Genomic DNA, 113,932 nt, shown 5'->3' on the forward strand with positions numbered 1-113,932 from the left:
GAGTGCGGGCTCGCGCACCTCCTCGATCCCCGCCGAGTCCCACATGATGGGCGCCGGGATGACGAACTCCACCTCGCCATAGCGGTTGAGGAACACAATGTCCCCGAACTCATCTGTCTCCATGGTCAACGCGTTCGCCGTCACAAACCACGTCCACGAGTCTTCACCGGCAGCCGGCGGCTGGCTCAGTTCGAGGATCTCCTTGATCGAGTTGCCCGAGACCGTGTACGACAGGTCGACGTTCTCGAACACGTCCGGGTAACGGACCTCATCACGCGGCCCCTGGAACCACGGGAACCACGGGGACTCGATCTGGGCGTTCCGAGCCCCCACAAGAGTGAAGCCGACCTCGTAACCCACCATGCTGAAGCGCACGACATCCTCATCGGATGCTGAACCGGCGAAGCTCGGCGACATCGGGTGGGGATCCACTACCCAGCGACCATCCGCGTACGACGCCGACGTCGCAATGTCGACGAACTCACCCGCGTCGTTGCGAATGTGGACCTGCTCCTGGCTGATCACCTCGGCCAGCACTCCGTCGCCGCGGTCGTACGTCGTGGAGAACTCGCCCTTCTCCACCACCGGCAGACCCTCCAACTCCTCCGCGTCGAGCTCGGGAGCAGCCTTGTCACCACCGCCGACGAACTTAACCGGCTCCGACGGTGCCACTGGCGCGGCAGCATCGAACTCACCCTCGGGGAACTCGGTCGCAGGCACCTCGAAATCGGGCGTCTCCAGCTCCGGCGCTGGCCGTTCAGGGTCCAGGAGCAGACTCGGGGCCGGCGACGATTCCTCGGCTGCAGCCATCGCCTCCGTCCCCGGCAAGACCGACAGACCGACAACGAGAGAGATTCCCGTCGCCACACCAATGAAGCGCATCCACGACAGCCGACCAACCACGGCGGAGCTCCTGAACTGAAGAAGGGGTGAAGTGAGCTACCCGCAGAGGTGAGGGTGGATCAGGCTTGACTCTAGGGTTCCTGAGCGAACATCGCCTGTCAGCATTTAGGAGGACCGGCTGTAGCCCACCACGTTGCGTCCCGCGCCCTACCCCCGCACGCGTGCTCCGCGCCAATATCGCGTGTGGCCTCCCGGGCTCGCGCACGCTCCAGTGTCAGACTGAGGGCGATGAGCTACGTCACGAGGGCGAGTCCGCGATGATCGAGCGCGAGCGCAAGCTGCTGCTGCAGCGCGCGGCGCGCGCCTTTGGGCTGTGCGGCGTGCTGCTCGCAGGGCTGTGCCTTTCGCTGCCGGGCGTCGTCGACGCCGACGTGCTGCCGAGCGTGCTCATCCTGCTCATCGCCCAGGCCGCCGCGCTCGTCATGGTGGGGCGCAGCTCGCACCTCGGCTGGGTCGTGCTCACGATCGTGCTCGGCTTCGGCGCGCTCGCGCTTGCGCAGCTGCCCTGGGGGCAGGGCTCCTCCCTCGCGCTGCCGCTCTCGCTCGCGCCGCTCGGCGCCGCGGGGCTCGCGGGCCTCGGCATGGTGCTGAGCGAGGGCACGGTGCGCTGGCTCGTGTGGGCGGTCGGAACCCTCGGCAGCAGCCTGCTCGTCGCGACCGCGGGCCCGACGGGCGGGCTCATCTCGACGCCCGCGATCGCGACGCTCGCCTCGTGGGTCATCATGCTCATCATCGGCACGTGGGTCACCGTGGGCGTCGAGCGCGCCCTGCGCCGCATCGACGGCATCGGCCGCGCGCACACCGTCGAGCGCCAGGCGAGCGAGACTGAGGCCCAACGGCGCCAGAGCGCGCGACTACTGCACGACACCGTGCTCGCCACCCTCACCCTGCTCGCCCACTCGGGCGTCGGCGTCAGCGAGGAGGCCCTGCGCGAGCAGGCGGCCGAGGACGCACGGCTGCTGCGCCAGCTGCGGCTCGGCTCGACCCCGATGCCCCGGTTCTCCGGCTCCTACAGCCTCGAGCCCGTCGCCGAGACGCCGCTGGGCACGACCCTCGAGTCGGTCAAGAACCGCTTCGGCCGTATGGGTCTCGACGTGCGCTGGCACGGCACCGGCCAGGTGCTGCTGCCGAGCGACGTGCTCGACGCCTTCCTGCTCGCCCTCACCGAGTCGCTCGAGAACGTGCGACGCCACGCGGGTGTCGACCACGCCGACGTCACGATCACGCAGACCGCCGACTCGCTGCGCGCCGTCATCACCGACGCGGGAGTCGGCTTCTCGCCGGAGGAGATCGCCGCCTCGAGCCTGGGCTTCACCGAGTCGATCGTGGCCCGGCTACGCGACGTCGGCGGCTCGGCCCGCGTGTTCTCCACCCCAGGGGCCGGCACGACCGTGATTCTGGAGGTGCCCCGATGAACGCGCACCAGCTGCCCGAGGAGTCCACGCTCGGCGGCTCGGTGCGCCCCGCCGGTGCCCGCTCCTCGAACCGCCGCGGCTCCCCCACTTCGACTCACGCCTCGGCCCTCGGCTCGGGTTTCCTCGGCATCGGCGTCGCGATCATCGCGGCCCTGCAGTCGATGCTCGGCATCGCGCTGTTCATGTCGCGCGCCGGCGACTACCCGACGCTGCTGCCGATCGTGGGTGCCTGGCTGCTGCTCATGGTCACGTTCCTCGGCCTCACGATCACGATCTCGGCGACCGGCGAGCGCCTGCCCGACTGGCTCTACTTCTTCTTCCTCGCCGCGCTCGGCGCCGTCGTGTGGCTCGACTTCGTCGCGATCGCGCCACTGCAGAACGTCGGCACCTACGCGACTGCCTCGATCTCGGCGGGCTTCGTGCTGCTCATCATCGTCACGCTGCGAGCGCAGTGGGAGGTGCTGCTGGCCACGGGCGCTCTCGCGGCGGCCTTCATCGTCGCGATCCTGCTCACGACTCCGCTCACCCCCACGACGCTCCCCGCCCAGATGGTCGTCGTCGCGCTCGCGGTCGGCCCCGGACTCACGGGCGTGCTGCTCGTGAGCGGCTTCGAGAGGATGCTCAAGCGCGAGCTCGACCGTGTGCTCGTCCAGTCCACCGTGACCGCACCGCGTCTCGCCGTGGGCATGCTCGCCTCCGAGGAGCTCGCGCGACTCGACCAGGATGCCGAAGAGCTGCTCGAGTCGGTCGCCACGGGCGAGGCCGCCCTGCCCCTGCCGCCCGCTCTGGCCTCGCGCGCCTCGGGGCTCGCGACCGAGCTGCGGCTGCACCTCATCGAGGGTCGACGCGAGACGTGGTTGTTCCACGCCGTCACCGAGTCGGAGCATCTGGGCCGCCGCGTCACGGTGAGCGACCCCGCCGCGCTCGCCGGTCTGCTCGACAGCACGCAACGCGATGCGCTGCTCGCCGCGATCTGGCTGCTCGCCTCCGACCCCGCCTCGGGCGCACCGCCTCGCCTCATCGACGTCGCTCTGGGCCCCCTCGCCTCACCCGACCCGGATCGCACCTCCGAGCTGCAGGAGACGATCATCCCGATCGCGCTCTCCGTAGCGGGCGTCAAACGAAATCGCGTCGACCCCGGTGTGTGGGAGGCCCTCGACCGGGTCGGGCGATACAGTGACAGCACGGCGAACGGCAGGTTCCGCATCGAGCTCGACTGCTCGGTCGAGAACCCGGTCGACGTAGCGCGACCCAGCTGAGCTATGCAGGAGGAACCGATGGCAGCGACGGACACCCCCATTCGACTGGCTCTGGTCGACGACCACCGTATGCTGCTCGGGGCACTCACCGAGTGGATTCGCCAGGCAGCGGACGACATCGACATGGTCGCCGCGGTCGCCACCTGGCCCGACCTGCTCTCGCACCCAGCCTTCCCCGTCGATGTCGTGCTGCTCGACCTCGACCTCAAAGACAACATCCCCGTCTCGCTCAAGATTCAGACCCTCAAGTCGACCGGCGTGCGCGTCGTGCTCATGAGCACCTACAGCGAGCCCAACGTCGTGCGCGAGGCCCTCAACGCCGGCGCGCTCGGCTACCTCGTCAAGAGCGAGGACGCGGGCATGATCGTTGAGGCGATCCGCGCCGCCCATGCGGGCGAGTCGTTCATCTCCGCCGAGCTCGACCTCGCGCTCAACGCCGCCGATGTCGGCGGGTCACCCCGCCTGAGCGCGCAGGAGCGCCGCGTCATGGCCCTCTACGGCGCCGGAGAGCCGGTCAAGTCGGTCGCGTACCAGCTCGGCATCTCGGAGGAGACGGCGAAGAGCTACCTCAAGCGCATCCGCGAGAAGTACCGCATCGCGGGCATCGACGTCGGCACCAAGGTGGGCTTGCGCAAGCAGGCGATCAACGACGGCATCCTCGTCGACGCCCCGGGCGGAGGCGGCGGGCTCTAGCCGTCGCTCTCGCTCTAGCCCGCAGCATTGCGCGAGCGGGGTCGCGCGTCGTGGCCGGCGAGACGTGGTCGGTCTCTCTATCCGCACACGTGACGTGTCCCGCGGTCGAGAGCCGCGATGTCCGCCAGACCGACACAGTGCAACGACACGCCGAAGTGCGAACGGGAAACGCCGCACCTCTCAGCGCGCTGTCGGTCTCGCAGACACCCCCACCCCGTGACCAGCACCACAACGCCGAGGCTGCGGCCCCACTCCGGGGCTAGAGGGTCACGCGCGCGACTCGCCCTGCGCGTCGAGCGCGGCCTCGAGCCGCTGCACCTTGCCGTCGAGCTCGCCGGTGTGCCCCGGCCGGTAGTCGGCCTTGAGTACCAGCGAGACCCGCGTGCCGTGCTCCGCCACGGCGAGGGTCGCGCGCTTAACGACCTCCATGACCTCGTCCCACTCCCCCTCGATCTCGGTGAACATCGAGGAGGTGCGGTTGGGCAGACCGGAGTCGCGCACGATGCGCACGGCCGCCGCGACGGCGTCGTGCACCGAATCCGACGACGTACCGCCCGAGGGGGCGACCGAGAACGCGACGATCATGAGGATGCTCCTTCCGTGAGCTTGTGGGAATCGTACGCGCCCGACCGGCGCGGGTCGCGCAGCAGGCCCGCCAGACGCGAGACGGCCCACGCCCACAAGGCCAGGTAGAGCAGGTTGCGCACGGTGAGCACGAGCACGAGCACCGGGTCGAGCGCGAGCAGCCGCTCGTAGAGCACGGGGTACACGACCTGGGTCGAGGCCGCGATCGCCAGTGCGAGGACAGCGGGCACGACGAACGACTCGCCCCCTCGCCGCTGCAGCAGGAGACCCAGGATGACCGGCACGACGACCCACGAGGCGAGCTGCGGCGACCCCACCTTGTTGACGAGCACGAGCGACATGACGAGGGCGAGTGCGAGCACGGGCAGCAGCCTCGCCTCGGAGACCCCGCGTCGCACCGCGAGCACCCCGAGCACGGCGACCGCGATCACGACCAGGGCCAGGACGGGCGTCGTGAGCGCCGCGGTGAGATCGGTGCCAGCGCCGAGGACCTGGAAGGTCAGCAGCGCCGGATCGTACGCGACCTGCGCACCGCCCTGCCCCGCGACAGCGGCCCACAGCCACGGCGTCGCGACGGGCGATTCGACCTGCAGCCCGCGCGCACTCTGCTCGGTGACCGCGCTGAACAGCGCGGCTCCCGCGCCCAGCACGAGCCCCACGCCCACGACGGCGAGACTCACGACGACCGCTCCCACGAGCACCGAGACCCGTCTCCGCACGGCGATAAGCGCTGCAACGAGCAGTGCCGCGGGCCACACCTTCACCCAGGCGCCGACCGCGAGCAGGGCACCCGCCCAGCGGGGGTGGTCGGGCAGCAGCACCACGGCCACGATCCCGAGCGCGACCGTCACGGCGTCGATGCGGCCGAGCGCGATGGGCCCGAGCAGCAGGAGGAAGATCATCCAGCCCGCGGCGATCGCGGCACGCGACGCGGGCACGATCGCCCGAGCGCCCAGAAGGGCGAGGAATGCCGCGGCGTGGAGAGCCGTCACCATGCCGAGCCACACCGTGCCGTACCACTCGGGCCCCGCCGCGTAGGCGGCAAGCATCGGCACGAGTGCGAGCAGCGGGTAGACCCACGAGGTGTCGATGCCCACCCACTGGCCGTCGAGAAGGCCCCGCTCGACCCAGAACGGGTAGACGTACAGGACGTCGCCGAACGGCTGGCCGGGCCCGATCAGATTCAGGATGCCCAGCCAGGCATGTACGAGGGCGAACAGCACCCACAGCACGAGAGCGCGCCGCCCGAGCGCGAGGAATCGTGCGGTGGGCGGCATGCTCGCCAGCGTAGTGCCGGTCTCGGAGCGACGGCGCTCGTGCGCTCAGACCGGCAGGACGCAGGTGCTCGGGTCCGCAGCCCCCAGGCGCTATGCGCGCAGCACGAGCAGTTCGGCGATCACCAGGCCCAGACGGCCGCACAGGTCGAGCACCGTGAAGGGGCCACCTCCGGAGGCGGCTCGCGCGGCGCGACCGTGCAGCACCGCGGCGGTTGCCGCGAGCGGGCCGAGCAGGCTCGGGTCGTCGAGCACGGCGCGGGAGTGAGTCGCGAGGAGCGCCCCGAGGATGCCCGCAAGAGCGTCGCCGGCCCCCGCGGTCGCCAGCCATGCGGGCGCCTGCTCCACGTGCATTGGCGCACCGGTCGGCCCCACGACCGTCGTGCGGTAGCCCTTGAGCAGCACCGTCGCGCCGTAACGCTGCGCGGCCGTGCGCGCACTGGCGAGCGGATCAGCCTCGACGCTCGCCCGGTCGACCCCGAGCAGCCGCGCGAGCTCGCCCGCGTGGGGCGTGAGCACCATGGGGCCGGCGCGGCCCTCCGCCTGTGCGAGCGCTCCCGCGTCGAGCACGAGCGGCAGTCCGCTGCTCAGCGCCCGCTCGACGTGCTCGGTCACCTCGGGGTCTGCCCCGCCGTCCTCGTCGGGCCTCGGCATGCCCGACCCGAGCAGCCACGCCTGCACGCGACCGGGCGCGGTGACGACCTCGGGCCGACGGTGCAGCACGAACTCGGCGGCCCGGGTCGGGCCCAGGTAGCGCAGCATGCCGACGCCCGTGCGCAGCGCCGCCTCGACGGTGAGCGCGGCGGCACCGGGATACACGGCGCTGCCGCTGACGACCCCGAGAACGCCGCGGGAGTACTTGTCGTCGGTCGGCCCCGGCTCGGCGAGGTGATCGGCGGCCTCGCGCAACCCGAACTCGACGCTGTCCACGCTCGCCGCGCCCTGCTCAGCTGTGCTCATCGAGCCCTCCGTGGTCATCGCGCCACCCTATCGAGCACGCGCGGGGCGCTGCGCGGGAATGCACCCCCTCTCCGTGCGCTTGGATGAGAGTGTGACCTCCGCTCTCTTCAACCCCATGACCCTCCGCTCGCTCACGATGCGCAACCGACTCTGGGTGGCCCCGCTCTGCCAGTACTCCGTCACCGAGGCCGATGGCGTGCCGACCGACTGGCACCTCGCCCACCTGGGTTCCTTCGCACGCGGCGGCGCGGGCCTCGTCATGGCGGAGGCCACCGCTGTGACGCCCGAGGGCCGCATCAGCCCGCACGACACGGGCATCTGGGCCGACGACCAGCGCGAGGCCTGGCGCCGCATCGTGCAGTTCGTGCACTCGCAGGGCGCCGCCGCGGGCCTGCAGCTCGCGCACGCGGGGCGCAAGGCCTCCGTGTACCCCGAGTGGGGCGAGACCACGGAGGGGCACTCCGGCAGCGGCACCATGCCGGTCGAGCAGGGCGGCTGGCAGACCGTCTCGGCCTCGCCGATCGCCTTCGAGGGCTATGAACCGCCGGTCTCGTTGGACGCGCAAGGCATCGAGGATGTTCGGCTCGCCTTCATCGCGGCCGCCCGCCGCGCCGTCGACGCTGGCTTCGACCTCGTCGAGGTGCACGCCGCCCACGGGTACCTCCTGCACCAGTTCCTCTCCCCCCTCTCCAACGAGCGCGCCGACGAGTGGGGCGGCAGCCTCGAGAACCGTGCGCGGCTGCTGCTCGACATCGTGCGCGGCGTGCGCGCCGAGGTCGGCCCCGACCTGCCCGTCCTCGTGCGCTTCTCGGGCACCGACTGGACGGAGGGCGGCTGGGACGAGCAGCAGACCGCAACGGTCGCCGCGTGGGCGCTCGAGGCGGGCGCGGACCTGTTCGACATCTCGAGCGGCGGCCTCGTGCGGGCCCGCATTCCCGTCGGCCCCGGCTACCAGGTTCCCCTCGCCGAGCACGTGCGCACCGCGGGCGGAGTGCTCGTGAACGCCGTGGGGCTCATCACCGACGCCGAGCAGGCCGAGCACATCGTGGCGAGCGGCCAGGCTGACGCGGTCATGATGGGGCGCGAGTGGATGCGCGACCCGCACGCGGGCATGCGCTTCGCGCAGCAGCTCGGCGTCGAGGACGCCCTGGCGCCCTGGCCGCCGCAGTACGAGCGCGCGCGGCCCTACCCGGCCGACTAGCGGCCGTACCTAGCGAGGACGCGTAGCGAGCAGTGCCTCAGCGACGCCTCGTGGCGTCCTGCACCTCGCCGACGAGCTCCTCGATGATGTCCTCGAGGAAGAGGACGCCGCTGGTGCGGCCCTCGGCGTCGACGGCGCGCGCGAGGTGGGCACCCGAGCGCCGCATGATCGCGAGGGCATCTTCGAGGTCGGCCGTCGCGAGGATCGAGACCAGACGACGGATGCGCTTGGGCGGCACCGGGTCGTCCTGCTCGTCCTCGGGCAGATCGATGACGTCCTTGAGGTGCAGGTAGCCGGTCGGCTCGCCGCGCTCGTCGACGAGCGGGTACCGGCTGAAGCCGCGCTGCGCGACCGCGCGTTCCAGGTCAATCGCCGAGGCGTCCTCCGGCAGGGCCACGAGCGTGTCGAGCGGCAGCGCGACGTCGTCGACGATCTTCGTCGTGAACTCGAACGCCGCCGAGAGGGCGCCCGAGGTATCCATGAGCAGCCCTTCCCGCGTGGACTGCTGCACGATCGTCTCGACCTCCTCGAGCGTGAACGCGCTCGTGGCCTCGTCCTTCGGCTCGACCCCGAACAACCGCAGCACGCCGTTGGCGATGCCGTTGAGGCTCCAGATGATGGGGGCGAAGATGCGCGCGACGGTCACGAGGGGCGGCGCGAGGATGAGCACCGCGCGCGTCGGCAGCGAGAAGGAGAGGTTCTTGGGCACCATCTCGCCGAGCACGACGTGCAGGTAGGAGACGAAGAGCAGCGCGATCGTGAAGGCGATGCCCGCGATCCACTCGGGGCCCAGCCCCGTGAGCTCGAGCGGAACCTCCAGGAGGTGCTTGATGGCCGGCTCCGAGACGTTGAGGATGAGGAGCGAGCACACCGTGATGCCCAGCTGGCTCGTCGCGAGCATGAGCGTCGCGTGCTCCATGGCCCACAGGGCCGTCTTCGCAGCCCGGGAGCCCTTCTCGGCGCGCGGCTCGATCTGGGAGCGCTTCGCCGAGATGACGGCGAACTCGGCGCCGACGAAGAAGGCGTTGCCCGCGAGCAGGATCACGAGCCACGCGATGCCCCACCAGTCAGATTCGCTCATCGCAGCTCACCCGCCTCGACGGTCTCGACCTCGTCGCGGGCTCGCGGCGTGAAGCGCACGCGGTCGATGCGCCGCCCGTCGAGCCGCTCGATGCGGAAGGTCCCCTCAGGGATCTCGATCGTGTCGGCCACCCGGGGCAGGCGCCCCAGTTCGGCCATGAGGTAGCCGCCCACGGTCTCCCACGGCCCGTCGTCGGGCACCGTGACGCCGGCGCGGTCGCGCAGCTCGTCAGGCCGGAGGATGCCGGGGAAGGTCAGCCAGTCGCGCGAGCGCACGACATCGACGATCGCGCGATCGTGCTCGTCGCTCACCTCGCCCACGAGCTCCTCGACGAGGTCTTCGAGCGTCGCGACGCCCGCCGTGCCGCCGTACTCGTCGACGACGATCGCCATCTGGTAGCCCTGGGCGCGCAGCTCACCGAGCAGGGTGTCGAGCTTCATGGTCTCGGGCACGCGCAGAGCATCCGACTGCAGGGCGCTCGCGGGAACATCCGCGCGCCGCTCCCGCGGCACGGCGACCGCCTGCTTGACGTGCACGATGCCCACGATGTCGTCGATCGAGTCGTCGACGACGGGGAACCGGGAGTGCCCCGTGCGGCGCGCGAGGTCGATGACGTCCTGCGCAGAGTCTCCGCGCTCGACCGCCGCGACGCGGGGGCGGGGCGTCATGACGTCTTGCGCGGAGTGCTGCGAGAACGCGAGAGTGCGCGAGAGCAGCGTGGCCGTGTCGGCCTCCAGACTGCCCTGGCTCGCCGAGCGGCGCACGAGCGAGGCGAGCTCCTCGGCCGTGCGCGCACCGCTCAGCTCCTCCTTCGGGTCGACGCCCATCGCCCGCAGGAGCGTGTTCGCCGAGTTGTTGAGGAAGACGATCGCGGGGCGGAAGACGGTGGTGAACGCCCACTGGAACGGGATGACAAGCTTCGCAGTCTGCCGGGGCAGCGAGAGCGCGAAGTTCTTCGGCACAAGCTCACCGACGATCATCGACAGGAGCGTCGCGGCGACGATCGCGGTGACGGAGCCGACGGGTCGCACGGCGGCCTCGGGCAGGCCCAGCGCCGTCAGCGGCCCGGCGAGCAAGCTCGAGATCGCGGGCTCCATCGTGTACCCCGTGAGGAGCGTCGTGAGCGTGATGCCCAGCTGCGCGCTCGAGAGGTGCGTCGAGGTGATCTTGAGCGCCGAGATCGTCGGCCCGAGCCGCTTCTCACCCCGCGCTTGACGTGCCTCGAGCTCGGAGCGGTCGAGGTTGACGAGCGCGAACTCGCTCGCCACGAAAAGTCCGGTGCCGATCGTCAGCAGCACACCGAATCCGAGGAGAAGCCATTCGCCCCCTGGAAGGGCGCCGCCGGCGAGGGCGGCGCCGAAGACCTCAGCGCCCACGGGCGGGACCCATCGCGCATCGGGCAGAAATCAGAGAGTGCGGACTATGAGGAGGCTCCGCAGGGGCTGACGGGGGTTCCATTATCGCGCCAGTATAGGGCCCCGCACGGGCTCCCCTCCTGCGAGTTCGCCTCCGTGCGAGTTCGCCTACCAGGAGACCGACAGCGCCTTGCCCTCGTCGTACCCCGCAGCCGACTGCGTGCCCACCACGGCGCGGTCTCGGAACTGCTCGAGGGTCGAAGCGCCCGCATACGTCATCGAGCTGCGCAGGCCCGACGTGATCATGTCGAGCAGGTCGTCGAGTGAGGGGCGCTCGGGGTCGAGGTAGATGCGCGAGCTGGAGATGCCCTCCGCGAAGAGAGTCTTGCGGGCGCGCTCGAAGGCGTCCAAGCGCCGGAACCGCTGCTCGACCGCTTTCGTCGAAGCCATACCCCAGCTGCTCTTGAACGCGCGCCCCGTGTCGTCGAGCTCGATGTCGCCGGGCGACTCGAGAGTGCCCGCGAACCACGAGCCGATCATGACGGCCGAGGCTCCCGCCGCGAGCGCCAGCGCCACGTCGCGCGGGTACCGCACTCCCCCGTCGGCCCACACCCGTGCGCCGTGCTCACGAGCCGCCTCCGCCGTCTCGAGCACCGCCGAGAACTGCGGGCGCCCGACCGCGGTCATCATGCGCGTCGTGCACATCGCCCCCGGCCCCACGCCGACCTTCAGGACGTCTGCCCCCGCCTGTGCGAGCTCGACGGCCGCCTCCGCGGTGACGACATTGCCCGCGACGATCGGTACGCCGAGGTTGCGCGCGCTTACCTCGCGAATGGCCTGCACCATCTGCTCCTGGTGGCCGTGCGCCGTGTCGAGCACGAGCACGTCGACACCCGCCTCGACGAGGGCCGCGGCCCGCTCGGCGGGCTCACGCGTGATGCCGACCGCTGCGGCGACGCGCAGCCGGCCGTGAGCATCCAGAGCAGGAGGGTAGATCGTCGACCGCACGGCGCTGCGGGCGCTCAGCGTCGCGATGATCTCGCCGTGGTGCCGCACCGCGACCGCCTCGACGCCCGCGGCCTCGATGAGGGCGAACGCCGCACGGGAGTCGGTGACATCCTCATCGTCGATGGCGGGAATTGCATCGGCCACGACGTCGGTGATCGGCGCGTCGGGCAGCCAGTGGCGCAGCGCCGACACCGGGAGGCACCGAGACGGACGCCCCTCGGCGTCGAGAATCGTCACGACCGCCCCCGGGGAGTCGTAGGCGCGCGCGAGGGCCTGCCCGACCGTCGCGTCAGCGGGGATGCGCACGAGCGGGTCGTACAGGGTGGGGGCACCCTTGACGTGCTGGATCGCCGCATCGAGATCCTGCAGGGCGAGGTCCTGCGGCAGAACGCCCAGACCACCGCGGCGCGCCATCGCGGCCGCGAGCCGCGGCCCCGTGACCGAGGTCATGTTGGCGGCGACGAGCGGCATGCGCAGGCCGCACGCATCCGCGACCGTGAGATCGACGGAGAGCCTGCTGCCGACGCTCGAGCGCTGCGGCACGAGGAATACGTCAGAGTAGGTCAGGTCGTGGGAGGGACGCTCGCTAAGGAATCGCACATATTAACGCTACCGGCACGGCCTGCACGGCTCGGACGCAGCCTGCGAGCGGTTAAGCTAGTGACCACTGCGGTTCAGCGGGTGAACCGCAGCGCGACAACAACTAGCGAAGCGAAAGTGGGCGGTCGGCCGTGTCAAGCCAAGTGACCGGATCGAGCTCCGACGGCACAGCCTCGGGCGAGTTCGGTGCCAACGAATGGCTCGTGGACGAGCTGTACGAGCAGTACAAGGACGACAAGAACGCCGTAGACCCCTCCTGGTGGCCCATTCTGGAGCGCTACCACCAGTCGGCGACCACCGACTCGCAGCCGGCGCCGACCACGACAGTGACGATTCCCGACGTGCCGGTGCCCGCCTCGACGCCCACCGCGGCGCCCGCCTCCGTGCCCGCGGCCTCCGTGCCCGCGGCCTCCGTGCCCATCACGGGCAGCCAGCCCATCGCGCGCACCACCTCGATCGCTCCGCAGCCGCAGCCGATCCCCGCCCAGGCGCCCTCGACGGCGTCGGTCCCCGTCGCGGCGGAGGACCAGGAGGCGCCCACGGAGGACATCGTGACGCCGCTCAAGGGCATGGCGAAGGCCCTCGCGACGAACATGGACGCGAGCCTCACCGTCCCGACCGCGACGAGTGTGCGCACCATTCCCGCGAAGCTCCTCATCGACAACCGCATCGTCATCAACAACCACCTCATGCGCGCGCGCGGCGGCAAAGTGTCGTTCACCCACCTCATCGCGTGGGCCATGATCCAGGCGCTCAAGGAGTTCCCGAGCCAGAACGTCTACTACGACGAGGTCGACGGCAAGCCCGTCGTCGTGACGCCCGGGCACCTCAACCTCGGCATCGCGATCGACCTCCCCAAGCCGGACGGCACGCGCGCCCTCATGGTGCCCGGCATCAAGAAGTGCGAGTCGCTCTCCTTCCACGAATTCCTCACCGCCTATGAGGACGTCGTCAAGCGGGCCCGCGACAACAAGCTCGCCGCCGAGGACTTCCAGGGCAACACGATCTCCCTCACCAACCCGGGCGGCATCGGCACCGTGCACTCCGTGCCGCGGCTCATGCGCGGCCAGGGCGCGATCATCGGCGCCGGTGCGCTCGAGTACCCGGCCGAGTTCCAGGGCATGTCGGCCGCGACGCTCGCCGAGCTCGGCGTGGGCAAGACCATCACGCTCACGAGCACGTACGACCACCGCGTCATCCAGGGCGCGGGCAGCGGCGAGTTCCTCAAGAAGGTGCACGAGTTGCTCATCGGCGACCGCCACTTCTACGAGGGCATCTTCGCCGACCTGAGAATCCCCTACGACCCGATCCACTGGGCCCAGGACATCCATGTCGACCTCGCCGACGACGTCAACAAGACGGCGCGCGTGCAGGAGCTCATCAACTCGTACCGCGTGCGCGGCCACATGATGGCCGACGTCGACCCGCTCGAGTACCGCCAGCGCTCGCACCCCGACCTCGACATCGCGAGCCACGGGCTCACCTTCTGGGATCTCGACCGCGAGTTCGTCGCGGGCGGATTCGGCGGCCGGCGCAATGCGCTGCTTCGCGAGATTCTCGGCGTTCTGCGCGACACCTACTGCCGCACCGTGGGCGTCGAGTACATGCACATTCAGGAGCCGCAGCAGCGCCGCTGGTTCCAGTCCCACCTCGAGAAGCCCTACGAGAAGCCGACGCACGACGAGCAGATGCGCATCCTCGGCAAGCTCAACCAGGCCGAGGCTTTCGAGACCTTCCTGCAGACGAAGTTCGTCGGCCAGAAGCGGTTCAGCCTCGAGGGCGGCGAGAGCGTCATCCCGCTCCTCGACGAGATCCTCCAAGGGGCCGCCGAGCAGGGCCTCGACGAGGTCGCGATCGGCATGGCCCACCGCGGCCGCCTCAACGTGCTCGCGAACATCGCCGGCAAGACCTACGGTCAGATCTTCCGCGAGTTCGAGGGCACGCAGGACCCGAAGTCGGTGCAGGGCTCCGGCGACGTCAAGTACCACCTCGGCACCGAGGGCGTCTTCACCTCGGCGAGCGGCCAGCAGATCGAGGTCTCTCTCGCCGCGAACCCCTCCCACCTCGAGGCCGTCGACGGCGTGCTCGAGGGCATCGTGCGGGCGAAGCAGGACCGCAAGGGCGATGGCGCCTTCAGCACCCTCCCCGTGCTCATCCACGGCGACGCGGCCATGGCCGGCCAGGGCGTCGTGCTCGAGACCCTGCAGCTCAGCCAGCTGCGTGGCTACCGCACGGGCGGCACGATCCACGTCGTCGTCAACAACCAGGTGGGCTTCACGACGCCCCCCGGCGAGGGCCGCTCCTCGATCTACTCGACCGACGTCGCGAAGACCATCCAGGCCCCGATCCTGCACGTCAACGGCGACGACCCCGAGGCCGTCGTGCGCGTCGCGGCGCTCGCCTTCGCGTATCGGCAGGAGTTCAAGCGCGACATCGTCATCGACCTCGTGTGCTACCGCCGTCGCGGCCACAACGAGGGCGACGACCCCTCGATGACGCAGCCGCTCATGTACAACCTCATCGAGGCCAAGCGCAGCGTGCGCACCCTCTACACGGAGGCCCTCGTCGGTCGCGGCGACATCACCGAGGAAGAGTTCGAGAACGCCCACAAAGACTTCCAGGAGCGCCTCGAGGTCGCCTTCGCCGAGACCCACGCCGCGCAGACCGGCACGATTCCCGTGGTGGGCGGCACGGCGGGGCGTGAGGATGCGGGCTCGCCCGCCGGCGAGCCCGAGTCGACCGGGGTCGACGCCGCCGTCATCGCCCACATCGGCGAGGCGCACGACAACCCGCCCGCGGGCTTCACCGTGCACTCCAAGCTGCAGGCCATGCTCAAGAAGCGCGTCGAGATGAGCCGCAACGGCGGCATCGACTGGGGCTTCGGCGAGCTACTCGCCCTCGGGTCGGTGCTCATGGAGGGCACGCCCGTGCGTCTCTCGGGCCAGGACGCCCGGCGCGGCACCTTCGTGCAGCGCCACGCCGTCCTGCACGACCGGGTCAACGGTCAGGAGTGGCTGCCGCTCGCGAACCTCAGCGAGAACCAGGCGAAGTTCTGGATCTACGACTCTCTCCTGAGCGAGTACGCCGCGATGGGCTTCGAGTACGGCTACTCCGTCGAGCGCCCCGATGCGCTCGTGCTGTGGGAGGCGCAGTTCGGCGACTTCGCCAACGGTGCGCAGACCATCATCGACGAGTTCATCTCCTCCGCCGAGCAGAAGTGGGCGCAGCGCTCGAGCGTCGTGCTCCTCCTGCCGCACGGCTACGAGGGCCAGGGGCCCGACCACTCCTCGGCCCGCATCGAGCGGTTCCTGCAGCTCGCCGCCGAGAACAACATGGTGATCGCCCGGCCGTCCACGCCGGCCTCGTACTTCCACCTCTTGCGCCGCCAGGCCTACGCGCGCCCGCGCCGCCCCCTCATCGTCTTCACGCCGAAGGCGATGCTGCGCCTGCGGGGTGCGACGAGCGAGGTCGCCGACTTCACGTCCGGTCGCTTCGAGCCCGTGATCGACGACGCGACGATCAGCGACCCGGGCTCGGTGCGGCGCGTACTGCTGCACGCGGGCAAGATCCACTACGACCTCAAGGGCGAGATCGAGAAGCGCGGCACGAAGGGCGTCGCCCTCGTGCGGCTCGAGCAGTTCTACCCTCTGCCCGAGGACGCCCTGCGCGAGGTCATCGAGCGCTACTCGAACGCCGAGCTCGTGTGGGTGCAGGACGAGCCCGAGAACCAGGGAGCGTGGCCGTTCTTCACGATCGAGCTCGCCAAGCGCGGCATGAAGTCGGTGCGCGTCGTCTCGCGGCACGCCTCCGCGTCACCCGCGACGGGCTCGAGCAAGCGCAGCGCGCAGGAGCACGCCGACATCATGGACGCGGCGCTGGCTGACTGAGCAGTGCTTTAGCTCAAGCGCGCCACGATCATCGCCTTGAGGTCGTCGGGGGCGGTCTCCTGACACGCCTCCTTGACCTTGCTGCTGAGGGTGAGCCCCACGAGGTGCTCGGCCGAGCAGTCGTCGCAGTTCGCGAGGTGCTCGCGAATGTCGGCGCACTCGGCGGCACTCAACTCGTTGTGCAGAAACTCCTCGAGCTCTGCCTTGGCCTTGTCGCAACCGCAGTCCGTCATGTCGTGCCCTTTCTCGCGGTGCTCGCCGGAATGGTCGACGCGGTCATGCCGCGCTCGCGGGCATAGTCGGCGAGCAGCTCCCTCAGCAACCGTCGGCCGCGGTGGAGGCGGCTCATGACGGTTCCGACGGGAGTCTTCATGATGTCGGCGATCTCCTGGTACGCGAACCCCTCCACGTCGGCGAGGTACACCGCGAGGCGGAAGTCTTCGGGGATCGATTGCAGAGCATCCTTGACGGCGCTCGACGGCATGCGGTCGATCGCCTCGGCCTCCGCTGATCGCGTGACCGTCGTGGTCGCCGACTCGGCGCCACCGAGCTGCCAGTCCTCAAGCTCGTCGATCGTGCCCTGATAGGGGTCGCGCTGCTTCTTGCGATAGATGTTGATGTAGGTGTTGGTGAGGATCCGGTAGAGCCACGCCTTGATGTTCGTGCCCTGCTCGAACTGCCCGAAAGCAGCGAACGCCTTCACGAAGGTCTCCTGCACGAGGTCGGCCGCATCCGCCGGATTCCGCGTCATACGCATGGCCGCACCGTAGAGCTGATCCATGAGAGGCAGAGCCTGGTCGTGGAACAGCCGTCGTCTCTCGCTCAACTCGTCGCTCATCAGGGCCCACTCTACTGTCGAGGGCCGTGCGGGTGCCTCGAGAAGGCTCGTCGCCATAGAGTGCTCCCTTCGGTGAGTGATCGTGCGGGCCGATACTGTAGGTAACCGATGCAGGTCTTCACCTATTCCAGCCCGCGATTCTCTCCCTACGGCGACGAGGATCGATCCGAGGCCTCCGACGCTCCCCCCGCGGGCGGAGCCTGGCGCGCACCGCGCGCGAGCCACCCCCTGCAGGCGCGACTGAGCCTGCCCGGCTCGAAGAGCCTCACGAATCGCGAGCTCGTGCTCGCCGCCCTCGCCGACGGCACCTCGGTGCTGCGGCGGCCGCTCATCTCGCGCGACTCCGAGCTCATGATCGAGGCACTGCGCTCTCTCGGCGTCGAGATCGAGCGCATCGACGGGGACGGCGGGTTCGGCCCCGACCTGCGCATCACCCCGCCCGACGAGCTGTCGGGCAGCACGACGATCGACTGCGGGCTCGCGGGCACGGTCATGCGCTTCCTCCCCCCTCTCGCCGCGCTGGCGCTCGGCCCCGTGGCCTTCGACGGCGACGAGGCTGCGCGGCGTCGACCCATGCGCGCGACGATCGAGGCCCTGCGGGCTCTCGGAGTCGACGTCAACGACGACGGTCGCGGAGCCCTTCCGTTCAGCCTGTGGGGGTCGGGATCCGTGCAGGGCGGCGAGCTCTCCATCGACGCCTCCGCGTCGAGCCAGTTCGTGTCGGGGCTCCTGCTCGCGGCACCCCGGTTCGAGCGCGGCCTCGTTCTGCGGCACACCGGTGAGCGCCTGCCTTCCCTCCCGCACATCGCCATGACGATCGAGACCCTGCGGCGGCGGGGCGTGCAGGTCGACAACCCTGAGCCGGGGCTGTGGGCCGTGCATCCCGGCCCCATCGCGGCGACCGAGACCGACATCGAACCCGACCTCTCCAACGCCGCGCCCTTCCTCGTCGCCGCCATCGTCGCGGGCGGCACCGTCGCGATCGAGGACTGGCCCGAGTCGACGACCCAGGTGGGCGCCGACCTCGAGCACCTCCTACCCCGATTCGGCGCGCGCGTGCACCGCGAGGGCGGCACTCTCGTGGTCGACGGAGGCGACGGTGTGTGCGGCGGAGCCTCGTTCCCCGGCGTCGACCTCGATCTCTCCACGGGGGGCGAGCTCGCACCCGCGCTCATCGCGCTCGCCGCGCTCGCCTCGAGCCCGAGCACCTTCCGCGGCATCGAGCACCTGCGAGGCCACGAGACGAATCGGCTCGCCGCCCTCGTCGCCGAGATCTCCGCCGTCGGCGGGGAGGCTGTGGAACTCGAGGACGGCGTGGCGGTGACCCCGGCGACCCTGCACGGTGGCCCCTGGCGCGCGTACGAGGATCACCGCATGGCGACGGCGGGTGCCATCGTCGGGCTCGCGGTCGACGACGTCGAGATCGACGACATCGGGACGACGGCGAAGACGCTGCCGCAGTTTCCCGAACTGTGGCAGCGCATGCTGGCCACCAACGGGGGCGATTCCACGCCGTGAGCTGGCTGCCGCCCGACACTGAGGAGCCGTACGAGGAGTACGACGACGTCGACTACCGCGCTCGGCCGAACCCCAAGGCGAACCGGCCGCGCTCGAAGCAGCGGCCCGCCCACGACGACGCCGTCGTCGCGCGCGTCACGACGGTCGACCGAGGCCGCTACACCGTGCTCGTCGACGAGGGCGAGGACGCCGAGCGCACGGTGACCGCGACCCGAGCCCGTGAGCTGCGCAAGCAGTCGATCGTGACGGGAGACCGCGTCGACCTCGTCGGCGACGTCACAGGAGATGAGGGCTCGCTCGCCCGCATCGTGCGCGTGCACGAGCGCCGCACCCTGCTGCGGCGCAGTGCCGACGACACCGACGCCGTCGAGCGCATCATCGTCGCCAACGCCGACCAGCTGCTCATCGTCGTCGCTGCCGCCGACCCGGCGCCGCGACCTCGGCTCGTCGACCGGTACCTCGTCGCGGCCTTCGACGCGGGCATCACGCCGTTGCTCGTCATCACGAAGGTCGACCTCGCCGACCCGAGCGCCTTCCTCGCGCACTTCACCGGCCTCGACCTGCAGGTCGTCACCAGTACCCCCGAGCATCCGCCCGTCGCTGCTCTGCTCGAGAGACTGCGGGGGCGCACGACCGTGGCGGTCGGGCACTCCGGCGTCGGCAAGTCGACGCTCGTCAACGCCCTCGTGCCCGGCGCCGACCGGGCCGTCGGAGTCGTCAACGCCGTCACCGGTCGGGGGCGGCACACGTCCTCCTCGACCGTGTCGCTGCGCCTGCCCGAGGGCGGCTGGATCATCGACACCCCCGGCGTGCGCTCCTTCGGCCTCGGGCACGTCGACCCGGAGAACATCCTGCGCGCGTTCGGCGACCTCGCCGACGTCGCCGCCGCCTGCCCGCGCGGGTGCACGCACCTTCCGGACGCCCCCGACTGCGAGCTCGTCGAGCGAGCCGCGCGCGGGGAGCTCGGTGAGCTCGGGCCGCAACGGCTCGACTCGCTGCAGCGGCTGCTGACGACCCTGCGCTCGCCGCGCGGACGCGGCACCGCCGATAGCCTGGGCGAGTGACCGACACCACTGCACCGCACGACCCCGCACCGAACGACACCGCCGCCGACGACCTCGCCCTCGCCCTGCGCCTCGCCGACGCCGCCGACGCGATCTCGCTGCCGCGCTTCCGCTCCCTCGACCTCGTCGTCTCGACGAAGCCCGACCGCACGCCCGTCACCGACGCCGACCAGGCGGTCGAGAAGGCCATTCGCGACGGGCTCGCCGCGAGCCGCGCCGACGACGGCATCCTGGGTGAGGAGTACGGCACCCACGAGGGACACGGGGCCGGCGCGCACCGCCAGTGGATCATCGACCCCATCGACGGCACGGCGAACTTTCTGCGCGGTGTGCCCATCTGGGGCACGCTCATCGGGCTCGCGATCGACGGCGTGCCCGCCGTCGGCGTCGTGAGCGCACCCGCGCTCGGGCGGCGCTGGTGGGGCGCGCGCGGGCAGGGCGCCTGGGCGCGCGACGCGGCGGATGCGGAGCCCCGGCGCCTGCAGGTCAGCGGCGTGAGCGAGCTCGCCGATGCGCGCTTGAGCTACAACAGCCTGCGCGGCTGGGATGACGAGGGGCGCCTGGATCAGCTGCTCGACCTCACGAGGACGGTGTGGCGGGCGAGCGCCATCGGCGACATGTGGTCGTACATGCTCGTTGCCGAGGGCGCGATCGACATCGCGGGCGAATTCGACCTGCAGCCCTACGACATGGCGGCCCTACAGCCGATCGTCGAGGAGGCGGGCGGCCGCTTCACCTCCCTCGACGGCGAGACCGGCCCGTGGCACGGTAGTGCGCTCGCGACCAACGGCGTGCTGCACGACGACGTGCTCGCGCGCGTGCGTTCTCGGTAGGATCCAGGCATGTCTGCTCAGCGCACGCGCCCTGCCAGCCGCCGACTCCTCGCCGTCGTCCTCGCCCTCACGGCCGGGCTGGCCCTGAGCGGATGCAGCCTGCTCGACGTCTTCACGGCGGGCAACCAGGCCGTGCGCGACAGTGACGGCCAGGTCATCGAGGGCAATGACGAGACCGACGTCTTCTCGCTGCAGGTCGGCGACTGCCTCAACGACGGCGAGATCGGCGACACCGTCACCGCCGTGCCGACCGTGCCGTGCGCCGACCCGCACGACAGCGAGATCTACGCCTCCTACATCCTGGGCGACACCGACTTCCCCGGCATCGACACGATCGTGCAGGAGGCCGACGCGGCCTGCCTCGCGGGCTACACCGAGTTCATCGGCATCGACTATCTCGAGTCGCGCTACGACTTCAGCTACTACCACCCGACGGAGAGCAGCTGGGCGGGCGGCGACCGCGAGATCCTGTGCCTCGTCTACGACCCCTCGGGCGAGCCCCTCACGGGCACCCTCGAGGGGGCAGGCGAGTAGCGTCCCGGTAGCCACAGAACCCACCGGTAGCCGCGGCCGCTAGACCGTCAGGACGAGCTTGCCGGCCACGGCGCGCTCGGCCATGAGCCGCAGAGCCTCGGGCGCATCCTCGAGGGTGAGCACGCGGTCGACGGGCGCGCGGAGGCGACCGCTCGCAAGGTCGTCGAGCAGCACGGCGATGTCTGGCCCGTTCTCGCGCTGCACGACGCTCGTGAGCCGGTGCCGCACCCAGGGGCTCTGCAGCGAGGCGAACAGCTGACGCTGGAGCCCGTCCAGCATGGGCCCGCCCGCCCCGTCGGCGCCCACGATCACGAGAGTGCCGCGCGGCGACAGCGCGCGACGCAGCACCGAGAGCGGGCGGCCGTCGGCCGTGTCGATGACGACGTCATGCGCGCCCCACTGCGCGGGGTCGGGCGTCACGCGGTAGTCGATCGTGCGCTCGGCGCCGAGCTCGCGAGCGAGGGCAGACTTCGCGGGGCTCACGACCGCCGTCACGTGCGCTCCCCTCATCGTGGCGAGCTGGGTGAGGAACGACCCCACTCCCCCGCCGGCGCCGATCACGAGCACGCGCTGGCCGGCCTCGACGCGCGCGACGTCGCGCACGGTCTGCAGCGCGGTGCTCGCCGAGATCGGCAGCGTCGCGGCATCGATGCTCGAGACAGAATCCGGGATGCGCGCCACGCGGTCGGCGCGCGCGACCACGAGTTCGGCGAACGCCGCGGAGGCCGCGCCGGCCACACGGTCGCCGACCGCGAGCCCCTCGACGCCCTCGCCGAGGTGCTCGACGACTCCCGCGAAAGCGAGGCCGATGACGGGCTGCCGCGGGGTGCGCTGGCCGACGACGGGGCGCAGCACTCGCGGCTCTCCAGTCAGGATGTGCAGCGTTCCCGAGTCCGGGCTCACCGCCTCGACGCGCACGCGCACCTGGCCGCGACCGGGGTCGGGCACGGGCCGCTGCTCGACGCTCAGGCGCTCGGGGCCCCCGTAGCCGCGCTGGACGACCGCCCTCATCGTGCACCCCCCGAGGCGGAAGCCGCCGACTCGGCGGGGTACTGGAAGACCTCGTCGAGCGGCACACCGAAGACGTTCGCGATCTGGAAGGCGAGCTCGAGCGAGGGCGAGTACTTGCCCTGCTCGATCGCGATGATCGTCTGCCGCGTGACGCCCACGGCCTCGGCGAGCTGCGCTTGCGTGAGCTCGCCGTGCGCGAACCGCAAGGCGCGGATGGCGTTGGTCACCTTCGTGGGCTTCACCATGCGGGCACGCCCCCGCGGTAGAGCGCGACCTTCGTGACGCCCTCGAGAATGCCGGCGAGGATGAACCCCAGGAAGATCGCGTGGGCGATCCAGAAGTAGTCGGCCTCGAGCATGGCGAGCACGAGCGCGGCGAGCGCCCCCAGGATGAGGAGGCCGCGGGAGGTGAACTCGGCACGTGCGCTGATCTGCTTGTCACGGATATCGGTCTGCGTGCCGTCGCGATGCGTGGCGATCGAGACGAGGATCGTCACGATGATGACCGCGACGATCCCGGCGCCGATGCTCCACAGCATCGCGTCGACGTAGGGGGTCTGCTCGAGCGGACCGCCCGCGGCGCGCGTGAGCAGCACCGAGAGGTACACGATGAACGTGATGATGCCGACGATGAGGCCGACCCACGCTCCCTTTTCTTCGTACGCCATGAGGCGCTCCTTCACTGAGGGGGAATGTCAGGTTTTCTTGACACTCCGACAGTAAAGGATGTTCGACACCGTGTCAAGGTTTCTTGACACGCGCCGGGCTTTCGTGATGCAGCTCGCCAGCTCGAAGCTCAGTCGATGTCGACGATGCGCTTGCCGAGGGGCAGCAGCGCCACGGGCACCATCTTGATGTTCGCGATCGCGAAGGGAATGCCGATGATCGTGATCGCGAGCGGGATAGCCGTGATGATGTGGCCCAGCGCGACCCACCAGCCGGCGAGCACCACCCAGATGATGTTGCCGATGAGCGCCCAGAAGCCTGAGGTCGGGGTCTCGACGACGCGCTTGCCGAACGGCCACAGCGAGTAGACGCCGATGCGGGCGGCGGCGATACCCCACGGGATCGTGACGATGAGCACGAACATGATGACCGCCGCGAGCATCCAGCCGAGGAACAACCAGAAGCCGGAGAGTACGAGCCAGATGACGTTGAGAAGGGTGCGCATGCGCACAGTCTGACATCGCGCGGCGCGAGCAGAGCATCCTCAGCGCGTGACAGCGGCCGGTGGTGGAGATGGGGGGAATTGAACCCCCGTCCACTGCTGTGATTCGAAGTCTTCTACGGGCGTAGTCTGCGGAAAGCGTTCTACTCGGCTCCGACCTTTGTCGCAGACACCTAGGTCGACGAGCCCAGCCTCAGTGAAAGTCCCACGTGCTCCTGAGACGCAGGCACGCAGCAAGTCTCCTCAATGACGCCAGCGACCGGGGCGGAGACGTACCCGGGCTGACGGACTATCTACTCTGCCTTAGGCGGCGAGAGCGAAGTCGGTGCGCTTGGAATCGGCACCTGTTGGTTACAGAGATCGTTAACGAGATAACTCTGCATCCTCGACCCGCTTCTCTTCGTCTCGCAGGCAATGTCGAAACCGATCATCCCCGTGCGTCACTCCGAGCACCCGAGGGTGCCGAGAGAGGGTCGCTGTCACGCGCTGTGGAGTTGAGAACGTGCGGCCGGTCACCCGGCGCACTCGAACGCCGTTGCCGACGTAGCCCTTCAGTATACGGGATGCTCGGGGCAGGAGCCAGACTGGTGCGTCGACTCTGCCCCGCGCCGGCTAGGTCGTGCGCGCGTCCTGGAGCGTGTGCATGGCACCCACGCTCCGCGCGCGCAGGTCGGCCAGGGCGAATGCGAGCGCGATGGCGATGAAGCCGAGGATGACGAGAGCGGCGTGCAGGTAGGCGTCCTGGTAGACGACGATCTCGGTCTCGGTTCCCGTCTCGGCGTAGACCGTCACGTAGAAGGCCGCGGTCGCCGCCGCGAGGCCGACAGCCGTGCCGACCCTCTGCCCCACCTGCTGAATCGAGCCCGCGACACCGCCCGACGTGACCGGAATGTCGGCGAGGGCCAGTGTCTGGTTCGGTGCGATGACGGCGCCGCCGCCCGTGCCCGCGATGCCCATGGCGATCGCGACCGCCCACGGCACGGCGGCGGCCGGCAGGACGAGAACGGAGACGAGCACGAGGCCGAAGCCGACGAAGACGATGGCGAGGCCCGTGACGACGAGCCCGCGACCGTAACGCTCGACGACGCGGCCAGAGTAGAACGAGCTGAGCGCCATCATGAGCGCGAAGGGGATCGTCACCATGCCCGCGAAGACCGCGGCAAGACCCTGCCCGAGCTGCAGGAAGAGGGTCAGGGTGAGGAACATCGCCGGCATAGCAGCGAAGTACGCGACAGCGAGGAGGGTGCCGTTGCGGTAGCTCGTCACGCGGAAGAGGGCGAAATCGACGATGGCCGAGCGGCCGGATCGCGCGTAGCGCCGCTCCCACCACACGAAGGCGGCACCCGAGAGGGCGAAGACGGCCAGCCATGCCCACCGGGCGGGATCGTCGTCGGGGCCGCCGGTCGTCAGCACGAACGGCAGCATGAGGCTGAGCACGGCGACGCCCAGAAGGGCCGTGCCGACGAGGTCGAGGTCGCGCGAGCCGCTGCTCGCCGGCTGCGTGCGCGGCAGGAGCTTGTAGGCGAAGGGGAAGAGCCCGATGACGAGCGGCACGTTCATCCAGAAGATGAGCCGCCACCCGAGGTCGTCACCGCCGAGGTCGACGAAGAGCCCGCCCAGGGTCGGCCCGAAAGCCGTCGAGAGCCCGATGACGGCCCCGAAGACACCGAAGGCTCGCCCGCGCGCCGGCCCCTGGAAGAGCTGCTGGATGAGGCCGAGCACCTGCGGCATGAGGAGACCGGCGGCGACGCCCTGCAGGATGCGCGAGCCCGCGAGCACCTCCACGGTGGGCGCGACCGCGCACAGGAGGCTCGCGATGAGGAAGACGACGAGGCCGAAGAGGAACATGCGGCGACGCGAATGCTGATCGCCGTAGCGGCCTGCTGGCACGAGGACGACGCCGAACGCGAGGATGTACCCGGCGATGATGATCTGGATCTCGGTCGGGCCCGCGCCGAAGGCATCCTCGATCGCCGGCACCCCCACGTTGACCTTCGAGAGGTCGAGGATCGTGAGAGAGGCGACCGACACCGCGACGGCGAAGGCCCTCCAGCGAGTGCGATCATCCATCTGGGGTTCTGCTGCGCGCGCGTCGTTCGTCACGAGGGTTCAGCCTACGCTCGCCCGACTGGAAGCCGGTGCCAGCGCGGTGCGCTACTCGCCGCGAATGTTGCGCAGTCGCATGGCGCGCTCGGCCTCGCGCTTGTCCTGCTTCTCGCGCAGCGCATGCCGCTTGTCGTACTCGCGCTTGCCCTTGGCCACCGCGAGCTCGACCTTCGCGCGGCCGTCGCTGAAGTAGATGCTCAGCGGCACGAGCGTATAGCCGCCCTCCTGCGTCTTCTGGCTGATCTTGATGATCTGCGCCTTGTGCAGCAGCATCTTGCGCTTGCGGCGGGGCGGGTGGTTGGTCCACGTGCCCTGCGTGTACTCGGGAATGTGCACGGCGTCGAGCCACGCCTCACCGCCGTCGATGAAGCCGTAGCCGTCGACGAGGCTCGCGCGGCCCATGCGCAAGGACTTGACCTCGGTGCCGCTCAGCACGAGACCGGCCTCGTAGGTGTCCTCGATCGTGTAGTCGTGGCGCGCCTTGCGGTTGGTCGCGACAACCTTCCTGCCCTCTTCCTTCGGCACGTCGCTCACCTCCCGTTCACGCCCGATGCGGATGCTCACCGCGCGTATCGCGGCAGCCCTCCAGCATACCCGCGCCGGTGCGGATTCGATCAGACGCGCAAGTATCGCGTGATCGCGACGTTCGCCGAGACCGCGGCAAGCAGCGCTCCGGCCACGAGCAGCACGGGCGCGACGAGCAGCGCCTCATCGAGACCGACGAGCGAGGTGAGCGGCAGCGCCTCCGTCAGGTAGCCCTGCACGAAGAACTCCACGATCGCGATGATCGCGACCCCCGCGAGCGCCGAGCCGATGAGCGCGGCGACGACGCCCTCGAGGATGAACGGCGTCTGGATGAAGCGGTTGGAGGCGCCGACGAGTCGCATGATGCCGAGTTCCCGGCGGCGCGAGAACGCGCTGAGCCGGATCGTCGTGGCGATGAGCAGAACGGCGGCGACGAGCATGAGCGCCGCGATGCCGACCGCCGTGATGCTCGAGGCGTTGAGCATGTCGAAGACGCCGTCGAGGTACGCCCGCTCGTCCTCGATGCTCTCGACGCCCGCGAGGCCGCCCAGGGCATCGACGAGAATCTGGCTCTGGTCGACATCGACGAGGTCGACCCAGAAGGCGGGGGGCAGGAACTCCGGCGAGACGAGCTCGGCGGCGGCGGTGCCCGCGAACTGGTCCTGGAAGTTGGCGTACGCCTCCTCCTGCGTCTCGAAGTAGTAGGTGTCGATGAACGGCGCGAGCGTCGCGGACTCCAGCTGCGCCTCCACCTGGGCGATCTGCTCGGGCGTCGCGGCCTGCTGCTCGCACCCGCCGATCGTCGCGAACTCCGTGCACAGGTATACGGCGACCTGAGCGCGGTCGAACCAGTACGACTTCATCTCGGTGATCTGCATCTGCAGCAGCATCGCCGCGCCGACGAAGGTGAGCGAGATGAACGTCACGAGCACGACGGAGACGACCATGGAGAGGTTGCGGCGCAACCCCTGGCCGACCTCGCTGAGAACGAGACCGAGCCTCATCGCGGCTCACCTGCCGTCGACGAGCCGACGGTCGTGGCGCCCGCGGGGGCGCCCGAGCCGGGCATCCCGAAATTCTGCGACAGGATCGGATTCGCCTGCGTCTGGTAGCCGCCGCCGCGCTCGTCGCGCACGATGCGGCCGCCGATGACCTCGATGACGCGACGCTGCAGGCGGTCGACGATGCCCGCGTCGTGCGTGGCCATGATGACGGTCGTGCCGTTGGCATTGATGCGCTCGAGCAGGGTCATGATGCCCGCGCTCGTCGCCGGGTCGAGGTTGCCGGTCGGCTCGTCGGCGAGCATGATCGCGGGCTTGTTGACGAGGGCGCGCGCAATGGCGACACGCTGTTGCTCTCCACCGGAGAGCTCGTGCGGAAACCGCCCCTCCTTGCCCTCGAGGCCGACGGTGCGCAGGGCGTCGGGCACGGCCTCGTGGATGAAGCCCTTGCTCTTGCCGATGACCTGCAGCGTGAAGGCGACGTTGGCGAAGACGGTCTTGTTGGGCAGTAGCCGGAAGTCTTGGAACACGACGCCGAGATTGCGGCGGAAGTACGGAACCTTGCGGCTCGAGATCGCGCCGAGGTCTTGCCCGAGCACGTGGATGGACCCGCTCGTCGGCTTCTCCTCCTTGAGCACGAGGCGCAGGAAGGTCGACTTGCCCGAGCCGGAGGCGCCCACGAGGAACACGAACTCACCGCTGAGAATCTCGAGGCTGACGCCGTTGAGCGCCGGTCGAGCCGTCCCGCGGTACACCTTGGTGACCTCTTCGAAGCGAATCATCGCGATCAGAGTATGCGGGCGCCCCAGCGACGCCGCGGTGCGACACCCTGCCGCGTTGCTTTTCTCAGCCGGTGCTTACTCCACGGGCGCGCGCTTGCGCCACTTGATGCCGGCCGCGATGAAGCCGTCGAGATCGCCGTCGAAGACCGCCGAGGGGTTGTTGACCTCGTACTCCGTGCGCAGATCTTTGACCATCTGGTACGGCGCGAGCACGTAGGAGCGCATCTGGTCGCCCCAGCTCGCCGTGATCGTGCCGGCCAGCTCCTTCTTCGTGGCCGCCTCCTGCTCCTTCTGCAGGATGAGCAGGCGCGACTGCAGCACGCGCATGGCCGCGGCACGGTTCTGGATCTGGCTCTTCTCGTTCTGCATCGAGACGACGAGACCGGTCGGCAAGTGGGTGATACGCACGGCCGAGTCGGTCGTGTTGACCGACTGCCCTCCCGGGCCGGAGGAGCGGAACACGTCGACCCGGATGTCCGTCTCGGGCACCTCGATCGCCGCACTCTCCTCGAGCAGCGGAATGACCTCGACCGCGGCGAAGCTCGTCTGCCGCTTGCCCGCCGCGCCGAAGGGCGACATGCGCACGAGGCGGTGCGTACCCGCCTCGACACTGAGGGTGCCGAAGGCGTGGGGCGCATCCACCTCGAAGGTTGCGGACTTGATGCCCGCCTCCTCCGCGTAGGAGATATCCATGACGGTCGTCGAGTAGTCGTGCTGCTCGGCCCAGCGCAGGTACATGCGCAGCAGCATGTCGGCGAAGTCTGCGGCGTCGACGCCGCCCGCCCCCGCGCGGATCGTGACGACGGCCGGGCGCGCGTCGTACTCGCCGTCAAGGAGGGTGCGCACCTCCATCTCGCCGAGGGTCTTCTCGATCGCCGTGAGCTCGGCGGCGCACTCGGCCGCGGCGTCCTCGTCGTCGGCCTCCTTCGCCATCTCGATGAGCACGTCGAGGTCGTCGAGGCGCTGCTGCAGGGCCTCGATGCGCTCGAGCTCGGTCTGGCGGTGGCTGAGGTCGCTCGTGACTTTCTGCGCGTGCGACGTGTCGTCCCAGAGGTCGGGGGCAGAGGCCTGCTCGCTCAGCGCGGCGATCTCTGACTGCAGCCGGTCGACGTCGACGACGGCACGGATGTCGGCAAAGGTGCTGCGGGCGGCGCCGATGCGCTCAGAGAAGTCAACGTCGATCATGTCTGCCCCAGCCTATCGCCGAGCTGGTGAGCCCCGTGCGGCGGCCTCTATCGCGACCCGCTATGCGTGGTGGCCGCCGTCGGGGCCGAGCCGCCCTCCGCCGCCGAGCCGGCGGCCGGCGCCGACTCGGCCGTCTCGAGCGGCATCTGCGCGGCCATCGCGACGGCCGGGTGAGCACCCGTCGGCGGCGTGGCCTCATCGGCCTTGACCATCTGACTGCTCGCGGCAGGCACCTCGCTGAACGCCGTCGACGGCAGATCCTTCTCGTCTCCCACGATCGCCTCGACGATGCGCTGCGCGACGGCCGCCGGCTCCAGGCCGGTCGGGAACTTCGGCGTCTCGCCCGCGATCGGGTGGCGCGAGAGCTCGGTCTCCGTGTGGCCGGGGCGCGCATCGATGACGCGGATGCCCGACCGGCGCACCTCGCGGGCGGCGACCTGCACGTACGCGGCGAGGGCAGACTTGACGGCCGAGTAGGCGCCGATGCCGTTGGTGGGGTGCTCGCTCACCACTCCGCTGAGCGTGAGCACGAAGGGCTCGCGGCCCTGCTCGGCACTGTCGCGCAGGGAGGGGAGGGCGGCCCTGAGCATCCTCATAGGGGCGAGGGCGTTGATCTCCCACAGCGCCTCGATCGTGTCGTCGGCCGTATCGGCGAGCGCGCCGAAGGCGACCGCGCCCGCGGCGTTGACGATGCCGTCGAGCTGGCCGTGCGCCGTGACGGCCGTCGCCACGAGGGTGCGTGCGGCGCCCGGGTCGGTGAGGTCGGCGGGCACGAGCTGGCCGGGAATGCCGAGCGCTTCGAGGTCGGTCATCGAGCGCGCACTGAGGGTGAGGTGCGCGCCGGCGTCGGCGAGCTGGCGGGCCAGGTGGCGTCCGAGGCCGCCCGTCGCTCCGACGACGAGGATGGAGGATCCCTGCAGAGTGGTCATAGTCGAAGGGTATGGCGACTCACTGGGAGCACGCAGACAACACTCAGACAGTGCGGTGAGTGCGGGGCAGGCTCAGTGTTCTTGAGATATCAGTGCTGCTGCATCTGCTCGATGTACTCGCGGATCGTCGGGACGCCTTCGAGCTTGGCGCGAAAGAACGTGTTGACGAGGTTGATGACGTGCGCGCGCGCGGCCTCGAGGTCGCTCGAGCGCCGCTCGCCCGCATCCTGGTCTTCGAGCGTTCGGCGCAGGGTCATGAGGGCAGCGACGATCTCCGCCTCTTCCTCGCCTTCGAGCTCGGCGATGACCTGCATGATGAGGGCGTCGGCCTGGTCGCGCACGGCATCGATGGGGATGCTCGTACCCGGCTGGGTGGCGTTGTCGAGCGTCGAGAGGAGCGACCAGACCTGATAGAGGATCGTCGCCGGCTCGTCGAAGAGCTCGCGCACGTAGGCGGCATCCACGTGGCGGCCGGAGAGCCGGAAGATGTTGTACATGCGCTTGGCGGCCTTGCCGTAGTTGACCTGCTTCGTGAGGTACTTGCGCACCTCGCTCTCGAGCCGCTCGACGTACTCGTCGAGCGCGTCGTCGCTCACGAACTTCGCGACCTTCGCGAAGGTCGGCATGGCGTCGGCGTCGAGGTAGACCTCCTGGAAGTAGGCATCGAGGTAGCCGTCGAGGGGCACGATCTCGCCGTCGGGCGCCTCCCACGTGACGTCGATGACATTGCTCGCGTTGGAGAGCGCCTTGCGCTCGGGGTCGGCCACGACCCAATCGAGCTTGCACCAGCCGGGGTCGAGCGCGGCCTCGTGCCAGGTGAGCGTGCGGGTCGTGCCGTCGGCGAGGTCGAGCTGGATGCTCTGCGCCTCCACCTCCACGGGAGTCCACGTGATCGGCGTGCCCTTCTTGCGCGACTGGCCGCCGTGCTCGCAGTTCTCGGGGTAGTTGCCGAGCTTGGCTTCGAGGAACTGGAAGGGGTCGCCGGTCGCCGTGCGGCGAGCAGCGTCGCGCATGAGGTCGGCCATGATGCGGCACGCCTCCTCGCGCGTGTCTGCCTTGATGTTGAGCCGCTGGAAGTAGTCGCAATCGCCGGGGAAGGACTGGATCTTCGACTGCGCGGCCGAGCCGCTCAGGGCAAGGGCGCTCTCGGCGACCGCGGGCGGGCCCGTGACCTCGACGATCGCGCCGATGCGGCGGAACCGTTCGAGGTCGCGCGGCGTGAAGTCGAGCATGCTCACGCGGTGGCCGAAGGTGCCGCTCTCGTGAGAGACGATGTGGTCGTCGCTCGCGGCGTCGGCGGCGATGGCGGCGAGCCACTGCAGCGCGCCCTCTTCGTCGAGCTGAACACCGAGGCGCTGGGCCGACTCGATGATGCTGGCCAGGTCGTCGTCAGGCGCGTTGCCGGGGTACTGACCGGTGTCGGGAGTGGGGGCGTCGGCGGGGGCTGCGGAGCTCATCGGTGAGACCTCTCGGGTAGCGCGCGCGGCGGCCCGCACGCTTCAGGCGCCCGCGGAGCGCTCCTGCTGCTCGGCCCGGATGGCCCGGAACAGGGTCGCCTGATCGCGTGCGTCGTCGAGTGCATTATGCGTCAGGACCATCTTCAGGCGATAGTGCTCGGCCACGCGGTGCAGGCTCGTCTCGCCCCACGGCGCGCCCGTCACGCCTGCGAAGAAGGCCTTGACGTCGAGCGCCGCGTGCCCGAGCGGGTTGCGGCCGAGGTAGCGGTGGAAGTAGTCGGCGACGAACATCCAGTCGAAGGGGGCGTTGAAGCCGACCAGGAGCGGCTGAGTGTGGGGCGGGGTCACGGCGCCGATCCAGTCGGCGAACGCGGTCATCGCCTCGCGGGGCGGGGTTCCGGATGCTCGGAGCCCGTCGAGCGTGAAGCCGCCGATGCTCATCGCCGCGTCGTCCACCTTCTCGCGGTCGGGCTGCAGCTCGACGTAGAACGCCTGCTCGGGGTCGTCGACGAGGCACGCGCCGAGCGAGAGCATCGCGTAGTCGCTCGGGCTCGGCCCCGCGGCCTCGATGTCGACGGAGATGAGGGTGACGGGTCGAGGGTCGGGCATGGTTCCACGCTAGACCGTGCGGCGCCTTCCACAACTTCGGAGTGGAAGGCGCGCGGGGGCAAGGCCGGCCGGCAGCCTCAAGCTTGCGTCGACGAGCGTCCGTCAGCCGAAGACGCTGCGCGCCGTCGCCGTGACCTCGAGACGCAGGCCCTCCGGCACGAAGAGGGTGAGCGCGGGCGGGCGCCAGTAGCTCGAGAGCGTTACGCGCGCGCTCAGCCCGTCGGGGGTCGTCGCTGACTCGAGCTCGAGGCCCTCGAACGAGCTCGTCGGGGCGGCCGAGAGATAGGCGACCACGTCGGCGCGGACGCGAGAGTCGGTGAGGCGGGGTCGCAGCACCTCCCCCTCGCGCACGGTCACGTCGTCGAGGTCGAACGACTCGGCTCCGACGAGCGCTGCGCCGTCGGCGAGCGTGAACAGGCGCGTGCGCTCGAGGTACAGCGCCGTCGCCGCCGTGACGAGCAGCACGACGACGAGCGCGAGGCCCGCGTAGCCGATGACGAGCGGCAACGTCGAGCCGCGATCGTCGTGCAGGTCACGTCGCGAGCGTCGCGAGGTCGCACGCCACCCCACGCCGGTCACCGCGCGCCCCAGAACCGCGAGACCTGCTGCGTCGCGCTCGCGTCGATAGGCACCGAGAGCGGCCCGCCGAACTCGACGACGGGCGGCAGGAGCGGCAGCGGAACGCGAACGCTCACCTCCACGGTCACCCACCCCCGGCGCGTGTGGCACTGCGTGGGCACGGGCGAGCACCGGATGCTCAGGGCCACGTCGCTCGCCTGCACTCCGTGGTCGGCCAGGGCCAGGGCGAGGGCTCGCTCGGCCGCCGCGCTGCCCGCGGGCGTCGACTCGGCCTGCACGAACACGCGCGCCGCCTGCCGCGCGGCTCCCTCCGCGGCGAGCGCCGCCGACTGGATGGCGCCGAGCGCGAGCACCAGGTAGATGAGCGGCACGAGCAGCAGCATTCCGGCGGTGAGGAACTCGAGGGACGCCGATCCGCGGTCGTCGGCGGCGCGCGTGCCTCTCAGGCGCGACTGCGCCGGGCGACGACGCTCAGCGCAGCGGTTCGAGCGCGGCACGCCCGCTCACCTCCAACCCGCGGTCGAGCCCCGCGAGCCCGAGGAGGGGCAGCGGGGAGCGCACCGTCACGACGACGACCGAGTGGCCCTCGTAGCTGCCGAAGCCGGCCGAGATGTCAGCTGCATAGGACTCCCCGACGGCCGTCGCGATGAGGTCGCGACTGCGCTCCACCCCGGCAGCGAGGCTGCTGTCGGCGAGCGCCGCGTGCCGGGCGCCCTCCGCCGCCGCATCGATGAGAGTCGACCGCACGTGGAGGGCGAGAGCGAGCTGCAGCACCGAGACGGTCACGAGGGTGAGCAGGGCGCCGACGAGGACGAACTCGACGGGCGCCGAACCTCGGTCGTGCGGGTATCGGCGAGTGACACGTCGGCAGAGCATCCTCATGCGGCACCCCGGTACTCTGGAGTGTCCTCCCCCGCACGCACTGAACGGAACTGATGATGACTGAGCCCACTTTTACGATCCGCGGAGCCACCGAGGACGACTACGAGGGCGTGCACGCGATCCTCACCAGCCCCCACATCATGCAGGGGACCCTGCGGGTGCCCCTCGCGAGCACGGACTACTCGAAGGCCCGCCTCTCGCCGCGCAACGGCGTGCACCAGATCGTCGCGGTCGACAACGAGACGGAGGAGATCGTCGGATTCGGCGAACTCATCACCACCCCCGACGAGCCGCGCGCCCGTCACGCCGGCGAGATCGACCTCGTCGCGGTGAGCGAGGACTCGCAGAGCCAGGGAGTCGGCTCGGCGCTCATGGACTCCATGATCGATCTTGCCGACAACTGGCTCGACCTCAAGCGCCTCTCCCTCATCGCCTTCGTCGGCAACGACCGCGCGATCGCCCTCTACGAGCGCCTCGGCTTCGAGCGCGAAGGCATCATGCGCCGCGTCGGCTACGGCGACGGCGACTGGATGGACGCCGTCATGATGGCGCGCTTGCGCGACTGACGCGCCCGCGACCCACCACGGGCGCGCGGCGCTCCGCGCCGAAGGGCCGGCGTACACGCTAGAACGCGGTGACCCGGTCGATCGCCTGCTGGAACACTCCCTGCAGCGCCGGCCCCGCAAGGGCCCAGATGAGGATGACGAGCCCCGCTGTCATGAGGGTGATGAGCACCCAGCCGGGCACATCCCCCCGCTCCTCGAAGCGGAATCGCCGAGCAGTGCGGCGCGCGAGCTGGCGCAGTGTCGAAGACGTCATGCCGCGATTGTGCCGCCCACTCGCGCCGCGCCGCAGTCATCATCCACAGGCCCCCACACCTGGCAACTCGGCGCGGCGGGCTTGCGCTTCGCGCGCCGCTGGGTGAGCGTTGGCTCATGAGCAAGAAGAGCCACGAGCAGCACCAGAAGGAGCAGCAGGAGCGCCTCGCCGAGCTCGGGGACAACGACGAGCCCGTCGAGGAGGAGATCGAGGCGACGTTCGACGCGACCGTCGAGGAGGGCGCCCAGAGGCTGCAGCGCACCTTCCCCGACATGCTCATCACGGGCTTCTTCGGAGGCCTCGAGGTGGGGCTCGGCGTCATGGCCTACCTGCTCGTGCTGCACGAGACCGGCAACCACCTGCTCGCCGGCCTCGCCTTCAGCATCGGGTTCATCGCCCTGCTGCTCGCCCACAGCGAGCTGTTCACCGAGAACTTCCTCATGCCCATCGCGGCGGTCATCGCCCGAGAGGCGTCCGTCAAGCGCCTGCTCATGCTGTGGGGCGGCACCCTCCTCGCCAACCTCGCGGGCGGCTGGCTGTTCATGGGGCTCCTCACCCTGGCCTTCCCTGCCTGGCACACCCTCCTCATCGACACGGCGCGCGAGTTCGTCGAGTCGCCACTGAGCCTCGAGACGGCCGCGCTCGCCATTCTCGGCGGCAGCACCATCACGCTCATGACCCGCATGCACCAGGGCACCGACTCCGACGTCGCCAAGATCATCGCCTCGGTCGGCGCGGCCTTCCTCCTCGCGGGCATCCCGCTGTACCACTCGGTGCTCGACTCGCTCCTCATCTTCGGCGCCATCCAGGCGGGAGCCGACTTCGGCTACCTCGACTGGCTCGCCTGGTTCTGGTACACGCTGCTGCTCAACGTGCTCGGCGGGGTTCTCCTGGTGACCGCTCTGCGCCTGCTGCGCACGAAACCCCTCGTCGAGAAGCGGCGCGCGCAGTCACCGGAGGATCCCGATGAACCGCACGGCGACCACTGACCGGGCGAGAATCGAGAGGATGCTGAGCACGAGCTGGTCGCGGGCACGCGCCGCGCGCGGCATGCTGGAGGAGTGACCGACACTCGAGCCCCCGCGACCGTGTCGCTCGAGCGCCTGCGCGCCTCGCTCGCCGACGCGGGCCTCACCCTGCCGCTCGAGGGGGTCACCGAGCAGCGGGAGGCCGCGGCCGCGGCGGTGCGGCAGATCGACGACTACATCCGGCCGCGGCTCGCCGACCTCGATGCGCCGCTGCTCGCGGTCGTCGGCGGCTCGACCGGCTCGGGCAAGTCGACGATCGTCAACGCGCTGCTCGGGGTGGCGACGACCCGCGTCGGCGTCATTCGCCCGACGACGCGGCAGCCGATCCTCGTGCACTCCCCCGTCGATGCCGGCTGGTTCGCGAGCGACCGCATCCTTCCCGGGCTCGCGCGCGTGCGCGGTCGGGTGAGCGCGCCCGGCACCGCCGCGAGCGCCGCGGGCGACACGCCCGAGGCCGCGCGCATCAGCGAGCTCATGCTGCTCGAGCACGAAGCCGTGCCGCGCTCGCTCGCGATCATCGACGCGCCCGACATCGACTCAGTCGCCGACGAGAACCGCGCCCTCGCCGCGCAGCTGCTTGCCGCCGCCGACCTGTGGCTCTTCGTCACGACCGCCAACCGCTACGCCGACGCTGTGCCGTGGCGCCTGCTCGAGGGCGCCGCCGCGCGCAGCATCACGGTCGGCGTCGTGCTCAACCGCGTGCCGCCGGGAGCGGCCGACGAGGTGCTGCCCGACCTGCAGTCGATGCTCGCCGAGCGCGGCCTCGCCGACGCACCCGTCTTCACGATCGAGGAGCAGCGGCTCGACGAGCTCGGCATGCTGCCCGCGACTGCGGTCGCCGGCCCGCGCGACTGGCTAGAGGGCATTGCGGGAGACCGCGCATCCCGAGCCCGCATCGCCGCACGCACGCTGGGCGGCGCCATCACCGACCTCGACCGTCGCGTGGCCCACATCGCGGATGCCCGGCAACAGCAGCTCGACTGGCTCGACGGTGCCGAAGCCGCCGTCGACGCGCACTACCAGGCGGCGATCGACGCGGTCGACGCCGCGACGCAGGACGGCGCACTGCTGCGCGGCGAGGTGCTCGCGCGCTGGCAAGACTTTGTCGGCACCTCCGACGTGTTCCGCAAGATCGAGTCGTGGTACTCCCGCACCCGCGACAGTGTCACGGCGTGGATCAGCGGCAAGCCGAGCCCCGTCGTCGAGGTCGAGACGAAGATCGAGAGCGGCCTGCAGGCGGTCATCCTCGACCAGGCGGGGCGCGCCGCCGCGGCGGCGTGGGCCGACCTCGAACGCACAGGACCCGGCCGCGGCATCGCCGAGCAGAACCCGCACCTCGCCGCCGAAAGCCCCGAGCTGCGCGCGAAGGCTTCTGCGATGATCCGCGAGTGGCAGGGCGCCCTCATGCAGCTCATCCACGACAACGCGGGCAACAAGCGCATCCGCGCCCGCGTGCTCTCCCTCGGGCTCAACGTCGTAACCGTCGCCCTCATGATCGTCGTGTTCGCCTCGACCGGCGGGCTCACGGGTGGCGAGCTCGCCATCGCGGGCGGCTCGGCCGTGCTCGGCCAGAAACTGCTCGAGACGATTTTCGGCGAGGATGCCGTGCGCCGCCTCGCCGCCGAGGCTCGGCTCGACCTTCAGAAGCGACTCGAGGCCCTCTTCGACTCCGAGGCCGACCGGCTGAGCACCGCGCTCGAACCGCTGCGCTTCGGGTCGGCGCCCGGCGCCCTGCGCCGCGAGTCTCAGGCGCTCCTCGACGACGTGGCGCGCGCGGCGGTCGAGGCGTGAGCGCCTCGCTGAACGACGGGGCCGCGTCGTGAGCCCCGCGAAGGCGACCCTCGACGCGTCGCTCGCCGCTCTGCGCACCGTCGTGGATGAGGGAGCCGGGCGCATCCCGAGTTCCCTCGCCGACGAGGCGGAAGCCTTGCTGCGGCAGGCGGAGGCGCGGCGGGCACGCTCCCCCGAGCACACCGTCGTCGGCGTGTTCGGCGCGACCGGGTCGGGCAAGTCGAGCCTCGTCAACGCACTCGTCGGCGACGAGGTCGCGAAGGCGCACGTGCGGCGCCCCACCACGTCGCAGGCCCTCGCCGTCACGTGGGATGCGCCCGGCGCCGCCGACCTGCTCGACTGGCTGCAGATTCGCGAACGCGTCGAGCGCACCGAGCCGATCGACCCGCGCGCGGGCAAGCTCGTGCTCGTCGACCTTCCTGACATCGACTCGGTGGAGGCCGGCAACCGCGCGATCGCCGAGCGGCTCGCCGGCCAGGTGGATGCTCTGCTCTGGGTCGTCGACCCGCAGAAGTATGCCGACGACGTGCTGCACGCCCAGTTCATCGCCCCGCACGCACGCCACGCGGCCGTCACGATCGTCGCCCTCAACCAGGTGGACCTGCTGAGCCCCGCCGACCGCCGACCCGTGGTGGCGTCGCTGCAGGGCATCATCGAGCGTGACGGGCTGCCCCGCGCGCGCGTGCTGCCCGTGAGCGCCCGCACCGGCGAGGGCGTGGAGGCGCTGCGCATCGCCATCGGCGACCTGGCCGCCTCGAAGGCGGTGCGGGATGCTCGGCTCGCCGCCGACGTGCAGACCCTCGCCGCGCGCCTCGACGACCCGGGCTCGGCCCCGAAGCTCGACTCTCGTGCCGCGCAGCGCGTTCGCGACGAGGTGGGTGCCGCGGCGGGCGTCGATGTCGTCGCCGCCGCCGTCGCGAGCTCGTACCGCAAGCGCGCCGCGCAGGTCACCGGCTGGCCGCTCGTCTCCTGGATCGGCCGCCTGCGCGCCGACCCGCTCACCCGCTTGGGGCTGGGGCCTCGGCGCCGCGGCGCCGGGGCGGAGGACGACCCCGACGTGCACCGCACGAGCATGCCGCTGCTGAGCGCGGGAGCCCGGGCGCGCCTGTCTCTCGCCGTGCGGTCGTTCGCCGACACCGCGGGCTCGGGCCTCGGGGCGCCGTGGCGCGCGGCGGTTCGCACCGCCGCCGAGGGCGCCCTCGACCGGCTGCCGGCAGACCTGGACCTCGCGATCGCCCGCACGAGCCTGCCCGCGCGCGGCTCTTGGTGGTGGGCAGTTGTCGGCGTCGTGCAGTGGGTAGCACTCGTCGCCGGAATCGGCGGGGCGCTGTGGCTGCTGGGCGCATCCCTGCTGCCGACGTTCGGGATGCCCGCTCCTCTCATTCCGCGCGTCGAGGAGGGCCCGCTCAAGGGCTGGGCGGTACCCGTGCTCCTGATCGTCGCCGCGGTACTGCTCGGCGTGCTGCTCGGGCTGCTGTCGGCCGCGCTGAGCGCCCTCACCGCCGCCGGGCGCCGGCGCCGCACGCGGCGACGCCTGCTCGCCGCGGTCGACGAGGTCGTGCAGCGCGAGGTCGTCGCGCCCGTCGCCGCCGAGCTCGACCGGGCTCGATCGGTGTCGGCGGCTCTCGCCGTGGCGCGCCGCTGAGGGTGGTGTCTGCCGTGGGTGCGGTTCTCGCCCGATAACCCACTCGACCCTCTCGCGCAAGCCCCTCGCGATTCGGGCGCGTCAGCGAGACAGTGGAGTCATGAGCGACACGTCAGAACCGAAGCAGCCCACCGACCACCTGCCGCCGAAGGACGAGCGCGAGCCCGACGACGAGCGCACGACCGCCGAGTCGTACCCGGGCGACGAGCATGGGCCGGGTGACGACTCGGGAGTCAGCGAAGACACCGCGGCCGAGCCCGGCAAGCCCGCCCGCCACGGCGTCGACAAGCTCCCGCCCGGGCCGCACTGATCCGCACAGCAGCACGGCTGCGGCACGGCTAGAACCCGAGCTGCAGCACCATGAGGCCCGGCCACACGGCGAACAGCACGGTGACGGGCAGGATGAGGAACACGAGCGGGATCAGCATTGCGACCTCGCGCGTGCCCGCGGCCTCGAGCAGGGCGCGCTTGGACTCCTCGCGGGCGTCGAGCGCGTGGGCGCGCAGCACCTCGGCGAGCGGCGACCCGCGGTCGAGAGCCGCGAGCACTTGGTCGACGAGGCGCGTGATGGGGGGCATCCCGAGGTCGTCGCGCAGCTCTGCGAGACAGGCCGCCACCGGCTGACCGGTCGCGGCGCGCGTCACGACGCGGTCGAACTCCGTCGCGAGCTCACCAGAGCCCGTGCGGGCGACGCGGCGGACGGCGTCGAGGATCGACTCGCCCGCCGAGACGCTCAGGGCGAGGAACTCGACGATGGTCGGGAATTCGTCGGCGATACGGGCGACACGACGCTTCGCCGCCCGGGCGAGCAGCTGGTCGACGAGAGCGAGCCCGGCGATCGAGCCCGCGAGTACTCCCCCGACCGCGGCGAGCACGATCGTGCCCGCGTCGCGCACCGCGAGGCTCGCGCCCGCGACGCCCGCTGCGGCTCCCAGCGCTGCGCCGGCGAGCTGCCGCGTGCGGTGCCCCGCGATCGTCGTCGACGCGCCCGACTGCCGCAGGCGCGTGCGGATCGTCTCCTCACCGCCGAGCACGCTCTCCAGCACGCGACTCGCGCCCTCCACGAGCGGGGCGAGCAGCGCCGAGGCGACCGGCAGCGGATCGCTGCGCTGCCCCGATGTCATCGCGTGCGCAGCGGGCGAGACATCGACGAGGTACGGGGCGAGGCGGTGCACGAGCCTCGGGCGGCCGAGCCGAGGCACGAGGCTCACGAGCAGCCAGAGCCCCGCACCGAGCCCCACGCCGCACAGCAGCGCCCAGCCGAGCAGCGGGCTCACGAGCGCGCCGCTCACCGGAACCACCGCTTCATCGGAACCACCGACCTTCCTCGGGCAGGCGCCCGAGCGCGATCATGATGCGGTAGGCGACGAGAGTCACCGCGAGGCCCGCCACGACGAGCACTGCGCCGCCGACCGAGTTGTAGGCAGCCGCGGCCTCCGGCCTCGTGCCGAGCAGCACGAGCACGACCCAGGGCGCGACGACGCCCAGGCGGGCGGCGGCGCGCACCCACGATTGCCGGGCATCCACCTCGCCTCGCACGGCCGCGTCGGCGCGCAAGTACTGCGAGAGCGACCGCAGCACCGTCGGCAGCTCGGTGCCGCCCACCTCGCGCGCCATGCGCAGCGTCTCGATGATGCGGTCGGCGACCGGGTCGGCGAGGTTCGCCTTGAGGGTGTCGAGCGACTCCTCGAAGCGCGCCGTGCGCACGTAGTCGCGGCGGAACTGGCGGAACGGCTCCTGCACGCTGCTCGGCGCCGACTCGGCGAGAGTCACGATCGCCTGCGGCAGGCCCAGCCCCGACCGGATGCCCGACAGCAGGTGATCGACCACGTCGGGCCACACCGCTCGCAGTGCGCGCCGCCGCGCCGCCGCCCTCGCCCGTAGCGCGACGACGGGCAGCGCCGCTGCGACCACTCCCGCCACGGGGGCGAGCGCGACGACGGGCACGAGGATGAGCGTGAGGGCGGCACCGACAAGACCGACGAGGATGTCCAGGGCCACGAACGTCGCCGGCGCGACCCCCGTCACGCCCGCGCGCGCGAGCAGGTCGGCGACGGCGCCCATCGTTCGACTGCGCTCGGCGGGCCGGCGTTCGGGGTCGCGCGGCCACAGCCACGGGGAGACGACGAGCAGCACGCCCGCCGCGAGCACCAGCCCGAGCGCGACACTCACGCGGGCACCGCTCGTGGGCCGGCGGACGGGTGGACGGCTGGGTTGACGGCTGGGGTGACGGCTGGGGTGACAGCGGTGTTGACGGCAGAGCGCAACAGCGGGCGCGGGTCGAGGCCCGCTCGAGCGAACACCTGCTCACGTGCGGGCAGCGTGCCCGTCGCCGCGAGCTCCTCCCCGCGCAGGGTGAAGATCGACTGCGCTTCGATCGACCCCTCGACGACGTCGCCCGTCGGCGCGACGATCTCGGCCACGCGGCGGCGCCCGCCGCGCACGAGTTCGCAATGCACCACGAGGTCGATCGCGCCCGCCACCGTCGGCACCACGAACGACGAGTCGATGTTGCGCCCCGCCAGGAGTGGCAGGGTGGCGAGCTTGACGAGAGCATCCCGAGCGCTGTTCGCGTGAATCGAGCACATGCCGGGCAGTCCGCTGTTGAGGGCGATGAGGAGGTCGAGGGATTCCGCCTCGCGCACCTCCCCCACGACGAGACGGTCGGGGCGCATGCGCAGGGCCTCCTTGATGAGGCGGCGCAGGCTGATCTCGCCCGAGCCCTCCAGGTTGGCGCTGCGGCATTGCATCGCGACGACGTCGGGCGCGCTGAGGTCGAGCTCGAAGGTCTCCTCGACCGTGACGATGCGCTCGCTCGGGCGCGCGCCGGCAAGCATCGCACCCATGAGGGTCGTCTTGCCGGAGTGCGTTGCGCCGCTCACGAGGATGTTCGCCCCCGCGAGGACGCTCATGCGCAGGAACTCGGCGGCCGGCGGTGGCAGGGAGCCGAGCTCGACGAGGCGGGACAGATCGCGGATGCGCTGCGAGAACTTGCGCACATTGACCGACCAGTGGCGGCGCGTGACGTCGGGGATGACGACGTGCAGGCGTGAGCCGTCGGGCAGGCTCGCGTCGACGAACGGGCTGCTCAGGTCGACGCGCCGGCCGGTGGACTGCAGCATGCGCTCGACGAGCGTGCGCACCTCCTCGTCGGTCAGCTCGAGGGCGGTGCGCTCACTGACCCCGCCGCGCGCGATGAAGACCGCGTCGGGCGAGTTGATCCAAATCTCCTCCACCTCGGGGTCGTCGAAGTAGGGCTGCAGGGGGCCGTAGCCGATCAGGCCAGCGAGCACCTCGCCGAGCGTCTGAGCCTCGTCGTCGATGACGGGCAGCGTGCCGCCGCCGAGCGAGCGCTCGGCGTAGCGCCGCAGCTCCTCGCGGGCCAGCCGGTCGGCGGCGGCCGGGTCACGGTGCAGGTCGAGCCGCTCGGCGCGCACCCGGTCGCGCACCCTGGCGGTGATGAGCGAGGCGGCGGAGGGCATGGCCGCCATTCTGCAAAGGCGACCCCGAGCATCCCGCCTGTTCTCCACAGCCCGGCGCCCTCGCGCGCCCCAGATTCGCCCCAAATGGGTCCATAGCCACGCATCAAGCGCCCTTTCGTGCCAGATCTGGCACGAAAGGGCGCTGGGGCGCCAGGGCATCCGCGGCCGGGCGGCCACCACAGCGCCCGGCCGCGGAAGTCTGGGGTATGGGATGCCGTCGGGCTGCGCCCGACGAGCATGCCGCACTCACGTCTTGGGGATGAACGTGTACTTCGTGGTGAGGTACTCGTCGATGCCCTCGAGCGAGCCCTCGCGGCCGATGCCGGACTGCTTGACGCCGCCGAACGGCGCCGCGGCGTTGGAGATGACGCCCGCGTTGAGGCCCATCATCCCCGTCTCGAGACGGTCGATCATGCGCATGCCGCGGTTCAGATCCTGCGTGTAGACGTAGGAGACAAGGCCGTACTCGGTCGCGTTGGCGAGCTCGACCGCCTCGTCCTCCGTGTCGAACGGCACGATCGCGAGCACGGGGCCGAAGATCTCCTCCGACAGCAGGCGCGTGCCGGCAGTCACGCCCGTGAGCACCGTCGCGGGGTAGAAGGAGCCCGCACGGTCGGGAATCTGCCCGCCCGTGGTGACGGTCGCGCCGCGCGCGACCGCATCCTCGACAAGCTCATGAGAGCCTGCCACGGCCTTGTCGTCGACGAGCGGACCGATCTGCACGCCCTCCTCGGTGCCGCGGCCCATCTTCATGGCGGCGACGCGTTCGGTCACGCGACGGCTGAACTCGTCGACGACGTCGCTCTGCACGAGGATGCGGTTGGCCGCGGTGCACGCCTGCCCGATGTTGCGGAACTTCGCCAGCATCACGCCGTCGATCGCCTTGTCGAGGTCGGCGTCACCGAACACGACGAAGGGGGCGTTGCCGCCGAGCTCCATCGAGGTGCGCAGAATGCCGTCAGCGGCCTGCTTCATGAGCACGCGACCCACCTCGGTCGAACCGGTGAAGCTGAGCTTGCGCAGGCGCGGGTCGGCGATGATCTCGGCCGAGAGCGCGCCCGACTTCGCGGTCGTGACCACGTTCACCACGCCGGCCGGCAGGCCCGCGTCTTCGAGCGTCTTGACGAAGTACATCGTCGTGAGCGGGGTCAGCGCGGCGGGCTTGATGGTCGAAGTGCACCCAGCGGCGATCGCGGGCGCGATCTTGCGGGTCGCCATGGCGAGCGGGAAGTTCCAGGGCGTGATCAAGAACGACGGCCCGACGGGAGCGTGCGAGACCACGATGTGGCCCGTACCCTCGGGGTTCTCGCCGAAGCGGCCGTTAATGCGCACGGCCTCTTCGCTGAACCAGCGCAAGAACTCGGCACCGTAGGTGACCTCGCCGCGCGACTCGGCAAGCGGCTTGCCCATCTCGAGCGTCATGAGCAGGGCGAACTCGTCGGCCCGCTCGATGACGAGCTCCCACGCCTTGCGCAGCAGCTCGGCGCGCACGCGGGGGGCCGTGGCGGCCCAGCTCGCCTGCGCGTTCGCGGCAGCATCCATCGCCTTCTTGCCGTCGGCGACCGACGCGCTCGCGATCTCGGCGAGAACGTTTCCGTTCGACGGGTCGGTGACGGTCATGGTCGCGCCGCCCTCGGCGTCGATCCAGGCGCCGTCGATGTAAAGGCCGCGGGGAACCTTCGCGAGCAGGTCTGCTTCGGTGATCATGGTGGCTTCTCTCTTCTAGTTCGCTTCGAGGGCTTCGCCGATGACGCGGATGCCCTCTCGCAGCAGCTCGTCGCTGATCGACAGCGGCGGCAGCAGCCTGATCACGTTGCCGTCGGTGCCGCAGGTGAGCACCACGACCCCGTTCACGTGGCAGTGCTTGGCGACGCGGTTCGTGAGCGCAGCATCCGGAGCCCCGTGCTCGTCGACGAGCTCGATCGCCATCATGGCGCCGCGTCCGCGGATGTCGCCGATGCGGCCGTCGCGCGCCTGCAGCGTGGTGAGCTCGTCGAGGATGATCGCCTCGAGCTCGCGGGCCCGCCCGAGCAGATCGTGCTCGTCGTAGACCTTCAGGGCACCGAGAGCCGCGGCGGTCGCGATGGGGTTGCCGCCGTAGGTGCCGCCGAGGCCGCCCGCGTGGGGAGCATCCATGATCTCGGCCTTGCCGGTGACCGCTGCGAGCGGAAGTCCGCCCGCGATGCCCTTGGCGAGGGTGATCATGTCGGGAACGATGCCTTCGTGCTCGCTCGCGAACATCTGGCCGGTGCGGGCGAAACCGGTCTGCACCTCGTCGGCAATGAAGACGACGTTGTTTTCGTTGGCCCATTTCTGAAGGGCAGGGAGGAATCCGGGCGCGGGCACGACGAAGCCGCCCTCACCCTGGATGGGCTCGATGATGATCGCGGCGAGGCGGTCGGCGCCGATCTGCTTCTCCATCGTGTGGATGGCGCGCGCGGCCGCCTCGGCCCCGCTGAGGCCGTCGCGGTAGGGGTACGACATGGGCGCGCGGTAGACGTCGGGCGCGAAGGGTCCGAAGCCGGCCTTGTAGGGCATCGCCTTGGCGGTGAGCGCCATCGTGAGGTTGGTGCGGCCGTGGTAACCGTGATCGAACGCGACGACGGCCGACTTGCCGGTGTAGTAGCGGGCGATCTTGATGGCGTTCTCGACCGCTTCGGCGCCCGAGTTGAAGAGGGCGGTGCGCTTGGCGTGGCCACCCGGGGTCAGGCGGTTGAGCGCCTCGGCCACCTCGACGTAGCCGTCGTAGGGAGTGATCGTGAAGCACGTGTGCGTGAAGCGCTGCACCTGCTCGATGACGGCGGCGGTCACATGAGGGTCGGCGTTGCCGACGTTCGTCACGGCGATTCCCGAGCCGAGGTCGATGAGCGAGTTGCCGTCGACGTCGATGATCACGCCGCCGCCCGCGGCGACCGCGTAGACGGGCATCATGGTGCCGACGCCGGCCGAGACGGCGGCCTGCTTGCGGGCGATCCAGGCTTCGCTCTTCGGGCCCGGGATGCTCGTCACGAGCTCGCGCTTCTGCGGCAGGCTCGGGCCCCCGGTGACGGGTGGGCGGTCGGCTGCGGGGGCATCCATCGTCATGCTCATGCGGCCAGCGTAGGTGCGTGACCGCGCCTCGTCAGTGTCCACGGCGTACACTCTCAATCGCGCCTATGTACATTGCGTACACCTCCTTCGAGCCGGGAGCCTCATGCCCATCACCGTCGCCGACCTCACCGCGCACGCGCAGCTCGGGCTGCGCGTCGTGTGGGCCGACGAGCAGGCCGCCGCACGCCCCTGGAGCTGGGTGCACTCGAGCGACCTCGCCGACCCCACGCCCTTCCTCGGCGAGGGCGACGCCCTGCTGACCACCGGCACGCAGTGGAGCAGCGACGACGAGATCGAGCCGTGGGTTGCGCGCCTCGCGGCTGCCGGCGTTCCCGGAATCGGGTTCGGCACGGAGGTGATTCGCGACGGCACGCCCGACGCTCTCGTGGCGGCGTGCGAGCGACACGGCATCGCCCTGCTCGAGGTGCCGTACCGCACCCCCTTCATCGCGGTCACCCGGGCCGTCGCCGACGCCGATGCTCGAGAGCGGTACGCGCGCGTGCGGTGGACGCTCGAGACCCAGCGCGCGCTCGCGCTCGCGGCCTTGCGGCCCGAGGGCGTAGCAGCCGTGCTCGCCGAGTTGGCCCGCCGCATCGAGGCGCCCGTCGCGCTCGTCTCGCTCGTCGAGGCCGAGAGCGCGCACGGCGAGGCTCCCGAGACGGTCGCCGAAGCAGCGCGGCGGATGCTCACCGCGGGTCGCCGCGCCGCCCGCACGGTCGACGGCTGGAGCCTGCAGACCGTCGGTGCGCCCGGGTCGCTCGCGGGCGTGCTCGCCGTCGGCCCGATGTCGCCCGACGACGACGCCGTGCGCGCCGTCGTCACGAGCGTCGTCGCCATGGCGGGGCTCGCGCCGCGCGAAGCTCCCCGGTCAGAGGGCGGTGATGCTCGTGAGCGGCTCGAGCGCCTGCGCACGCAGCTGGCTCGACTGCTCGCCGAGAGCGACCCCGCTCCGCTGCGCCCCGCGGAGCAGGACGGCGAGACGGGCGCCGAGCTGCTCGCGACGCTGCGCGTGCACGACGCCGGGACGGGCGAAGAACTCGAGGCGACCCTCACCGCCTGGCTGCAGGAGGACGCCGTGGCAGAGGCGGCGGCGCTGCGGCTGGGCATCCATCGTCATACCGTGCGCGCCCGCGTGCGCCGCGCCGGCGACGTGCTCGACCGCGACCTGTCGTCGTTCGCGGCGCGCGCCGAGCTGTGGGCCGTGCTGCACGCGCACGGCCGTCTCTGAGGCGAGCGCCGCCGATACACTGGCCCCACCAGCGGGAGTGGTGGAATTGGCAGACACGCAGGATTTAGGTTCCTGTGCCTTCGGGCGTGAGGGTTCAAGTCCCTCCTTCCGCACGGTGCGTGCCGCACTTCGGGCCAGATCTGGCGCGAAAGGGCGCTTGACCAGAGGCCAAGGCCCCATTTGGGGCAAATCTGGGAGCGCGGGCTCGCGCGGGACGGGCACGAGCTCGTGTGGGGCGCGCGGCGCCACGCGACGCGCGGCGCCGCACCACGCGCGACTACAGCACGAAGAGCAGCGCGAGCACGCCGCCGAGCACGAGGTAGGCGAGCGCGGTCGGCACGGTCGTGCGCAGCACCTTCCCCTCCTGCCCGGTGAGCCCGACCGTGGCGACTGCCGCCACGATGTTGTGCGGCGCGATGATGTTGCCGACCGCGGCGCCGAATCCCTGCGCGCCGAGCAGCGGCAGCTCGGGCAGGGCGAGCGCGCGCGCCGTAGAGCTCTGCAGGTCGGTGAACAGCAGGTTCGACGCGGTCGCCGACCCGGTGATGAACGTTCCGAATGCGCCCACGAGCGGTGCGAAGACTGGCCACGCGAGCCCGAGCCCGGCGGCGGCGAGCGCGAGCTGCTCGGTCATGCCCGAGGCGGTCATGGTGCGCGCGATCGTGATCATCGCCACGAGCGCCACGAGGACCGGGCCGAGCTGCAGTGTGGCCGTGACGAAAGCCACGCGGATGCGCCGCCACGATGCCCGCTGCAGCAGCGCGCCCGCGAGGAACGCGATCGTGAGCAGCATCGTCGGGTGGTAGAGCGGCTGCACGCTGCCCGAGAAGCCACCGGGCAGCTCCCACGCGAGAGTGACCGACTGCAGAGCCTCCCGCAGCGGGCCGATGAGCCTCGTCAGCAGGACGACGCCGACGAGCACGAGGTACGGGGCCGCGGCGCGCAGAACGGTGATGTCTGCGGTGACGACGTCGCGAGCATCCGGATGCGGGTGGGTGGTGACCACCTCGTCGGGCACCCCGGACTCGCCGCGCGCGTGGACGCGCCGCCGATGCCGCACGAGAACGAAGGAGAACACGAGCACGCCGACGAGGGCTCCGCCGAGGGTAGGCAGCTCGGGCCCGAGGAACCACGCGATGAGCCCGTACGGCACGAAGAAGCACACGGCGGCGAGCGCCCCCCACCACCACAGGCCGCGGAAGTGCCCGTACGCGCGCCCGATGATGACCACCATGACGGCGACGGGCACGGCCCCGAGGGCGAGGTGGTACACGACCGTCGACTGCGCGAGCTCGGCACCGGTCGCGTCGACGAGGGCGCTCTGAGCGAGCACGGGCGTGCCGATCGCGCCGAACGAGACTCCCGCCGCGTGACCGACGAGCGCCGCGGCGACGGCGGGCAGGGCGGGCATGCCCGCCGCGACGAGGAAGGGGGCCGCGAGGGCGACGGGTGTGCCGAAGCCCGCCGCGCCCTCGAGGAAGAGGGCGAAGAACCACGCGACGAGGATCGCGCCGAGGCGAGGGTCGGGGTGCAGCATCGCGAGGGCTTGCCGCAGTCGGGCGGCGGCGCCCGTGCTGCGCTGCAGATAGTGGATGCCCAGGGCCGGCCCGATGATGCCGATCACGGTGAGCGCGATGAAGCCGGCTTCCGCGAGCACCCCGGCGAGGCTCGCGGCGACACCGACCCGGGCGTCCTCACCGCCGAAGCCGAACACGGTGAGCGCGAGCACGAGCGTCACGGCGGCGGTGACAAGGCCAGCACGCGCCGCCGACCAGCCCAGCACAGTCATGAGAACGAGCACGAGCAGCACGGGGGCGAGCGCGACGACGGTCAGCACGAGCGAAACCTCGGGCAGCGGAGTGACGAGCGACGAGTGGGCACCATGATCCCCCACAGCGTAGAGGCCTCGGCGCGCGGTACTCTAACGCTGACCGCCCCGCGGGGCATCCCGCTCGCTGACTAGACCGGAGTCGCCATGCTGCCGATGGACATCGGTCTCTTCGACGTGGAAGGCATCATCACCGGCGCGGGGCCCTGGGCTCTCGCTGTGGTGTGCCTCATCGTCTTCGTCGAGACCGGCCTCCTCGTCGGCTTCCTCCTGCCGGGCGACACGCTCCTCATCCTCACGGGCGTGCTCACCTTCACCGGGGTCATCCCGCAGCCCATCTGGCTCGTGGCGCTGTGCATAATGCTCGCGACGATGGCGGGCGACAATCTCGGGTACCTCATCGGCCGCAAGGTCGGGCCGCCCATCTTCGAGCGCAAGTCGGCGGGGTTCTTCAGCCGTCGCAGCGTGGCCCGCACCGAGGCCTTCTTCGCCAAGTACGGCGGCTGGGCGGTCACGATCGCGCGCTTCATCGCCGTCGTGCGCACCATCTCGCCCGTCGCCGCGGGCGTCGGCAAGATGCAGTACCGCAAGTTCTTCCTCTTCGACACCCTCGGCGCCGTGCTGTGGGGCGTGGGGCTGCCCGCACTCGGCTACGGCATTGCGCAGATTCCCGGCGTGGCCGAATGGGTCGTGGAGTACATCGATGTCGTACTGCTCATCCTCATCGGCCTCGTGATCATCGGCATCGCGTACCACTGGTTCCACGAGCGCCACCAGCAGCGCAAGGAGGACGAGCTCGAGAGGCAGGGCGTCGAGCTGCCTCCCGTGGAGATCTGGCAGGACGAGCCCGAGCACGACGGCAAGCACGAGGCGAAGGAGCCCACGTCGAGCCGCCGCACGTACGGCATCGGCCCGCACGACGGCAAGCACGAGAAGGACGACGAGCTGCCGTGAGCGCCTCCCGCACGCGCCGTCTGATGCGCACAGCGCTCGACGCCGTCCGCGGCGCCCTCATCGGTCTCGCCGAGATCGTGCCGGGTGTGAGCGGCGGCACGATCGCCCTCATCGTCGGCGTGTACGACGCGCTCATCGACGGGGCCGGCCACCTCGCGCGCGGGGTCGCGCGTCTCGTGGCCGACGGGCTCCGGGGCCGGGGCATCGCCCCCGCGGTCGGCCATTTCCGTTCGGTGCGCTGGGCGGTCGTCCTGCCAATCGGCATCGGGATGCTCGCCGCCATCGTCGCGGGAGCCGCTGTTCTCGCCCCCCTCGTCGAGGGCTACCCGACGGCGACCCGCGCGGTCTTCGCGGGCCTCATCGCCGCCTCCCTCATCGTTCCTGCGCGCATGGTCGGCGGCCGCTGGAGCACGCGCGAGTACGCGCTCGGGCTGATCGCCGCCGTCGCCACCTTCCTGCTCACGGGGCTGCCGCAGGCGCCGGACCAGGACCCGGCACTGTGGGTCGTCGCGATCGCCGCCGCGATCGCCGTGTGCGCGCTCGTTCTGCCGGGCGTCTCCGGCTCCTACCTGCTCCTCACCGTCGGCATGTACGCGCCGACCCTCGCCGCCGTCAACGACCGCGACTTCGCCTACCTGGGCGTCTTCGTGCTCGGCGCGATCCTCGGGCTCGGCGTCTTCGTCTCGGGCCTGCAGTGGCTGCTCGCCCACCGGCGCAGGGTCACACTCGTCATCATGACCGGCCTCATGGTCGGCTCCCTGCGTGCCCTGTGGCCGTGGCAGGACGACACGGGCGGCGTGCTCGCGCCCGGGGACGACCTTCCGCTCGCCCTCGTGCTCGCGATCGCGGGCGCTGCCTTCGTGCTCGGCCTCATCGCCCTCGAGGCTTTCCTGCTGCGCCGCCGCCTGCTCTCCGCCGACATCGGCGCCGACCCAGCGCTGAGCGTGGTCGACGAGTCCCGCGCGCTCGACGAGACGCAGGCGCAGGATGCCGCTGCCGGAGTGGAACGCGACGCAGACGCCGACGGGCGCCAGCACTAGGACCTAGCGCGACCGCGCCGGGGTCGCGTTGTGCGGAGCGATCCACAGCGCTCCCGCCACGGCGGGTGCGAGCACGACGACCGAGCCTCCCCGGCGGCGCACGCCGACACCGGCCCCGACGCCGTCAGCCGGCTCCACCGTCACGGCATCGTCGAGCGCGAGCCCCAAGCGGTCGACGACACGCAGCACGTCAGGGTCGCGGTCGCTGATGCGCACGATGACTCCCTCGAAACCGTGAGGCGCCTCGTCGAGGCGCACGGCGGCGGGCCGACGCAGCGTGCCGTCCGCAGCGGGGATGACGTCGCCGTGCGGGTCGCGCCCGGGGTACCCGAGCTGGGCGTCGATCGCGTCGAGCAGTCGGTCGCTCAGCGCGTGCTCGAGCACTTCGGCTTCGTCGTGCACTTCATCCCAGCCGTAGTCGAACACGCGCACGAGCCAGGTCTCGATGAGCCGATGCCGCCGCACCATGGCGACCGCCCGCTCCTCCCCCTGCTCGGTGAGCCGGATGGCGCTGTAGGGCCGGTGGTCGACGAGCCCGGCGGCCGCGAGCTTCTTGACCATCTCGGTGACGCTCGACGGCGCGAGCCCGAGCCGCACGGCGAGCTGGCTGGGCGTGATGGACTCGGCCTGCCACTCGGTGTGCGAGTAGATGACCTTGAGGTAGTCGTCGATCGCGATCGAGGTCGAGGTGCCGTTCACGGGTGCACGCTCTCGCGGCGCTCGTGCCCCTGCGGCTCGAGCTGGAAGGTCGAGTGCGCCACATCGAAGTGCTCGTCGAGGCACTCGTCGAGGTGGGCGAGGAGCGCGCTCGCCCGGTCGCCATCGAAGACGTCGTCGCGCACGACGACGTGGGCGCTGAACACGGATGCTCCGCTCGTGATCGACCACACGTGCACGTCGTGCACGCCGACGACGCCGGGGGCGGCGAGCACGTGCTCGCGTATCTCGGCGATGCTCGTCTCCGGCGGTGCAGCCTGGCTGAGCACGCGCAGCACGTCCCGCAGCAGCACGAGCGCACGCGGCACGATCATTGCGACGATGACGAGGGAGGCGACCGCGTCCGCGGGCGCCCATCCCGTGAGGAGGATGACGCCGGCGGCGGCGATGACCGCGAGTGAGCCGAGCAGGTCGCCGAGCACTTCGAGGTAGGCACCGCGCATGTTGAGCGAGTGCTGGGCCTCGCCGCGCAACAGGAGGGCCCCGGCGATGTTGCCGAGCAGGCCCGCGACGGCGACGAGCAGCATGGGCAGGCTCTGCACCTCGCCGGCCTCGGGCGCGAGCAGGCGCGAGGTCGCCTCGACGGCGACGAGGGCGGCGACAGCGAGCAGGATTCCGGCGTTGAGGGCGGCGCCGAAGACTTCCGCCCGGCGGTAGCCGTAGGTCTGCCGCTCGGTCGCGGGGCGGCGCGCGACGGTCAGCGCGATGAGCGCGACGATGAGCCCCACGAGGTCGCTCGCGACGTGCCCCGAGTCGGCCGCGAGGGCGAGCGAGCCGGTGAGCACGGCGCCGACGAGCTGCACGACGAGCACGACCGCGACGATCGCCATGGCCGCGAGCAGCCGCGAGCGCGACGCGGAGTGGGCATGGTCGTGGCCCCGTCGGCGCGGCGGCGGGGTTGAGGATGCGGGGTGCTCGGCCATCACGTTCCAGCGTAGGCGGCGACCGCCCGCCGTGCGCTCAGCGGTAGCGGTTGCGCAGCACCGCGGCGAGCGCCGTGAAGGCCCGCGCACGGTGGCTGATCGCGTTCTTCTCGTCCGCGGTGAGCTCGGCGCTCGTCACCTCGTGACCCTCGGGAACGAAGATCGGGTCGTAGCCGAAACCGCCGACCCCCGCCTCCGCGCGCGCGATCGTGCCCGGCCACACGCCGAGCTCGACGTGCTCGAACACCGGGTCGTCCCCCGGGTCGACGAGTGCAGCGGCGCACGTGAACGCGGCGACGCGGTGCTTCTCGTCGGCGAGATTCGTGAGCACGAGCCGCAGGTTGGCGCGGTCGTCGCGACGCCCCGAGTAGTGCGCCGAGTCGACGCCCGGCTCGCCGCCGAGCGCCTCGACGCTCACGCCGGAGTCGTCGGCGATCGCCGGCAGCCCCGTGTGGGCGGCCGCGGCACGCGCCTTGATGAGCGCGTTGGCGGCGAAGGTGCCGCCATCCTCGACCGGGGCGGGGCCGTCGTACGCCTCCAGCTGGATGCCCGGCAGCTGCTGCTCGAGAATCCGCTGCAGCTCGGCCACCTTGTGGGCGTTGTGCGTCGCGACGACGACCCTCACGAGGCGAGCGCCTCGCGCTGCAGGCGTGTGAGGTCCACGCCGCCGGCGAGACCCAGGTCGAGGAGGGCGTTGAGCTCGTCGCGGTCGAACGGAGCGCCCTCGGCCGTGCCCTGCACCTCGACGAAGCTGCCCGAGCCGGTGACGACGATGTTCATGTCGGTCTCCGCCCGCACGTCCTCCACGTAGGCGAGGTCGAGCATGGGAGTGCCGTCGATGATGCCGACGCTCACGGCGGCGACCGAGTCGGTGAGCGCGACGGCCTTCTTGGCGATGAAGCCCTTCTCGCGGCCCCACTCGACGGCGTCGGCGAGCGCGACGTACGCGCCCGTGATCGCCGCGGTGCGCGTGCCGCCGTCGGCCTGCAGCACATCGCAGTCGATCTTGATGGTGTTCTCGCCGAGCGACCGAGTGTCGATGACGGCACGCAGGCTGCGGCCGATGAGCCGCGAGATCTCGTGCGTACGCCCCCCTACCTTGCCCTTGACGCTCTCGCGGTCCATGCGCTCGTTCGTCGAGCGCGGCAGCATGCCGTACTCGGCGGTCACCCAGCCGGAGCCCTTGCCCATGAGCCAGCGCGGCACGCCGTTGGTGAAGCTCGCCGTGCACAGCACCTTCGTGCTGCCGAAGCTGATGAGCGCGCTGCCTTCCGCCTGGGCGCTCCAGTTTCGTTCGATCGTGACGGGGCGCAGCTGCGACTCGGTGCGTCCGTCGGCGCGCAGGCCGCTCGAGTCGGCGATGGTGGCGTTCATGGTGTGCCTTTCGGAAGGGGGATGGTGCCGGTCGGGAAGGCCTCGACGTGGCCGATCTCGGGCCCGAGGAACCGCGCGGCCAGCGCGCGGAAGCGCGCGGTGTCAGAACCTGTGGCCTCGAAGACGTGGCCCGGAGCATCCTGTCGGGTGGTTTCGAGGCCGTGGTCGACGAGCCGGCGGTAGACGTCGTAGGCAGTCTCCTCCGCGCTCGAGACGAGGGAGACCTCGGGGCCGAGCACGAACTGGATCGCGCCGGCCAGGAGCGGGTAATGGGTGCAGCCGAGCACGAGCGTGTCGATGTCGGCGGCCTTCATCGGGGCGAGGTACTCCTCGGCGAGCGCGAGCACCTCGGGGCCTGTCGTGACGCCCGCCTCGACGAACTCGACGAAGCGCGGGGCAGCGGCGAGGGTCAGCTCGATCTGCGGGTCGGCGACGAACGCCTCGGCATAGGCGCCCGAGCGGATCGTGCCCTCCGTGCCGATCACGCCGATGCGCTTCGACCGCGTGCGGCGCACCGCCTGCCTCACGGCCGGCTGGATGACCTCGACCACGGGAATGCCGTGGCCCTGCTCGAAGCGTTCGCGAGCATCGCGGAACATGGCCGCACTCGCGGTGTTGCACGCGATCACCAGGAGCTTCACGCCCTGCTCGACGAGCTCGTCGAGCACGGCGAGCGAGTGCTCGCGCACCTGCGCGATCGGGCGCGGGCCGTAGGGGCCGTTCGCGGTGTCGCCGAGGTAGAGCAACTGTTCGCGCGGCAGCTGGTCGATGATCGCGCGAGCCACCGTGAGCCCACCGACCCCCGAGTCGAAGACCCCAATCGGCGCATTGCTCACGCCCCGAGTCTAGGCCCCGTCCCCTTTGTGCCAGATCTGGCACATAAGGGCGCTTGCGGCGAGGACGAGCGCCCATTCGTGCCAGATCTGGCCCACAGTGGGCGGGGCGCGCCGCGGCGCGGCGGGTCAGTAGCGAGTGCGGGCGCGCTCTTGGGCGACGAGCTGGTCGCGGTCGGCGAGGCGGCGCAGTCCCGCGAGCGGTTGCGCCATGCGGTGATTGCCGCGGATGCTCGGCTCGACCCGATCGAGAAACGCCCAGTACCCCGCGGTGAAGGGGCAGGCATCCTCACCGACACGCTTTTTCGGGTCGAAGCGGCACGAGCCGCAGTAGTCGGACATGCGCTGAATGTAGGCGCCGCCGCTCGCGTACGGCTTGGTCGCCACGACTCCCCCGTCGGCCCACTGGCTCATGCCGACGACGTTGGCCGGCATGACCCACGGCGTGCCGTCGACGAAGGCGCCCTGGAACCAGCGGGTGAGCTCGACCGGGTCATAGCCGCGCTGCAGGGCGTGGTTGCCGAGCACCATGAGGCGCGGAATGTGGTGGGCCCAGCCGCGCTGCGCGACATCGGTGAGCACACTGCTCAAGCACGCGGCCTCGACCTCGTCGGCGATCACGGCGCTGTCGAACGCCCACCAGGATGCGGGCAACGGGGTGCGAGCATCCAGAGCGTTGTTCGAGGTCGTGTAGTCGGGGCCGAGATGCCAATACAGGTGCCACACCCACTCGCGCCAGCCGATGAGCTGCCGCACCAGCCCCTCGACGCTGTTCAGCGGCGCGCGCCCCGCCGCGTACTCGGCGACGACGCGCTCGACGACCTCGAGGGGGTGCAGCAGACCCAGGTTGAGGGGAACACTCAGCCGCGAGTGCGCCATGACCGAGTCGCCCGCGAGCATCGCATCCTCGAAGGGCCCGAAGTCGCCCAGCCGCACCTCGATGAAGTCGTCGAGTGCGGCGAGCGCCTCCTCGCGCGTTGCCGCGAACTGCCGCGGGCCGTCCGACCCGAGAAACCGCACGCCGTCGGCCTCGAGCGCGTCGAGCGTCGCGCGCACCTCGGCGTCGATGTCGTCCTCCTCTGGTGCCCACGGCGCGGGAAGCCCGAGCGTGGCCGCACCCTTCGGCGGTCGCTCGCGATTGTCAGCGTCGAAGCTGAACTGTCCGCCGGCTGGCGCCGATCCCTCCATGAGGATGCCCGACTCCTCCCGCACGAAGCGGTAGAAGCGGTCCATGACCAACTGCGAGGGTTTCCGACCCTCCGCCCACGCCGCGAAGTCGTCGCGCGACGTCACGAATCCGCGGTCGGGCAGCACGGTCGCGCCGAGCCGTTCCACGAGTGCGCGCATCGCCCACGACGTTGCGCCGACGACCTCGAGACGATCGCCCCTCAGGCCCCGCGCACCCAGCGCGTCGGCGTAGGAGGACGACTCGACGAGCTCGACGCGATCGTCGAGCTGCCGGGCTCGATGCCGCAGCGCACTCACGTACAGGTGCGCCTTCTGCCGGTGAGTCGGCCTGCGGCGGAACACCTCGTGGCTCTCGATCAGCACGACCGGCCCGCCGTCATCGAAGTGCGGGCCGAGTTGCTCGGCCGTGAGCCAGCGGGTCGCGACGGGCTCTGCGGTCATGGCGCCGAGGCTAGACGTCCAGCCTGGGCGCGGGCTCGTCGGTGGACGGCGTCGGCATGCGCGTCGCGCCGTCGGGCCACGCGCACACCTTGTTGCCGGCCGAATCGGCGAGGATCCAGTACTCGGGCGCGTCCCCGTCCTCGACGATCCGCCCGCCCGCGGCGAGCGCCGCCGCGAGTACCTCTTCAATGTGGTCCTTCGCCACGGAGACATCGATGTGCATGGCGTGGCGCAGCTCGCGCTCGGGGTCGAGCTCCTGCATCCACACGGTCGATCCGATGCCAAGCGGGTCGACGGCGTTGTCGTCGGCGCAGGGCGCGTAGCCGAGCACCGCGCGCCAGAACGCCAGATCGACGTCAGCAGGGCGCGCCGATACCGCGACCTGCACTTCGCGCACTCGCGATCGATCGGCGGGCGCACCGTGCGCGCGTGCCACCGACGACACGGCCCGGGCGAGCTCGATGTGCACCTCGTCGACGAGCCAGACGTCCCGTGTGAGGCGCACCACGACCCCGGTCTCGGTGAGGGTCAGCAGAGGTTGCGGACTCGCGCCGCGCGCCGCCTCGGCCACGCGGGCGGCGAGCGCCGCCGCATCGGCGAGGGTCGAGCACCGGAAGAACGCCGTGGCGCCACCGTGCAGCACGACCCAGTCCTCCACGCCCTCCGCGGCGAGGAACTGCCGCCACCCGGCCTCGCTCATGCTCGACTCCCCACGCTCCGCGGCGACGATGCAGGCATGCCCCGTCGGTGGCGCCGAGCGTAGCGAGCGCCGGCGACATCCGTCATGCCGACGAGCAGCGGAGCGCGCGTAGTCTGGGCGCGTGACGACCTCGCTGCTGACCGACCGCTACGAACTCACCATGATCGATGCGGCCCTGCACTCGGGCCGCGGTCTGCGCCCGTGCGTCTTCGAGGTCTTCGCGCGCCGACTGCCCGCAGGGCGCCGATTCGGCGTCGTCGCCGGGCAGGGGCGACTGCTGGATGCTCTCGCCGACTTTCGCTTCGACGAGGACGACCTCGCGTGGCTGGCCCGCGAGCGGGTCGTGAGCGAGACCACGCTCGAGTGGCTCGCCGACTACCGCTTCGCCGGATCCATCACGGGGTACCGCGAAGGCGAGGTGTACGTGCCCGGCTCGCCCCTGCTGACCGTCACGGGCACTTTCGCCGAGGCGGTCGTGCTCGAGACTCTCGTGCTCAGCACGCTCAACTACGACAGCGCGGTGGCGAGCGCGGCCGCACGCATGGTCGCGGCCTCCGACGGCCGGCCGCTCGCCGAGATGGGCTCACGCCGCACGAGCGAGGCCTCCGCCGTCGCCGCCGCGCGGGCCGCCCACATCGCGGGATTCGACGCGAGCTCGAACCTCGAGGCCGGGCGTCGCTGGGGCGTGCCGACGATGGGCACGGCCGCGCACTCGTTCACGCTCCTGCACGACAGCGAGGAGGATGCGTTCCGCGCCCAGGTGGAGACCCTCGGCACGGGCACGACGCTGCTCATCGACACCTTCGACGTCGAGCGCGGCGTCGAGACCGCCGTGCGCGTCGCCGGCCGCGAGCTCGGCGCCGTGCGCCTCGACTCGGGCGACCTGCCCTCGCTCGTGCGGGAGGTGCGCGCCCAGCTCGACTCCCTCGGGGCGACGGGCACGCGCATCACCGTCACGAGCGACCTCACCGAGCACACCATCGCGGGTCTGCGCGGCGCCCCCGTCGACAGTTTCGGCGTCGGCACCTCCGTCGTGACCGGCTCGGGCGCTCCCGCCGCGGGCCTTGTCTACAAGCTCGTCGCGCACCAGGCGCCCGAGGGCGGCGACTGGCAGCCCGTCGCGAAGACCTCCCCGGGCAAGGTCTCGCGCGGCGGCACGAAGCGCGGTGAGCGCCTCATCGACGGCCGCGGTCGCGCGGTCGCCGAGCACGTCATCATCGACGACACGCGAGACGGCCGGCCCGACGGCGGCGCCACGGGCAGCGGGGTCGGCAGTGAGGGTGAGCCGAGCATCCGCTCATTGACCGTTCCGCTCGTGACCGACGGCGAGGCGGATGCCCGCTGGATGGGCCCGGAGGGGGTGCAGCTCGCGCGCGCCCACTGCGCCGCCGCCGTGGCCGAGCTGCCCGCAGAGGCGATGCGCCTGGGCGACGGCGACCCGGCGCTGCCGACCGTCTACAAGTAGGGGCGTCTACACGGAGGGGCGGTCAGGCGTCGCAGCGCGGCAGAGCATCGAGATCGCCCTCGTCGGCGATCGTCTGCAGCACCACGATCGCCTCGTCGAGCGTCGCGACCGAGAACACCTCGAGCCCGTCGGGCACCGCGCCCACGACCTCGCCGCAGTTCGCCGCGGGAGCGAGGAACCAGTCGGCGCCGAAGTCGACAGCGCCGTGCATCTTCTGCTGGATGCCGCCGATGGGGCCGACCGCGCCATCCGCCGCGATCGTGCCCGTGCCCGCGACCTCGGCGCCGCCCGCGAGCGAACCCGGCGTGAGCTTGTCGACGATACCGAGGGCGAACATCATGCCCGCGCTCGGGCCACCCACGTTGCTGAGCTCGATCTCCACCTCGAAGGGGAACTCGTACTCGCCCGCGACGAGCACGCCGATGATCGGCACGCGATCCTGGCCGTCGCTGAGGACGGGTGTGATGAGCGCCGTCTGCTCGGCTCCCCCGCGCACGATGAGGAATTCCGCGGGGCCGCCCGTGCCGTTCACGCTGATGAGCTCGCGCAGAGCCGTGACATCGCGCACAGCCGTGCCGTTGACCGACACGATCACGTCGTCGGGCTCAAGCACGCCCTCCGCCGGCCCGGCCTGCATCGACTCGACGACGACGAGGGAGCTCTCGTACGGCTCCCCGAGGGCACGCAATGCGGCGGCCACGGCCTCGCGCTGAGAGTTCTGCATGTCGACCCGGGACTGCTCACGGCGATCCTCCGTCGACACGCCCTCGGGAAAGACCGAGTCGACCGGCACGACGGCCTGCGTCGGGTCGATCCACGCCTGCAGCACGTCGAACCAGGAGGGGCGGCTGTCGCGATTGCCGACGACGTTGACCGTGAGGAGGGCGAGCGAGCCAGGAGTGTCGTAGGTGGGCTCGGTGGGAATGTCGATGAGCGGTACATCCTCGCCATCGACCGAGACGGCATCGAGCGTGTCGAACACCGGCCCCGGCCGTTCGATCACGTACGGCGAGGGCAGGATCGCGAGGGCGACGACGCCGAACAGCGTGAGAGCCAGGAGGGTCCAACCGACCCGGCGGTCTCGCGACCGCGCCTCGAGCTCGGCGGTTGCCGCATCCTCACTGAACAGACTCACCCGCACCCTCTTCTCGCCGTGCCGATCCACGGCAGACTGCCGGGTCATTCCGCCCGGCGCGAACCTGATCGGTCGGCGCCAGACACTCGCACTAGCGTAGGGGCCATGGCTGAGGATCCCCTAGGCGGTGCGGAGGACGAGTTCCGCGAGATGATGCGCAAATTCCTCGCGGGCGAGGGCGATATCGACCCGTCGAAGCTCGCGGGTGCCGCAGGGCTACCGACCGACCCGCTCATGGTCGCGCGCCTCATGGGCCAGCTGCAGCAGGCCATGAACTCGACCGGCGAGGGCATCAACTGGCAGCTCGCGCGCGACGAGGCCGGCCGCATCGCCGCCGAGGGCTCGCTGCGGCCCAACCAGACCCAGCTCGACGAGCTGCGCCAAGCGCTGCACCTCGCCGCGCTGTGGCTCGACGAAGCGACGAGCATCACGCAGCTCACGAGCGAGCCGAGCCTCACGACGCGCGCCGACTGGGCTCGGTTGACCCTGCCGGTGTGGACGCAGCTCGCCGAGCCCGTCGCGCTCTCCATCGCCGACTCGCTCACCGAGGTGCTCGATGATCAGGTGCCGGAGGAGCTCAAGAGCATGGTCGAGAACGCGGGCCAGATGATGCGCTCGCTCGGCGGCACGCTCTTCGCCCTCCAGCTCGGGCACGTCGTCGGCCAGCTGTCGGCCGAGGTCGTCTCGGGCGGCGACATCGGCATCCCCCTTCTCCCGGGGCGCGAGGAGCACGACGTGCAAGCCTCCCTCCTGCCGCAGAACGTCGCCGCGTTCGGCGCCGACCTCGACATTCCGCACGACCAGGTGCAGCTCTACCTCGCGGTGCGCGAACTCGCGCACGCCCGCCTCTTCCGCCACGCCCGATGGCTGCGGCAGCACCTCATCAGCGCGATCACCGAGTATGCCCGGGGCATCCGCATCGACACCGAGCGCATCGAGTCGCTCGCGGCCGAATTCGACCCCGCGAACCCGGAGAGCCTGCGCGAGGCGCTCACGAGCGGCGCGCTCATCCCCCCGAAGTCGGATGCTCAGCTCGCCGCCCTCGCCCGCCTCGAGTCCACTCTGGCCCTCATCGAAGGCTGGGTCGACGTCGTGACCGCGCACGCGACGACCCGCATCCCCCGCGCCGATGCGGTCGCTGAGACCGTACGACGCCGCCGAGCCTCCGGTGGACCGGCCGAGCGCGCCTTCGCGACCCTCGTGGGCCTCGAGCTGCGCCCGCGCCGACTGCGGGAGGCCGCGGCCTTCTGGCAGGCGATCACCGACGCGGTGGGCGCGACGCGCCGCGATGAGCTGTGGGCGCACCCGGATCTGCTGCCCTCGAGCGACGACATCGACGACCCGCAACGCGTCATCGCGAGCCTCACGGGCGAGAGCGCCGAGCCCGACGACGTCGACCGCGCGCTGAGCGACCTGCTCGCCGACGACAGCGGCGACCGCCCCATTGAGGGCAATCCCGGCGAAGGCGCCCCCGGCGAGGAGCCGAGCGGCCCCGACGATGACGAGGACTCCCCCCGGGCGTAGCTGGTCCGCGTGCAGAGGCTGTGCAGAGTTGCCGCAGCGCGGTCAGCCGCGCGCGCATCATGTGCGGCATGATTCTGCGACTCGACCCCTCCCGACCCCTCGTGTGGCGCTCGCCCTTCAGCCTGCAGATCGGCGTCGACCCCGTCGCCGTCGTGCTCGAGGAGGTCGACGACGGGGATGCCCGCGTGATCGCGACGCTCGCCACGGGAGCCACGCGCGCGGCGCTCGACCGCTCCGCCACGGCCGCGGGAGTGCGCCGTGCCCGCGTGGACGAGTTGCTGCAGCGCCTCGAGCCCGCACTCCTTCGCGGCTCACGCGCGATCACCGCGCCTCCGGCCCGCGTCGCCGTGCGCGGCACGGTCGACGGTCGAGCAAGCATCAGCCGCGTGCTCGCCGAGGCTGGGTGCACGATCGTCGGCGGCCCCGCGAGCGGTGCAGCGCGCGAGCCCGCGGCGCAGGCCGCCGTGCTCGTGAGCCACCACGTCGCCGACCCGCTCGAGCACCTGACGTGGCTGCGGCGCGACATTCCCCACCTTCCCGTCGTGTTCGGCGAGCGCGCCGTCACGATCGGCCCGCTCGTCGTGCCCGGCGAGAGCCCGTGCCTCGCGTGCCTCGAGCAGCAGCGCGCCGACGCCGACCCCGCGTGGCTCGCGATCGGCAGTCAGCTGTGGGGTCGTCGGGCGGCGGCGGAGTCGGGCCTCACCGCGACGCTCGCGGCGCTCGAGACCCTCACGATGCTGCGCGAGCTCGCGGCGGGGCGGGGCGGCAGCGGAACGAGCATCCGCCTCGATGTCGTCGACGACACGCGCACCGTCACGCGGTGGGCCGCTTCGGAGCGATGCGGATGCCGCGGGCTCGAATTCAGCGCGCCCGCGAGCGAGACGCGCTGACGCCGGCGCCGCTCGGCGCCGCGGGAGCCCGCACCTCGTCGAGGAAGCGGCTCGGGGCGCGCTCGGCTCGGGCGCTCGACGCGCGCTTGCTCCACGAGAGCTCGAGGGCCCGCCGGGCGCGCGTGATGCCCACGTACAGGAGTCGGCGCTCCTCGTCGACCGCCTCGAGCCCCTGCGCGAAGGTGATCGGCACGAGCCCTTCGCTGAGCCCGGCGATGTACACGGCGTCCCACTCGAGGCCCTTCGCCGCGTGCAGCGTCGACAGGGTCACCGCCTGACGGGTCGGCTCGTGCTGCTGCTGCTGACGGCGCTGCAGCTCGCGCACGAAGTCGGCGAGGCTCGTGCCCGGCGGCGCCTCCTCCGCAAGACCGAGAAGGGCGTTGAGGCTCTCCCACGCGACCCGCTCGGCGCCGCCGCCCTCCGGCGGGTCCTGCCGCCAGCCGAGACCGCGCAGCACGTCGCTCACGCTCTTGAACAGGGGCTCGTCGACGATCGAGATCGATGCGCCGCGCAGCAGGAGAATCGCCTGCTTGACCTCCTGCTGGTCGAAGAACCGACTGTTGGCGCGCGACTGCACGGGCACCTCGAAGCGCCGCAGAGCCGCCTCGAGCGCGATCGACTGCGTGTTGATGCGGTACAGCACGGCGATCGACTCGGGCGGCGTGCCGTCGGCGATGCGCTGCGCGATCGACTGCGCGATGCTCGCCGCCTCCGCCGCGTCGTCGACGTGGGCGCTCACGCGCGGCGTCGGGCCCGACTGCGCGCCCTCCGTCGCGGCGTGCAGGGTGAGTGCTCCGGGGCGGCCTCGCATGAGCCGGTTGGCGAGCGTCACGATGGGCGCGCTCGAGCGGTAGTTGTCTTCGAGCCGCACGACGCGCGCCTCGGGGTACTCGCTGCCGAAGCGCACGAGGTAGTCGCTCGTCGCGCCCGCGAACGAGTAGATGGTCTGCGAGGCGTCGCCGACGACGCACAGCTCACGCCGCCCGCCGAGCCACAGCGCGAGCAGGTCGTGCTGCAGCGGCGAGACATCCTGGTACTCGTCGACGACGAAGAAGCGGTACTGCTCGCGCACCTGCTCGGCGACGCGCGGCTCATTCTCGATCATGCCCGCCGTCGCCAGCAGCACATCCTCGAAGTCGATCTGCTTGCGCTCGTCCTTGAGATCCTCGTAGCGCTGGTGCAGCGCGACCATCGCGTCGACGCTCAGTTGCGCGGGCAGCGTGCGCGAGTGGGCGACGCGCGCGTACTCCTCGAGCCGCAGCCGCGAGACTTTGCGCCACTCGATCTCGGCGGCGGTGTCACGCAGCGCCGCCGTATCCAGGCGCAGCTTGAGCGCACTCGCGGCATGGCCGATGAGCGCCCCCTTGCCGTCGAGGATGCGCGGCGGGTGGCCGCCCGCCACGACGGGCCAGAAGTAGTGCAGTTGACGCAGGGCCGCGGAGTGGAAGGTGCGTGCTTGCACGCCATCCGCCCCCAAGGCGCGCAGGCGGCCCAGCAGCTCGCCCGCCGCGCGCGTCGTGAAGGTGAGCGCCATGACGCGCTGCGGGTCGTACGTGCCCGTCGCAACGCCGTAGGCGATGCGGTGCGTGATGGCGCGCGTCTTGCCCGTGCCCGCACCGGCGAGCACGCACAGCGGGCCGCGCAGCGTCTCGGCGACCTCCTTCTGCCGCTCGTCGAGACCTGCGAGCAGGCGGTCGGGATCGCTCACGAATCCTCGAGCGGGCCGCCGAACCAGTCCTCGATGATCGCGCGCGCGATCGAGGTGCGGCCCGGCAGCAGGATCGAGTCGAGATTGTCGGCGAGGTCGTCGCGGCTGAACCAGCGCAGGTCGAGAATCTCGGTGCCGTCGGGGCGCAGGAGGTTGTCGGCGTCCGCGTCGAGCGTCGCGCGAAACCCGAGCATGAGGGAGGCGGGGAACGGCCACGGCTGCGAGCCGACGTACTGCGGGTCGATGATGCGCAGGCCCGTCTCCTCGAACACCTCGCGCACGACGGCGGCCTCGAGCGACTCCCCCGGCTCGACGAAGCCGGCCAGGAGCGAGAACCGGTTCGACTCCCACAGCGCGTTGCTGCCGAGGACGAGACGATCCTGCGCGTCGGTGATACCCACGATGATCGCCGCATCGGTGCGCGGGAACATCTCCTGGCCGTCCTCGTCGTCGATGCGCACCCAGCCGCCCTTCGCCGGGGTGGTCGAGTGGCCGGTGCGCGGGGAGAATCGGTGCGTCTCGTGCCAGTTGGCGATGCCGAGCGCCTCGATCGCGAGGCCGGCGTCACGGTCGCCGAGACGGTGGCCGAGGGTGCGCGGGCTGCGCCAGCGAGCGATGTCGACGTCGAGCGCCTTCGCGGCCTCGTCGTCGAACACCGCGGCGACGATGGGCGAGCCGGCGGGCAGTGCCGGGTCGACGTCGAGTGCGCGACCCAGGTAGATGCGCAGCAGTCCCTCGGGCACGGTATCGGTCACGAGGTACTCCAGCGCGGGCGCCTCGTCGTCCTCGGCGATGAGCACCTCACCGCGCCACAGCGCGATGACGCGCGTGCGGGGGTCCTCCGCGAGCTCCTCGAACAGACGCGGCCGCTCCCGCGTCAGGTGGTCGCGGTCGATGCGGTAGCGCGACAGCGGCAACTGAGCGGTGAGTGATCGATGCATGGTGAGCCCTCTTCTTGACCGGGCGCACTGCGTGGCGCGGGCCTCCGAGCACGCGCCTCGACCTACTCTGTCGGTATGGCCCGTTCGCCCCTCACTCTAGCCGCGCTCGCGACGGCCGCCGTGCCCGGCCTCGAGGTCGCGGGGGCGGCCGCGCTCGGCTCGCAGGGGCGCGGTGACGTCGACTCTGCGCTACTGTCGACCCGCGACGGGCGCTCGCTCGTCATCCGCGTTCCGCGCACGCCAGCCGCCGAGAACGAGCAGTCGGCCGACCTCGTCGCGCTGCGCGCGCTGAGCGACGGCGTGCGGTCGCGTCTGCCGTTCGCGGTGCCCCGGATGCTCGGCCAGGCCCCCGTCGACGGCACACGCGCTCTCGTCTCCGAGTTCGTGGCCGGCACACCGCTCACCCTCGAGGGCATCACTCCCGGCATCGCCGCGTCGATCGGTCACGCGATCGCCGCGATCCACGGTCTGCCGACGAGCGTCGTCGCCGACGTGGGACTGCCGCAGCGACGCCCGACCGACGTCGTGCGCGACGCCGTCGTCACGATGGACCGCGCCGCAGCGACCGGGCTCGTGCCCGCGGCACTGCTCGCCCGCTGGGAGGCTGCGGCGGAGGACTCCACGCTGTGGCAGTTCAGCCCGGCCGTCATCAACGGCTCCCTGGGGGCATCCTCGTTCCTCACCGTCGGCGAGACCGTCACGGGCGTGCTCGGCTGGTCGCACCTGCAGGTCGGCGACCCGGCGCGCGACCTGTTCTGGCTGCTCGGCGCGAGCGACCCGCTCGTCGCCGAGAGCGGCCTCGACGCCTACCACCAGGCGCGCGGGATGCACGACCGCCAGGTCGGCCGCCGCGCCGTGTTCGCCGCCGAGCTCGAGGTGGCACGCTGGCTGCTGCACGGCACCGAGCAGCGCTCGACAGAGATCGTCGACGACGCCGTGGAGATGCTCGGTGCTCTGCTCGATCGCGTGCAGGGCGACGTCATGAACCCGCTGACCCCGGAACCGTCGCGCAGCGCGACGCTCACCGACGCGATCCAGCTCAGCGAGTCGACGCCGCCGTCGTCACCGCCCGGTGAGCGCGGCCTCCCACAGCGCGGCGAGTTCTGACTCGTCGGGGAGGTCGTCGGGCCGCAGCACGGCATCGTCGGCGACGAAGTAGAACGCGGCGCTGACGTCGTCGATCGGCCGCCCGCTCCAGCGCGCGTAGGCGAGGCGGTAGAGGGCGAGCTGCAGTTCTTTCGCGCGGCGGTCGTCGTCGTCGCGGGGAGCGCGCCCGGTCTTCCAGTCGACGATCTCGACGCCGTCGCGGCCATCGGGCAGGGTCGTCGCGTACACGGCGTCGATCTTGCAGACGAGGATGCGCCCGGCGAAGGGCACGTGCAGTTCGCGCTCCACATCGAGCGGCTGCCGGGTGGCCCACGGCGAGGTCTCGAAGGTGCGCTGCAGTGCCGAGAGGGCGGCCTCATCGAGATCCTCGGCCGGCGCGTCGTCGCTCTCTCCGCCGAAGGGCAGGGCGAGGCCGTCGACGGTGTCGGGCAGAGTGGCGAGGCCGTACCGCTGCTCGACCCAGCGGTGGAAGACCGTGCCGAGCCGAGTCTGTCGGTAGGGCCGCTGCGGCACGGGGCGGCGCAGCCGCTCGGCCGAGCCTGCAGGGTCGCCGACGAAGTCCTTGAACGCCGAGGCGGGCACGCGCAGCGGCACGGGCACGAGGTCGGCACGGCGGCGCCGCTCGTTGCGCTCGGCGAGCAGCAGGTCGACGTCGGCGTGCCAGCCGTAGGGGTCGGTGCCGGGTCGAGCACGGGCATCCTCGTACCGGCTCGCGTCGACGGCGCGCACGCGCTGCGCGGCCGCCTCGAGCTCGCCGCGCCGCCGACCGAGCGGGTCGCCGGGCCACCACGCGGTGGTGTCGTCCTCGGGCGGGCGGGGGTTCTCCTCGTGCTCGCTGGCCTCCGGCCACGGGGGCAGGATGCTCCGCTCGGCGAGGGGACGGAAGAAGCTGCTCGGCCCGCGCGGCTGGGTCTGGCTCGCCCACCACGATCCGCTCAGCAGCAGGCGGTGCCGCGCGCGCGTGACGGCGACGTAGGCGAGCCGGCGCTCCTCGCGCTCGTGATGGGCGGCGACCTCCGCCTGGAAGTCCTTCACCGCGTCGAGCAATTCCTTGCGGTCGGCGGCGCCGCGCCAGGCGAACTGCGGCAGCTCGGCGGCGTCGCCGCGCAGCTCGTAGGGAAGAACGCCGAGGCTCAGCCAGCCCTTCGTGCCGTCGCGCGGGCGCGCGGGCAATTCGCCGTCGACGCAGCGCGGCACGGCGACGTGGTCCCACTCAAGCCCTTTCGCGCCGTGGATGGTGAGCACCTGCACGGTGCCGGGCTCGGGGTCTTCCGAGCGCGGCGACAGGTTGTCGCGCCACTCGGCCTCGCGCAGCCAGGAGAGGAAGCCGCCGAGGGTCGCGTGGTCGGCAAGACCGAGGTAGCTGTCGAGGGCGTCGAGGAAGGCAGTGCGCGGGGCGTCCCCGAGCACGCGGTACGGGTTTGCGGCGACCTCGATATCGAGCTGCAGCTCGTGCTCGACCGCGACGACGAGGTCGGGCAGCGCGAGCGAGCTGCGCCCGCGCAGGGTGGCGAGCACGCGGCCCGCCTCGCGTAGCCGCGCGAGGCCCGCAGCGCTGAAGCGGCGCAGCTGCCCGTGGTCCTCGCGCGCAGTCGCGACGAAGTCGAGGGCGTCGACGAGGGAGACGCCGTCGCCCGCGGCGACGGAGGCCCGCAGCGCCTTGATGACCTCGGGAGCGAGAGGGCGCTGGGCCAGGTCGCGATCACGCAGCCAGCTCGCGACACGGGAGAGCGCGTGCAGGTCGGCGACGCCGATGCGCCAGCGCGGGCCCGCGAGCAGGCGCACGAGCTCGGTGCCCGCGCTCGGGTCGTGCAGCACGGCGAGGGCGCACACGAGGTCGCTGATCTCGGGCTCCTCGAGCAGTCCGCCGATGCCGAGCACATGGAACGGCACCCCCGCCTCCCGCAGGGCGGCGAGAAACACGGGCTGGGTCGTGCGGTTGCGCATCAGGAGCGCCGCGCTCGGGCGCAGCGGTCTGCCGTGATCGTCGGTCGCTCCAGGCGAGGCTCCCACGACGGGCTCCCCGAGGCGATGGGCGAGCCATGCCGCGACCGCGGCGGCCTCCTCGTGCACCTGCTCCTCGAAGACCGTCTCGACGGCGTGCGCGCTCGCGCTCGGGCCGCTCTCGAGTCGCGCGACGGCGACGCTGCCGGGCGTCGTGAGCGGCTCCACGAGCGCGTTCGCGACGTCGAGGATGCGCTCGCCGTTGCGCCAGCTGATGCTCAGCGAGTAGCGGCCGACGGGCTGCTCCGCGCCCCCATCGTCGTCAGCCCCGCGAAACCGCGTCGCGAAGTCGTCGAGCCCCGCCGCGCTCGCGCCGCGCCAGCCGTAGATCGACTGGTGCGGGTCGCCGACGGCCATGACGGGGGTGCCGCCGAACAGTTCGGCGAGCAGCCAGGTCTGCGCCACATTGGTGTCCTGGTACTCGTCGAGCAGCACGACGCGGTACCGCGCGCGGATGCCCGCCGCGACCTCGGTGTGGGCGCGCACGATCTGCAGGGCGAGCGTCACCTGGTCGGAGAACGCCACGTAGCCCTCGCGCTGCTTGGCGAGCTCGAAACGCTCGACGAGGTCGCTGAGTGGCAGCGTCGCGTCGAGGGTCGTCGCGAGTCGGTCGACGTCGGCGCGCGCGTGCCGGTCGGGGCTCGGCAGGTCGCGCATGCGCACGAACTCGGCGATGAGAGCCCGCAGGTCGTCGACGGTCGCGTGGTGCTCGGCGAGGCCGTGGGCGAGACGCAGCACGGCCTCGGTCGCGGAGTCGACGGAGAGGTCGAGGTCGGCGAGCCGGGCATCCGTCGCGGTGGCGACGATGTCGCGCGCAAGCTGCCAGGCGCCCGCCTCCCCGAGCACGACGCCGTCGGGGTCGCGGCCGATGAGCACCGCGTGGTCGCGGTACAGGCTCGAGGCGAAGGAGTTGTAGGTCGACACGGTCGGCTGCGTGAACGCATCCACGAGCGGGGCGCCGTCGGGGCCGGGCGGCAAGAGCCCGCTCGCGCCGAGCGCGATGAGGCGCGACCGGATGCGCGCGGAGAGTTCACCTGCTGCCTTGCGCGTGAACGTGAGCCCCAGCACGCCCTCGGGCGCGACATGACCGTTGGCGACGAGCCACAGCACGCGCGCGGCCATCGTCTCGGTCTTGCCCGAGCCGGCTCCCGCGACGACGAGGGCCGGGCCGAGCGGAGCCTCGATGACGGCACGCTGCTCGGCGGTCGGACGGTAGATGCCAAGTGCGTCGGCGATCGCGTCTGCGCTGATAGGTCCACCGCTGATCGTTGCGCGCGCGCCGCTCACGAGTCGTCCCCCGTGACGGGTGGCACGCGGTGCACCCGGTGGGCGAGCGAGCCGTAGTCGTAGCGACCCACGGTGCGGGGCCCCGCGAGCTGGTCGACGGTGATGGCCGCGAGCGCGAGGCGCAACCGATCACGGAAGGCCTCGAGTGCCTCGTCGTCGAGCACGGCCTGCACGGCTTCGCGGTAGGACTGGTCGCCTTTTCCCTCGCGCACATAGAGCAGTACGGCGCCGCCCGCGGTCACGGGTGCCGCGGGGTCGAGAGCCCCGCTCTCGCGCAGGGGTCGCAGCGCCTCCTCGAGCGCCTCGTCGAAGGCGCCGTCGGCGAAGGCGAGCTGGTACGCGCCGAGTTGCGCGTTCGCGGCGACCTTTGCGGCATTCGTCTCGGGTCGACCCGTCTTGAGGTCGATGATGCGCAGCGCACCCTCGGCGCCGACCTCCATGCGGTCGACGATGCCGCGCACCTGCACGCGGTCGACCTGCACGGCGAAGCGCTGCTCCGCGGCGACGGCCGCGCGGCCCTCGGCAGCGGCATCCCGCAGGTAGTCGGCGAGCCCGACGGCGTAGCGACGCGCGAGGCGGTGCTGCTGCTCGGCGAGCCACGGCGACTCGAAGCTCAGCTCGCTCCACCGCGCCTCGATCGCCGCCCACACCTCCTCGACGCCCACTGCGGGCGGGGCAGCGGGGTCGAGAACCTCGGCGCTGAGTGATTCGAGAGCCCAGTGCACGATCGTGCCGATGCCCATCGCGGGAGTGCTCTCGCCCGGCGCGATCGTGTCGAGGAACCAGTCGAGGGGCGACCGCTCGATGCTCTCGATCTTGCTCGGCGACAGCCCGACGGTCTCCTCCTCGATGAAGAGCGGCGCCTCGGTGGAGACCTCGAGCAGGCCCCACCAGTCGTCCGGGTCGGCTCCGGGCACACGTTCTGCGGCGAGGCGTGCGAGCGCTGTTGCGGCCTCCGCGCGCCGGTCGTGGCTCTCGTGGGGGTCGGTGAGCACGCGGCGCAGCTGGCCGACGGTGCGGCGCAGGGAGCGAGCGCGGATGACGCGGCGCGGCGGCCCCGCGTACTCAGCCCCGTCGCGGCGCGGCGGCGCCGCGTACTCAGCCCCGTCGCGGCGCGGGCCCCTGTCGTCGCTCGCCTCCGCGACGATCTCGTGCAGGGCGCTCGGCTGCTCGTCCTCCCCCGAGCTCGCGGTGACGACCACTTGGCGCCGGGCGCGCGAGATCGCGAGGGCGAACATGCGCAGCTCGTCCTCGAGCACGAGGCGCCGCTCGTCGAGGTCGCCCGTGGGCAGGCCGCGCGCGACGCGGCTGAGCAGCGGGGCGTGCAGGAGGCTGCCGCGCAGGCGCAGGTCGGGCCACACCCCATCGAGCACGTTCGCGACGACGACGACGTCGACCTCGAGACCGGCCGCCGCGGAGGGGGACGTGACGAGCACCGCCTCGGTCGTGCGGGCGGGCGCGAGGAGGTCATCGGCGACGTCGCTGTCGAGCACGCGCGACAGGAAGGTCTCGACCGTGGCCTCGGGCACGGTGTCGACGATGACGGTCGCGGTCGTGAAGACGGCAACGACCGCGTCGAGCGCACGATCGGCCTCGCCCCCGGTCGTGCCGCCGGCGACGGCCTCGCGCTGCCAGCGCTCGACGACGCGCGCGTCGTCCCACGCGATCCACAGCAGCTCGTCGACGGTCGCGCCCTCCGCATGCCTCTCGCCGATGCGCGCGAGCGTTCGGGCGAGTCGGGCTGCACGGCGCGCGACCCGGTGGTCGATGGTCGCGAGCCGGTCGGGAGCCGCGAGCGCCTCGACGAGCAGCTCGTCGGCAGTGCGCGCGCCGTCGCCGGCGAGCTCCTCCGCGCGCAGGGCGCGTCGCAGTCGGCGCAGGTCGACGCGGTCGAGGCCGCCGAGCGGCCCGAGCAGCAGCTCGGTCGCGGCCTCCGCCGTGAGCGGCGCACGCCCGACCCCGAGGTCGACGTGGCGGATGAGGGCGCGGGCGGCCGGATGCTCGCGCAGCGGTCGCCCGGGAGCGGTGCTGCGCACGGGCACCTCGGCGAGGGCGAGCGCCCGAACGAGCGGCGGCACGAGAGCGCCGCTGCGCACGATGACGGCCATGCGCGACCACGGCACCCCGTCGATGAGGTGGCGCTCGCGCAGCACGTCGGCGATGAGCGTGCGCTCGCGCGCGGGGCTCGAGGCGGTCAGCGCGAGGAGGGGGCCGCCGAGCTCGGGCGCCTCGGCCCCCGCGCCGCTGCGCTCGTCACCGCGGGGCTCGACGCTGTGCCCCGGCCGTGCGCGACGCTGCGCACCGGCCGCCGCCGCGCCGATGCGGCTCGTGAGCTGCACCGTGAGGGCGCGCAGCGTGGGGCTCTGCCGGTGCGCCGTCTCCAGCACGAGGGTGGGAAGGCCCGCGAGTCGCGTGAGGGATTCCGGCTCGGCCCCGCGGAAGGTGTTGGTCGCGACGTCCGGGTCGCCGAGGGCGATCACGGTCGCCCCGCGGGCGGCGAGCGCCGCGAGCAGGTCGAAGCCGCTCGGCGTCGCGTCGTGAGCGTCGTCGAGGATCACGAGCGAGGGCGCCTCGGGAGCCGCCGGGTGCGGGTCGGCGAGGAGGCCGACTGCCGCGCGCACGAGTTCCGCCGGGTCCTGCTGCCCGAGCCGCGCACCGCCGAGGCTGTCGCGGTACTCGTCGGCGAAGTCGGCGACCGCGGCCCACTCCGGTCGGTCGAGCCGCGCCGCCGCCGCCCGCAGGTCGTCGGTGCCCCAGCCGTGCTCCGACAGCCGGGCGAGCACGTCGCGCAGTTCGGTGCGGAACGCCGTGAGCTGCCGCACCTCCGGCCCGAGGTGCTCCGGCCAGGTGGGCCCGGGCGAGGCGGCCGCGCCCAGCACAGCCTCGAGCTCGCCGCGATCGAGCAGCTCGGCGATGTCGGAGTCTTGATCGGCACCGCTGAGCAACCGTGGCTCCTGGGTGCCCGTGAGCCGAGCATCCGCCTGCACGACGCCGAACGCGTAGGAGGCGATCGAGCGCGCGAGCGGACCGGGCAGCACCGAGGCCGGGCCCGCCAGGCGCAGTGCCAGCCGATCGCGCAGCGCCGTCGCGCTGCGCCGGGACGGCGTGAGAACGAGCACGCGCTCCGGGTCGAGACCGTCGACCTGAATGGCGTGCGCGACGAGCTCCACGACCGTCGCCGTCTTGCCCGTGCCGGGCGCACCGAGCACGACCGCGCCCGGCCCGAGCCGGGCATCCAGCACCGCCTCTTGCGAGGCATCCAGCGAGACCGGATGCGCGAGCTGCGCGGGGGGCGCGGCATCGAGGGCGGTCATGACTCCACGCTACTGGCGGCGTCAGACACCGTCGGGCGCGGCCCGCACTGCGCCCACAGTGAACGCGGCCGCGGCCCGCAGGGCGAAAAGGTACGCTGACGGACGTGGACATTCGCATCGGAATTCTCAACAGCCCCCGCGAGCTCTCGTTCGAGTCGTCGCAGCCCGCCGCCGACATTCAGAAGGCCGTGACGGCGGCGATCGAGAAGGGCGCGCCCCTCCTCGAGCTGACCGATGACAAGGGCAAGCACTACCTCGTGCCGACGACCGCGATCGGCTACGTCGAGATCGGCTCCGACTCCGCCCGCCGCGTCGGCTTCGTCGGCTAAGAGCGCACCGTGGAGCTGCTCTTCGTCACCGTCATCGGCGCGTCGATCTCGCTCGGCGTGCGCTACCTCGTTCCCGGGCGGCAGACGCACGGCCTCCTCCTCGTGCCTGCCGTCGGTGCCGCCGCGACGGCCGCCGTGTGGGCCGTGTGCGTGTGGCTCGGCCTGACCTTCGACGGCGGCTGGATCTGGGTCATCGCCCTCGTGCTCGGCCCGCTCGCCTCCCTCGCCGTCGCGCTGGCGCTGCCGAAGCGGCGCGAGACTGCCGACGCCGAGCTGCTCGAGCGCCTCATGAGGCCGACCGCCGTCTGACGCGGGAGAGCGCGGCCCGACGGGCTCAGCAATTTTGTGACCGGCCGTGCTCGCTCGGCACGGGCTGAGGCGCTAGAGTCGAATCAGCTTCGGCTAAACTCCCCCGCCCCTTCCCCTCACTTCGGAGCCATCCATGCGCGCTCGACTCCCCCTCACTGCACTCGGCCTCGCCGTGGTCGCCACGCTCGTCGTCGCCACGCCCGCGACGGCCGCGCCGTTCACGGACGGCGACATCACGGTGGGCGGCACCACCTGGTACGTCGAATACTTCGAAGCGGGTGAGCAACCAGAGCTCGAGGAGGCGACGCGCGACGACTGGGATGGCGGCGACGACTCGTTCGACGCGGGCCTCCAGCCGATCTATCTCGCGTCCGACGCGACCGGCCCCACCGACTATGACTTCGCCGAGTGCGCCGCAGACGGCGACCTCTCCCCCGCGGCCGACAGCACCGGCGACGAGATCGCGACGTGCGCCCTCGAGCCTCTGACGACCGGCGACGGCACGCTCGACGCCACCTACGAGCTGCGATTCTTCAGCGACGGGGTGACCGTGCGGTCGCGCATCACCGTCACCAACACGAGCGGCGACACCGTGAGCGGCGCCGAAGTGGGCTTCCGCGACAACTACTACCAGGACGACGACACCCGCCTCGGCGCGTCGACCACCGCCGGCCACCCGGCTGACACCACCGACACCGTCGTGGACGGCGACCTGCTGTGGATCATCTACGACATCATCGACGAGGACAGCTACGAGGTACCCGTCATCCTCACGGCGGCAGGCACCACCGACGCCGCCGTCGCGCCCGCGATTGCCAACGCGGCGGGCGACGGAGATGACCGGCAGGCCACGCTGTACCCCCTGCCCGACATCGCTCCGGGCGAGTCGGTCGAGGTCGTGCAGTTCTACGTCTGGAACTTCTTCGCCTTCGACCCCGAGCAGCAGCCCGTCGATGCCCCCGCCAGCACGGACGAGAACCTGCGGGCGACCGAAGAGGTTGTGACCGACGAGGGCGTCACCAAGAGCGCCTTCCTCGAGCCCGCCGCCCTCTTCGTGCCCTCCGCGCTCGCCGCGGTCGAAGAGTCGTGGGATGCGCGCGACCGCTTCGACACGCTCAGCGCCCGCGACGCGGCCGGCATCGCCGACCCGAGTGCGGTGCTGAACTGGAACCCGACGGCCGAGCCCACCGAGCCGGAGCTCGCCGAGACGGGTGCGGGCGACACGCTGCCTCTCGCCGCCCTCGCGGGCCTGCTGCTGCTCGCCGGCGCCGGCGTCATCGCCCTGCGTCGACGCGCAGTCTGAGCCTGATCGCCGGGGCGCTACGGCGCCCCGGCTCCCGCTCGCGCGACCGCTAGAACAGGGCTGGCAGCGACAGCACGCCGAGCACCGTCGCGATGATCGTCACGACGAGCAGCACGATCGAGCGGTCCTTGCGCGCGGCGATCGCGATCCAGCCCATGATGGCGGCGATCACGAGGGCGATCGTCGCGGCGGCGTTGAGCGTCACGAAGATGATCACGCCGACCGTGCCGAGCGGGTTCACGAGCACGGGGGCGAGGAACGGGATGATCGCGCCCGCCGCGATCGCGACGATCGCGAGGATGCCCGAGCGACGCCCGAGCTCCGTCTCGGGCATCTGCGGCCGAGGTCCGTCTCCGTACGCCATCAGGCGGTCAACCCCAAGCGGTCCATGCGGCGCGTGTGCGCGGCGATGAGCTCGGTGAAGACGGGCTCGATCTGCGCCTCCTCGCGGGCGTGGTCGCCGTGGAATACCAGGGCTGAGCGGGCCTGCAGCATCGTGTCGCCCACGAGGCGACGGCACCACAGCGCGAGCCGTGACGACAGCCGCGGGTTCGCGGCGATCTGCCCCTCGATGATGCGGTGCATCGGCGACTGCAGGTCGCCCTCGCTCAGGGCCGCCTGCACCGCTTCGCGCGTGGGGCTCGGCAGGCCTCCCGCGAGGCGCATCCAGAAGTCGGTGAGAAAGCCGATCGTGACGTGCGCGCTCGCGACCTGCTCGTGCCAGTCGGCGCCCTGCGTACGGCGTTCGAACTCCTCCACGCCGATCAGGTGCGGCTCCATGACGTCGGTGCGGTCGAGCTTGTGGCGCTCGAGCTCGGCGACGAGGGCCAGGTAGCGGCGCAGCGAGATGTCGCACACGCGCGCGAGGGCATCCTTGTCGGCGATGCGCGGCGCGTTCGCGGTCGCGTGGCTGAGCGCCTCGAAGAACGTCATATGCAGTGCGGCGCATTGACCGAGGAAGTGCTCGACGGGCGGCGTCAGCTCGGCCAGATCGACCCGGAGTGCGGCGACAGCGGCATCACGCTGGGTGAGGGAGGGAGCCTCAGCGCGCGGGCGAGAACGTCGAAACCACGATGCCACCCGCTCAGCCTAAGCGATGCCCGCGACCGGTCGGCCCCGCGGCGGCTAAACTGGTGCCACTCATCTATATAGACAGGCGATACACCCACGTGACTTTCTCCGACCTGGGCATCGAGACCGACATGGTCGACGCCCTCGCAAGCAAGGGCATTATCGAGCCCTTCCCCATCCAGACCCAGACGATCCCCCTCGCGCTCAGCGGGCAGGACATCATCGGCCAGGCCAAGACCGGTACCGGCAAGACCTTCGGTTTCGGGCTTCCGCTCATCCAGCACCTCGGCCTGCACCCCGAGCCGGGCGTCAAGGCGCTCGTCGTCGTGCCCACGCGCGAACTGTGCGTGCAGGTGACGCAAGACCTCGAGCTCGCCTCCGCCAACCGCGACGTCAAGATCGTCTCCATCTACGGCGGCAAGGCCTACGAGGGCCAGATCGAGCAGATCAAGGCGGGCGCGCAGATCGTCGTCGGCACACCCGGTCGTCTGCTCGACCTCGCCAGCCAGCGGCTGCTCTCGCTCGCCGACGTGCAGGTCATGGTGCTCGACGAGGCCGACAAGATGCTCGACCTGGGCTTCCTCGGCGATATCGAGAAGCTCTTCGCGCAGACCAAGCCCACACGCCACACGATGCTGTTCTCGGCCACCATGCCGGGCCCCATCGTCGCCCTGGCGCGCCGCTTCATGACGCGCCCCATCCACATTCGCGCCACCGACCCCGACGAGGGCCTGTGGCAGTCGAACATCAAGCACATCGTCTACCGGGCGCACGCGCTCGACAAGGACGAGGTCATCGGCCGCATCCTGCAGTCGGAGGGCCGCGGCAAGACCGTCGTCTTCACGCGCACCAAGCGCGCGGCGGCGAAGATCGTCGAAGAGCTCAACGATCGCGGCTTCAGCGCCGGCGCCGTGCACGGCGACATGACGCAGGAGGCGCGCGAGCGCTCCATGGCCGCCTTCAAGGCCGGCAAGAAAGACATCCTCATCGCGACGGATGTCGCCGCGCGCGGCATCGACGTCAACGACGTCACGCACGTCATCAACCACACCGTGCCTGACGACCACGACGCCTACCTGCACCGCGTGGGCCGCACGGGCCGCGCGGGCAAGACCGGCATCGCCGTGACCTTCGTCGACTGGGCCGATATGCACAAGTGGGCGCTCATCAACCGCGCCCTCGACATGGGCCAGCCCGACCCGGTCGAGACGTACTCGTCGTCGCCGCACCTCTACGCCGACCTGAACATTCCCGAGGGCTCGAAGGGCCGCCTCAAAGCGACCCCCATCCCCCGCGTCGAGCGCGAGGCCTCGCGGCCTCCGCGTGAGCGCAGTCGGCGCAGCGGTGGTGGCGGTGGCGGTGGCGGCGAGGGTCGCGGCGGCCAGGGTGGCGGCGAGCAGCGTGGCGGCGAGCGCTCCGGCGGTGGCCGCGGCGCTGGTGCGTCCGAGGGCTCGAGCGCAGCATCCTCGTCGGGTGAGGGCGGCGCCCCGCGTCGGCGCCGTCGTCGTCGCAGCGGCGGAGGCGGCGGCGGTCAGAGTTCGGGCGGGAATACCGGCGCGAACTCGTAGGTTGACCTCGCGGTGGCCTCTCCCCCCGCAGCGCCCGCCGCGCGCACCTCTCCGGCCGGTCGGCCGACGATGGATGCCCGGCACAGCCTCGTCATCTCGCTCCTGCTCGTCTCCGCCTTCGTGGTGATCCTCAACGAGACGCTCTTCGGCGTCGCGATCCCTGAGCTCATCGACGACCTCGGCGTCACGGCGGCGATGGCGCAGTGGCTGACGACGGCCTTCATGCTGACCCTCGCCGTCATCATCCCGATCACGGGCTTCCTGCTGCAGCGCTTCCAGACGCGGCCCATGTTCATCGTCGCGATGAGCCTGTTCAGCCTCGGCACGCTCCTCGGCGCGCTCTCCCCCGGCTTCGAGATGCTGCTCATCTCGCGCATCGTGCAGGCGAGCGGCACGGCCATCATGATGCCGCTGCTGTTCACGACCGTGTTCGGGCTCGTGCCGCCGCAGATCCGCGGCCGCATCGTGGGGCGCATCTCGATCGTCATCGCCGTCGCGCCCGCGCTCGGGCCGAGCGTGTCCGGCCTCATCCTCGACTCGCTCGGCTGGCGCTGGCTGTTCATCGTCATGCTGCCGATCGCGCTCGCGGCCTTGACCCTGGGCGCGCTGCGCGTCGTCAACGTGGGCGAGCCGCAACCGGGCCGCCTCGACGTGCTCTCGGTGCCGCTCTCGGCGATCGGGTTCGGCGGCTTCGTCTACGGGCTGAGCCTGCTCGGCGAGGCCGGGCAGAGTGGTGGCGCGGGCGGCGAGGCGGGAGCATCCGCGGTCAGCGAAGCGACGACGACCGCGATCATCGCGATTGCTATCGGGATGCTCGGGCTCGCGGTGTTCGTCTGGCGCCAGCTCGTGCTGCAGCGCCGCGGGGAGCGCGCTCTGCTCGACCTGCGCACCTTCCAGGCGCGGCAGTTCACCCTCTCCATCATCACCGTGTCGGTCGCGTCGATGGCGCTGTTCGGGGCGATCATCCTCATCCCGCTCTACGTGCAGCAGGTGCTCGATCTGAGCCCGCTCGTCTCGGGCCTGCTCATCCTGCCGGGAGCGCTGCTGCAGGGGCTCATCGCGCCGCTCATCGGGCGCCGCTACGACGCCGTCGGGCCGCGCGGCCTCGCCCTCAGCGGAGCGATCCTGCTCGCCGTCGCCATGTGGGGCATGACGTTCCTCTCGGCGTCGACGCCGCTCTGGCTCATCACCGCCGCGCACATCGGGCTCAGCATGGGCCTCGCGCTGCTCTTCACGCCGCTGCTCACGAACGGGCTGTCGGCGATCCGCCCCGAGCTCAACTCGTACGGCTCGGCGATCGTCGGCACCATTCAGCAGGTCTCGGGGGCTGCGGGCATCGCGCTCTTCATCTCGGTCGCGGCTGCCGCCGGTGGGCCGAGCAGCGTGGCGAGCGAGGTCTCGGTGCCGGGCATCCAGCTCGCCTTCATGGTCGGCGCGATCATCGTGACGCTCGCCCTGCCGGTCGTGCTGCTCATCCGCCGCGTCATCCCGGCCGAGCCACCCGCGACGACCGGGCAGATCGCCGCGCAGACGCCGTTGCACACGGAGGCCGAGCCGACGAGGTAGGTGCCCTGACTCAGTGGCGCGCGACACCACTGGCGCACGTTGCCGCTCGAGCGCACCCAGCCACGCCGTTTGTGACACACCACGCCGAACGTTTCGCGTGTCTTGTCACAATCGGCGTGACTCGCCTCGCGCCCGCCCTACGCCCGCAGGGGCGGCACGCCGCGCGTGCGCGCGATGAGGCGCTCGAGCGCCTCGGGCTCGGTCGTGTTCTCGGCGAGGCGGTTGGGCTTGCCCTCGCCGTGGTAGTCGCTCGACCCGGTGACGACGAGGTCGAACTGCGCGGCGAGCTCGCGTAGGCGGGCGCGGCCGTCGGGCGTGTTCTCGCGGTGGCCGACCTCGAGCCCGACGAGCCCCGCCTCGACGAGCACCGCCATGCCGCGGTCGTCGACGACCGCCTCGCGTCCGCGCGTCGCCGGGTGGGCGAGCACCGCGGCTCCCCCGGCCTCGGTGATCATGCGCACCCCGTCGAGCACCGTGGGCGCCTCGTGCGGCAGGTAGTAGCCGCCCGTGAAGTGCAGGATCGACGCGAAGGCCTCGCTGCGCGTGCGCACGATGCCGCGCGCCACGAGCGCGTCGGCGATGTGGGGGCGGCCGATACTGTCGCCTCCGCTCTGCGCGAGCACGTCGTCCCAGCTGACGTCGTAGTCGCGCGCGATGTTGGTGACCATGCGCTCCGCCCGGCCGAGGCGGTCGGCGCGGATGTGGGCCGTCTCGGCGACGAGCTCGCCGTCGTTGGGGTCGAAGAGGTAGCCGAGCACGTGCACGCTGCGCCACTCGTACCGCGTGCTGAGCTCCATGCCCCGAATGATCTGGATGCCCGTGCCGCTCGCCGCGGTGAGCGCCTCGTCCCACCCCGCCGTCGAGTCGTGGTCGGTGATCGCGATCGTGTCGAGGCCCGCCTCGACGGCCGCGCGGATCAACTGCGTGGGTGTCTCGGTGCCGTCGCTGACGCTGCTGTGCGTGTGCAGGTCGATCGGGCCGCGGGGCATGGGGTTAATCGTAGGTGGCGCGGGCTGGGACATTCGGTGCGGTGTGCGGGCGATACCATCAGGTCGCCGGGATAGGCTCGCCGAGTCATGATCCGCCGAGTCGTCTCCGCCGCCGTGCTGCTCGGCGTGGCCGCCGCGCTGCTCGTCATCGCGTGGCCGAGCCTGTTCGGGCTCTCCGCTGCCCCGGTCGTCGCGCAGCTCGTCTCGCTGCGCGCGCTGAGCGCCGCGCTCGCCATCATCGGGGCGCTCACGCTCGCCCTCATCGCCATGCTCTGGCGGGGCGCCCGGCGCTTCCTCGCCTCGCTCGCCCTGCTCGCGCTCATCTTTGCCGCCATCAACGTCGCCGTGCTGTCGACGCGCGGGTTCGGAAACGAGTCGTTCCCGACCCGGGCACCTGCCGAACTCTCCGTGCTCAGCTGGAACACCCTCGGCGACGCCCCCGGCGCCGACCGCATCACGCAGCTCGCCCTCGACGAGCAGGCCGACATCATCGTGCTGCCCGAGACCAGTCAGGAGACGGGCGTCGAGGTCGCCGAAGGCCTGCGTGCTGCCGGCCGACCCATGTGGGTGTACTCGTTCGCCTTCGACTACATCGCCAAAGCGCGTTCGACGACCGTCCTCGTCTCCGCCGCGATCGGCGAGTACGTCGTCGACGACAGCGTCGGCAACACGACCGTGCTGCCGAGCATGGTGCTGCGCCCCGACGGCCATGACGGCCCCACCATCATCGGCGTGCACCCGGTGGCTCCGCTGCCCAGCCAGCTCGCCAACTGGCGCGCCGACCTCGACTGGATCAACGGCATCTGCCGCGGCGAGCAGACCATCCTGGCCGGCGACCTCAACGCGACCGCCGACCACTTCCGCACCATCGGCGGCGACTCCGGCGGGGCACTGCGCCTCGGCCTCGGCGATTGCCTCGACGCGGGCCTCCTCACCGGCAACGGCGCCGTCGGCACGTGGCCCACCCGCCTCCCGGCCATCCTCGGCGCGCCCATCGACCACATCATGGTCACCGACGACATCACCGTCACCGGCTTCCGCGTCATCACCACCGAGGACGGCACGGGCAGCGACCACCGGCCGATCGTCGCGCGCCTGATTCTCTGAGGCGGGTGGCGGAAGAACTGGGTGGATGCTCCGGGCCGGCCCTGAGCATCCGGTGCCAGAATGGGCGCATGGCCGACACCGAACTCAGCGCAGCCAGCGAGACCGAGACCACCGAAGCGCCCCCGCGCGCGACCGAGAACCGGTCGACGACGCCGCGCTCCGACGCCTTCCAGCAGTACATCTCGACCGGGTGGGCGGAGCGCGCGACCGGCATCGGCGGGCCGCGCGAGCAGGCGCCCTTTGCCGCGGCACGACGCGCTCGCCTGAGCGGTCTGTACACGGGGGTGCGGCTGCTCGTGCCCGCCGGCGACGCCCGCCAGCGCTCCAACGACACCGACTACCCGTACCGCGCTCACAGCGCCTTCGCGCACCTCACCGGGTGGGGCAGCGACGCCGTGCCCGGCAGTGTGCTCGTGCTCGAGCCGCACGCCGACGGGGCCGAGGGGCACGAGGCCGTGCTGTACTTCCGCGAGGCGGCCGGGCGCGACTCCGACGAGTTCTACGCCAACCCCGCCGTCGGCGAGTTCTGGACGGGGCCGCGGCCCTCGGTCGACGACGTCGCGACCGACCTCGGGCTCGACGCTCGGCCGCTGAGCGCGCTCGACGCCGTGTGGGACGCCCTCGATGCTGACGGCCCCGAGACCCTGATCGTGCGCGAGGCAGAGCCGTCGCTGACCGACCGACTGGATGCTGCGCGCATCCTGCACGCCGGCGCCGAGCCCGGCACGGCCGAGGTCGACACGGCGCGCGACGACGAGCTCGCGCGCGACCTCAGCGAGCTGCGTCTCGTCAAAGACTCGTTCGAGCTCGCGGAAATGCGCCGTGCCGTCGACGCCACCCAGGTCGGGTTCGACGACATCATCGCCGACCTGCCGCAGATCGTGGCGCACCCCCGCGGCGAGCGCCTCGTTGAAGGCACCTTCAACCGGCGCGCCCGCGCCGAAGGCAACACGGTCGGCTACGACACGATCGCCGCGAGCGGGCCGCACGCGTGCATCCTGCACTGGACGCGCAACGACGGGCCCGTCGTGCCGGGCGACCTCATCCTCATCGACGCCGGCGTCGAGCTCGACAGCTACTACACGGCCGACATCACGCGCACCCTGCCCGTCTCCGGCCAATTCACCGAGGTGCAGCGGCGGGTGTACGAGGCCGTGCGCGAGGCGGCCGACGCGGCGTTCGCGATCGTGAGGCCGGGCATCCGGTTCAGGGATGTTCATGCCGAAGCCATGCGCGTCATCGCGCGCGTCACCGCCGAGTGGGGGCTGCTGCCCGTGAGTGCTTCTGAGTCTTTGGAGCCGTCGGGCGGGTACCACCGGCGGTACATGGTGCACGGAACCTCGCACCATCTCGGCATCGACGTGCACGACTGCGCGCAGGCGCGGCGCGACCTGTACCTCGACGGCGTGCTCGAAGAGGGCATGGTGTTCACGATCGAGCCGGGGCTGTACTTTCAGCCGGACGATCTGACGGTGCCGTCTGAGCTTCGTGGGATAGGTGTGCGCATCGAGGATGACGTGGTTGTGACGGCTGATGGGGTCGAGAGTCTGTCGGCGGGGATTCCGCGCACGGCGGATGAGGTCGAGGCGTGGATGCGCGAGGTTGCTGCACGCCGGTAGATCGCGCTGAGGGTGCATCCTCTCCTCCACAGGCGGCGCTCCACGCGAGTTATCCCAAGATTTCCTCATACCTCTTGTTCGAACGTATGTTCGATGGGAGCATGAATGCATGACCTTCCCCGCACCCCTCGAGCACTTCACCGCCCTCGTGGCGGAGCTCGAGCGCGCACCTCTCGACGCAGCCGCGCTGCGCGCCCTCGGGGATGAAGATCTACTCGCCGTCACCGAACTCGGGGCGAAGGCGCATCGACTGCTGGATGCCCGAACCGCACTCTTCGCGGGGGAATTGGCCCGCCGCTCGCGCCCAGAACTCGCTCACGACGGGCTTGCCCAGCGCTCGGGGCATCGCACGGTCGAAGAGCTCGTGCGTGTCACGACCGGGGAGTCCCGGCGCGACGCTGTTGCAGCGGTGAACACGGGTCGGCTGCTCGTCGCACCCGACTCCAGTGCGGGGCGTGAGGCCGGCACTGACGACCTGCCGGTGGTTGCCCCCTACTTGACCGCGGCGTTGCAGGCGCTGCGCGCGGGCAGCATCAGCATCGGCGCGCTCGACGTGATTCGTGGCGCCTTCGACGGCATCGATGAGTCGGTGGCGCCGGACGCACTTCGGTCGGCCGTCGCCCGGGTCGTGGAGGCGGCTGCGCACCTCGACGTCGACAGACTGCTGCGGCTTGCTCGCCACGCGCGCGAGGAGCTCGATACGGCCGCACTCGTCGATCGCGAGCGCGCACAGAGAGATGCGCGGTCATTCCGATTGTGGACGCTGCCAGACGGCATGACGCGTGCGACGTGGATGCTCGACCCGGAATCCGCCGCACAGGTTCGTGAGCTTGTCGAACGAGCGACCACCCCGAAACGACGTGGCGTGCACTTCGTCGAGACGGTCGGCGCGAGGAACGATGCCGACGCTGAGAAGGCTGCACGCATCGCCGAGGATGAGCGCACGCCCGAGCAGTACACCTCAGACGCCCTCGTGCACCTGCTCGCCGCGGGAGCCGACGCCGACTCGAGCATGATCCTCGGCACGGGTGCCCCGCAGGTGCGCGTGCTCGTCACCGCGGCTGACCTCGCGCGGGGTGAGGGCGCAGGCTCTCTCGAACCTGCGACGGGCAGCCCCGAGGGCACCGTCGTCGCGCTCCCGACCGTGCAGCGGCTGCTGTGCGGCGGCGTGCAGACCCCGATCCTCATCGGCTCGACCGGTCAGCCGCTCGATGTCGGCCGGTCGCAGCGCCTCTTCACCGCCCGCCAGCGCGTCGCCCTCGCGGCCCGCGACGGCGGATGCCGCTGGCCCGGCTGCGAGCGACCGCCGAGCTGGTGCGAAGCGCACCACATCGACGAGTGGGAACGCGATCACGGTCGCACCGACGTCGACGTCGGAATCCTGCTCTGCCGACACCATCACCTGCTGCTGCACGACCACGGCTGGCGCATCACCAGAGTCGGGAGGTCACGGGAGTACGAACTCGTGCCACCCGCGACCGTCGACCCACAGCAGAGACCTCGCCCCATGCCCAGCAGGAGCAAGGAATGGCAGCGCGCCCTCGGCGGGGTGAGCTGCGCGCGCGAGTACTAGTCGCGCTTCTCGGCGGGCGCGTCGACCGGGCCCGAATCGGAGGGCGGGGCGTCGGCAGGAGCGTCGGCCGGGCTCGAGGCCGAGGAAGTTGCCGAGGACGTTGGCGAGGACGTTGGCGAGGCGTGCTGACCGCGCGGGGACTCCGTGAGGGAGACCGGCGCATCCGGATTGCCGCCCGCGAGCACCGTCCGCGCACGAGCGGTCTGCATCGGGTCGATGATCACCTGGTACGACGACGCCAGCACCTGCTGCTGCGACGCGAAATCGCGGCGACGACGCGCGAACGCGTACGAGACGAGACCCAGGAGCATTCCAAACCCCGCACCGATGAACACAGCCGCGAGAATGAACGAGAAGTCCGGCTCCGGCGAGAACAGGAACAGAAGCAGACCGAAGAACAGGCCGAACCAGATACCGCTCAACGCGCCAGACAGTGCCGCACGGCCGTAGCTCAGGCGCCCCCCGATCCGCTCCACCGTCTTCAGGTCGTGGCCGACGATCGCAAGACCCTTCACGGGGAACTCCGCCTTCGCGAGACGGTTCACGACGCTCTGGGCTTCCGGGTACGTGTCGTAGCTGCCGAGCACGTCCCCTCGCGGCACGCTCAACGGCGCGGCACTGCGACGGCTGAACGGACTCTGGTTGCTCACCAGACCATTGTGACAGGGCGACGATAAGGTTTAGCCGTGAGCGCCTCGACTGTCTTCGTCGCCCGGCTCAACGGGTGCTCCGTTTTCGACCCCGCAGGCGACCGGGTCGGCAAGGTGCGCGACGTCCTCGTCGTCTACCGACCCACCGAATCGCCCCGCGTCGTGGGTCTCATCGTCGAAGTGCCCGGTCGTCGGCGCGTGTTCCTCTCCATCGGTCGTGTCACGAGCATCGGCAGCGGCCAGATCATCACGACCGGCCTCATCAACCTGCGCCGTTTCGAGCAGCGCGGTGGCGAAGTGCGCGTGCTCGCTGAGCTCGTCGGCCGCACGGTGCGCTTCCGCGAAGGGCACGGCACCGCCGTCATCGAAGACGTCGCGATCGAAGAGTCCGGCCCCGGCGAATGGGCCGTCGAGCAGCTCTTCCTGCGCAAGCCCCGCTCCGTGCCCGCCCCGTTCACCAAGGGGCAGAGCGTCTTCGCACGCTGGAGCGACGTCATCGAAGTCACCAACCGCTCCGAGCCGCAGAGCGCCGAGAAGCTCATCGCCGAGTACAACGACCTCCTTCCCGCAGACCTCGCGGCCACACTCCTCGAACTGCCCGACGGCCGCCGCCTCGAAGTCGCCGAAGAGCTGCCCGACGAGCGCCTCGCCGACGCCCTCGAAGAGATGCCCGAAGCCGACCAGGTGGCCCTCCTCACGCGCCTCGACGACGAGCGCGCCGCCGACGTGCTCGACCACATGGAGCCCGACGACGCGGCCGACCTCATCGCCCAACTGCCCGTCCTGCGCGGTGAAACCCTGCTCGACCTCATGGAGCCCGAGGAGGCGCAAGACGTCCGCTTCCTGCTCTCCTACGACGCCGACACCGCCGGCGGGCTCATGACCACCGAGCCGATCATCGTCTCCGCCGACGCGACCGTTGCCGAGGGCCTCGCCCTCATCCGTCGCCACGAGCTCGCGCCCGCGATCGGCGCCGCCATCTGCGTCACCCTCCCCCCATACGAGCCGCCGACGGGCCGCTACCTCGGCATGGTTCATTTCCAGAGGATGCTCCGCTACCCGCCGCACGAACGCCTCGGCACTCTCCTCGACCAGGGCATCGAGCCGGTCACGCCCGAGACCTCAGCCGCCGAAGTCTCCCGCCGCCTCGCGAGCTACGACCTCGTCTCGCTGCCCGTCGTCGACGAGACCCGTCGACTGGTCGGCGTGGTCACGATCGACGACGTGCTCGACTACCTCCTGCCCGACGACTGGCGCAGCACCGACGAGCACTCCCCCGCACCCCCGCGCCCCCCAGCACGCGGCAAAGCTCGGGGCCGCGCGCCCGGGTCGACGGCGCCCGCGCGCGACCGCCGTGCCACCGTGGGCGAGCATCCCGCTCCCGGTCGGTTCAGCACCGCGAACCCCACCACGCGGGCGATTCCCGTCGTCGCTCCCGAGACACCTCCCACCGACCCGCCCCGCACGGGCACGCCGCCTGGTGATCGTCCGGGTGATCGTCGATGACCGCGCGCGACAAGGACGCCGTCCGTCGGCGCGCGACGCGCGACTCGCGCAGCCTCTCCGCTCCCAAGGGTCTCCGAGCGGGGCTCCTGCCCAGGTTCTCGAGCCGCGACCGCTTCGGCCGCTTCACCGAGGCTGTCGCCCGCGGCATGGGAACCCCGTGGTTCCTGTTCGCGCTGTCTGTCTTTGTCGCCGCGTGGATCACGTGGAACGTGCTCGCCCCGGAACGACTGCGCTTCGACTCGCTCGCGCTCGGCTTCACCGCGCTGACCCTCATCCTGTCCCTCCAGGCCTCGTATGCGGCCCCGCTCATCCTGCTCGCCCAGAACCGGCAGGACGACCGGGACCGCGTGCAGATCGAGCAGGACCGTCAGCGGGCCGAGCGGAACCTCGCCGACACCGAGTACCTCGCCCGCGAGGTGGTCTCGCTGCGGCTCGCCATGAAAGAGGTGGCGACGAAAGACTTCATCCGCGCCGAGTTGCGCGCCCTGCTCGACGAACTCGATCGCGAGCCGGACGACACGACTGATTCCGAGCACGGCGAGGGCACGTCCCGGTGACGGCGGAGTCCTCAGCGAGCGCCCTCGAGCAGCGCGTCCTCGCAGCCCTCGAGCGCGTCATCGACCCGGAGATCCGCCGCCCGGTGACCGAGCTCGACATGATCGACGGTGTCACCGTGAGCACAGTCGCCGACGGCACGACCCGCGCCGAGGTGCAGCTGCGGCTCACGATCGTGGGCTGCCCCGCAGCTGACCGCATCGAGCGCGACGTGCGCACGGCAGCATCCTCGGTCGACGGCATCGACGACGTGGCCCTCGACGTGGGCGTCATGGATCGGGCGACGCGGGATGCGCTCATCGACCGCCTGCGCGGCGACCGGCCGCGCGGCCACCCCTTCACTCCGGATGCTCTGACTCGCGTCATCGCCGTGACGAGTGGCAAGGGCGGTGTCGGCAAGTCGACCGTCACCGCCAACCTCGCCGTCGCGCTCGCTCAGCGCGGGCTGCGCGTCGGGCTCATGGACGCCGACGTGTTCGGCTTCTCGATTCCGGGCATCCTCGGCATTGCCGACGCGAAGCCGACCCGCGTCGGCGAGATGATCATGCCGCCGCGCGTGCACGGTCTCGCCGTCATCTCGATCGGCATGTTCGTCGACCCGCACACCTCCGTCTCGTGGCGCGGCCCGATGCTGCATCGCACGGTCGAGCAGTTCCTCACCGACGTGTACTTCGGCGATCTCGACGTTCTCGTCATCGACATGCCGCCCGGCACGGGCGACATCGCCATCTCGATCGGGCAGCTGCTGCCGCACGCCGAAGTGCTCGTCGTGACGACGCCGCAGAAGGCGGCCGCCGATGTCGCCGAACGGTCGGCGCTCGTGGCCCGGCAGACGGGCCAGACGGTCATCGGGGTCGTCGAGAACATGACCGGCTACGTGCAGCCCGACGGCAGCGTGCTCGACCTGTTCGGCTCGGGCGGCGGCGATGAGACCGCGGCGAGACTCGACGTCGACGTGCTCGCGCGCGTGCCCCTGAGCCTGGCCCTCCGAGAGGGTGGCGATGCCGGTCGGCCGATCGTGCTGGCCGGTGACGACGCACCTGGCGAGACAGATGCGGCCGCCCAGGCGATCCGCGACCTCGCCGACCGTGTGATCGAGCGCGGGCGTGGACTGGCCGGGCGGCCGCTCACCGTCACCCCGCGGTAGCCGAGTCGCTCCATCACTCTCAGAGGGCTCACCGCCGGCGGGGCCGGGTGGATCGAGCGAGGTCGATCTAGCCGTGTCGACCCGGCCGGGTCGATCTAGACGAAGCGCACGGGCACCCGACGGTAGCCATCGCGCACCGTCACGACGACGGTCGCAGTGATGGCGGCGACTGCCAGGGCGGCGGTGAGAATGGCGACGATCATGGGGAGTGCTCCTTCGGTCTGGTGATCTGTTCGATGATCTGTGTGGTGATCTGTGCAGTGTTCTCGGTGATGCTGAGCCACTCGTGACGGGCTCGTGTTCTGTCCTGAACAGTGCCCAGTCCAGCGCATCGCTTTCTTTAGCACAATCGATAGTTACTACACGTAGCGTGTAGTTTCTCTACATGGACGTGCGCCGCTTGGAACTGCTCCGCGAACTCGCCGACCGGGGCACCATCACGGCCGTGGCCGCCGCGACCCACCGCACCGCATCCGCCGTCTCGCAGCAGCTCAAGCTGCTGGAGGCCGAAGCGGGTGTGCCCCTCACGGAGAAGGAGGGGCGGGGCATCCGGCTCACCGGAGCGGGACGCGCCCTTGCCGAGACGGCGCGCAGAATCGCCGTCGCGATCGAGTCAGCCGAAGCCCTGTGGTCGGAGTACAAGCAGACCCCGACCGGCACGGTGACGCTCAGCACCTTCCCGACCGCGGGACAGATGCTGCTGCCGGGCGCGCTGAGCGCGCTCGAGAGCGAGCCCGCGCTGCGCCTGCTCGTGACCGACCAGGACCTCCCCCTCGCCGACTTCGCCGAGCTCACCCCCGACTTCGACATCGTGCTCGCCGACTCGCAGGGCGTGCCCTCGCACTGGAACGAGCGCGGGCTCACGACCGTGCACCTCATGACGGAGCCGTTTGACGTGGCTCTGCCCGCCGGCCACCCGCTGCTCGAGAAGAGCGTGCTGAGCCCCGCCGACGTCGCCGACTACCCCTGGATCGGCGCGCCCGTCGGCTACCCGTACGATCGCTGGCTCGACGCGCTCGGCGCCGCCGTCGGGCGCGAGCCGCGCATCGTGCAGCGCATCATGGACAACCTCGTCGTCGAGGGACTCGTCGCCGCGGGGCTCGGCCTCGCGATCCTGCCCCGCTTCACGACGCGCAGCCACGGCACCGAGATTGCCACCCGACCTCTCGTCGGCATTCCCGCCGAACGGCAGATCTCGGCACTGCTGCGGGCCGACCGCGCTGAGCGCCCGAGCGTGCGGCGCGTGCTCGACCTGCTGCGCGCCGAGGGCGAGCGCGTCGCCGCCAGCCACCGCATCGTGGGCGTCCGCTAGGCCGCGTGTGGGGCGAGGCTCACGGTCGGGCGAACAGCGGGCCCACGGTCAGGCGCACAGGCGGGCGCGCAGCGGGGCGAGGCTCACGGTCGGGCGCGCAGCGGTACGCACGGTTAGGCGCACAGTCAGGCGCCGGGCCTACAGCTCTACGTGGCCTCGAGGTCGAACGGAGCCGGCTTGCCCTCGCGGATCAATCGCTGACGCTGGGCATAGGCCGACTCGCGCTTCGGTACCGACACCGTCGGCGCGACCGGCTTCTCCTCATCCTCCAGGAGCGCCTCCCGCACGATGCGACGCGGGTCGTACTGGCGCGGGTCGAGCTTCTTCCAGTCGATGTCGTCGTAGTCGGGGCCCATCTCCTCGCGCATGCGATCCTTCGCCCCGCTCGCCATGTCGCGCAGAGACCGCACGAGCCGCCCGAACTGCGCCGCATACATCGGCAGACGGTCCGGGCCGATGAGGAGCACGGCAATGAGACCGATCAGCAGAAGCTTCTCGAACGTCAGGCCTAGGGACACCCCTCGACAATAGCCCGGCGAGACCGAGTCTTCGCCCTAGGCTGGGCGCAACGAGGAGTGCGCGTGCCGAGCAAAGAACTGTCCTGGAAGTACGTCGAAGAGACCACGGTCGAACCCGACGTGATCGCGCGCGCCCGCGCGCAGTCGGTCGAGCAGGGCATCGACGCGGTGAGTCCCGCCACGGGGGCTCAGCTCGCCCTGCTCTGCGGCGCAGTCGACGCCCAGTCGATCATCGAGATCGGTACCGGTCTCGGCGTCAGCGGGCTCTGGATGCTCAACGGCGCGCCGCACGCCCACCTCACGTCGATCGACCTCGAGGCCGACCACCACGAGGTCGCGCGCACTGCGTTCACCGATGCCGGGCATCCCGCCGCGCGCGTGCGCCTCATCACGGGACGTGCACTCGAGGTGCTGCCGCGCATGAACGAGGCCAGCTACGACGTCGTGCTCGTCGACGGCGACGCCGCGAACATTCTCGACTACATCGCCCACGCGATCCGGCTCGTCCGCGTCGGCGGGCTCGTGCTCGTACCGCACGCGCTGTGGCGCGACTTCGTGCCCGAGCCGGCGAAGCGCGACGGCGTGACGGCGCAGCTGCGCGGGCTGCTGCGCGAGCTGCGCGACTCGCCTGCCGTGCGCATCGCGGTGTCTCCCGTGGGAGACGGACTGCTGCAGATCCTCACCGTGCCCGAGTAACGAGCCAGGCCCGTATCGGCGCCCGCGTGCTGAACCGAGCGACGACGAGGCGCGCCGGGTGGTGGTGCGCTCGACAGAGCGCGCGCTCGGGAGAGGGTGCGCTAGGAGATCGCCGCGGCGAGCGCGTCGTGCAGCTCCTGCGCCTCGGCGTCGTTGACCGACACCACGAGGCGTCCACCGCCTTCGAGGGGCACGCGCACGATGATGAGGCGACCCTCCTTGACAGCCTCCATCGGTCCGTCTCCGGTCCTGGGCTTCATGGCTGCCATGGTGGTATCCCCTTTCAATGAGACTTCCCCTCTATTATCCCGCATCCGCCGACATTGCCTAAATCGAGGGGATGATCGGGGCCGCAGTCGAGCGTCGCGCGGGTCACGGCGGGGTCCAGTCGTAGGCGTCGACCCACCAGCCGAGGTGCACCCAGAGAACCTGCCCGGCGATGCCGATCGCGATCGCGAGCACCGCGAGCACCCCGCGCACCGGCCCCACCGCGGCCCGCGGCAGCCGCCGCCCGAGCGTCCCGTTCCCCACGCTCACGATGCCGAGCGCGATCGCCCCGAGAGCGGGCGCGAGCGGCACGAGCAGGCGGAACGTGCTCGACTGGGGGAAGAACACTGCGAGCAGGTACAGCGCGTAGGCGACGATCCAGCAGCGCAGCTCCACGGGCATGCGCCGCATCGCCGGGAGGGCGAACGCGCATGCCGCGAGCAGCAGCACCGTCACGAGTGCGACCGGCCCGAGCACGTCGCCGAGCCACCACTGCGCGCCCTGCCACCACGGGGTGAAGGGCACGAGGTGCACGTCGCCGATGTACGGTCGGCGCCAGGCGAGCTCGGTGTCGGTGTATCCGAGAAAGTCGCCGGTGGCGAGGGCGACGATGCCCGGCCACGCGAGGCCGGCGAAACCGGCGACGGCGGTGACGCTGAGCAGGGTGACGCGCTCCCGCATCCCGAACGGTTCGATGCCGCGTCGCGCCCGACGCCACCGCCACAGCCAGACCAGCGTGAGCAGCAGCGCGAAGGCGAGCCCGCTCGGGCGAGTGAGGGCCATGACCGTCACGACGACCGCGAGGGGCGCCCACCGCCGCTCGAGCACAAGCAGGAGTGCGAGGAAGAGGAGCGCCAGGTGCAGCGCTTCCGCGTAGGCGACCTGGTAGATCGGGGAGAGCGGGGCGACGCAGAACAGCGCCGTGCCGAGCATCGCCGCCCCCGCGCTCATCCAGCGCCGCAGCAGGGCGTGGAAGAGCAGCGCCGCAGCGCCGCCCGCAACGACCGAGATCGTCACGGCGACCGCCGCGAAGTCGATGGCGGACCCGCCGCCGGTGAGACCGAGCCCCGCCCGCACGAGCATCGGGTAGACGGGCATGAACGCCCACGCGTTCTCCTGCGCGAGGCCGTCGTCGTCGCGCGGGATCTCGTCGGGGTAGCCGACGGCGGCGATGATCCAGTACCAGTGGCCGTCCCACAGGCGCGCGAAGTCGAGGTAGCCGGGGCTCGCCTCCGTCCACGGGTTGTCCTCCTGCCGGGCCGCGAACGCCATGAGGATGCTCGTGGTCACGACCCGAGACGCGCTGTAGACCGCGAGCACCCACGCCCACCACGGCACCCGGCCGAGGGCGGTGGCGAGGCGCTCGGCTGCGTGCCCGACGGCCGGAACCGCTACTGCCCGCTCAGCCACGCTCGAAGGCCCCGCTCGCACGCGCGGATCTGCTCGACCGGCACGCGCTCGTCGTCGGCGTGCGCGAGCGACCCGTCGCCGGGACCGTAGTTGACGGCCGGGATGCCGAGCTCGGCGAAGCGCGCGACATCCGTCCAGCCGTACTTGGGCGCTGGGGTGCCGCCGACCGCTGAGACGAAGTGCTGCGCGAGCGGAGCATCCAGTCCCGGCCGGGCGGCGGAGGACTCGTCGGTCACGATCATCTCGAGGCCCTCGGTGTCTGCATCAGCAGGCAGCAGCACCGAGCGCACGTGCTCGAGCGCCTGCGCGACCGTCTTGTCGGGCGCAAAGCGGTAGTTGACGGTGAGCACGGCCGCGTCGGGGATGACGTTGCCGGCCACTCCCCCGCTCACGCCCACGGCGTTGAGCCCTTCGCGGTAGGCGAGCCCGTCGACCTCCACGGTCGCCGGCTCGTAGGCGGCGAGCGCGGCGAGCGCCGGTGCGAGCGCCTGGATCGCGTTGACGCCCATCCACGACCGCGCCGAGTGCGCCCGACGGCCGGAGGCCCGCAGCTCGACGCGCACGGTGCCGTTGCAGCCGCCCTCGACGACGCCGTTCGAGGGTTCGCCGAGGATCGCGAAATCCGCCGCGAGCAGGTCGGGGTGCGTGCGCGCGAGACGGCCGAGACCGTTGAGGGTCGCCTCCACCTCCTCGTGGTCGTACCAGACCCACGTGACGTCGTGCACGGGCTCGGTGAGCTCGACCGCGAGGGCGAGGGCGACCGCGACGCCGCCCTTCATGTCGACCGTGCCGCGCCCCCACAGGGTGCCGGTGAGCTCGTCGCCCTCGAGCCGTGTCGGCAGGTTGTCGTTGATGGGCACGGTGTCGATGTGGCCGGCGACGATGATCCGCTGCGCGCGCCCGAGCTGCGTGCGGGCGACGACCGCGTCGCCGTCGCGCGTGACCTCGAGGTGGGGCGCCTCGGCTCGCAGCGTCGCCTCGAGGGCGTCGGCGAGCATCCGTTCATCGCTGGAGACGCTGGGCAGGTCGCACAGGGCGCGGGTGAGGCCGACGACGCCGGCGCGCACGGGAAGGGTGGCGGTCACGTCGCCCAGCCTAGTTCGGCGCCCCGGTAGCCTGGGGTCATGGCCTCGAGCACCTCCCCCACCGCGACTGACACCCCCGCCGACGGCACCGCGCCGACCCACGCCTGGGGCTACGGCCTCGCGACGGTGCGCGCGAGCGACGGCGAGGTGCTCGACACGTGGTACCCCGAACCGCACCTCGGCTCGCTGCCGGAGGGCCGCGACCCGTACATCGTCCCCGCCGAGATCGCCCGCCTGCAGGGTGACGACGAGCGGCGCGGCGTGCGCCTCGAGGCCCGCACGGTCGAGATCGAGCTGGATGCGCCCCCCGCCTCCACCCCCGACGCCTACCTGCGCCTGCACCTGCTCAGCCACCGGCTGGTGCTGCCGAACAGCATCAACCTCGACGGCGTCTTCGGCCACCTGCCGATCGTGATGTGGACGACGGGCGGCCCCCTGCACCCCGACGACCTCGACGCGCTGCGCCCCGGACTGCAGCGTGCGGGCCTCTCGCCGCTCGGCATCGACAAGTTCCCGCGCATGCTCGACTACGTCACGCCGCCGCGCGTGCGCATCGCCGACGCCTCCCGCGTGCGCCTGGGCGCCTACGTCTCGCCCGGCACGACGGTCATGCACGAGGGCTTCATCAACTTCAACGCCGGAACCCTCGGCGCCTCCATGGTCGAGGGCCGCATCAGCCAGGGCGTCGTCGTGGGCGACGGAACCGACATCGGCGGCGGCGCGTCGATCATGGGCACGCTCTCGGGCGGCGGCACGCACCGCATCGCGATCGGCGAGCGCGCGCTGCTCGGCGCCAACAGCGGCATCGGCATCTCGCTCGGCGACGACTCAGTCGTCGAGGCGGGGCTCTACGTGACCGCCGGCCAGAAGGTCTACGTGGTCGATGGAACGACCGGGCCGGATGGCCTGCCTCGCGCCGTCAAGGCTGCTGAGTTGAGCGGGGTCGCGGGGCTGCTGTTCCGCCGCAACTCGCTCACGGGAGCCGTTGAGGTGCTGCCCCGCACGGGAGCGGGCGTGCAGCTCAACGAGGCCCTGCACGCGTAGGTCGCGGTGCGGTGCTGCTAGCGCTGGGGCCAGTCGCGCGCGGCCGAACCCGTGTACAGCTGCTGGGGGCGGCCGATCTTCGTGCGCGGGTCGTCGTTCATCTCGCGCCAGTGGGCGATCCAGCCGGGTAGGCGCCCGATCGCGAAGAGCACCGTGAACATGCGCGTCGGGAAGCCCATCGCCTTGTAGATGACGCCCGTGTAGAAGTCGACGTTCGGGTACAGCTTGCGCTCGATGAAGTAGTCGTCGGCGAGCGCGATCTGCTCGAGCTCGCGAGCGATGTCGAGCAGCGGGTCGCTCATGCCGAGGTCGGCGAGCACGGCATCCGCGCTCTCCTTGACGAGCTTCGCGCGCGGGTCGTACGACTTGTAGACGCGGTGCCCGAAGCCCATGAGCTTGACGCCGTCCTCCTTGTTCTTGACGCGCTCCACGAACCGCTCGACGCTCTCGCCGCTGTCACGGATGCGCCCGAGCATGCTCAGCACCGACTCGTTCGCGCCTCCGTGCAGCGGGCCCGAGAGCGCGTTGATGCCCGCCGAGATGGAGGCGAAGAGGTTGGCCTGCGTCGAGCCGACGAGCCGCACCGTCGAGGTGGAGGCGTTCTGCTCGTGGTCCTCGTGCAGGATGAGCAGCCGCTCGAGCGCCTGCGACAGCACGGGGTTGATCTCGTACGGCTCGGCCATCGTGCCGAAGTTGAGACGCAGGAAGTTGTCGACGAAGCTCAGCGAGTTGTCGGGGTACAGGAAGGCCTGCCCGACCGACTTCTTGTGCGCGTAGGCGGCGATGACGGGCAGCTTCGCGAGGAGGCGGATCGTGGAGATCTCCACCTGCTCGGGGTCGTGCGGGTTGAGCGAGTCGCCGTAGTAGGTCGAGAGCGCCGAGACCGCGGAGGAGAGCACCGACATGGGGTGCGCCTGGTGCGGGAGGGAGTCGAAGAAGCGCTTGAGGTCTTCGTGCAGGAGCGTGTGGCGGCGCACGCGCGAGTCGAAGGCGTCGAGCTCGGAGGGCGTGGGCAGCTCGCCATAGATGAGCAGCCAGGCCACTTCGAGGAAGGAGGCGTTGGCCGCGACATCCTCGATGGCGTAGCCGCGGTAGCGCAGCACGCCGTTGTCGCCGTCGATATAGGTGATGGCGCTCTGCGTCGAGGCGGTGTTGACGAAGCCGTAGTCGAGCGCGGTGAGCCCGGTCTGCTTCGTCAACGTTGAGACGTCGATGCTGGAAGCGCCGTCGACGCTCGTCAGGATCGGGAACTCCGCGGTTCCTCCCGGGAACTGCAGGGTGGCCTTCTGATCGGCGTCGCTCACTGCGCCTCCTCGCGTTGGTCGTGTCCGGGTTGGACGTGTCCGCAACGGTCGTGTGGCCGCGTGGGACGGTTCTGGGGAGAGGGCTCTCCGCTGCGCGCCGGGTGTGGTGGCGTGCGGGGAGGGCCCGCTTACAGCCTAGGCGCAAATGGGAGCCAGTGCGCCACCCGCCAACGGAGACGCTCAGTCGTTGGAGGATGAGACCAAGCGCGCGGCGGCCGCAGTGATGCGCTCATCGCTCGCGGTGAGGGCGAGGCGCACATGGCGCGACTGTTCGCCCTCGTAGAAGGTGCCGGGGGCGACCAGGATGCCCTTCTCGGCGAACCAGGCGACGGTGTCGAGGGCGGGCTCGTCGCGCGTGCACCACAGGTACAGCCCGGCTTCGGAGTGGTCGATGCGCAGGCCCGCGGTGCGCACGGCGGCGGCGAGGGCATCCCGCCTGGCGCGATAGCGCTCCTTCTGCTCGGCGACGTGGGCGTCGTCGCCGAGGGCGGCGATCATGGCGGCCTGCACGGGCGCGGGCGGCATGAGGCCGGCGTGCTTGCGCACCTGCAGGATGCTGCGCACGAGCTGCTCGTCGCCGGCGAGGAAGGCGGCGCGATAGCCGGCGAGGTTCGACTGCTTGCTGAGCGAGTAGACGCTGAGCACGCCGGTCGCGGGGCCGTCTCCGACGACGCGAGGGTCGAGGATGCTCGGCGCAGGCGCGTCCGCCCACGCGCCCTCCCACCCGAGTTCGGCATAGCACTCGTCGTTGACGATGACGGCGCCCAGCTCGTGGGCTCGCGCGACGGCGGTGCGCAGGGCGTCGACGTCGAGCACGGCGCCCGTGGGGTTGCCCGGGCTGTTGAGCCACACGAGGCGCGTCTCGGCGGGCCACAGCGCGGGGTCGTCGGCCGCGACAGCCGTGGCACGCGCGAGGGCCGCACCGACCGCATAGGTGGGGTAGGCGACCTGGGGGTGCACGACGGCGTCGCCCGGCCCGAGCCCGAGCAGGAGCGGCAGCCACGCCACGAGCTCTTTCGAGCCGATCGTGGGCAGCACCGCGTCGGGGTCGAGGCCACTCACGCCGCGGCGGCGCGCGTACCAGTCGACGATCGCCGCGCGCAGCTCGGCCGTGCCCGTCGTCTGCGGGTAGGCGTGGGCATCCGTCGCCGCGCGCAAGGCCTCGCGCACGACGTCGGGGGTCGGGTCGACGGGCGAGCCGACGGAGAGGTCGCAGATTCCGTCGGCGTGCTCACGGGCGCGGGCCGCATGGGGCGCGAGCGAGTCCCACGGGAAGTCGGGTAACGCGATACCCACCGGTACGGCTACTGCTGCTGCGGCGGCAGCGCGGCCACGATCGGGTGGTCGTAGTGGATGACGCCGACTTTGGCGGCTCCACCGGGTGAGCCGATCTCCTTGAAGAACTCGACGTTGGCCGTGTAGTAGTCGGCCCACTTCTCGGGGGTGTCGTCTTCGTAGTAGATGGCCTCGACGGGGCACACGGGCTCGCAGGCGCCGCAGTCGACGCACTCGTCGGGGTGGATGTAGAGCATCCGGTCGCCCTCGTAGATGCAGTCGACGGGGCATTCGTCGATGCAGGCGCGATCCTTGAGGTCGACACAGGGGAGGGCGATGACGTAGGTCACGGTGCAGTCGAGTCCTTCTCTTCGGCGGGCCCCTCCATGGTAACGGCCCGAAGCCGTGAGAGCCGTGCAGGGTCGGGCCACGCGATCACGACGAGGGCGATGAGCGCAACGCCGAAGGTCCAGGCGAGGCCGACGGCGTTGGCGGGCACGAGCACCGTGCCGCCGACCGGCAGGCTCAGGATCGCGCTCATGCCGGCGACCCCGAGTGCGCCGGTCGCCGCAGGCGACCGCACGGATGCCCAGCTACGCAGCCCCGCCAGGAACAGCCCGACCGTGCCGAGGGCGACGATGAGCCCGATCGGCGGCAGCGACTGATGAAAGAACGTGCCGATGAAGCCGAGCACGGTGCCCAGCAGCAGGACGACCGCCAGAGTGCCCGCTTGCGCCCAGCTGGGCATGCGGGCGAACTCGTGCTCAGGCATCCAGGCGCAGCATCCAGTCGTGCGGGTCGGGTCGGCGACCGTACTGAATGTCGGTGAGCTCCTCGCGCAGCGACATCGTGAGCTCGCCGGGCTCAGCGTCGGCCGAGCCGATCGTGAAGTCGCGGGCCGAGATCATGCCGATGGGCGTGATCACGGCGGCGGTGCCGCACGCGAACGCTTCGACGATGTCGCCGTTCGCGACGCCCTCGCGCCACTCGTCGATCGAGACCTGGCGGCGCTCGACCGTGTGGCCACGGTCTTCGGCGAGGTGCAGCACGGAGTCGCGCGTGATGCCGGGCAGGATCGATGCGCTCTGCGGCGTCACGAGTGTGCCGTCGCGCTTCACGAGCACGATGTTCATGCCGCCGAGCTCTTCGAGGTAGCGGCCTTCGACGGAGTCGAGGAAGAGCACCTGCTGGCAGCCGTGCTCGGCGGCTTCGGCCTGCGCGACGAGCGAGGCGGCGTAGTTGCCGCCCGTCTTGGCGGCGCCCGTGCCGCCCTTGCCCGCGCGCGAGTACTCGGTGGAGAGCCAGATGGAGACGGGGCTCACCCCACCCGGGAAGTACGCGCCGGCCGGCGAGGCGATGACGTAGTAGGCGACCTTGTGGGCCGGTCGCACGCCGAGGAACGCCTCCTTGGCGAACATGAAGGGCCGCAGGTACAGGCTCGTCTCGGGCGCGGTGGGCACCCAGTCGCCGTCGACGGCGACGAGCTGCCGCAGCGACTCGATGAAGTACTCCTCGGGTAGCTCGGGCAGCGCCATGCGCCGCGCGGAGGCCTGCATGCGGCGCGCGTTGGCGTCGGGGCGGAACGACCAGATGGAGCCGTCGGCGTGCCGGTAGGCCTTGAGCCCTTCGAAGATCTCCTGGCCGTAGTGCAGCACGCTCGCCGCGGGGTCGAGGGCGATGGGGCCGTAGGGCTGCACGCGCGGGCGGTGCCAGCCGCCGTGCTCGCTCCAGCACACGTCGACCATGTGGTCGGTGAAGGTCTTGCCGAAGCCCGGATTGGCGAGGATCGCCGCGCGATCGGCGTCGCTCACCGCGGACTCGTTGCGCGTCACCGCGAACGTGAGGTCCTTCTGGGCTAGGGGCAGCGAGATCGTCATGGTGTGTCCTCGGCAGATTGACGGCGGCGCGACTGCGCGCCGGTGAAGCGTTGGTCTAGCGTACTCCGGGCTGCCGCGTGACGCCCGTGCGGGATGCTCGGCTCAGGCCGCGGCGGCCTCCGCGATTGCCGCGCCGATCTCGGCGGTGCTGCGCGGGGTCGCGCCGCGCGCTGCGAGGTCGGCTTCGACGGCGCGCGTCACGCGGGCCGCGGCCTCGCCGAGCCCGCTCTGCTCGAGCAGCAGCGCCACGGAGAGGATCGCCGCGGTCGGGTCGGCCTTCTGCTGGCCGGCGATGTCGGGCGCCGAGCCGTGAACCGGCTCGAACATGCTGGGGAAGTCGCCGCTCGGGTTGAGGTTGCCCGAGGCGGCGAGGCCGATGCCGCCGCCGATCGCGGCGGCGAGATCGGTGAGGATGTCGCCGAACAGGTTGTCGGTCACGATGACGTCGAAGCGCGCGGGGTCGGTGACCATGAAGATCGTCGCCGCGTCGACGTGCAGGTAGTCGACGCTCACCTCGGGGTGCTCGGCGGCGACGGCGGTGACGATGCGCTGCCAGAGCCCTCCCGCGTGGACGAGCACATTGGTCTTGTGGACGAGCGTGAGCCTCCCCCGCCGCGCGGCGGCCTGGGCGAAGGCGAAGCGCACGACGCGCTCGACGCCGAAGGCGGTGTTGACGCTCGTCTCGTTGGCGATCTCGTGCGGCGTGCCGACGCGCAGCGCGCCGCCATTGCCCACATAGGGTCCTTCCGTGCCTTCGCGCACGACGACGAAGTCCACGTCACCGGGATCGGCGAGCGGTGAGGTGACGCCGGGCAGGATGCGCGTGGGCCGGAGGTTGACGTGGTGGTCGAAGGCGAAGCGCAGCTTCAGCAGCAGCCCGCGCTCGATGATGCCGCCCGCGAGCTTCGGGTCGCGCGGGTCGCCGCCGACGGCGCCGAGCAGGATGGCGTCGTGCTGGGCGAGCTTCTCGAGGGTCTCGTCGCCGAGAATCTCGCCGGTCGCGAGGTAGTGCGTGGCACCGAGCGGGTAGTCGGTCTGCGTGACCGTCGCCTCGTCGCCCACGGCGGCGCGCAGGACGCGCAGCGCCTCGGCGGTGACTTCGGGGCCGATGCCGTCGCCGGCGATGACGGCGAGGTCGAGGGTGCGGGTGCGGGTCATGGGGCCTCCATCAGGCAATTCTCAGTCAACGGGCAGGATCCGCACTCCCGTGCCGATCTGCCGCTCTCAGGCTAGCGCCAAGCCCTGCGCCCCCGGGGTCGGGGCCCTCGCGAGCAGGCGCGGCCCGCGCTACGGTCTCAGTCGGCTCCTACCGGGGTCACAACGAAAGGACCACGTCATGAGCATTGGTTTCGGAATCTTCCTGTTTGCCGTTGGCGCGATCTTCGCCTTCGCCGTCAATGTGAGCCTCGACTGGATCGAGCTCTCCACCGTCGGCTACATCCTCATGGTGGCCGGTGCGGTCACCGTCATCATCGGCGGAGCCCTCATGGCCCGTCGTCGCTCGTCGACGCACGAGACCACGGTCGACCCCGCATCCGGTGCGAGGACGACGCGTCGCAGCACGACCGACCCTGTCGAGTAGCGCGCCAACCCGGAGGGGTCGGGCCTGAGGCTCAGACCTCGTAGAGGGTAATCTCGCGCAGGAACGAGGCGTCGATCTCGCCGCGCAAGCGCTCCAGCAGCTCGTCCGGCACCTGCGAGTCGACGGTCAGCACACTCAGTGCCGGCCCGCCCGCCGTGTGCCGGGCGATCTGCATGCCCGCGATGTTGATCTGGGCCTCGCCGAACTCCTTGCCGTAGACGGCGACGATGCCCGGCCGGTCGGTGTAGAGCATGACGATGAAGTGCTCTGCCATGGGCACTTCGACGTCGTATCCGTTGATCTCGACGATCTTCTGCACCTGCTTCGCGCCGACGAGCGTGCCGCTCACCGAGAGCTGCGTGCCGTCGGCGAGCGAGCCGCGAATCGTCAGCAGGTTGCGGTACTCCTCGCTCACCTCGTCGGTGATGAGGCGCACCTCGACTCCGCGCTGCTCGGCGAGCAGCGGCGCGTTGACGTAGCTGACCTGCTCGGAGGAGATCCGGCCGAAGATGCCCTTGAGGGCCGCGAGCTTGAGCACGCCGACGTCGTGCGCGACGATCTCGCCGCGCACCTCGACGTCGATGCTCGCGAACGAGTGGTCGGCGAGGCTCGCCCACACCTGGCCGAGCTTCTCCATGAGCGGGATGCCCGGGCGCACGCTCGGATCGATCGTGCCACCGGCCACGTTCACGGCGTCGGGAACGAGCTCGCCGTCGAGCGCGAGGCGCACCGACTTGGCGACCGAAACCCCGGCCTTCTCCTGCGCCTCGTCGGTCGAGGCGCCGAGGTGCGGCGTGAGCTGGATGGTGGGCAGGTCGAGCAGCGGGGAGCCCTTCGGCGGCTCGCTCACGAAGACGTCGAGGCCCGCGCCGGCGATGCGGCCGCTCGCGAGGGCCTCGTGCAGGGCATCCTCGTCGATGATGCCGCCGCGGCTCGCGTTGACGATGCGCAGGGAGGGCTTCGCCTTCGCGAACTCGTCCGTGCTGATGAGGTTCGTGGTCTCGGGGGTCTTGGGAATGTGGATCGTGATGACGTCGCTGCGCTCCATGAGCTCGTCGAGGGTCACGAGCGTCACGCCGAGCTGCGCGGCGCGCGCCGGCGGAACGTAGGGGTCGTAGCCGAGCAGCTCGACCTCGAACCCGGCGAGACGCTGGGCGACGAGGGTGCCGATGCGGCCGAGGCCGACGATGCCGATGGTCTTCTCGTAGAGCTCGAAGCCCGTGAAGGCGGAGCGCTTCCACTCCCCCGCCTTCATGGAGGCGTTCGCCTCGGGAATGTGGCGGGCGAGGGCAAGGATGTGCCCGACCGCGAGCTCGGCGGCGCTCACGACGTTGCTCGTGGGCGCGTTGACGACCATGACGCCGGCCTCGGTCGCGGCCTTGATGTCGACGTTGTCGAGCCCGACGCCGGCGCGCGCGACGACCTTGAGGGCGGAGCCGGCGGCGATCGCCTCGGCGTCGACCTGCGTCGCCGAGCGGATGAGGATCGCGTGCGCCTCCGGCAGGGCGGCGAGCAGTGCGGCGCGGTCGGTGCCGTCGACGTGGCGCACGTCGAAGTCGGGGCCGAGAGCGTCGACGGTGGCGGGAGACAGCTGTTCGGCGATGAGCACGACGGGCTTGGACACGAGTGGAACCTCACGGGGGTGTCGACAGGATGGGCGGACTGCGGGCGAGCACGGGGCTCGCACAGGGCGATCACGGGGCGCGGTGGTCGGGGCGCCGTTGGCCTGTGCCTCCAGGGTAGTGGAGCGCTCGCGGCGCCCAGGACCGCGGGCGCGAGCGGGCCCGCCCCGGCCGCGCCGACCGGCTAGCGTGAAGCCATGGTCGGCACGTCGCGCATGCGCAGCGTCGAGGAGCACCTCGACGACATCCTCGCGGGCGTTCGCGAGCTTCCGGTCGAGTCCGTCCCCCTCGACGCGGCCCTCGGGCGCGTGCTCGCACGGGAGGTCACGGCGACGACGGCGATCCCCCCGTTCGACAACTCGGCGATGGACGGCTACGCCGTGCGCGCGGAGGACGTGCGCGGAGCATCCGATACCGCGATCGTCAGCCTGCCCGTCTCAGCCGATCTTCCCGCAGGCGCGGCGGCGGATGCTCGGCTCGAACCCGGCACGGCCGCACGCATCATGACGGGGGCCCCGGTGCCGCCCGGGGCGGACGCGATCGTGCCCGTCGAGCACACCGACGGCGGCACGGCGAGCGTGCGCGTGCACCGGGAGCCAACCCTCGGGGCGCACGTGCGACGCGCGGGCACCGACCTGGAGGCCGGCGCGACGGTGCTCCCGCCCGGCGTGACGCTCACCTCGCGCGCGATCGCCGCGGCGGCGAGCGCGGGACGCGCGACGGTCGAGGTGCATGCCCGCCCGCGCGTCGCCGTCATCTCGACCGGCAGCGAGCTCGTGCCGCCCGGCGAGCCAACGCGGCGCGGGCAGATTCCCGACTCGAACTCCTTCCTGCTGGCCGCCGCCGTCGCGGAGGCGGGAGGCGCGGCCCTGCGACTCGGCTCGGTGGCCGACGACGTCGACGCTCTGCGAGCGCTGCTGGAGCGAGCCGCGCGCGAGGCCGACGCCATCGTTCTCTCGGGCGGCGTGAGCGTCGGCGCCTACGACGTCGTCAAAGAGCTACTCGCGCCGCTGGGCGTGCGCTTCGGCACCGTGCGCATGCAGCCGGGCAAGCCGCAGGGCTTCGGGCACTGGCTCGACGGCACCCCGATCTTCGCGCTGCCCGGCAACCCCGTGAGCGCGGCGGTCTCGTTCGAGGTCTTCGTGCGGCCCGCGCTGCGGCGCCTGCAGGGGCTCCCCGAGGTGCATCGCCCCCGCAGCACGGGCACTGCCGAGGTCGGGTGGCGCACGCCGCCGGGCCGCCGGCAGTACATCCCGGTGACGATCGTGCGGGATGCCGCGGGCGCGGCGCGCGTGCGCCCCGCGACCGCGGGCGGCTCGGGTTCGCACCTCGTGGCGAGTCTCGCGCTCGCCGACGGGCTCGCGATCGTCGACGCGGAGGTCGAGGAGGTCTGCCACGGCGATGTCGTCGAGGTGCTCGACTGGCGGGATCAGCCGCCTACCGCGTGAGCGACGGCTCCGTGTCGGGCTGGTGCTCGGGCTCGGGCGCGCGATCAGTCTCTGGCGCGGCGACGCGGTGCGGTTCGAGCCGCACGACGACCGCTTTCGAGACGGGCGTGTTGCTGCCCTCGGCGACGCTCTCGAGCGGGACGAGCACGTTCGCCTCCGGGAAGTAGGCGGCAGCGCATCCTCTCGCCGTCGGGTAGGCGACCACGCGCCAATCGCTGAGGGAGCCGTGGTCGGCGCCGCGCCACTCGCTCACGATGTCGACCCGCTGGCCGTCCTCGAGGCCGAGCTCGGCGAGGTCCTCGGGGTTCACGAACACGACACGGCGACCCTTCTTGATGCCCCGGTAGCGGTCGTTGAGCCCGTAGATGGTCGTGTTGAACTGATCGTGCGAACGCAGGGTCTGCAGCAGCAGTCGGCCGGCGGGCCGCTCGACGGCCTCGAGCGTGTTGACCGTGAGCATGGCGCGCCCCGTCGCGGTCGCGAAGCTGCGGGAGTCGCGCGGGCCGTTGGGCAGCACGAAGCCTTCGGGGCGGCGCGCCTTGGCCGAGAAGTCGTCGAAGCCCGGCACGACGCGGCTGATGCGGTCGCGGATGAGGTCGTAGTCGCCCTCGAAGTCGCGCCACGGAATGCTCACGCGGTCGCCGAGCACGGCCTCGGCCATACGGCACACGATCGCGACCTCCGAGAGCAGGCGCTCGTCGACGGGCTGCACTGCGCCGTAGGAGGCGTGCACGGCGCACACCGTGTCCTCGACCGTCACGAACTGCTCCCCTGACGTCTGACGGTCGATCTCGGTGCGGCCGAGCGTGGGCAGGATGATCGCTTCGCGCCCCGTGACGACGTGGGATCGGTTGAGCTTGGTCGAGATCTGCACGGTGAGGGCGGTGCCGCGCATCGCGGCCTCCGCGGCGGCGGTGTCGGAGATCGCACCGACGAAGTTGCCGCCGAGCGAGATCCACGCGCGAATACGCCCCTCGCGCATCGCCTGCACGCCGTGCACCGAGTCGACGCCCTCCTCGCGCGGAGGGGCGAAGCCGAACTCTCTCTCGATTGCGTCGAGGAACCACGCCGGCATCTTCTCCCACACGCCCATCGTGCGGTCGCCCTGCACGTTGCTGTGCCCGCGCACGGGGCACGCTCCCGCGCCGGGCTTGCCCATGTTGCCGCGCAGCAGGAGCAGGTTGACGATCTCGCGAATCGTCGCGACGGCTCTCCTGTGCTGCGTGATGCCCATCGCCCACGTGATGATGACGCGGTCGGCGCGCAGGTAGCGCTGCGCGAGCTCGTCGATCTCCTGCGAGGTCAGGCCCGTCGCGGCGAGCACCTCGGCCTCGTCGACCGCGCTCAGGTGGGCGAGGGTCTCCTCGACGCCGCTCGCGTGCTCGGCGAGGAAGGCGTGGTCGAGCACGCTGCCAGGCGCCGCCGCCTCGGCCTCGAGCACGCGCCGGGAGAGCGCCTGCAGGAGCGCCATGTCGCCGCCCGAGCGGATCTGCAGGTACTGGTCGGCGATGCTCGTGCCGCGCCCCACGACGCCGCGCACGGTCTGCGGGTTCTTGTAGCGCTTGAGGCCCGCCTCGACGAGCGGGTTGACGGCGACGATGCTCGCACCGTTGCTCTTCGCCTCCTCGAGCGCGGTGAGCATGCGGGGGTGGTTGGTGCCCGGGTTCTGCCCCATCACGATGATGAGGTCGGCCTGGGCGAAGTCGTCGTAGGCGACCGTGGCCTTGCCGATGCCGAGCGTCTCCGTGAGCGCCGCGCCCGTCGACTCGTGGCACATGTTCGAGCAGTCGGGCAGATTGTTGGTGCCGTAGGCGCGCACGAACAGCTGGTAGAGGAAGGCGGCCTCATTGGATGCTCGCCCGCTCGTGTAGAAGGCCGCCTGGTCGGGCGACTCGAGCGAGGCGAGCCGCTCGCCGATGATCGCGAACGCCTCCTCCCAGCTCACCGGGCGGTAGTGGTCGCTGTCGGCGGCCTTGTGCACGGGCTCGACGAGGCGGCCCTGCTGACCGAGCCAGTACTCGTCCCGCTCGAGGAGGTCCGTAAGCGAGTTCTCGGCCCAGAAGCTCGACGGCACCGTGAGCGGCGTCGCCTCCCACGTGACCGCCTTTGCGCCGTTTTCGCAGAACTCCGCCGCCTTGCGGTGCGTGGGGTCGGGCCACGCGCAACTCATGCAGTCGACGCCCTGCTGCTGGTTGAGCTTCGTGAGGAGCGTCAGCGAGCGCCCCACCCCGAGCTCGGCGAGCGCCGGGCCCATCGCGTGCAGCACGCCGGGAACACCCGCGGCCCACTCCTTCGGCGCGGTCACGACGAGGTCGGGCTCGGGGCTGGTCGCGCCGGAGCCGCCCGGTGCTGAGTCGTCGGTCAGATCTTTGCGGTCGGTCACGGGACGAGTTCCTCCTGCGGGAGCGCGAGCTGAGCATCCTCGATGCGGTCGATGCCCGTGTACACGACCATCGACTCGCCGCGCAGGAAGCCCACGAGGGTCATGCCGAGCTCCTCGGCGAGCTCGACCGCGAGCGACGACGGCGCCGAGACCGCGGCGAGCATCGGGATGCCCGCCATCGACGCCTTCTGCGTGAGCTCGAAGCTTGCGCGGCCCGAGACCATGAGCACGGTGCCGGTGAGCGGCAGCCGGTCGTTCATGAGTGCCCAGCCGACCACTTTGTCGACGGCGTTGTGCCGCCCGACGTCCTCGCGCAGCACGAGCAGCTCGCCCGTCGCGCCGTCGACGAGCGCGGCCGCGTGCAGCCCGCCCGTCTTCTCGAACACCGCCTGCTGCTCGCGCAGGCGATCGGGCAGCGTCGTGAGCAGCTGCGCGCTCACGACGAGCGGGTCATCGGCGACGGGGTGCTGCGAGCTCGTGCGCACCGCCTCGATGCTGTCCTTGCCGCACAGCCCGCACGAGCTCGTCGTGAAGAACGTGCGCGCGAGACTCGGGTCGGGGGCCGGAACGCCGGGAGCGAGGGCGACGTCGAGCACGTTGTACGTGTTGCTCACGGTCCCGGTCGCGCGATCCTCCGCGGTCGCGTCGACGCAGTACCGCGCTGCCGAGAACTGCTCGCCGCGCGCGATCACACCCTCCGAGACGAGGAACCCGGCCGCGAGCTCGACGTCGCTGCCCGGGGTGCGCATCGTGATGGCGAGGGGCAGGCCGCCGACGCGGATCTCGAGCGGCTCCTCGACGGCGAGCACGTCGGCGCGCTCGCTCGGCGCGTGACCGAGCGTGATCCGCGTGACGCGGCGGCGTTGCGTGATGCGTCCCACTCTCCGATCGTCGCACATGCCGCCCCACTAGCGTGGAGCCGTGATCGTCGACGCTCTCGTGCTCAGCGGCGGCCGGGGTGCGCGACTCGGCGGGGTAGCCAAGGCCGGGTTGCTGGTCGACGGCGCGACGCTCCTCGAGCGCACGGTCGGCGCGCTCTCGGCCGCGCGCTTCCTCGTCATCGTCGGCGACGCTCCCCCGCAACTGCTCGACGCCCGCGTGAGCGCGACGCGCGAGCATCCCGCATTCGGCGGCCCGGTCCCGGCGATCGGTGCCGGCCTCGCGGCCCTGGATGCTCGGCGCGAGCCCGCCGCCGACGCGGTCCTCCTGCTCGCCGTCGACATGCCGCACGTCACCCCCCTCGTGCCGGAGCTGCTCGCCGCCCTCGCCGCGCTGCCGGCGGCTGACGCGGTGCTGGCGCTCGATGAGTCGCAGCGCGTGCAGCCGCTCGCGGCCCTCTACCGCGCAGCACCCCTGCGTCGCGTGCTCGCCTTGCTCGAAGCGGGCAGTGATGACGCGGAGGGCGCAGGGCGCGCAGGGCGCGCAGGGCGCGCAGGGCGCGCAGGGCGTGCAGGGCGTGCAGGGCGTGCAGGGCGTGCAGGCGAGCATCCCGCACCGCACCCGCTTGCCTCCCTGCCCCTGCGGGCGATCACCGCGAGGATGGTCGTCGAGACGATCGCGGCGCCCCCTGGGTCGACGGCCGACGTCGACACGCTCGACGATGCGGCGGCGCTCGGCGTCACCGTGCCCCGCACGACCGAAGGAGACCGCACACTATGACCGACGATCGAGACGCCCTGCTCGCCGCCTGGGTGGACGAGCTGTGCGCCGCCCTCGGGCTCGAGCAGCCTCCCGCCGACATCGACACCCTGCTCGCGCTCGCCGGGAGGGTCGCGCACGGCGTCGTGCGCCCCGCCGCGCCGCTCGCGACCTTCCTCGCCGGGTACGCCGCTGGCCGACGAGCCGGAATCGAGGATGCTGCGCTCACGCCCGGAACCGGCGCCGGCGCCGGCATCGGCCCGGAGCTCGCGACGATCGACCGGTTGCTCGCCGAGCGGGGCGCCGCATCGAACGAGGAGGGTGCCTCGTGACCGTCGAGCTCGCGCTCACCGTGGCGCGCATCATCACGGCCGTCGTGTTCGTGGCCATCGGCATCACCCACTTCGTGCCGAGCGTCGTGCGCACGATGGCCGCGATGGTGCCCGCCGTCTTCCACGGCCGCCCGTTCAGCCCGCGCGGCTGGGTCTGGGTCACGGGCGTCGCGGAGATCGCGGGAGGGATCGGGTTGCTCGTGCCGGCGACGAGGCCCGCGGCGGGCATCCTGCTCGCGGTGTTCCTCGTGTGCGTATTCCCGGCCAACGCCTACGCGGCGCACCATCGCGACCGCTTCGGCGTCGTCGCGGTGCCGCTCGTGCCGAGAATGCTCATGCAGCTCGCGCTCATCGCGCTCGTGCTGTGGGTCGGCCTCGCCTGACTCGCCCTCGCCGAGGACGGCGGGCCCTACAGAACCACGAGCGTGCCGGTCGCGACGGCGATGAGGCTCAGCCTTGTCGCCGCGATCGCTGCGAGGCTAGCGATGAGCACGAGCGTCAGACGCGCGAGCGTCAGGCGCACCCCGATGACGACCGCGGCCGCGTAGTACACGACGGGCATGGCGACGCCGAGGACGAGCGTCGGCCACGGCACGCTCTCGGCGAGCCCCAGGTCGCTGAGCAGCTCGGGCAGGGCGATGAGGTTGCCGACGGCGTCCCACGTGAACCAGGCGACGACGAGGCCCAGGAGCAGGATGACGCCGAGCCGGGCGACGCGAGAGCCCCGGTCGGCGGGGGCGGTGCCGACCGGCTCGGTGCCGGGAGGGGTGAGATCGCGCGCCTCGGTCATGCGAGCACCCCCAGCACGAAGGGCCAGGGCAGCAGCACGAGGGTGCCGAGCGCGAGCCATCCCGCGCGGCGGCCGAGACGACCCGCCGTGAGCATGACCGCCGTCACGAACCAGAGGGCGCTCGCGATGATCGCGAGGAACTCGGCGAACTGGTAGAGCACCTCGAGCACGAGCGTCGGTCCGTTGAGCGGCAGGCTGCTCACGCCGACAATCCAGGCGATCGAGTAGACGAGGTAGACGAGGGCGCCGACCGCGGTCACGAGAGACAGCGCGAGCGAGCCGCGCGACGGCTCCGGCGACGCCGAGAAGCGCCCCTCAAGCTCGCCCACTTCGTCAGAGTCTGCTTCGGCCTTGCCCTGCGACGCCCCATTCTGCGCTTCGACCCAGCTCGGGTCGTCGACGTCGTCCCACCGCAGGGCGGAGTCGTCGTCGGGCGGCGTGCGAGGCATGAGCGAGAGCCTAGCGGGATGATCTGCGCAGAGACTGCCGCCAGACCGGTCAGGTCGTACTGCCTACGCCGAGCCGCTCGGCGGGAAGCTCGGCGAGGTGCCCGCGGTGAAGCGCCGCACGAACTCGGTCGCAGGGTCTGCGGTGAGCTCGGCGAGGGTTCCGCGCTGCACGACGCGGCCGCCCTCGATGACAAGCACCTGCTCGGCGAGCGCCGCGACGTCCTCCCGGTCGTGGGCGACGACGACGGTGACGCCGCCGAAGGCGCGCACGTGCGCGGCGAGGTCGGCACGCACGGCGTCCCGCACCTCGACGTCGAGGGCGGCGAGCGGCTCATCCAGCAGCAGCAGGCTCGGCGCGACGGCAAGTGCGCGCGCGAGAGCGACGCGCTGCGCCTCTCCCCCCGAGAGACCGCCCGGCCGACGGTGCGCGAGGGGCGCGATGCCGAGCCGGTCGAGCCACGAGCGCGCCAGCGACCGTGCTGCGGGGCGGGTCTGCCCCCGTTCGCGCGGCCCGAAGGCGACGTTGTCGAGCACGGTCAAGTGCGGGAAGAGCAGAGCATCCTGGAACACGACACCGACCCCGCGGCGCTCGGGCTCGGCATCGAGCGCAACTCCGTCGATCGACACGGCTCCCCCCTCGAGCTCGATCGCCCCGGCGATGGCGAGCAGCAGGGTCGACTTTCCGGCACCGTTGGGCCCGATCACTCCGAGCACGCCCCCGGCCGGCACGCTGAACTCCACGTCGAGGGCGAACTCCTCTCGCCGTACGCGCAGCGTTGCCGTGAGCCCGGTCATCGCGCCACCTGAGGCACCCACCGGTCGCGGAAAGCGAGCAGCACGACCACGGAGACCGCGATGAGCACGAGGGAGAGCGCGATGGCCGCATCCCGGTCTCCGAGGGCCAGCTCGCCGTAGATCGCCATCGGCAAGGTCTGGGTGATGCCCGGGATGCTCGTGGCGAACGTCACCGTCGCCCCGTACTCGCCCAGCGCCCGTGCGAAGCACAGCGCGGCTCCCGCCGCGATGCCGGGCGCGATGAGCGGCAGCGTCACCCGCACGAGGCGGCGGCTCGGCGTCGAGCCGAGGGTCGCGGCGACGAGGTCGAAGCGTCGATCGGCGCCGCGGATGGCGCCCTCGATCGCGAAGACGAGGAACGGCATGGCGACGAAGGTCTGCGCGAGCACAACCGCGACGGCGCTCGTCGGCGGCGCGAGGCCGAACCAGTCGGCGAGCGGCTGGGAGACGAGCCCGCCCTCGCCGAGCAGGGCGACGAGCGCGACACCGCCGACGACGGGCGGCAGCACGACGGGCACGGTCACGAAGGATCGCACGATGCGCACGCTCAGCGACGAGCGCCCGCTCGGCGCACCGGCGAGCAGCAGAGAGAGCGGCAGGCCGAGCAGGAGGCTCAGCCCCGTCGCCGCCGCGGCGGTGCCGAGGGAGATACCGAGGGCGTTCAGTGCGCTCTCGCGCGACACGATCTCGAGCATGAGCGGCCACGGCGCGCGCAGGACGATCGCGAGGAGCGGGCCGACGAGCAGGAGGAGACCCGCGACGGCGAGAACCACGAGGGGGCGCGGAGTGCGCGTGACCGGCGCGAGACTGCTGCGGCTCATCTCATCCTCCTCTCGGTCATGCCTGCGACAATCTCACCATGCCCGACGCCTCCCGCCACGCGCGCCAGCTCGCTCTGCCCGGCTTCGGCGCCGCCGCGCAGGACGCGCTCGCCCACGCGCGCGTGCTCGTCATCGGCGCGGGCGGGCTCGGCAGCGTGCTGCTGCCCCAGCTCGTCGGCGCGGGGCTCGCGACCGGCCCCGGGGGGCGTCTCGGCATCGTCGACGACGACGTCGTCGAGCTCAGCAACCTGCACCGCCAGCACCTGCACGGCACGGCCGACGTGGGGCGCCCGAAGGTCGACTCCGCCGCCGAGCGGCTGCGCGCCCTCGACCCCGCCGTGACGATCGTGACCCGCCGGCAGCGCTTCACGAGCGAGAACGCACTCGAGCTGCTCGCCGACTACGACCTCCTCGTGGACGGCAGCGACGGCTTCGCCACGCGCTACCTCGCGGCCGATGCCGCCACCCTGCGCGGCATCCCTCTCGTGTGGGGAGCCGTGCTGCAGTACGGCGGGCAGACCGGGGTGTGCCCGGTGGGAGGCCCGGGCTACCGCGACCTCTTCCCCGCCCCACCCGCACCCGATGCCGTGCTCGACTGCGCGACAGGGGGCGTGCTGCCCTCCGTGTGCGGAGTCATCGGCGCGATCATGGCGGGCCAGGCCCTGACCCTGCTGATGGGTGTCGGCGATGCCCTCATCGGCCGCGTCACGACCTACGACGCGCGCACCGGCCGCTTTCGCGAGCTGCCCTTCGGCCACGACCCGCACGCCGCCTCCGTGACCGAGCTCATCGACTACGAGCAGTTCTGCGGCACGGCCTCCGAGCCGCCTGCCGCGGGCGACTCGGGCCGGTCGCTCGACGTGAGCGCCCCCGAGCTCGCCCGACTTCTCGAGACCGGCACCGGCGACGGGACCGAACGGAATGCCCGACCGCTGCTGCTCGACGTGCGCGAGCCCTGGGAGCACGAGCTCGTTGCCCTGCCCGACTCGACGCTCGTGCCGCTGGGCCAGCTGCCCTCCGCGCTCGACGCGCTCCCCCGCGATCGCGAGACGATCGTCTACTGCCACCACGGCATCCGGTCGCAGGATGCCCTGCGCCAGCTGCTCGCGGCCGGCATCCCCGCCCGGCACCTCGCGGGCGGCATCGACGCCTGGTCGCGCGAGGTCGACCCGGCCGTCGCGCGGTACTAGGCCGTCTCGCGGTACTCGGGAGCGGCTCAGCCGTCGACCTGCACGGTGACGGCGTGGTACCCCTCGGCGCCGTCCGGGGCGACGGGCACATACTGCGCACGCTGGGTGAAGCCCGAGGCGTCGGTCGCCCGAGCCTCGATGACGTGGGTGCCGCTCGTGGCCTCCCACATCCACACCCACTGCCGCCAGGTGTCGACGGAGATCGCCTCGGCGAGACGCGCCTCGTTCCACGCGCCGCCGTCGACGCGCACCTCGACGCGCTCGATACCGGTCTGCTGGGCCCACGCGATGCCTGCGACCGGCACGGTGCCGGTCGAGACGCGGGCGCGCTCGCGCGGCACGTCGATGCGGCTGTGGGTCTTGACCGGTCCGAGGGCTGACCAACCTCGTGGCGTCCAGTAGCCCTGCTCCTGATCGAAGCGCGTCACCCGCAGCTCGACGACCCACTTCGTCGCGGAGACGTAGCCGTAGAGCCCCGGCACGACCATCCGCACGGGGAACCCGTGCTCGAGCGGCAGCGGCTCGCCGTTCATGCCGATCGCGAGCAGGGCATCCCGCTCATCCTGCAGCACCTGCAGGGGCGTTCCCGCCGTCCAGCCGTCCTGGCTGACCGAGAGCACCATGTCGGCCTCCGGCAGCGGGCGGGCGCGTGCGAGAACCTCCCTGATGGGATGCCCGAGCCACAGCGCATTGCCCGTCAGGTCGCCCCCCACGTCGTTGGAGACGCACATGAGGGTGACGTAGGTCTCCTGCAGCGGCAAGGACGACAGCTCGTCCCAGTCGAGCTCGATCTCCTCTTCGACGAGGCCCGTGACGCGCAGCCGCCACTGCGCCGCGTCGATGCGCGGCACCTGCAGAGCGGTATCGATGCGGTAGAAGTCGCGATTGGCGGTCACGAGCGGGGTGATGCCGGCCACGTCGAGGCTCGCCCCAGCGGGGATAGGTGCGGCCGCGATGGTCGGCGCGGGCAGGGTCAGGGCCTCCCGCACGGCGGTGACGGCCGCGGTCGCCGAGTTGGCCACGCGCGCCGCAATGCCCGCGATCGCCGCGCCGGCGGCAGTGCCGACGAGGCCTCCGAAGAAAGTTCGCCGGGCGAGCGCAGTCGCGGGCTCGGTCGTGCGGGCGGGGGCGGCGCTGTCGGTGCCGATGCGGGCGGGGCCGGTGCTCTCGGGGGCGGCGCGGTCGGGGGCGGAGCGGTCGTGGTCGCGCGCTCGCGCCACGAGCCACGCCGCGAGCCGCGCCGAGAGACGGCGCAGCGCGACCACGCCGACAAGGGTTCCCACGATCGTGGGCACTGCCCAGAGCGGCGAGGCCTCGGCGCGCGTCACGACGGCGACGACCGCGACGGCGCCCACGACGCCGAGCAGTGCGGCGCCGGCGGGCGGGCGACGGCGCTCGAGCATCCCGCTCGCGATCGCGAGGATCGCGACGAGGAGGATGACCATGGTGAGCAGGAAGGCCTTGTTGTCGGTGCCGAACACGGCGATCGTCGCGTCCTTGAGCCAGGGCGGCGTCAGGTCGATGACGAGCGAGCCGACGGCGAGAACGGGGCTGCTGGCCGGCGCGAGGAGGAGCGCGACGACTTCGGCCGACGCGAGGGTCGCCGCGGCCGCGACGAGGCCGACGACCGCGCTCCACAGGAGGGGGCCTCTCGACCGCGGCATCGACGCTCGAGCACCCGGGGGCGCCGTCGTTCCCGTGCTCGTCATGCTCGCCGCCTCTCTGCAGGGTCGCCGTCGTGGTGAGGTCACGGTCGTGGTGGGGACGCCCTCACGTGGCGCGGCCCTGTGCACAGGCTAGGCCGCGAGCCTCCACGTCACCCCAGGCAGACCTTTCCGAATCCTTACAGCAGTCGCTGCTCGCCGGCGAGGCGGGCCTGCGTGGGACGATGGGGTCGTGACCGATTCCCCGCACGACGCCGAGCTGAGCCACCTCGACAGTGACGGGCGCGCGCGCATGGTGGACGTGAGCGGCAAGGACGTGACCGCTCGCCGGGCCGTCGCGGCGGCGCGGTACGTGACCCGGCCCGACGTCATCGCCCTGCTGCGCGACGACGCCCTGCCGAAGGCCGACGTGCTGACGACCGCACGGCTCGCCGGCATCGGGGCGGCGAAGCGCACGAGCGAGCTCATCCCGCTGTGCCACCCGCTGCCCCTCGACGCGGTGAGCATCGACCTCGATCTGACCGACGACGCCGTGCTCATCACCGCTACCGCCTCGACGAGCGGCCGCACGGGCGTCGAGATGGAGGCGCTCACGGCCGCGACGGTCGCAGGGCTCACCCTGCACGACATGATCAAGGCCGTGGACCCGGAGGGCACCCTCACCGATGTGCGCCTGCTCGAGAAGAGCGGCGGCAAACGCGGCGACTGGCGGCGCCAGGGCAGTGCCGGGGAGGGCGGTGCTGGTGAAGCCGGTGCCGGGGAGGCCGGGCCCGAGGTACACCACCGAGATGTGCGTGGCGGCGCTGTGCGGCCGCGCACGGCCGTCGTACTCGTCGCCTCCACCCGTGCGGCGGCGGGTACGCGCGCCGACGAGACCGGCCCCACGATCGCGCACTGGCTCGCTGCGTACGGGCTCGCCGTCGACGAGCCGGTCGTCGTTCCCGACGCCGAGATCGGCCAGGCACTCGCAAGCGCGCTCGCAGACTCACCGGCGCTCATCATCATCACGGGCGGCACGGGAGTGAGCCCGAGCGACCGCACTCCGGAGGCCGTGCGGGCCGTCCTCGACACCGAGCTGCCCGGCATCGCCGAGGCCGTGCGCGAGCGCGGGCGGGCGGCGACCCCGACCGCCGTGCTCAGCCGCGCCGTCGCCGGGATCGCGCGGGGCACCGTCCTCGTCGCCCTGCCCGGCTCCCCCGGGGCTGTGCGCGACGGTCTCGCCGTGCTCGAGGGCAGCCTCGATCACCTGCTCGCCCAGCTCGCCGGCGGAGGCGGGCATGACTGAGGCCCACGCGAGGACACCCCAGGGGACGGCCACGGGCGATGCTGCTCGCGACACCGGCTCGGGTGAGGCCGTGCTCGCGCTCGTGACCGACCAGCCGCTCGACGCCGCCGCCCTCGAGTCGTGGGCCGCCACCGCCGCGGACGGCGCCGTCGTGAC

108 protein-coding genes, 1 tRNA gene and 1 other RNA gene (1 of these 110 cut by a window edge) are annotated in these 113,932 nt (G+C 71.5%); 44 read left to right on the top strand and 66 right to left on the bottom strand.

Annotation, left to right across the window (positions count from 1 at the left end; translation table 11 throughout):
• Positions 1-810: hypothetical protein (locus FK219_RS00005; protein WP_210416736.1), on the bottom strand; the 810-nt coding region annotated here is incomplete at its 3' end.
• A gap of 350 nt (positions 811-1,160) precedes the next feature.
• On the opposite strand from FK219_RS00005, the gene FK219_RS00010 reads away from it, so the two are divergent.
• From FK219_RS00010 to FK219_RS00020, 3 genes are read left to right on the top strand one after another with little or no spacing between them, the layout of a single operon-like run.
• A complete protein-coding gene (locus tag FK219_RS00010; RefSeq protein ID WP_152581861.1) occupies positions 1,161-2,318 on the top strand; it encodes a sensor histidine kinase in 1,158 nt (385 codons plus the stop codon).
• Complete coding sequence (locus FK219_RS00015; RefSeq protein ID WP_152581862.1) at positions 2,315-3,577, top strand: hypothetical protein; 1,263 nt, start codon at positions 2,315-2,317, stop codon at positions 3,575-3,577. Before FK219_RS00010 ends, FK219_RS00015 begins: the two co-directional genes overlap by 4 nt.
• Positions 3,578-3,595: 18 nt before the next feature.
• Positions 3,596-4,270 carry a response regulator gene (locus tag FK219_RS00020; RefSeq protein WP_152581863.1) on the top strand — a complete coding sequence of 225 codons (675 nt, stop codon included), beginning with the start codon at positions 3,596-3,598 and terminating at the stop codon, positions 4,268-4,270.
• Between the two features lie 267 nt (positions 4,271-4,537).
• On the opposite strand, the gene FK219_RS00025 is transcribed toward FK219_RS00020, so the two are convergent.
• From FK219_RS00025 to FK219_RS00035, 3 genes are all read right to left on the bottom strand, one after another.
• Positions 4,538-4,855, bottom strand: a complete 318-nt coding sequence (locus FK219_RS00025) for a thiamine-binding protein (protein ID WP_152581864.1) — start codon at positions 4,853-4,855, stop codon at positions 4,538-4,540.
• Entirely contained in the window at positions 4,852-6,132 is a 1,281-nt protein-coding gene (locus tag FK219_RS00030) for a glycosyltransferase 87 family protein (RefSeq protein ID WP_152581865.1), read from the bottom strand. The genes FK219_RS00025 and FK219_RS00030 overlap by 4 nt, the downstream gene beginning before the upstream one ends.
• Before the next feature lie 90 nt (positions 6,133-6,222).
• Positions 6,223-7,107, bottom strand: coding sequence for an ADP-dependent NAD(P)H-hydrate dehydratase (locus FK219_RS00035; RefSeq protein WP_235923638.1), 885 nt, complete (start codon positions 7,105-7,107; stop codon positions 6,223-6,225).
• A 97-nt stretch (positions 7,108-7,204) separates the two neighbouring features.
• Here FK219_RS00035 and FK219_RS00040 point away from each other — a divergent pair, with 97 nt between their 5' ends.
• On the top strand, positions 7,205-8,290 hold the full coding sequence (locus FK219_RS00040) for an NADH:flavin oxidoreductase/NADH oxidase (RefSeq protein WP_235923645.1): 1,086 nt from the start codon (positions 7,205-7,207) through the stop codon (positions 8,288-8,290).
• 37 nt (positions 8,291-8,327) lie between these two features.
• Here the strand turns inward: FK219_RS00040 and FK219_RS00045 are convergent, their stop codons facing one another.
• From FK219_RS00045 to guaB1, 3 genes are all read right to left on the bottom strand, one after another.
• Entirely contained in the window at positions 8,328-9,371 is a 1,044-nt protein-coding gene (locus FK219_RS00045) for a hemolysin family protein (protein ID WP_152581867.1), read from the bottom strand.
• On the bottom strand, positions 9,368-10,669 hold the full coding sequence (locus FK219_RS00050; RefSeq protein ID WP_407941876.1) for a hemolysin family protein: 1,302 nt from the start codon (positions 10,667-10,669) through the stop codon (positions 9,368-9,370). The genes FK219_RS00045 and FK219_RS00050 overlap by 4 nt, the downstream gene beginning before the upstream one ends.
• 225 nt (positions 10,670-10,894) lie before the next feature.
• Complete coding sequence (gene guaB1 / locus FK219_RS00055) at positions 10,895-12,334, bottom strand: GMP reductase (RefSeq protein WP_152581869.1); 1,440 nt, start codon at positions 12,332-12,334, stop codon at positions 10,895-10,897.
• 131 nt (positions 12,335-12,465) lie between these two features.
• On the opposite strand from guaB1, the gene FK219_RS00060 reads away from it, so the two are divergent.
• Positions 12,466-16,221: a multifunctional oxoglutarate decarboxylase/oxoglutarate dehydrogenase thiamine pyrophosphate-binding subunit/dihydrolipoyllysine-residue succinyltransferase subunit gene (locus tag FK219_RS00060; RefSeq protein WP_152581870.1), complete on the top strand. Its 3,756-nt coding sequence runs from the start codon at positions 12,466-12,468 to the stop codon at positions 16,219-16,221.
• A gap of 8 nt (positions 16,222-16,229) precedes the next feature.
• On the opposite strand, the gene FK219_RS00065 is transcribed toward FK219_RS00060, so the two are convergent.
• Together FK219_RS00065 and FK219_RS00070 are read right to left on the bottom strand one after the other, a co-directional pair.
• Positions 16,230-16,454 (bottom strand): zf-HC2 domain-containing protein, encoded by a 225-nt coding sequence (locus FK219_RS00065; RefSeq protein WP_152581871.1) that lies wholly within the window; start codon positions 16,452-16,454, stop codon positions 16,230-16,232.
• On the bottom strand, positions 16,451-17,059 hold the full coding sequence (locus tag FK219_RS00070) for a sigma-70 family RNA polymerase sigma factor (RefSeq protein WP_179873474.1): 609 nt from the start codon (positions 17,057-17,059) through the stop codon (positions 16,451-16,453). Before FK219_RS00070 ends, FK219_RS00065 begins: the two co-directional genes overlap by 4 nt.
• 108 nt (positions 17,060-17,167) lie before the next feature.
• Between FK219_RS00070 and aroA the strand changes: the two genes are divergently transcribed.
• From aroA to FK219_RS00090, 4 genes are read left to right on the top strand one after another with little or no spacing between them, the layout of a single operon-like run.
• The gene (aroA, locus tag FK219_RS00075) at positions 17,168-18,577 is read left to right on the top strand and encodes a 3-phosphoshikimate 1-carboxyvinyltransferase (RefSeq protein ID WP_152581873.1); all 1,410 of its coding nucleotides are present in this window, start codon (positions 17,168-17,170) and stop codon (positions 18,575-18,577) included.
• Entirely contained in the window at positions 18,574-19,641 is a 1,068-nt protein-coding gene (rsgA, locus tag FK219_RS00080; protein ID WP_152581874.1) for a ribosome small subunit-dependent GTPase A, read from the top strand. Before aroA ends, rsgA begins: the two co-directional genes overlap by 4 nt.
• Entirely contained in the window at positions 19,638-20,474 is an 837-nt protein-coding gene (hisN, locus tag FK219_RS00085) for a histidinol-phosphatase (RefSeq protein WP_152581875.1), read from the top strand. The genes rsgA and hisN overlap by 4 nt, the downstream gene beginning before the upstream one ends.
• Before the next feature lie 9 nt (positions 20,475-20,483).
• Entirely contained in the window at positions 20,484-21,008 is a 525-nt protein-coding gene (locus FK219_RS00090) for a septum formation family protein (protein WP_152581876.1), read from the top strand.
• A 39-nt stretch (positions 21,009-21,047) separates the two neighbouring features.
• Here FK219_RS00090 and FK219_RS00095 read toward each other — a convergent pair whose 3' ends face one another.
• The 16 genes from FK219_RS00095 to FK219_RS00170 all read right to left on the bottom strand — a co-directional run bounded on the left by FK219_RS00095 (position 21,048) and on the right by FK219_RS00170 (position 33,241).
• Positions 21,048-22,019 (bottom strand): NAD(P)-dependent alcohol dehydrogenase, encoded by a 972-nt coding sequence (locus FK219_RS00095; RefSeq protein WP_152581877.1) that lies wholly within the window; start codon positions 22,017-22,019, stop codon positions 21,048-21,050.
• Positions 22,016-22,264 carry a helix-turn-helix transcriptional regulator gene (locus FK219_RS00100; RefSeq protein ID WP_152581878.1) on the bottom strand — a complete coding sequence of 83 codons (249 nt, stop codon included), beginning with the start codon at positions 22,262-22,264 and terminating at the stop codon, positions 22,016-22,018. Before FK219_RS00100 ends, FK219_RS00095 begins: the two co-directional genes overlap by 4 nt.
• Positions 22,258-22,686, bottom strand: a complete 429-nt coding sequence (locus tag FK219_RS00105; protein ID WP_152581879.1) for a hypothetical protein — start codon at positions 22,684-22,686, stop codon at positions 22,258-22,260. The genes FK219_RS00100 and FK219_RS00105 overlap by 7 nt, the downstream gene beginning before the upstream one ends.
• Positions 22,687-22,814: 128 nt before the next feature.
• Positions 22,815-23,189, bottom strand: coding sequence for a YccF domain-containing protein (locus FK219_RS00110; RefSeq protein ID WP_152581880.1), 375 nt, complete (start codon positions 23,187-23,189; stop codon positions 22,815-22,817).
• Between the two features lie 60 nt (positions 23,190-23,249).
• Positions 23,250-23,621, bottom strand: a transfer-messenger RNA (tmRNA) gene (gene ssrA / locus FK219_RS00115).
• A gap of 177 nt (positions 23,622-23,798) precedes the next feature.
• Positions 23,799-25,289 (bottom strand): MFS transporter, encoded by a 1,491-nt coding sequence (locus tag FK219_RS00120; protein ID WP_328821537.1) that lies wholly within the window; start codon positions 25,287-25,289, stop codon positions 23,799-23,801.
• A 51-nt stretch (positions 25,290-25,340) separates the two neighbouring features.
• Complete coding sequence (gene smpB, locus FK219_RS00125) at positions 25,341-25,817, bottom strand: SsrA-binding protein SmpB (RefSeq protein ID WP_152582035.1); 477 nt, start codon at positions 25,815-25,817, stop codon at positions 25,341-25,343.
• A gap of 89 nt (positions 25,818-25,906) precedes the next feature.
• Positions 25,907-26,821 (bottom strand): permease-like cell division protein FtsX, encoded by a 915-nt coding sequence (ftsX, locus tag FK219_RS00130; RefSeq protein ID WP_152581881.1) that lies wholly within the window; start codon positions 26,819-26,821, stop codon positions 25,907-25,909.
• Positions 26,818-27,600, bottom strand: coding sequence for a cell division ATP-binding protein FtsE (ftsE, locus tag FK219_RS00135; protein WP_152581882.1), 783 nt, complete (start codon positions 27,598-27,600; stop codon positions 26,818-26,820). Before ftsE ends, ftsX begins: the two co-directional genes overlap by 4 nt.
• A 75-nt stretch (positions 27,601-27,675) precedes the next feature.
• Positions 27,676-28,785, bottom strand: a complete 1,110-nt coding sequence (gene prfB, locus FK219_RS00140; RefSeq protein ID WP_152581883.1) for a peptide chain release factor 2 — start codon at positions 28,783-28,785, stop codon at positions 27,676-27,678.
• 47 nt (positions 28,786-28,832) lie between these two features.
• The gene (locus tag FK219_RS00145) at positions 28,833-29,714 is read right to left on the bottom strand and encodes an SDR family NAD(P)-dependent oxidoreductase (protein WP_152581884.1); all 882 of its coding nucleotides are present in this window, start codon (positions 29,712-29,714) and stop codon (positions 28,833-28,835) included.
• A gap of 89 nt (positions 29,715-29,803) precedes the next feature.
• A complete protein-coding gene (locus FK219_RS00150) occupies positions 29,804-31,171 on the bottom strand; it encodes a methyltransferase domain-containing protein (RefSeq protein WP_210416737.1) in 1,368 nt (455 codons plus the stop codon).
• Between the two features lie 42 nt (positions 31,172-31,213).
• Positions 31,214-31,780, bottom strand: coding sequence for a 3'-5' exonuclease (locus tag FK219_RS00155; RefSeq protein ID WP_152581885.1), 567 nt, complete (start codon positions 31,778-31,780; stop codon positions 31,214-31,216).
• A 102-nt stretch (positions 31,781-31,882) separates the two neighbouring features.
• Complete coding sequence (locus FK219_RS00160) at positions 31,883-32,359, bottom strand: pilus assembly protein TadG-related protein (protein WP_328821538.1); 477 nt, start codon at positions 32,357-32,359, stop codon at positions 31,883-31,885.
• Positions 32,356-32,856 carry a hypothetical protein gene (locus FK219_RS00165; RefSeq protein ID WP_328821539.1) on the bottom strand — a complete coding sequence of 167 codons (501 nt, stop codon included), beginning with the start codon at positions 32,854-32,856 and terminating at the stop codon, positions 32,356-32,358. The genes FK219_RS00160 and FK219_RS00165 overlap by 4 nt, the downstream gene beginning before the upstream one ends.
• The gene (locus FK219_RS00170) at positions 32,831-33,241 is read right to left on the bottom strand and encodes a TadE/TadG family type IV pilus assembly protein (protein WP_235923639.1); all 411 of its coding nucleotides are present in this window, start codon (positions 33,239-33,241) and stop codon (positions 32,831-32,833) included. Before FK219_RS00170 ends, FK219_RS00165 begins: the two co-directional genes overlap by 26 nt.
• Before the next feature lie 56 nt (positions 33,242-33,297).
• Here FK219_RS00170 and FK219_RS00175 point away from each other — a divergent pair, with 56 nt between their 5' ends.
• The gene (locus tag FK219_RS00175; protein WP_165637997.1) at positions 33,298-33,807 is read left to right on the top strand and encodes a GNAT family N-acetyltransferase; all 510 of its coding nucleotides are present in this window, start codon (positions 33,298-33,300) and stop codon (positions 33,805-33,807) included.
• Between the two features lie 58 nt (positions 33,808-33,865).
• Here the strand turns inward: FK219_RS00175 and FK219_RS00180 are convergent, their stop codons facing one another.
• Positions 33,866-34,060, bottom strand: coding sequence for a hypothetical protein (locus FK219_RS00180; protein WP_152581887.1), 195 nt, complete (start codon positions 34,058-34,060; stop codon positions 33,866-33,868).
• 116 nt (positions 34,061-34,176) lie between these two features.
• On the opposite strand from FK219_RS00180, the gene FK219_RS00185 reads away from it, so the two are divergent.
• From FK219_RS00185 to FK219_RS00200, 4 genes are all read left to right on the top strand, one after another.
• A complete protein-coding gene (locus FK219_RS00185) occupies positions 34,177-35,049 on the top strand; it encodes a formate/nitrite transporter family protein (protein WP_152581888.1) in 873 nt (290 codons plus the stop codon).
• A 72-nt stretch (positions 35,050-35,121) separates the two neighbouring features.
• Positions 35,122-36,879, top strand: a complete 1,758-nt coding sequence (locus FK219_RS00190) for a dynamin family protein (protein WP_152581889.1) — start codon at positions 35,122-35,124, stop codon at positions 36,877-36,879.
• Between the two features lie 28 nt (positions 36,880-36,907).
• Entirely contained in the window at positions 36,908-38,524 is a 1,617-nt protein-coding gene (locus FK219_RS00195) for a GTPase family protein (RefSeq protein ID WP_152581890.1), read from the top strand.
• Positions 38,525-38,624: 100 nt separating this feature from the next.
• A complete protein-coding gene (locus tag FK219_RS00200) occupies positions 38,625-38,834 on the top strand; it encodes a hypothetical protein (protein WP_152581891.1) in 210 nt (69 codons plus the stop codon).
• Positions 38,835-38,862: 28 nt separating this feature from the next.
• Here the strand turns inward: FK219_RS00200 and FK219_RS00205 are convergent, their stop codons facing one another.
• From FK219_RS00205 to gabT, 5 genes are all read right to left on the bottom strand, one after another.
• Positions 38,863-39,825 carry a type II secretion system F family protein gene (locus FK219_RS00205; RefSeq protein WP_328821540.1) on the bottom strand — a complete coding sequence of 321 codons (963 nt, stop codon included), beginning with the start codon at positions 39,823-39,825 and terminating at the stop codon, positions 38,863-38,865.
• A 4-nt stretch (positions 39,826-39,829) separates the two neighbouring features.
• On the bottom strand, positions 39,830-40,696 hold the full coding sequence (locus FK219_RS00210) for a type II secretion system F family protein (protein ID WP_152581892.1): 867 nt from the start codon (positions 40,694-40,696) through the stop codon (positions 39,830-39,832).
• Complete coding sequence (locus tag FK219_RS00215; RefSeq protein WP_152581893.1) at positions 40,693-42,006, bottom strand: CpaF family protein; 1,314 nt, start codon at positions 42,004-42,006, stop codon at positions 40,693-40,695. Before FK219_RS00215 ends, FK219_RS00210 begins: the two co-directional genes overlap by 4 nt.
• Before the next feature lie 246 nt (positions 42,007-42,252).
• On the bottom strand, positions 42,253-43,713 hold the full coding sequence (locus tag FK219_RS00220; protein ID WP_152581894.1) for an NAD-dependent succinate-semialdehyde dehydrogenase: 1,461 nt from the start codon (positions 43,711-43,713) through the stop codon (positions 42,253-42,255).
• A 15-nt stretch (positions 43,714-43,728) separates the two neighbouring features.
• Positions 43,729-45,090, bottom strand: a complete 1,362-nt coding sequence (gene gabT, locus FK219_RS00225) for a 4-aminobutyrate--2-oxoglutarate transaminase (protein WP_168212358.1) — start codon at positions 45,088-45,090, stop codon at positions 43,729-43,731.
• A gap of 109 nt (positions 45,091-45,199) precedes the next feature.
• Here gabT and FK219_RS00230 point away from each other — a divergent pair, with 109 nt between their 5' ends.
• Positions 45,200-46,324, top strand: a complete 1,125-nt coding sequence (locus FK219_RS00230) for a PucR family transcriptional regulator (protein WP_152581896.1) — start codon at positions 45,200-45,202, stop codon at positions 46,322-46,324.
• A 31-nt stretch (positions 46,325-46,355) separates the two neighbouring features.
• Positions 46,356-46,437 (top strand) — tRNA-Leu (locus FK219_RS00235).
• A 164-nt stretch (positions 46,438-46,601) separates the two neighbouring features.
• On the opposite strand, the gene FK219_RS00240 is transcribed toward FK219_RS00235, so the two are convergent.
• Positions 46,602-48,161 (bottom strand): L-lactate permease, encoded by a 1,560-nt coding sequence (locus FK219_RS00240; protein ID WP_210416738.1) that lies wholly within the window; start codon positions 48,159-48,161, stop codon positions 46,602-46,604.
• Positions 48,162-48,299: 138 nt separating this feature from the next.
• Between FK219_RS00240 and FK219_RS00245 the strand changes: the two genes are divergently transcribed.
• Together FK219_RS00245 and FK219_RS00250 are read left to right on the top strand one after the other, a co-directional pair.
• Entirely contained in the window at positions 48,300-49,106 is an 807-nt protein-coding gene (locus FK219_RS00245) for a DedA family protein (protein ID WP_235923640.1), read from the top strand.
• Positions 49,103-50,146, top strand: a complete 1,044-nt coding sequence (locus tag FK219_RS00250) for a DUF368 domain-containing protein (RefSeq protein WP_328821541.1) — start codon at positions 49,103-49,105, stop codon at positions 50,144-50,146. The genes FK219_RS00245 and FK219_RS00250 overlap by 4 nt, the downstream gene beginning before the upstream one ends.
• Positions 50,147-50,149: 3 nt before the next feature.
• Here the strand turns inward: FK219_RS00250 and FK219_RS00255 are convergent, their stop codons facing one another.
• From FK219_RS00255 to FK219_RS00285, 7 genes are all read right to left on the bottom strand, one after another.
• Positions 50,150-50,845, bottom strand: coding sequence for a metal-dependent transcriptional regulator (locus FK219_RS00255; RefSeq protein WP_152581897.1), 696 nt, complete (start codon positions 50,843-50,845; stop codon positions 50,150-50,152).
• Positions 50,842-51,786: a cation diffusion facilitator family transporter gene (locus FK219_RS00260; RefSeq protein ID WP_152581898.1), complete on the bottom strand. Its 945-nt coding sequence runs from the start codon at positions 51,784-51,786 to the stop codon at positions 50,842-50,844. The genes FK219_RS00255 and FK219_RS00260 overlap by 4 nt, the downstream gene beginning before the upstream one ends.
• 37 nt (positions 51,787-51,823) lie before the next feature.
• The gene (rdgB, locus tag FK219_RS00265; protein ID WP_152581899.1) at positions 51,824-52,411 is read right to left on the bottom strand and encodes an RdgB/HAM1 family non-canonical purine NTP pyrophosphatase; all 588 of its coding nucleotides are present in this window, start codon (positions 52,409-52,411) and stop codon (positions 51,824-51,826) included.
• Positions 52,408-53,160: a ribonuclease PH gene (gene rph, locus FK219_RS00270; protein WP_152581900.1), complete on the bottom strand. Its 753-nt coding sequence runs from the start codon at positions 53,158-53,160 to the stop codon at positions 52,408-52,410. The genes rdgB and rph overlap by 4 nt, the downstream gene beginning before the upstream one ends.
• A complete protein-coding gene (murI, locus tag FK219_RS00275) occupies positions 53,157-53,996 on the bottom strand; it encodes a glutamate racemase (RefSeq protein ID WP_152581901.1) in 840 nt (279 codons plus the stop codon). The genes rph and murI overlap by 4 nt, the downstream gene beginning before the upstream one ends.
• 126 nt (positions 53,997-54,122) lie before the next feature.
• Positions 54,123-55,622, bottom strand: coding sequence for a cryptochrome/photolyase family protein (locus FK219_RS00280; RefSeq protein WP_152581902.1), 1,500 nt, complete (start codon positions 55,620-55,622; stop codon positions 54,123-54,125).
• 10 nt (positions 55,623-55,632) lie between these two features.
• On the bottom strand, positions 55,633-56,322 hold the full coding sequence (locus tag FK219_RS00285; RefSeq protein ID WP_152581903.1) for a VOC family protein: 690 nt from the start codon (positions 56,320-56,322) through the stop codon (positions 55,633-55,635).
• 121 nt (positions 56,323-56,443) lie between these two features.
• On the opposite strand from FK219_RS00285, the gene FK219_RS00290 reads away from it, so the two are divergent.
• The gene (locus FK219_RS00290; protein WP_328821542.1) at positions 56,444-57,787 is read left to right on the top strand and encodes a nicotinate phosphoribosyltransferase; all 1,344 of its coding nucleotides are present in this window, start codon (positions 56,444-56,446) and stop codon (positions 57,785-57,787) included.
• Positions 57,788-57,809: 22 nt separating this feature from the next.
• Here FK219_RS00290 and FK219_RS00295 read toward each other — a convergent pair whose 3' ends face one another.
• Positions 57,810-58,922: a YlbL family protein gene (locus FK219_RS00295; RefSeq protein WP_328821543.1), complete on the bottom strand. Its 1,113-nt coding sequence runs from the start codon at positions 58,920-58,922 to the stop codon at positions 57,810-57,812.
• Positions 58,923-59,027: 105 nt separating this feature from the next.
• Between FK219_RS00295 and FK219_RS00300 the strand changes: the two genes are divergently transcribed.
• Both FK219_RS00300 and FK219_RS00305 read left to right on the top strand, forming a co-directional pair.
• Positions 59,028-60,446 (top strand): zinc-dependent metalloprotease, encoded by a 1,419-nt coding sequence (locus tag FK219_RS00300; protein ID WP_152581905.1) that lies wholly within the window; start codon positions 59,028-59,030, stop codon positions 60,444-60,446.
• Positions 60,447-60,514: 68 nt separating this feature from the next.
• Positions 60,515-61,336, top strand: coding sequence for a hypothetical protein (locus FK219_RS00305; protein WP_152581906.1), 822 nt, complete (start codon positions 60,515-60,517; stop codon positions 61,334-61,336).
• Here the strand turns inward: FK219_RS00305 and FK219_RS00310 are convergent.
• Positions 61,308-63,044, bottom strand: a complete 1,737-nt coding sequence (locus tag FK219_RS00310) for an ATP-dependent helicase (protein ID WP_328821544.1) — start codon at positions 63,042-63,044, stop codon at positions 61,308-61,310. The two genes, FK219_RS00305 and FK219_RS00310, sit on opposite strands and share 29 nt — an antisense overlap.
• A complete protein-coding gene (gene nudC / locus FK219_RS00315) occupies positions 63,041-63,985 on the bottom strand; it encodes an NAD(+) diphosphatase (protein ID WP_152581907.1) in 945 nt (314 codons plus the stop codon). The genes FK219_RS00310 and nudC overlap by 4 nt, the downstream gene beginning before the upstream one ends.
• 75 nt (positions 63,986-64,060) lie before the next feature.
• On the opposite strand from nudC, the gene FK219_RS00320 reads away from it, so the two are divergent.
• Positions 64,061-65,092, top strand: coding sequence for a phosphotransferase (locus tag FK219_RS00320; protein ID WP_152581908.1), 1,032 nt, complete (start codon positions 64,061-64,063; stop codon positions 65,090-65,092).
• On the opposite strand, the gene FK219_RS14045 is transcribed toward FK219_RS00320, so the two are convergent.
• On the bottom strand, positions 65,048-68,383 hold the full coding sequence (locus FK219_RS14045) for a UvrD-helicase domain-containing protein (RefSeq protein WP_152581909.1): 3,336 nt from the start codon (positions 68,381-68,383) through the stop codon (positions 65,048-65,050). The genes FK219_RS00320 and FK219_RS14045 overlap by 45 nt on opposite strands.
• Positions 68,380-71,697: a UrvD/REP family ATP-dependent DNA helicase gene (locus FK219_RS00330; protein ID WP_152581910.1), complete on the bottom strand. Its 3,318-nt coding sequence runs from the start codon at positions 71,695-71,697 to the stop codon at positions 68,380-68,382. The genes FK219_RS14045 and FK219_RS00330 overlap by 4 nt, the downstream gene beginning before the upstream one ends.
• Before the next feature lie 104 nt (positions 71,698-71,801).
• On the opposite strand from FK219_RS00330, the gene FK219_RS00335 reads away from it, so the two are divergent.
• The 3 genes from FK219_RS00335 (at position 71,802) to FK219_RS00345 (ending at position 73,638) form a co-directional block, all read left to right on the top strand.
• A complete protein-coding gene (locus FK219_RS00335; RefSeq protein ID WP_152581911.1) occupies positions 71,802-72,026 on the top strand; it encodes a DUF3107 domain-containing protein in 225 nt (74 codons plus the stop codon).
• 9 nt (positions 72,027-72,035) lie between these two features.
• Positions 72,036-72,335, top strand: coding sequence for a hypothetical protein (locus FK219_RS00340; protein ID WP_152581912.1), 300 nt, complete (start codon positions 72,036-72,038; stop codon positions 72,333-72,335).
• Between the two features lie 133 nt (positions 72,336-72,468).
• Complete coding sequence (locus tag FK219_RS00345) at positions 72,469-73,638, top strand: LPXTG cell wall anchor domain-containing protein (RefSeq protein ID WP_152581913.1); 1,170 nt, start codon at positions 72,469-72,471, stop codon at positions 73,636-73,638.
• Positions 73,639-73,687: 49 nt separating this feature from the next.
• Here FK219_RS00345 and FK219_RS00350 read toward each other — a convergent pair whose 3' ends face one another.
• Together FK219_RS00350 and FK219_RS00355 are read right to left on the bottom strand one after the other, a co-directional pair.
• Positions 73,688-73,972, bottom strand: coding sequence for a hypothetical protein (locus FK219_RS00350; protein ID WP_152581914.1), 285 nt, complete (start codon positions 73,970-73,972; stop codon positions 73,688-73,690).
• Positions 73,973-74,001: 29 nt separating this feature from the next.
• Positions 74,002-74,718, bottom strand: a complete 717-nt coding sequence (locus FK219_RS00355) for a ferritin-like fold-containing protein (RefSeq protein WP_152581915.1) — start codon at positions 74,716-74,718, stop codon at positions 74,002-74,004.
• 89 nt (positions 74,719-74,807) lie between these two features.
• Between FK219_RS00355 and FK219_RS00360 the strand changes: the two genes are divergently transcribed.
• Both FK219_RS00360 and FK219_RS00365 read left to right on the top strand, forming a co-directional pair.
• Entirely contained in the window at positions 74,808-76,277 is a 1,470-nt protein-coding gene (locus tag FK219_RS00360; RefSeq protein WP_152581916.1) for a DEAD/DEAH box helicase, read from the top strand.
• A 12-nt stretch (positions 76,278-76,289) separates the two neighbouring features.
• Complete coding sequence (locus FK219_RS00365; protein ID WP_328821545.1) at positions 76,290-77,843, top strand: DHA2 family efflux MFS transporter permease subunit; 1,554 nt, start codon at positions 76,290-76,292, stop codon at positions 77,841-77,843.
• 137 nt (positions 77,844-77,980) lie between these two features.
• Here FK219_RS00365 and FK219_RS00370 read toward each other — a convergent pair whose 3' ends face one another.
• Positions 77,981-78,832, bottom strand: a complete 852-nt coding sequence (locus FK219_RS00370; RefSeq protein ID WP_152581917.1) for a PHP domain-containing protein — start codon at positions 78,830-78,832, stop codon at positions 77,981-77,983.
• Positions 78,833-78,919: 87 nt separating this feature from the next.
• On the opposite strand from FK219_RS00370, the gene FK219_RS00375 reads away from it, so the two are divergent.
• The 3 genes from FK219_RS00375 to FK219_RS00385 all read left to right on the top strand — a co-directional run bounded on the left by FK219_RS00375 (position 78,920) and on the right by FK219_RS00385 (position 83,131).
• Positions 78,920-79,939 (top strand): endonuclease/exonuclease/phosphatase family protein, encoded by a 1,020-nt coding sequence (locus FK219_RS00375; RefSeq protein WP_152581918.1) that lies wholly within the window; start codon positions 78,920-78,922, stop codon positions 79,937-79,939.
• 68 nt (positions 79,940-80,007) lie between these two features.
• Positions 80,008-81,558 (top strand): aminopeptidase P family protein, encoded by a 1,551-nt coding sequence (locus FK219_RS00380; protein WP_152581919.1) that lies wholly within the window; start codon positions 80,008-80,010, stop codon positions 81,556-81,558.
• 109 nt (positions 81,559-81,667) lie between these two features.
• Positions 81,668-83,131 carry an HNH endonuclease signature motif containing protein gene (locus FK219_RS00385; protein ID WP_152581920.1) on the top strand — a complete coding sequence of 488 codons (1,464 nt, stop codon included), beginning with the start codon at positions 81,668-81,670 and terminating at the stop codon, positions 83,129-83,131.
• On the opposite strand, the gene FK219_RS00390 is transcribed toward FK219_RS00385, so the two are convergent.
• Positions 83,128-83,781, bottom strand: coding sequence for a general stress protein (locus FK219_RS00390; RefSeq protein ID WP_210416739.1), 654 nt, complete (start codon positions 83,779-83,781; stop codon positions 83,128-83,130). The genes FK219_RS00385 and FK219_RS00390 overlap by 4 nt on opposite strands.
• A 36-nt stretch (positions 83,782-83,817) precedes the next feature.
• Between FK219_RS00390 and FK219_RS00395 the strand changes: the two genes are divergently transcribed.
• The 4 genes from FK219_RS00395 to FK219_RS00410 all read left to right on the top strand — a co-directional run bounded on the left by FK219_RS00395 (position 83,818) and on the right by FK219_RS00410 (position 88,301).
• Entirely contained in the window at positions 83,818-85,287 is a 1,470-nt protein-coding gene (locus tag FK219_RS00395) for a magnesium transporter MgtE N-terminal domain-containing protein (protein WP_152581921.1), read from the top strand.
• On the top strand, positions 85,284-85,844 hold the full coding sequence (locus FK219_RS00400; protein WP_152581922.1) for a DUF1003 domain-containing protein: 561 nt from the start codon (positions 85,284-85,286) through the stop codon (positions 85,842-85,844). Before FK219_RS00395 ends, FK219_RS00400 begins: the two co-directional genes overlap by 4 nt.
• Positions 85,841-86,989: an Mrp/NBP35 family ATP-binding protein gene (locus FK219_RS00405; protein ID WP_152581923.1), complete on the top strand. Its 1,149-nt coding sequence runs from the start codon at positions 85,841-85,843 to the stop codon at positions 86,987-86,989. The genes FK219_RS00400 and FK219_RS00405 overlap by 4 nt, the downstream gene beginning before the upstream one ends.
• A 385-nt stretch (positions 86,990-87,374) precedes the next feature.
• Positions 87,375-88,301, top strand: coding sequence for a LysR family transcriptional regulator (locus FK219_RS00410; protein WP_152581924.1), 927 nt, complete (start codon positions 87,375-87,377; stop codon positions 88,299-88,301).
• Positions 88,302-88,447: 146 nt separating this feature from the next.
• Here the strand turns inward: FK219_RS00410 and FK219_RS00415 are convergent, their stop codons facing one another.
• Positions 88,448-88,819 carry a sec-independent translocase gene (locus FK219_RS00415; RefSeq protein WP_152581925.1) on the bottom strand — a complete coding sequence of 124 codons (372 nt, stop codon included), beginning with the start codon at positions 88,817-88,819 and terminating at the stop codon, positions 88,448-88,450.
• Between the two features lie 63 nt (positions 88,820-88,882).
• Between FK219_RS00415 and FK219_RS00420 the strand changes: the two genes are divergently transcribed.
• Positions 88,883-89,515 (top strand): O-methyltransferase, encoded by a 633-nt coding sequence (locus tag FK219_RS00420; protein WP_152581926.1) that lies wholly within the window; start codon positions 88,883-88,885, stop codon positions 89,513-89,515.
• Positions 89,516-89,616: 101 nt separating this feature from the next.
• Here the strand turns inward: FK219_RS00420 and FK219_RS00425 are convergent, their stop codons facing one another.
• The 3 genes from FK219_RS00425 to dapE form a co-directional block, all read right to left on the bottom strand.
• On the bottom strand, positions 89,617-89,784 hold the full coding sequence (locus FK219_RS00425; protein WP_152581927.1) for a DUF3117 domain-containing protein: 168 nt from the start codon (positions 89,782-89,784) through the stop codon (positions 89,617-89,619).
• Between the two features lie 103 nt (positions 89,785-89,887).
• On the bottom strand, positions 89,888-91,192 hold the full coding sequence (locus FK219_RS00430; RefSeq protein ID WP_328821546.1) for a hypothetical protein: 1,305 nt from the start codon (positions 91,190-91,192) through the stop codon (positions 89,888-89,890).
• A complete protein-coding gene (gene dapE / locus FK219_RS00435) occupies positions 91,174-92,277 on the bottom strand; it encodes a succinyl-diaminopimelate desuccinylase (RefSeq protein WP_152581928.1) in 1,104 nt (367 codons plus the stop codon). Before dapE ends, FK219_RS00430 begins: the two co-directional genes overlap by 19 nt.
• 39 nt (positions 92,278-92,316) lie before the next feature.
• On the opposite strand from dapE, the gene dapD reads away from it, so the two are divergent.
• Positions 92,317-93,321 carry a 2,3,4,5-tetrahydropyridine-2,6-dicarboxylate N-succinyltransferase gene (gene dapD, locus FK219_RS00440; RefSeq protein WP_152581929.1) on the top strand — a complete coding sequence of 335 codons (1,005 nt, stop codon included), beginning with the start codon at positions 92,317-92,319 and terminating at the stop codon, positions 93,319-93,321.
• A 17-nt stretch (positions 93,322-93,338) separates the two neighbouring features.
• Here dapD and FK219_RS00445 read toward each other — a convergent pair whose 3' ends face one another.
• The 6 genes from FK219_RS00445 to FK219_RS00470 all read right to left on the bottom strand — a co-directional run bounded on the left by FK219_RS00445 (position 93,339) and on the right by FK219_RS00470 (position 98,935).
• On the bottom strand, positions 93,339-94,625 hold the full coding sequence (locus tag FK219_RS00445; RefSeq protein ID WP_152581930.1) for a citrate synthase: 1,287 nt from the start codon (positions 94,623-94,625) through the stop codon (positions 93,339-93,341).
• A gap of 180 nt (positions 94,626-94,805) precedes the next feature.
• Positions 94,806-95,921: a succinyldiaminopimelate transaminase gene (dapC, locus tag FK219_RS00450; protein WP_152581931.1), complete on the bottom strand. Its 1,116-nt coding sequence runs from the start codon at positions 95,919-95,921 to the stop codon at positions 94,806-94,808.
• A gap of 8 nt (positions 95,922-95,929) precedes the next feature.
• Entirely contained in the window at positions 95,930-96,250 is a 321-nt protein-coding gene (fdxA, locus tag FK219_RS00455) for a ferredoxin (protein WP_152581932.1), read from the bottom strand.
• Positions 96,247-96,672: a hypothetical protein gene (locus FK219_RS13530; protein ID WP_152581933.1), complete on the bottom strand. Its 426-nt coding sequence runs from the start codon at positions 96,670-96,672 to the stop codon at positions 96,247-96,249. The genes fdxA and FK219_RS13530 overlap by 4 nt, the downstream gene beginning before the upstream one ends.
• A complete protein-coding gene (locus FK219_RS00465; RefSeq protein WP_168212347.1) occupies positions 96,665-97,777 on the bottom strand; it encodes a branched-chain amino acid aminotransferase in 1,113 nt (370 codons plus the stop codon). Before FK219_RS00465 ends, FK219_RS13530 begins: the two co-directional genes overlap by 8 nt.
• 102 nt (positions 97,778-97,879) lie before the next feature.
• Positions 97,880-98,935, bottom strand: coding sequence for a 3-isopropylmalate dehydrogenase (locus FK219_RS00470; RefSeq protein WP_152581934.1), 1,056 nt, complete (start codon positions 98,933-98,935; stop codon positions 97,880-97,882).
• 178 nt (positions 98,936-99,113) lie between these two features.
• On the opposite strand from FK219_RS00470, the gene FK219_RS00475 reads away from it, so the two are divergent.
• On the top strand, positions 99,114-99,359 hold the full coding sequence (locus FK219_RS00475) for a DUF6458 family protein (RefSeq protein ID WP_152581935.1): 246 nt from the start codon (positions 99,114-99,116) through the stop codon (positions 99,357-99,359).
• Positions 99,360-99,390: 31 nt separating this feature from the next.
• On the opposite strand, the gene serA is transcribed toward FK219_RS00475, so the two are convergent.
• Positions 99,391-100,983 carry a phosphoglycerate dehydrogenase gene (gene serA / locus FK219_RS00480; RefSeq protein WP_152581936.1) on the bottom strand — a complete coding sequence of 531 codons (1,593 nt, stop codon included), beginning with the start codon at positions 100,981-100,983 and terminating at the stop codon, positions 99,391-99,393.
• A 195-nt stretch (positions 100,984-101,178) separates the two neighbouring features.
• Here serA and FK219_RS00485 point away from each other — a divergent pair, with 195 nt between their 5' ends.
• Positions 101,179-102,429 carry a molybdopterin molybdotransferase MoeA gene (locus tag FK219_RS00485; RefSeq protein ID WP_152581937.1) on the top strand — a complete coding sequence of 417 codons (1,251 nt, stop codon included), beginning with the start codon at positions 101,179-101,181 and terminating at the stop codon, positions 102,427-102,429.
• Here FK219_RS00485 and FK219_RS00490 read toward each other — a convergent pair.
• Both FK219_RS00490 and fdhD read right to left on the bottom strand, forming a co-directional pair.
• Positions 102,419-104,794, bottom strand: a complete 2,376-nt coding sequence (locus FK219_RS00490; protein ID WP_235923659.1) for an FdhF/YdeP family oxidoreductase — start codon at positions 104,792-104,794, stop codon at positions 102,419-102,421. The genes FK219_RS00485 and FK219_RS00490 overlap by 11 nt on opposite strands.
• Positions 104,795-104,808: 14 nt before the next feature.
• On the bottom strand, positions 104,809-105,693 hold the full coding sequence (gene fdhD / locus FK219_RS00495) for a formate dehydrogenase accessory sulfurtransferase FdhD (protein ID WP_328821547.1): 885 nt from the start codon (positions 105,691-105,693) through the stop codon (positions 104,809-104,811).
• Positions 105,694-105,733: 40 nt separating this feature from the next.
• On the opposite strand from fdhD, the gene mobA reads away from it, so the two are divergent.
• Genes mobA through FK219_RS00510 form a run of 3 tightly spaced genes read left to right on the top strand, consistent with a single transcriptional unit; the run spans position 105,734 to position 107,165 of the window.
• A complete protein-coding gene (mobA, locus tag FK219_RS00500) occupies positions 105,734-106,471 on the top strand; it encodes a molybdenum cofactor guanylyltransferase (RefSeq protein WP_152581939.1) in 738 nt (245 codons plus the stop codon).
• Positions 106,468-106,782 carry a DUF6457 domain-containing protein gene (locus FK219_RS13535; RefSeq protein WP_235923641.1) on the top strand — a complete coding sequence of 105 codons (315 nt, stop codon included), beginning with the start codon at positions 106,468-106,470 and terminating at the stop codon, positions 106,780-106,782. The genes mobA and FK219_RS13535 overlap by 4 nt, the downstream gene beginning before the upstream one ends.
• Positions 106,779-107,165: a DoxX family protein gene (locus FK219_RS00510; RefSeq protein WP_235923642.1), complete on the top strand. Its 387-nt coding sequence runs from the start codon at positions 106,779-106,781 to the stop codon at positions 107,163-107,165. Before FK219_RS13535 ends, FK219_RS00510 begins: the two co-directional genes overlap by 4 nt.
• A gap of 26 nt (positions 107,166-107,191) precedes the next feature.
• Here FK219_RS00510 and FK219_RS00515 read toward each other — a convergent pair whose 3' ends face one another.
• The 4 genes from FK219_RS00515 to FK219_RS00530 form a co-directional block, all read right to left on the bottom strand.
• Entirely contained in the window at positions 107,192-107,572 is a 381-nt protein-coding gene (locus FK219_RS00515) for a hypothetical protein (protein WP_152581940.1), read from the bottom strand.
• Positions 107,569-108,021, bottom strand: coding sequence for a hypothetical protein (locus tag FK219_RS00520; RefSeq protein ID WP_152581941.1), 453 nt, complete (start codon positions 108,019-108,021; stop codon positions 107,569-107,571). The genes FK219_RS00515 and FK219_RS00520 overlap by 4 nt, the downstream gene beginning before the upstream one ends.
• Before the next feature lie 63 nt (positions 108,022-108,084).
• Positions 108,085-108,816, bottom strand: coding sequence for an ABC transporter ATP-binding protein (locus FK219_RS00525; protein ID WP_152581942.1), 732 nt, complete (start codon positions 108,814-108,816; stop codon positions 108,085-108,087).
• Positions 108,813-109,637 (bottom strand): molybdate ABC transporter permease subunit, encoded by an 825-nt coding sequence (locus FK219_RS00530; RefSeq protein WP_152581943.1) that lies wholly within the window; start codon positions 109,635-109,637, stop codon positions 108,813-108,815. Before FK219_RS00530 ends, FK219_RS00525 begins: the two co-directional genes overlap by 4 nt.
• 38 nt (positions 109,638-109,675) lie before the next feature.
• On the opposite strand from FK219_RS00530, the gene FK219_RS00535 reads away from it, so the two are divergent.
• Positions 109,676-110,827 carry a ThiF family adenylyltransferase gene (locus FK219_RS00535; protein ID WP_152581944.1) on the top strand — a complete coding sequence of 384 codons (1,152 nt, stop codon included), beginning with the start codon at positions 109,676-109,678 and terminating at the stop codon, positions 110,825-110,827.
• A 26-nt stretch (positions 110,828-110,853) separates the two neighbouring features.
• Here the strand turns inward: FK219_RS00535 and FK219_RS00540 are convergent, their stop codons facing one another.
• Positions 110,854-112,536: a molybdopterin-dependent oxidoreductase gene (locus FK219_RS00540; protein WP_152581945.1), complete on the bottom strand. Its 1,683-nt coding sequence runs from the start codon at positions 112,534-112,536 to the stop codon at positions 110,854-110,856.
• A gap of 187 nt (positions 112,537-112,723) precedes the next feature.
• Here FK219_RS00540 and moaCB point away from each other — a divergent pair, with 187 nt between their 5' ends.
• Positions 112,724-113,776: a bifunctional molybdenum cofactor biosynthesis protein MoaC/MoaB gene (moaCB, locus tag FK219_RS00545; RefSeq protein WP_165637999.1), complete on the top strand. Its 1,053-nt coding sequence runs from the start codon at positions 112,724-112,726 to the stop codon at positions 113,774-113,776.
• Positions 113,769-113,932, top strand: the 5' portion of a protein-coding gene (locus FK219_RS00550; protein ID WP_152581946.1) for a molybdenum cofactor biosynthesis protein MoaE. Its footprint extends 319 nt past the window's final position; 164 of the gene's 483 nt are visible here — the first part of the coding sequence; the start codon lies at positions 113,769-113,771; its stop codon lies off the right edge, out of view. The genes moaCB and FK219_RS00550 overlap by 8 nt, the downstream gene beginning before the upstream one ends.

The organism is Microcella pacifica (assembly GCF_009371975.2).
GTDB classification, from domain to species: Bacteria; Actinomycetota; Actinomycetes; order Actinomycetales; family Microbacteriaceae; genus Microcella; species Microcella pacifica.

Coding starts and splice junctions, on each gene's coding strand:
- FK219_RS00010 (WP_152581861.1), top strand. CDS start 1,161: ATGATCGAGCGCGAGCGCAAGCTGCTGCTGCAGCGCGCGGCGCGCGCC.
- FK219_RS00015 (WP_152581862.1), top strand. CDS start 2,315: ATGAACGCGCACCAGCTGCCCGAGGAGTCCACGCTCGGCGGCTCGGTG.
- FK219_RS00020 (WP_152581863.1), top strand. CDS start 3,596: ATGGCAGCGACGGACACCCCCATTCGACTGGCTCTGGTCGACGACCAC.
- FK219_RS00025 (WP_152581864.1), bottom strand. CDS start 4,855: ATGATCGTCGCGTTCTCGGTCGCCCCCTCGGGCGGTACGTCGTCGGAT.
- FK219_RS00030 (WP_152581865.1), bottom strand. CDS start 6,132: ATGCCGCCCACCGCACGATTCCTCGCGCTCGGGCGGCGCGCTCTCGTG.
- FK219_RS00035 (WP_235923638.1), bottom strand. CDS start 7,107: ATGACCACGGAGGGCTCGATGAGCACAGCTGAGCAGGGCGCGGCGAGC.
- FK219_RS00040 (WP_235923645.1), top strand. CDS start 7,205: ATGACCCTCCGCTCGCTCACGATGCGCAACCGACTCTGGGTGGCCCCG.
- FK219_RS00045 (WP_152581867.1), bottom strand. CDS start 9,371: ATGAGCGAATCTGACTGGTGGGGCATCGCGTGGCTCGTGATCCTGCTC.
- FK219_RS00065 (WP_152581871.1), bottom strand. CDS start 16,454: ATGACGGACTGCGGTTGCGACAAGGCCAAGGCAGAGCTCGAGGAGTTT.
- FK219_RS00070 (WP_179873474.1), bottom strand. CDS start 17,059: ATGAGCGACGAGTTGAGCGAGAGACGACGGCTGTTCCACGACCAGGCT.
- aroA (WP_152581873.1), top strand. CDS start 17,168: ATGCAGGTCTTCACCTATTCCAGCCCGCGATTCTCTCCCTACGGCGAC.
- FK219_RS00090 (WP_152581876.1), top strand. CDS start 20,484: ATGTCTGCTCAGCGCACGCGCCCTGCCAGCCGCCGACTCCTCGCCGTC.
- FK219_RS00095 (WP_152581877.1), bottom strand. CDS start 22,019: ATGAGGGCGGTCGTCCAGCGCGGCTACGGGGGCCCCGAGCGCCTGAGC.
- FK219_RS00100 (WP_152581878.1), bottom strand. CDS start 22,264: ATGGTGAAGCCCACGAAGGTGACCAACGCCATCCGCGCCTTGCGGTTC.
- FK219_RS00105 (WP_152581879.1), bottom strand. CDS start 22,686: ATGGCGTACGAAGAAAAGGGAGCGTGGGTCGGCCTCATCGTCGGCATC.
- FK219_RS00110 (WP_152581880.1), bottom strand. CDS start 23,189: ATGCGCACCCTTCTCAACGTCATCTGGCTCGTACTCTCCGGCTTCTGG.
- ftsX (WP_152581881.1), bottom strand. CDS start 26,821: ATGAGGCTCGGTCTCGTTCTCAGCGAGGTCGGCCAGGGGTTGCGCCGC.
- ftsE (WP_152581882.1), bottom strand. CDS start 27,600: ATGATTCGCTTCGAAGAGGTCACCAAGGTGTACCGCGGGACGGCTCGA.
- prfB (WP_152581883.1), bottom strand. CDS start 28,785: ATGATCGACGTTGACTTCTCTGAGCGCATCGGCGCCGCCCGCAGCACC.
- FK219_RS00145 (WP_152581884.1), bottom strand. CDS start 29,714: ATGACCACTCTGCAGGGATCCTCCATCCTCGTCGTCGGAGCGACGGGC.
- FK219_RS00150 (WP_210416737.1), bottom strand. CDS start 31,171: ATGAGCTCCGCAGCCCCCGCCGACGCCCCCACTCCCGACACCGGTCAG.
- FK219_RS00155 (WP_152581885.1), bottom strand. CDS start 31,780: ATGCCCGACCCTCGACCCGTCACCCTCATCTCCGTCGACATCGAGGCC.
- FK219_RS00170 (WP_235923639.1), bottom strand. CDS start 33,241: ATGAGGATGCTCTGCCGACGTGTCACTCGCCGATACCCGCACGACCGA.
- FK219_RS00175 (WP_165637997.1), top strand. CDS start 33,298: ATGACTGAGCCCACTTTTACGATCCGCGGAGCCACCGAGGACGACTAC.
- FK219_RS00180 (WP_152581887.1), bottom strand. CDS start 34,060: ATGACGTCTTCGACACTGCGCCAGCTCGCGCGCCGCACTGCTCGGCGA.
- FK219_RS00185 (WP_152581888.1), top strand. CDS start 34,177: ATGAGCAAGAAGAGCCACGAGCAGCACCAGAAGGAGCAGCAGGAGCGC.
- FK219_RS00200 (WP_152581891.1), top strand. CDS start 38,625: ATGAGCGACACGTCAGAACCGAAGCAGCCCACCGACCACCTGCCGCCG.
- FK219_RS00215 (WP_152581893.1), bottom strand. CDS start 42,006: ATGCCCTCCGCCGCCTCGCTCATCACCGCCAGGGTGCGCGACCGGGTG.
- FK219_RS00220 (WP_152581894.1), bottom strand. CDS start 43,713: ATGATCACCGAAGCAGACCTGCTCGCGAAGGTTCCCCGCGGCCTTTAC.
- gabT (WP_168212358.1), bottom strand. CDS start 45,090: ATGACGATGGATGCCCCCGCAGCCGACCGCCCACCCGTCACCGGGGGC.
- FK219_RS00230 (WP_152581896.1), top strand. CDS start 45,200: ATGCCCATCACCGTCGCCGACCTCACCGCGCACGCGCAGCTCGGGCTG.
- FK219_RS00245 (WP_235923640.1), top strand. CDS start 48,300: ATGCTGCCGATGGACATCGGTCTCTTCGACGTGGAAGGCATCATCACC.
- FK219_RS00260 (WP_152581898.1), bottom strand. CDS start 51,786: ATGGCCGAGCACCCCGCATCCTCAACCCCGCCGCCGCGCCGACGGGGC.
- rph (WP_152581900.1), bottom strand. CDS start 53,160: ATGAACGCCACCATCGCCGACTCGAGCGGCCTGCGCGCCGACGGACGC.
- FK219_RS00280 (WP_152581902.1), bottom strand. CDS start 55,622: ATGACCGCAGAGCCCGTCGCGACCCGCTGGCTCACGGCCGAGCAACTC.
- FK219_RS00285 (WP_152581903.1), bottom strand. CDS start 56,322: ATGAGCGAGGCCGGGTGGCGGCAGTTCCTCGCCGCGGAGGGCGTGGAG.
- FK219_RS00300 (WP_152581905.1), top strand. CDS start 59,028: ATGGCTGAGGATCCCCTAGGCGGTGCGGAGGACGAGTTCCGCGAGATG.
- FK219_RS00305 (WP_152581906.1), top strand. CDS start 60,515: ATGATTCTGCGACTCGACCCCTCCCGACCCCTCGTGTGGCGCTCGCCC.
- nudC (WP_152581907.1), bottom strand. CDS start 63,985: ATGCATCGATCACTCACCGCTCAGTTGCCGCTGTCGCGCTACCGCATC.
- FK219_RS00320 (WP_152581908.1), top strand. CDS start 64,061: ATGGCCCGTTCGCCCCTCACTCTAGCCGCGCTCGCGACGGCCGCCGTG.
- FK219_RS00330 (WP_152581910.1), bottom strand. CDS start 71,697: ATGACCGCCCTCGATGCCGCGCCCCCCGCGCAGCTCGCGCATCCGGTC.
- FK219_RS00345 (WP_152581913.1), top strand. CDS start 72,469: ATGCGCGCTCGACTCCCCCTCACTGCACTCGGCCTCGCCGTGGTCGCC.
- FK219_RS00350 (WP_152581914.1), bottom strand. CDS start 73,972: ATGCCCGAGACGGAGCTCGGGCGTCGCTCGGGCATCCTCGCGATCGTC.
- FK219_RS00370 (WP_152581917.1), bottom strand. CDS start 78,832: ATGCCCCGCGGCCCGATCGACCTGCACACGCACAGCAGCGTCAGCGAC.
- FK219_RS00375 (WP_152581918.1), top strand. CDS start 78,920: ATGATCCGCCGAGTCGTCTCCGCCGCCGTGCTGCTCGGCGTGGCCGCC.
- FK219_RS00380 (WP_152581919.1), top strand. CDS start 80,008: ATGGCCGACACCGAACTCAGCGCAGCCAGCGAGACCGAGACCACCGAA.
- FK219_RS00385 (WP_152581920.1), top strand. CDS start 81,668: ATGACCTTCCCCGCACCCCTCGAGCACTTCACCGCCCTCGTGGCGGAG.
- FK219_RS00400 (WP_152581922.1), top strand. CDS start 85,284: ATGACCGCGCGCGACAAGGACGCCGTCCGTCGGCGCGCGACGCGCGAC.
- FK219_RS00410 (WP_152581924.1), top strand. CDS start 87,375: ATGGACGTGCGCCGCTTGGAACTGCTCCGCGAACTCGCCGACCGGGGC.
- FK219_RS00425 (WP_152581927.1), bottom strand. CDS start 89,784: ATGGCAGCCATGAAGCCCAGGACCGGAGACGGACCGATGGAGGCTGTC.
- dapD (WP_152581929.1), top strand. CDS start 92,317: ATGGCCTCGAGCACCTCCCCCACCGCGACTGACACCCCCGCCGACGGC.
- FK219_RS13530 (WP_152581933.1), bottom strand. CDS start 96,672: ATGCCTGAGCACGAGTTCGCCCGCATGCCCAGCTGGGCGCAAGCGGGC.
- FK219_RS00465 (WP_168212347.1), bottom strand. CDS start 97,777: ATGACGATCTCGCTGCCCCTAGCCCAGAAGGACCTCACGTTCGCGGTG.
- FK219_RS00470 (WP_152581934.1), bottom strand. CDS start 98,935: ATGACCCGCACCCGCACCCTCGACCTCGCCGTCATCGCCGGCGACGGC.
- FK219_RS00475 (WP_152581935.1), top strand. CDS start 99,114: ATGAGCATTGGTTTCGGAATCTTCCTGTTTGCCGTTGGCGCGATCTTC.
- FK219_RS00485 (WP_152581937.1), top strand. CDS start 101,179: ATGGTCGGCACGTCGCGCATGCGCAGCGTCGAGGAGCACCTCGACGAC.
- FK219_RS13535 (WP_235923641.1), top strand. CDS start 106,468: ATGACCGACGATCGAGACGCCCTGCTCGCCGCCTGGGTGGACGAGCTG.
- FK219_RS00515 (WP_152581940.1), bottom strand. CDS start 107,572: ATGACCGAGGCGCGCGATCTCACCCCTCCCGGCACCGAGCCGGTCGGC.
- FK219_RS00520 (WP_152581941.1), bottom strand. CDS start 108,021: ATGCCTCGCACGCCGCCCGACGACGACTCCGCCCTGCGGTGGGACGAC.
- FK219_RS00525 (WP_152581942.1), bottom strand. CDS start 108,816: ATGACCGGGCTCACGGCAACGCTGCGCGTACGGCGAGAGGAGTTCGCC.
- FK219_RS00530 (WP_152581943.1), bottom strand. CDS start 109,637: ATGAGCCGCAGCAGTCTCGCGCCGGTCACGCGCACTCCGCGCCCCCTC.
- FK219_RS00535 (WP_152581944.1), top strand. CDS start 109,676: ATGCCCGACGCCTCCCGCCACGCGCGCCAGCTCGCTCTGCCCGGCTTC.
- FK219_RS00540 (WP_152581945.1), bottom strand. CDS start 112,536: ATGACGAGCACGGGAACGACGGCGCCCCCGGGTGCTCGAGCGTCGATG.